Below are 112,312 nucleotides of genomic sequence, written 5' to 3'. Positions count from 1 at the left end.
GAAGGATCCTGCCTTGTGAAGTTCGGCGACACGCATGTGCTGGTCACGGCAAGCCTGGAAGACAAGACGCCACCGTGGCTGCGCAATTCCGGCAAGGGCTGGGTGACGGCGGAATACGGCATGCTGCCGCGCGCCACCGGCGAGCGCATGAAGCGTGAGGCTGCAACAGGCAAGCAGGGTGGACGTACGCAGGAAATTCAGCGTTTGATCGGTCGCTCGCTGCGGGCGGTAATTGATCTCGAAGCGCTTGGCGAAAAGCAGATCACCGTGGACTGCGACGTCATCCAGGCCGATGGCGGCACGCGCACGGCAGCCATTACCGGCGGCTGGATTGCCCTGCATGACTGCCTGAAGTGGATGGAAACCCGCAACATGATCAAGCTTGAGCGGGTTCTCAAGGATCATATTGCGGCGATCTCCTGCGGCATCTTTGCCGGTCAGCCGGTCATCGATCTGGATTATCTCGAAGACTCCGCAGCCGAGACCGACGCCAACTTCGTGATGACCGGTGCGGGTGGTCTGGTGGAAGTTCAGGGCACAGCAGAGGGCAAGCCTTTCAGCCGCGAGGAATTCCTGAACCTTCTGGACCTTGCAACCGAGGGAACCAAGCAGCTTGTGGAACTGCAGAAGCAGGCGATTGCCTGAGCCAGGAACCGACGATGATTGACGGAGTGTTGGAAACCGCCCTGTATGTCGATGAACTGGACAAGGCCGAGGCGTTCTATGGGAACCTGCTCGGGCTTGAGAAGATCAAGCGAACTGGCAACCGGCATATCTTCTACCGATGCGGTAACGGCATTCTCCTCATCTTCAACGCGGTGGAGACGCTCAAACCATTGCCGCCCGGCTCGCTTGACGTTCCGAGACATGGAACGACAGGTCCAGGACATGCCTGCTTCCGCGTTGTCGGCAACGACCTCGACGGCATGGCCGAAAAACTTGAGGCTGCCGGCATAGCCTTGGAATCCAAAGTCAGCTGGCCGAATGGCGCACGCTCGATCTATTTCCGCGATCCGTCCGGAAACAGCCTGGAATGCGCGGAGCCTCGCCTGTGGGATCTCGAATAGGATAGTTTCATGCGCAAGCTCGATACCCGTACCATCGTCGTCGCCAGCCACAATGCTGGCAAGATCCGCGAGATTGCCGACCTGATCGGTCCATTCGGCTTTTCCGCCAAATCTGCCGCGGAATTGGACTTTGTGGAGCCGGACGAGACTGGCACGACCTTCGAGGAAAACGCCGCGATCAAGGCGCTCGCCTCAGCCAAGGCATCCGGCATGCCGGCGCTGTCGGATGATTCCGGACTTGTGATCGACGCTTTGGATGGCGCGCCGGGGGTCTATACCGCGAATTGGGCGGAGCGGCCGGATGGGACGCGCGATTTCCCGATGGCCATGGAAAAAGTGCATAATGCGCTTGTCGAGCGCGGTGCGACTGAAGCTTCGCAGCGCACGGCCCGTTTTGTCAGCGTGCTTTGCCTCGCCTGGCCGGATGGACATACGGAGCTTTTCCGGGGTGAAGTGCAAGGCACGTGCGTATGGCCACCGCGGGGCACGGAAGGATTTGGCTATGACCCAATCTTCCAGCCGGATGGTTACGCCACCACCTTTGGCGAAATGAGCGCCGAAGAAAAGCATGGCTGGAAACCCGGTCAGTCGCAGGCGCTGTCGCACCGGGCCCGCGCCTTCAAGATCTTTGTCGAAACCTGTCTGGAAGGCTGATCGTGCTGTCCGACGCCCCTCTTCTGCCTGATACCGGAGAACCGGGCTTCGGCATGTATATCCACTGGCCGTTCTGCGCGGCCAAATGCCCGTACTGCGACTTCAACAGCCATGTGCGCCACCAGCCGGTGGATCAGGTGCGGTTCGCCGCGGCCTTTTTGAAAGAAATGGACACGATGCGGGCGCTCTCCGGCCCGAAGACCGTGACCAGCATCTTCATGGGCGGCGGCACGCCCTCGCTGATGAACCCGCAGACGGTGGAGACCATTCTGGACGGCATCGCCGCGCGCTGGCATGTGCCGGCCGGGATCGAAGTCACCATGGAGGCCAACCCTTCCAGCGTGGAGGCAGAACGCTTCCGCGGTTATCGCGCTGCCGGCGTCAACCGGGTATCGCTTGGCGTGCAGGCGCTGAACGATGCGGATCTGAAATTCCTCGGCCGCCTGCATGATGTGGCGGATGCGCTGAAGGCGATCCGGCTGGCGCGCGAGATCTTCCCGCGCATGAGTTTCGATCTCATCTATGCCCGCCCCAACCAGACGGTCGAGGCCTGGGAAAGGGAACTGAACGAAGCCGTGTCCTATGCCGTCGATCACCTGTCGCTCTACCAGTTGACGATCGAGGAAGGCACGCCCTTCTACGGCCTGCACAAGGCGGGCAAGCTGATCGTGCCTGACGGAGACCAGTCGGCAGAGCTCTACGAAGCGACGCAATCGATTACCGAAGGTTTTGGCATGCCGGCCTATGAGGTTTCCAACCACGCCAAGCCCGGTGCGGAAAGTCGCCACAACTTGACCTATTGGCGTTATGGGGACTACGCTGGCATCGGCCCCGGCGCGCACGGACGCTTGCGCACCGGTGGCGCCAAGATAGCGACCGCAACCGAACGCAAGCCAGAAGACTGGCTGGCGCTGGTGGAAGCGGATGGCCACGGCATGGTGGATCAGGAAATCCTCGATTACGAGGCACAGGCGGACGAACTGCTGTTGATGGGCTTGCGCCTGCGCGAGGGTGTCGACCTTGCCCGCTGGCAGCAGCTTTCGCACCGCGACCCGGACCCGGCCCGCGAGCAGTTTTTACTGGAACACGGGTTTATCGAACGCATCGGCAACTCGAGACTGCGCTGTACGCCCAAGGGCATGCTGGTGCTGGATGCCGTGGTGGCTGATCTGGCCTGCTAAAGACGAAAGAAATCCATGCCCGTCGATGACGCCTTTTCCCGACACGACATGGCCATTCTCTATGACAGCTTCAACGGACACGGGCTGGACCGTGACTTCTACCTGTCATTGGCAAAAGCCCCCTGCCGTATTCTGGACGTCGGTTGCGGTACCGGTCTGTTGACCCTGCCGCTTGCCGAACAAGGACATCAGGTGACCGGTGTCGAACCGGGTGCCGGCATGCTTTCGGTCGCGCGGGCGAAAGACAGGGCCGGACTAGTAAACTGGGTGGCGGCAACGGCAGAGGATTTCGACGTCGCGCTGCGTTTCGATCTGGCGATCATGACCGCGCATGTCTTTCAGGTGTTTCTGGACGACGCCCAGACACTCTCAGCGCTCTCCAACATTCACAGGCATATGGCAGCTGGCGGGAAGCTGGTGTTTGAGAGCCGCAACCCGCTGGTGCGAGAATGGCAAAGCTGGACACGGTACGACACCCTGGAGACCCGCGAGATCGATGGTATCGGTCCAGTCGAGGTCTATTATCAGGTGACGAAGGTCGACGGAGAACATGTCACCTTCGATGCGGTCTTCAAGCTTCTGGAGACCGGAGAAAAGCGCATCAGCCAAAGCACGCTACGCTTCCCATCTCACGCCCAGATCGTCCAAGTGCTGAAGCAGGCGGGTTTCGGGAAAATCGAAACGCTCGGCTGGTGGGACCGCAGCGCATTCGAGCAGGATAGCCGCGAAATCATCATCACCGCCTATGCCTGAACGGCCGGGCGTCGAAATAGCCTGCGCCACAATCTGCCGTCGATCGCCAGCAGGCCGAGCACGATTAGGCCCATGCCGGCGAAATGGCGAAGTGCCAGTTGCTCGCCTAGCACGAAGGCGCTGAGCAGGATTGCGCTTGGCGGGATCAGGATCGTGACGAGCATGATGTTGGTGGCGCCGGCGCTCGACAAGATGCGGAAAAAGAGAATGTAACCGACCGCCGTCGACAGAAGCGCCAGCCCCAAAAGGGCAGCCCATGTCGACACCTGCGGTGCGGGAAGCGTCCATGGCTGATCTACCAGCAGGGCAACCGGAAGAAGCAACAGAGCCGACACCGTGACCTGGCCCGTGGCGGGCGCCAGCGGCGAAAGACCCATGCGCTTGAACCGCCGACCGAACACCCCGGCAAAGGCATAGGACAGCGCCGCGCAGAGTGCGGCAAGCTCGCCCCAGGCATCGCTGCCGAAATGCCCCAGCACGGATGGGCCGATCATCACCACAACACCGCAGATGCCGATGACCACGCCCGTCAGCCTATTGGCGGTGAGTTTTTCGTCCGGCGTCAGCATATGGGCAACAACAACGCCGAAGAGCGGCGTCGTCGCGTTCAGAATGGCCGCAAGGCCGCTTGCGATATGCGTCTGACCCCAGACAATCAGGCAGAAGGGAATGACGTTATTGAGAAGCCCCATGCCCAGAAAAGCGAGCCACACCGGGCGGGTAAACGGGATCTCGATCCGCATCAGTCGAGCAAACAGCCAGAGCGCCAGGGCCGCCACGAAGACACGCCCAGCGACGATAGTGAGCGGCGGCCAGACTTTCACAAGAATACCGATAAAGAGATAGGAGCCACCCCAAAGTACCGAAAGCGTGATGAGCATGGCCCATTCCGCGGTTCCCATTTCCTTCGCTGCCATGCTCGCTCCCCCTTATCCACCACATCATCTTGCACAAGCGGTTGCGATCCGCCACCCGTTCCTTGCGCGCTTTATACCGAAGGAAAATTCGCTTCTCCAAACCATAGATCGAGAGATTATTGCCGCTTCTCTGCTGCGAATAGCCATGTAATAAAGGGGATAATAAGAACCGACAAACGAGAAGTTTTCACTTCATAAACGAGTTATTCTAAATCATGAGTGTTGTATTTCCTTCCCTTTCATCGCTGCGAGCATTCGAAACGACTGCACGGCATCTCAGCATGAAGCAGGCAGCGGAGGAGTTGAACGTGACCCCCGGCGCCATCAGCCTCCAGGTTCGCGAACTCGAAGCCGCGCTCGGTGTAGCGCTCTTCGAGCGCAAACCGCGACAGCTCGTGCTGACGCCATCGGGCGCAGACTATGCCGCATCCCTGCGATCAGCCTTTCGCCTGATCCGCGAAGCCACGGAGGTCGTTCGCTCCCGTGGCAATCCTGACATCATCACGCTGAGCTGCACCACGGGCTTTGCCATACAATGGCTGATGCCGAGGCTGGACCGCTTTCAGGCGGCTCACCCCAACATCGATCTCAGGATCGGTACTACGGCTCGCCTTGTCGACTTTCGGACCGATGGTGTCGCGCTCGCGGTGCGCCACGGGCTTGGGGTCTATGCGGGCCTTGCGTCGGAAAAGCTGGTGGATGACGTCCTTGTCGTGGTCGCCAGTCCGGAGCAGGTGGCAAAGCTTGGCCCCTCCCCGGCCCCGAGGTCTCTCGCAGGCCATACCTTGATCCACGATGCCGGGCGCAATGACTGGCGCATGTGGCTGGAGGCAGCAGGTGCATTCGATGTCGACTGGAGGAAAGGCCCCCTGATCGCACCGGATAGTAATGGCGCGTTAGAGGCAGCGCGCGGCGGGATCGGCTTTGCGCTCCTAAGAGAGGGGTTCGTCGCCGATGATCTTGCAAAGGGCAGGCTGGTCGCGCCCTTCGGCAATTCGGTGCGCAGCCGCTTTGCCTATTATCTGGTCTATCCGCCTGAAGCGCTGGACCGCGCTGCAGTCAGAACAGTCCGCGAATGGTTGGTCAATGAAGCGAGCCGAGTGCTTTAGATCCTATCAGGGCTAAATGTAATCGTTCTGCCGGAAGCATTTTTTGTCAGGATCAAGGCTTTCGGCGAAGGGCATACCTTAAGGGTACGGTCGAGACGAAAGCCGAAGATGATGGCGGAAAATGCTCCGGTCCTTCGGATTGGCTGAGGCGGGTCTGCTTTGTCCAGCGGCTTGGCCGTATGCTTTGGCTACGACACGGGCCGCTCTCCTCGCATCTGATCCCGCCTGAGCCGACAGAACTGTTTCCATTTAACCCTGATAGGCTCTAGGCTTGAGCAAAGACATGCAGCCAGCGAGTCTGCTGGCGGTCATAACCCAGTCCATCAGCCTCTTCGAGGGTGACATGGCTCCAGCCCGCACTGCGATAGGTTTCTTCCAACCATGCCGCATCGGGATAGTTGAAATAGCGGCCAAAGCCATCATGACCCTCCGCCTTGCCCGCCTTGTAGCTTGCATAGAACAGACCTGACGGCTTCAGCGCCCGCCGCACCTTGCCGAGGATCTCGCCAAGATCCGCCCGTGGAACATGCAGCAGGCAGGCACTGGCATAGACGCCGTCAAAAGCCGCTTCAAACGCGATGTCTTCAAAGCGCAGAACCTGAACCGATACACCAAGCCGCTGCGCAGCCTCCGCGGCGATTTCGGCGATGCCGTCCGTGGGTGTGACGGCGAAACCGGCATCGATCATGCACCGTGTATCATGACCGCCGCCACAGCCGAGTTCCAGAATCGCCGCACCAACGGGCAGCAATGCCAGAAACCGCTCCCGCCAAGGATGCGGCAGTACCCGCGGATCATCGGCGTAAACCGCCGCATGGCTGGAATAGAACTGCTCGGTACCACTCATCGCACTGCCTGAAAGAAGAAGGCCGCCTCACGGCCGCCCATGTATTAGAGATTGTTTTCGTTGATCAATCGCTTCAGAAGCTCCACCTCGTGGCTGAGCTTCGTATCCTCGGAAATCAATTCCTCGATCTTGCGCACGGCATGCAGAACCGTGGTGTGATCGCGTCCGCCAAAACGGCGACCGATTTCCGGGAAGGAGCGCGGCGTGAGCGTCTTGGACAGATACATGGCGATCTGGCGCGGCTTGACGATGACACGGGTCCGGCGGTTGGACACCAGTTCCTGGCGCGACACATTGTAATGGCGCGCCACGATGCGCTGAATGTCCTCTATGCGCACGCGCTTGGCTTCGCCCGCGCCCACCAGATGGGCCAGCAGCTCATCAACGCGTTCGATCGATAGATCCGGCTCGAAGGAGCGGCGGAAGATCAGCTGGTTGAAGGCACCTTCCAGTTCGCGACCGCTATTGGCGACATTGCGTGCCACATGCGCCAGAATGTCTTCCGGAATATCCAGAGACGGATCATCCTGACGGGCAACCTCCAGGCGCCGCTTCAGCATTTCCAGGCGCATGTCTACATCCGGGCTTTCAAGCTCGATGGCAACGCCGCCCTGCAGACGGGAGCGAACGCGGGGATCCAGCGATTCAAGTTCCCACGGAGCCCGGTCTGCGGCCACGACCACCTGCTTGGCGCTGTCGAGCAGCATGTTCAGGAGATGGCAGAACTCGTTCTGGATCATCTTGCCCTGCAGGAACTGCATGTCGTCGATGATCAAAAGATCGATGTTTCGCAGCGACTCCTTCAGCGTCAGCGCGTCGTTGTCGCGGATCGCGGTGGCAAAGCGCCACATGAAGTATTCTGCGGTGAGGTAGACGACACGCGGCTGACGCTCGCTGCCGACGGCCGCATTGGCGATGGCCTGCAGAAGGTGCGTCTTGCCGAGACCGACGCCGGAATGCAGGAAGAGCGGATTGAAACGCACTGCGCTTGCACCAGCTTCCGCAATGGTGCGGGCTGCGGCAAGTGCCACGCGGTTGGAAGGTCCTTCAACAAACGTATCGAAGGTAAAACGAGAGTCGAGCGGCGAACCGAATAGCGGAGAGGCCGATGAGGACGGGCGCTGTGCCACGGGCTGCGGTGCGACTGGGAAGGCGGCGATCTGGCCGATCTCGCGCGGGCCGGACGGGCGGCGCGCCGGCTGCTGCACGGCCACTTCAGCGGCGGGAACCGCGCGCTCCTCCGCAGGACTGCGCGTTGCGCGGCTTGCCGTGCGCACCAGGATTTCGACCTTCAGGATTTCAGAATCTTCGGCCTGGAAAATGGTGGTGATGAGATCGAGGTAACGGTTGTTGATCCAAGATTTCAGAAAAGTCGTGGGCACGCTGAGGCGGACAACGCTCTTCGAAACGGAATGCAACTTCAGGCGACCGAACCAGCTTGCATAAACCTCAGGACCGACTTGAGCCTTCAGACGCGCACTAAACCGCTCAAAAAGAGCATCATGCTTCATTTCAGATTTTTCCCCTGCCGCCTGGGAGCAAAGTGAATCGAATGCCTCGGACGCCTTATCCCCATTATCCAGCGCCCTGGTCGATGCCGTAGTCATCTGCATGCTTTTGCCGCCTTTTCATTTTCTTCCCGCCAGTCGGTCCATGCCGCCCGCCGGGTTTATTGCTGTTTACGTCAGGCTGCCGATCCTCCTCGCTAGAACTGGCAGCCCACTCTCAAAGTTCAATCTCACCGCAAAAATTGCGGTCAGTGAAACAGTCGCCCAAACCCCGGCAACTGCCTGTATCAAGTCCCCTTGTTCCAGCCCGTCCCCTCCTCGCGGGGATGGTCTGGCATTTCTGGCGGCAGAAGCCGACCTCACACTTAAGTACGGCACAAAAGACCCTGCCCGAAACCGTTAGGAGTTTCGGCGCACAATCAAAAGTGACGTGAAGTTACGGGTGGTTAGCCGCACCCGTCACAAGAGCGCAAAGTTCGATGAGCCGGAAACCGGCATCGCATCGGTGACTTTGTGGAGAGTTCCCCGCGCCCCTTGTTGGATCTCATTAAGGCAGGATCGCGGGGCGAGATCAATGATGAATTTTACGCAAAATTAAGGCGCGAGCGTTGACTCTGGAGCTGCGATTTGACTCAAAACGGGCCGCCAAACGAGAATCCCAGTTGAATCAACAGGATTCAAAAATGACACTTCCAAGGCACCTCAGAATCAGCCCAAAAATAAAAATTCGCTTGACTCGTTTTGGGACCGGGTAGGCGGCAGCCCGAGGACGCCAACAAGAACTTCCTCCGCCAAGCCATTGAAAAAAAACAATAAATTCTGTCACGCCCGCGTCACGAAACCTTGATGAAACTGCAACCATGAATTTTCAGGGTTAAGAAACACGAAAAGCCCGGTCGATGACCGGGCTTGATTGTGACGTCAATTATGACGAGTTTTAGGCGGAAAGAGCCTTAACGCGGCTTGCCAGACGCGACACCTTGCGGGAGGCCGTGTTGCTGTGCATGACACCTTTGGTGGCAGCGCGCTGAATTTCCGGCTGAGCCGCTTTCAGGGCTTCAGCGGCAACGGCCACATCACCCGTTGCGATGGCTTCTTCAACCTTGCGGATGAAGTTACGAACGCGCGAACGGCGCGACTTGTTGACTGCAGTGCGGCGTGCGATCTTGCGGGTCGCCTTCTTCGCCGAAGTTGTATTGGCCATCTCTGCCTCTCTTCGAATTCGAACACAAACTCCACCGTCGCCGCGCCGGGTCCTTGCGACCTGTCATCCAGCAATTCGGGAGCAATGGAGGAAGCCACGAGCGGCTTTCCCAACTGTGGGCGGCGATATAACCGGAATAGGCTCCTCAGTCAACGCGCAATTTCACAAGCCTGGTTCAGTTTGTTCCAGCAAGCTGCTGATCCGGGACTCATTTTTGACATTGCGCGCAATAGAAGGAAGAGCGGCCCGCCTGCGTGATACGCTGAACCACGCCGGAGCACCCCTCACGCGCGCAGTCATGGCCTTCGCGATCATAGACAGAAAAGGTGTGCTGGAAATAGCCGAGCGAGCCATCTGCCTGGATATGGTCGCGTAGCGAAGAACCACCAGCAGCAATCGCGTCGGCAATCACCTCCCGGATCGAATGGGCGAGATCGACAAGCTGAGCCTTGGGCTTGCTGGCCTTGGTGACCAGCGTTCCGGCCTTCCTCAGCGGGGACAGGCCCGAACGCCACAGCGCCTCGCAGACATAGATATTGCCGAGCCCCGCAATGACAGTCTGGTCGAGCAGGATGCTTTTCAGCGGCTGGATGCGATCCTGAAACCGCTGTGCCAGATAATCGGCATCCAGCGTGTTGCCGGTCGGCTCCGGCCCAAGTTCTGCAAAGGCGGGATAGTGATCCAGCTCGGACCGCGCCCAAAGATGCATGAAGCCGAAACGACGCGGATCATTATAGATGACACGCGCGCTTTTTCCGTTCCGCGTCAGGTGAAACAGCACATGGTCGTGCTTGCCATCCTTGGAGCGGGCATGGTGAAACTCACCGGGCATTGCGGCCGCCTCGTCATCCTCCACCCGGAAGGAGCCGGACATGCCGAGATGCGAGATGATCGTCTGGCCGTCATCGAGATCGATCAGCAGGTATTTCGCCCGGCGTCCGAGCCCCAAGATCTGGCGACCGGAAACACGCGCCTCAAAATCCTCCGGCAGCGGAAAACGCAGGTCCGGACGGCGTGCTTCAAGCCGCGTGACGACCGCCCCTTCCATCGCGGGCTCGAGGCCTCGCCGCACGGTTTCCACCTCTGGCAATTCGGGCATGAGTTCCTAACTTCCTGTTTCAACGGACGGCTGACTGCTCTATAGACCAGTGCCAAAGTGCCGCAAGCACCAGAAGAGATAGTATCGGCCGCCGCAGTCCGCTATGGTCGGCCCGCTTTTGAGATGTAAACGAGGATGCGTAACCCGATGGCCGACAGCCGAACCTCCGCCGATGGCAGCATGGCAACCTCCTATGGTTTCCGGGAGGTCGCCGAAGGCGAGAAGCAGGGTCTCGTCAACGAGGTCTTCCACAAGGTCGCCAAGCGCTACGACATCATGAACGATGTGATGTCCATGGGCCTGCACCGCGCCTGGAAGGACGCCATGGTGGCGGCTCTCAATCCACGCAAGGACCCGTCATTTAAGGTGCTGGATGTGGCTGGCGGCACCGGCGATATCGCGTTTCGCATCGTGGAAGCCTCCAACCGGCTGGCCCATGCCACGGTCCTCGACATCAACGGCTCCATGCTGGGCGTGGGTTCGGAACGTGCGGCCAAGCGCAAGCTTTCCGACAATCTGACCTTCGTGGAAGCCAATGCGGAAGACCTTCCCTTCGAGGCAAACAGCTTCGATGCCTATACGATCGCATTCGGCATTCGCAACGTGCCGCGCATCGATGTGGCACTGAAGGAGGCCTACCGCGTGCTGAAGCGCGGCGGACGCCTGCTGGTTCTGGAATTTTCCGAGGTAGACACCCCGCTTCTGGATCGCATTTATGACGAATGGTCATTCCGCGCCATTCCGCAGTTCGGCAAGATGATCACCGGCGATGCCGAGCCCTATCAGTATCTGGTGGAATCGATCCGCAAATTCCCGAACCAGGAGAATTTTGCCGCGATGATCCGTACCGCCGGCTTTTCCCGCGTGAGCTACACCAATTATACCGGCGGCATCGCCGCCCTGCATTCGGGATGGAAGCTTTGATCGTGCGGGCTGCGTTGAAAGCAAAGGCTGTCGCATGAGCACGATCGGTGCCTATTTCCGCCTGGCGCGTGTCGGCTGGGTGCTCGTGCGCGAGGGCGTGATTTCGGCGCTTCCGACGCAGGGGCTTCCGCCAGTCGTTGGGCTTGCCAAGATGGTGGCGCAGGTTTTCACGCGCCCGACCTCCATCCAGGAGGCGAGAAGCGTGCGCCTGACGCGCGCCGTGGAGCGGCTTGGACCGTCTTATGTGAAGATTGGCCAGTTCCTGGCCACGCGGCCGGATGTGGTGGGCGTCGACTGGGCGCTGGACCTTTCCATGCTGCAGGACCGCATGGCCTTCTTCCCGACGGAGACGGCCAAGGGGCAGGTCGAGGCTTCGTTGGGGAGACCGATCACCGATCTCTACACTCGCTTCGATGCACCTCTGGCGGCGGCCTCCATCGCACAGGTGCATCCGGCAGCCGTTGCCTATCCCGATGGCGAACGCAAGGTGGCGGTGAAAGTCGTGCGGCCGGGTGTGCGCCAGCGGTTCGCGCATGACATCGAGAGCATGTACCTGATCTCGCGCATGCAGGAACGCTTCCTGCCTTCCACGCGGCGCCTGCGACCCGTGGAGGTGACGCGGACGCTGGAACAGACCACCAAGCTGGAAATGGACTTGCGGCTGGAGGCAGCTGCCCTTTCCGAGATTGGTGAGAACACCAAGAACGATCCGGGCTTCCGCGTTCCGCAAGTGGACTGGGAGCGCACCGGGCGCGACGTCATCACCATGGAATGGATCGATGGCGTCAAGATGTCCGATATCGAGGGTCTGCGGAAGGCGGGACACGATCTGGAAGCCTTGGCGGTGACGCTGATCCAGTCCTTCCTGCGCCACACGCTGCGCGACGGCTTCTTCCACGCGGACATGCATCCCGGCAATCTCTTCGTCGACCCTCAAGGCACCATCGTTGCCGTCGACATGGGGATCGTGGGTCGTCTCGGCAAAAAGGAACGCCGCTTCCTGGCGGAAATTCTCTATGGCTTCATCACCCGCGATTATATGCGCGTGGCGGAAGTGCATTTCGAAGCCGGCTATGTGCCCTCGCATCACGATGTCGCAAGCTTTGCCCAGGCGATCCGTGCGATTGGCGAGCCGATCCATGGCCAGCCGGCGGAAACCATTTCCATGGCCCGGCTGCTCGCACTTCTTTTCGAAGTCACCGATCTGTTCGAAATGGAAACGCGGCCCGAGCTGATTCTGCTGCAGAAGACCATGGTGGTGGTGGAAGGCGTGGCGCGTATGCTGAACCCGCGTTTCAACATGTGGAAGGCGGCAGAGCCGGTCGTCGGCAGCTGGATCCGCGACAATCTCGGGCCGAAACGCATCGTCAGTGACCTGCGCGACGGCTTGAAGGCTGCGGTGAAACTGGCCGAAGCCGCGCCGGAAATTGCCGCCAAGACGGAAAAATTCCACCAGCAGCTGCTGCACATGACCGAGCACGGCATTCGTTTCGATGCCGAGACGGCGGATGCGATCGGCAAATCGGAAGCCCGCCATAACCGCTCCGGTCGCTTCGCCCTCTGGATCATTGCGATCGCGCTTGTGTCGATTGCGATCTCGATCAGCTGAGCTTACACCGCCTCGTCGGTCCAGTCCTCGCGATTGCATGTTTAGCATCAACCGCTTAGGGTCCACACAATGAGACGAAGCGATGTTAAGGACGCCATCATAGCCCCCTCACCCGCCTCCGCTTCGCTCGGCGAACCTCTCCCCAAGGGGAGAGGGGAACCGTGAGCGGCGCGGCAGATCCCTTCTCCCCTCGGGGAGAAGGTGCCCGAAGGGCGGATGAGGGGGAACGTGGCGTACAATTCGCTCGTGCCCCGACCACCACAGTGAGAGGCCCATGGATCTTTCGGGTAAGCGCATTCTTCTGATCATTGCCGGCGGCATTGCCGCCTATAAGAGCCTCGATCTGATCCGTCGCCTGCGCGAGCGGGGCGCGCAGGTGCGGCCTGTCATGACGGCCGCAGCGCAGGAATTCATCACGCCGCTTGCCGTCGGTGCTCTCTCCGCCTCCCATGTCTACACGGATCTTTTTTCGCGCGAGGACGAGCAGGATGTCGGCCATATCCGCCTGGCTCGCGATTGCGATCTGGTGCTGGTGGCACCCGCCACCGCAGACCTGATGGCGAAGATGGCGCATGGGCTGGCGAATGACCTTGCCAGCGCCGTCCTGCTTGCTACCGATCGCCCGGTGCTGGTGGCACCCGCCATGAACCCGAAGATGTGGGAAGCACCTCCGACGAAACGCAATGTCGAGACCTTGAAGCGCGACGGCATACATTTCATCGGGCCTGCCCGCGGCGAAATGGCCGAGAGCGGCGAAGCCGGTACGGGGCGCATGTCGGAGCCGCTGGAGATCGTTGCTGCCGTGGTGGCGCTGCTGCAGCCACAACTCAAGCCGCTTGCGGGCAAGAAGGCGATCGTTACGTCTGGCCCGACGCATGAACCGATCGATCCCGTCCGCTATATCGCCAATCGCTCCTCCGGCAAGCAGGGTCATGCGATTGCGGCGGCACTGGCAAAGCTCGGTGCTAAGGTCACACTCGTTTCCGGCCCTGTGACCATTCCTGATCCTGCCGGTGTGGCGGTGACGCATGTGGAAACAGCTGCGGAGATGCTGTCCGCGGTGGAGGCAGCGCTGCCGGTCGATATCGCCGTTATGGTGGCAGCCGTGGCCGACTGGCGCGTGGCCTCCTCTGCCAACCAGAAGATCAAGAAGCAGCCGGGCGAAGCCCCCCCGCCCCTGCAGCTTGCGGAAAATCCGGACATTCTCAAAACCGTCGGCCATCACGTCAGGCGGCCCGGACTGGTTATCGGCTTTGCCGCCGAAACGCAGAATGTGGAGGCAAACGGGCGCAAGAAGCTGGAAGCCAAGGGCGCCGATCTCATCGTCGCCAATGACGTGTCGCCGGAAACCGGCATCATGGGCGGCGACCGCAACCGAGTGAAGCTCATTCTGCCAGAGGGCATCATCGAGTGGCCGAGCCTTGCAAAGGACGAGGTGGCGGAAGGCCTGGCGCAATGGGTTGCCGATCAGTTCCCGAGCGCTTGACGCGTCAGGCAAAACCCATCAGCAGGCCGGCCAGGGCACCCCCACCCAGCACCGCGACCGGATGCAAGCGGGTGCCGATCCCGACAATCGCGGCGATAGCGGCAATCGCGGCCAGCCAGTAGGAGTGGACGGACGCCACCGTGATGACCGCGGCACTCGCCGCCACCAGTCCCGCCGTGACAGGCACCAGTCCAGCCTGCACGATCTTGCGCCAGGGGCGATCGCGGAAACGTTCCCATAGCGTCACCATGACGCCTGTGATCAGCGAGGCGGGCAGAAACTTGGCGACCGAGGTGACGATCAGACCCCAGAAGCCCGCCACATGCCAGCCGATCAACGGCACGATCATCATGTTGGGGCCGGGAGCCGCCTGGGCGAGGGCAAACAGCGCGCTGAATTCCTGCGGGGTCACCCAGTGCTGGACTTCCACCACGCGGCGCTGCATTTCCGGCAAAACGGCATTGCCGCCGCCAAAGGCCATCAAAGAGAGTTCGCCGAAGATGATGGCAAGAGTGACAAGCGTTCCGATCATTTGCCGAACCTCCAGCTGAGAAGAACGGAGATCGGCGCCATTGTCAGCATGACCGGCAGCAGCGGCAGGCGCAAGACAGCGATCAGCACGAAGAGCACGGCGACGACGCACAAGGCCCATATCTTGCCGCGCAAAGGTTTGATGAATTTCCACCCCATCGAGATCAGCAGACCGGCGGCAGCGGCGGCAAGTCCCGCGAAGAGATGCTGCACATGCGGCTCATCGCGATACTGGTCGTAGATATAGCCCAGACAGACGACGATCATGGTCGGTACGGCGATAATGCCGAGGATGGAGGCGAGCCCGCCGCGCCAGCCGTGAAAGCGGACGCCGACCGCCACCGAAAGGTTCATGATGTTGCCGCCCGGCAGGAACTGGCAGAGGCCAAGCAGATCGATGAATTCCTGCTCGTTCAACCACTTTCGCTCCTCCACAATCGTCCGGCGCGCCAGGGGCAACAGACCGCCGAAGCCGATGATACCGAGGCCGAGAAAGCCGAGGAAGAGTTCAGTGATGGAAGGTGCTGGGGCAGTGTCCGCCTCCGATGCGATGGCCGTCATGATGTATTACCCTTGATGTGTTGGGCGCAAGGTAATCCCGTTCGTTACTCATGTCCAATATATGGCAATAGGCATCTTAATACGTTATACGTATGGCATGTTGGAGCTTCGCCATTTTCGTTATGCGCTTGCCGTGGCCGATGAGGGCCATATGACCCGTGCCGCCGAACGGCTTGGTATTCAACAGCCGCCGCTCAGCCAGCAGATCAAGGCATTGGAAACGCTGGTGGGAACGGCGCTCTTTCGCCGTCACCCCAAGGGCGTGGAACTGACCGATGCCGGCAAGGCCTTTATCGAGCGGGCGCGACAGGTGGTGGCGGATGCGGAAGCGGCCATGGAGGCAGCAAGACGTGCCGGTCGCGGCGAAACGGGAGCGCTTGCGATCGGCTTTACCACGTCGGCTACCTTTCATCCGCTTGTGTCATCGGTGTTCCGCAGCATGCGGCTTGCAACACCCGATCTTGCCATGCGCCTCCAGGAAGGCTCGACAACCGAACTGGCCACGGGCCTCGCATCGGAGCGGCTGGATGCGGCCTTCATTCGCGCAGCCGCCAATCTCGATCCGCGCCTCACCGCCGAGCTGATGAACGAGGAGGAAATGGTGCTCGCCCTTCCAGACGATCATGTTCTCGGCCGCACCGCGCCCGGAACGCGGATCGCCTTTGCCGATGTGGCGGATGACACCTTCATTCTCTATCGCAGGCCGACGAGCCAGGTGCTTTACGACCGCATCATTTCGGCCTGCCAGACGGCGGGGTTCAGCCCGCGGATCGCGCAGGAAACACCAATGATGATCTCGACGCTCAGCCTCGTGGCGGCCGGCCTCGGCGTGACGATCATTCCGGAATCCATGGCGCGGCTGGAAACCTCGGGCGTTACCTATCGCCGCTTCCACAAGGATGCGGGGCTTTTCGCGCAGCTTTTTCTCGCCTTCCGGCGGGCGGAGGTGAACGGCGCTCTCAAGCGCTTTATCGATGAATCGAGACGGCAGGCCAGACGCCTGTCAGGCGGCGACGGCCAGCCCCTCAGGTGAGAAGATGGAAGCGGTCATGCCTTCATCCGAGACCACGACCGCGCTGCCATCCGGAATTTCGACCCAGGCATCGATGTCATCGTTGAGTGGTTCGGAAACGAGGCAATAGCCGCTCTTGCCGCCCATGGGGGCTGCGTAAAGGGTGGGCGGCTTGTGATCGGTGGCATAGCGAATGGCATAGAGCTTGCCGCCATCGGAGAAGGCGGCGGTAAAGCGCACCAGCGGCTCGAAGCCCTGCTCGGCGGACAACTGTTCGACGGTGGCAATCGCCTTCGACATCGCACCGAGCGGATCACGCTCCATGCCGAATTCCAGCGCCAGCAGGAACAGAAGTTCGGAATCGGTGGTGCCGGTGCGGGCGGCGAAAAGCTCGTCGGAGAGCAGCATTTCCATCTTGCGGCGGATGCGGTCGAAACCGGAAATCTGGCCGTTATGCATGAAGGACCAGGCCCCCTGCACGAAGGGGTGACAGTTGTCGCGGCGGGTTGCGCCATGGGTGGCGGCACGCACATGCGCGAGGAACAGCGGCGAGCGGATCTGGTGGGCGAGGCTGCGCAGATTGCAATCCGACCAAGCCGGAAGAATATCGCGGTAGCGGCCCGGTTCCGGATGATCGCCATACCAGGCAATACCGAAGCCGTCACCATTGGTGGCGGTCTTGGCGCGGCTGGCGCAATGGGATTGTTCGATGAGCGAGTGGGCGGGCGAGGAGACCAGCTCCTCCAGGTAAAGCGGATTGCCGCGATAGGCGGCCCAACGACACATGGCTTTCAAAGCTCCGGCTGCCGCTGCTTCCACGCAACGGCGATAACAATCAGCATCCGACGAAAGGATTAAGCGAGGGTTAGCACGCAGATTCGGGCGATCCAAGGGCAATTGAAGGGCATTGTTTATAGAATCAGCTTTCGGGATTCTATTTTGGTTCCCGTCGGTGATTGGGAGATCAGGGTCGCGGATGGATTGCCTGAGATGGTCATGGGCTGGATCTGCGCACAACCGGTTTGAAAGGCGGCCATCCGCGCTACAAATGTCGTCGCTGCGGTCGGCGCTTCACGGATAACCCACCGCGACACCGCCACTCAGCCAGATGTCATTGAGACGAATGAGATCTATACATTCGTTCAAAAAAAGCCCAGCGCACCATCATCTGGACCGTCTATCGTTCGGGTCACACTTGATTATAGTCGCGCTCCCCGCAGGCGGAGGAGAGCGCATCCCGACGCGCAATGACTGCTGCGGCCCTAACTGGGGCTCGGTCGTTCTTCGAGCGTCGTCAGACGCCTTCGACAACCAGCATTTCTGCATCCGCCACTTCTTGGCGGATCTTTGCGGCGATCTGGTATTCCGGCGAGTTGTAGCAATCGACGGCGGCCTGCATGGAGGGGAATTCGATCACAACATTGCGGGCGCGGGATTTGCCTTCGAGCTCGGTGATCGGGCCGCCACGTGCCAGAAACACCGCGCCAAACCGTTCGAAGGCGGGCTTTGCCGCAGCAACGTAGTCCTTGTAGCGCTCGGCATCGCGTACATCCACGCGGGCAATCCAGTATCCCTTGGCCATGTTGTCCTCCCTATTGATTGAATAATTTAGAGCACCGTTTCCATCTCGGCGAGGATCGCCTTGGCAGAGGCCAGCGGATCGGCGGCCTTCACGATGGGCCGTGCCACGACCAGATGGCTGGAGCCGGCGGCAATGGCGTCTGCGGGCGTCATCACGCGCTTTTGGTCGCCGGCGTCCGCACCCTTGGGGCGAATGCCCGGCGTCACCAGCGCCATGTCGGGGCCGATGATCTGGCGCACGGCCTTTGCCTCTTCCGCCGAGCAGACGATGCCGCCCATGCCGGCTGCTTTCGCCTGTTCCGCGCGCGTCAGCACCAGCGTGTGCGGGTCATATTCATAGCCTGCCTCGCGCAGGTCGGCGTCGTCCATGGAGGTCAGCACGGTGACGCCGAGCAGGCAGAGGTTCGAGCCCTTGGCAGCAGCCACAGCGGCGCGCATGGCCTTCGGGTAGGCGTGCAGCGTCAGCATGGTGACGCCCATTTTCACGATGTTCTCCACGCCGCTTGCGACCGTGTTGTCGATGTCGAGCAGCTTCATGTCGAGGAAAACGTTTTTGCCGTCGCGGATCAGGTCACGGGCAAATTCCAGCCCGCCCGCAAAGGCAAGTTGATAACCGATCTTGTAGAAGGAGACGGTGTCGCCCAGCGTCTTCACCACAGTTTCCGCCTCGGAAATGCTTGGAACATCCAGTCCCACGATCAGGCGGTCGCGTGCAGTCATACCCTGTCTCCTTGCCAAAGCTCCATGGCCGTCCAGTCGCATGTGAGGCGGCAATCGGCAAGGGATCGGGCAAGGGTAAAACAGAAAAGATTGCCACCGCCGGGTGGCTGGTCGCGGTCGCGGGCAATCGGACGCGCGCCAAGATGACATTTCAGAAGCGTGCCGACGCCGCCATGGCCGACAAAGGCAATTGGCTGTTTCAGGTCGTGATCGGCAAGCGCTCTGGCAACCGCCTCGACGATGCGTGCCTGTGCATCCACGGCCCGCTCCCAGCCCTTGTAGCTCTCTTCAGGGTGCGCAAAGAACCAGTCGGCGGCGGCCTCGAAGGCAGGCGGTGGCAGGAAGCCGGTCGCCGACCGGTCGTTCTCATGTGTGGCCTCGTCCACCTCGGGCACGACGCCTGCTGCCTCCGCCAGAATGGCGGCGGTCTCTATGGCCTTGCGCTCACCGCTGGAGATGATGCGGCGAAGGTCTTTCACCCAGGGCAACAGCGCCGCCTGGCGGGCGCGGGCCTCGCCTAATTCCGACAGGCCCCAATCCGGCACCGGAACGGCCGGATCGATCTTGACCTGCGGATGGGTGATGTAGATGCCGAACATGCGGCCAGCCTATCAGGGCCTTGCGTAGGTCCACAACTGTGCCGGCGGAATGTTGCGCACAACGAAGTCGTAATGCTTGATCCGGTAGCGATCCGGCTGCGCAATAATCGGCGAGACCGGCCCGTATGTGATCTGCATCACCGGGCGGCCATGCGGCATGCGGTTCAGCAGGTCTTCCAGCAGAGCGATACGGCGCTCCATCGGGAAGCTCAGCAGCGGGATGGCGGAAATGACAGCGTCGAACTGGCTGTCCTTGAAATCGCCCAGGGTATTTTGCAGGTCGAAGGCGTCGCCATTGATGAAGCGCACGCTATGAAAGGTCTTCACCAGGTGCTGGTAGAAGTCCGTCGAAAATTCGATCGACACCAATTTCTCGGGTGCGACGCCACGCTCCAGGATAGCCTTGGTAATGATACCGGTACCAGGGCCGAGCTCAAGAACCGGCAGGCCGGACTGCGGATTGATGACGCTTGCCATGCGCCGCGCCGTGACGCCCGATGTCGGCAGGATGGCGCCCACACGCTTTGGCCCATCCATCCATCCCTTGAAGAAGCGGATCTCTTCATCGAACTTGCGGCCAAGCCGCTCCTTCAGGCGCAATTCCATCATGGTCTCCCCATTTTTATGCAGCACGGTTTTTAGCCGTCATGGCGCAAACACAAGAAAAAATGTCGCATATAAAAATGCGGCAAAAAAAGGGACCGGAAACTCCGATCCCTCTGTTTTTAGACCCGCATGGGCATCAGCACATAGAGTGCGTCATCGCCGGCGGTATCCCTGACCAGTGTGGGTGACCCCGCATCGGCCAGGAGGAAGATGGCGTCTTCGCCGGAAAGCTGGGCGGTGATGTCCAGCAGGTATTTGGCGTTGAAGCCGATCTCCAGAGGATCGTGCTCATAACCGACAGCCACCTCTTCCGTTGCACTGCCGGAGTCGGGATTGTTGACTGTCAGCAGCAGCTGGCCTTCGGAGAGAGCCAGCTTCACCGCGCGGCCACGCTCGGACGAAATGGTCGAGACGCGGTCCACGGCGCGGGTAAAGCTCTGGCAATCGACACGCATTTCCTTGTCATTGCCGGTCGGGATGACACGCTGGTAATCCGGGAAGGTGCCGTCGATCAGCTTTGAGGTCATCACGATGCCGCCGATCGTGAGGCGAATCTTGGCATCCGACACTTCGACGGTCGCGACAACTTCCGGGTTGTCGACAAGCTTCTGCAATTCCCCAACCGTCTTGCGGGGAATGATGATGCCCGGCATGCCTTCCGAGCCCGAGGGGGCTTCGATGTCGGCGCGGGCGAGACGGTGACCGTCGGTCGCGACAGCGCGCAGCTTGAGTTGGCCATTGGCTTCGATCGTGTGGAAGAAGATGCCGTTCAGGTAGTAGCGGGTTTCTTCCGTCGAGATCGCGAACTGGGTGCGATCGATCAGCATTTTCAGATCGGTCGCCTTGATCTTGAAGCTGTGCGTGAAGCTGCCGGCGGTCAGATCCGGGAAGTCCGATTCCGGCAGGCATTGCAGCGAAAACTTCGAACGGCCGGACTGCACGGTCATGCTGCCGCCATCGGGATTGGTGGCAAGGCGCACTTCGGCTCCGTCCGGCAGCTTGCGCACGATTTCGTAAAGCAGATGCGCCGGAACTGTCGTGGCACCGGCCTGCTCCACCATGGCCGGCACTTCCTCTGTGATTTCGAGGTCCAAGTCGGTTGCCTTCAGCGCCAGATCATTGCCGGAGGCGCGCAGCAGTACGTTGGAGAGGATCGGGATGGTGTTGCGGCGCTCCACGACCCTGTGGACGTGATTCAGCGACTTCAAGAGGTTGGACCGCTCAAGAGTAATACGCATGGGACGCTACCGCTTTCGACCGTGCGGCCCGGCGATGGCCGCCTGTTATTCTTCTTGTCCGCCAGTCTGGGACATGTGGGCGGCCAAAATGGCAGAGTTTTGCCAATGAATGCAAGAGGCCCCGCCCATTCGCCGCGGTGTTTGTCCGCGCATGCGGCGGATGCTCACAGCTTTCCACAGCGGATGGGTTGGAAAGGGTGTGGGCTTGCGGTGACGGCTGGTCCTGCCTCGTAACGGTTTCGTGCATCGACATGCCCCGTTCCGGCTGGATTTATAGGGCCATTCTCTCAAGTTCATTTTCACGCAGCCATTGTTGGAGGCTCCCTTGGCCAGCACATCCCTCATTCCCCGCAAACTTCTCTTCGGTAATCCCAATGCCCACGGCGCGGAGCTTTCGCCCGATGGGACATGGTTGACATGGCTCGCGCCGGTGGATGGCGTGTTGAATATCTGGATTGCCCCAACGGATGATCCGCGTACTGCCGAACCGCTGACGCGCACCAAGGGCCGGCCCATCACCTGGCAGGACTGGACGAAGGATGGCCGCTTTGTCCTGTTCACCAATGACGAAAACGGCGACGAAAACCATCATGTCTTTGTCGTTGATCCAAAGACCCGGGAATTGCGAGACCTGACGCCCATCCCCGGGGTTAACGCCCAGATCGAGATGTGGTCCAGGCAGGTTCCCGGAAAGATCGTCGTCGGTCTGAATGATCGCGATCCCCGCTGGCATGACCTTTACATCATCGACCTGGGAACAGGTGCGCGCGAACTGTTGTGGCTGAACACGCAGGAGTTTGCCGGAATCGGTCTCGATTGGCAGATGCGTCCTCGCTATGCCCGATCAACCGCACCGGATGGTGGAACACGCTTCTGGCGGATTGAGGGTCAGGAGGTTCATCACTGGATGGACGTCGGCCATATCGATGGCTGGCTGACCTGGCCACTTCTGTTTCATTCCGACAACAGGCGCCTGCTGATGAAAACCTGCGTCGGTCGAGATACGGCGGCCTTTGCCTGGATCGACTGGGAGAGCGGCGAAGAAACCGTGGTTGCAGAACACCCGCGCTTCGATATTCAGAGCGCGATGGTCGATCCGATCACATATGATGTTGAGGCTACAAGCGTAATGGGCGCGCGTAGCGAATGGATCGGCGCCACACCAGCCGTGGAGGCGGATCTTGCGCTGCTTCAACGCACATTGCCCGGGTTTGAGATCAATGTCAGCAGCCGGTCAGATGATAACCGCAAATGGGTGGTCACCGCATACAAGGCGGAGCAGGCGCTCACCAGCTATCTCTACGATAGGGACACCGGCGCGATCACCGAACTGTTTCGCGCCCGTCCCGATCTCGATGCGTACAGGCTGGCACCCATGCAGATGATCGAAACCAAATCGCGTGACGGGTTGGATCTGTTCTCCTATCTGACACTTCCGGCTTCTGTACAGGGCGAGCGTCCGGAAAAGCCGCTGCCTATGGTGTTGTTGGTGCATGGAGGCCCCTGGGGGCGTGACTTCTACAGCTATCGCGGCGATCACCAATGGCTGGCCAATCGCGGCTATGCGGTGCTTTCAGTGAACTATCGAGGTTCAACCGGCTTCGGCAAATCCTTTGTGGCGGCAAGTGAAAAACAGCATGCCGCCAAGATGCATGATGACCTGATCGATATGGTCAACTGGGCGATCGGCGAAGGCATCGCAGACCCCGCAAAGATCGCCATTCATGGTGGCTCCTATGGCGGCTATGCTTCTTTCGTCGGCGCGACCTTCACGCCTGATGTCTTCTGCTGCAGCGTGCCCGTGGTCGGCATCACCAACCTGCAGACGCTTCTGGAATCCATGCCGCCCTATTGGGCCGGCTTTGCCGAATTCATGTATCGCAGCTATGGCGATCCACGAACGGAAGAGGGCCGGGCGCTTCTGGCGGAAAGGTCGCCCATTCACAAGGTGGATCGCATCACCAAGCCGATGCTGATCTTCCACGGCGCCAATGATGTGCGCTGCAAGGTGGCGGAAAGCGATACCATCGTTGCCGCCATGCAGGCCAAGGGCATTCCGGTGACGTATGTGGTTTATCCCGACGAGGGCCACGGCTTCTACAAGCCGGGCAACCGCATCGCCTATATCGCCATGGCAGAGGCGTTCTTTGCGCAGCATCTCGGCGGCGCGTTCGAGCCCTTCGGCGACGATCTCGCCGATTCCAGCCACGAGATCCGTGCCGGTGCGGAGATTTTCGATCTTGCCGAGCAGGCCTGATGAGGGATAGCTGCAAACGGGTATTCGTCTGACGCTCCTGCAAGGGCGGATCCCGTGGCGGCGGATATGCCGCCCAGGCAGAAGGCAAGGCTGAACGTGACGGATGACAGGAAGGCTGCCGAGCGCAGCTACAGGATCGGCAATGTGGCAATTCCGGCGCGGCCGCTGGAGGCAGCGCTTTATCTGGTGGCCACGCCGATCGGAAATCTCGGCGACATCACGCTTCGCGCGCTGGAAACGCTGGCCGGTGCCGATGTGCTGGCCTGCGAGGATACCCGCGTCACCCGCGTACTGCTGGACCGCTTCGGCATTGCCAATCGGCCTTATGCCTATCACGAGCACAATGCCGGCGAGGCCGGGCCAAGGCTTCTGGCGGCGCTCGACGAGGGGCAATCAGTGGCGCTGGTCTCGGATGCCGGAACACCGCTCGTCTCCGACCCCGGTTACCGGCTGGCACAGCAGGCCATCGAATTGGGGCATCGCGTGGTGCCGATTCCAGGCCCCTCTGCGCCGCTTGCCGCTCTTGTCGGCTCTGGGCAGCCGTCGGATGCCTTCCTGTTCGCCGGCTTCCTGCCGGTCAAGGAAAAGGGACGGCGTGACCGGCTGGCGGAACTTTCCAAAATCCCGTCGACGCTGATCTTCTTCGAATCCCCGCATCGCATTGCCGATACGCTGGTCATTGCCGCCGATGTTCTGGGGCCATCGCGTAGCGCCTGCGTCTGCCGCGAACTGACCAAAACCTTCGAGGAATTCAAGCGCGGCACGCTGGGAGAGTTGGCGGAACTTTATGGCGATGGGCGCACCGTCAAGGGGGAGATCGTGCTGGTCATCGGTCCGCCGGCCTTTGACGATATTCCGGCGGCCATCGACGTCGATGTCATGCTGCGGGAGCTTGCAGCCTCCCTGCCGGCGACCAAGGCGGCTGCGGAAGCCGCGAGGCTGACCGGCCTCTCCCGCAAGGATCTCTACCAGCGCCTGATCGACCTGAAGGCTGAAGATGGCGCGAACGAGTGAGCGCAAGCCGCAACAGAAACGCAAGGCGGCCGAACGCAAGGGCCGCTTCTCTGAATACCTTGCCGCACTGTATCTGATGGCCAAGGGCTACCGGATCGAGGCTCTTCGCTTCAAGACGCCGCTCGGTGAAGTGGACATCATCGCGCGCAAGGGTGATCTCGCCATCTTTGTCGAGGTGAAGGCGCGCAAAACCGAGCGGACGGCGCTCGACGCGGTGAGCTACACGGCCCAAGGCCGCATCCGCGCCGCCAGCGACCTGTGGATCAGCCGTCATCCCAAGGGCCATCTGCTGTCGCAACGATACGATATTGTGGCTGTTTTGCCGTGGCGCTTGCCTCGTCATTTTCCTGATGTATTTTGAATTTTGCAAACCTGTGCAGTTTTGGGAGGAGCTGTAACGGTTATGTCGTGGATCTGTTATGGATCTGTCACATGACGCCGTTAAGCCAACCTCATTCAACTTGAAGAAGATGAGGAGCTACAATGTTCAAGAAAATCGGTTTGGCCGCAGCGGCACTGGCGCTGTCGGCATCGACGTCTTTCGCGGCCACCGAAATCGCCTGGTGGCATGCCATGGGCGGTGAGTTGGGCAAGAAGCTGGAGGAGATTGCCCAGAAGTTCAACGAGAGCCAGAGCGACTACAAGGTCGTTCCCGTTTACAAGGGTTCCTATCCGGAAACGCTGACCGCTGCGATTGCCGCGTTCCGCGCCAACCAGCAGCCGGCGATCGTTCAGGTCTTCGAAGTGGGCACCGGTACCATGATGGCTGCCAAGGGCGCTGTCTATCCGGTCTACAAGCTGATGAAGGACGAGGGCGAAAGCTTCGATCCGAAGGGCTTCCTGGCGCCGGTCGTCGGCTATTATTCGGATACGCAGGGCAATATCCTGTCGCTGCCCTTCAACTCCTCGACGCCGATCCTCTATTACAACAAGGACGTCTTCAAGAAGGCTGGCCTTGATCCGGAAGTGGCGCCGAAGACCTGGAAGGAAGTGGAAGAATTCTCCAAGAAGATCGTGACGTCGGGGGCTGCCAAGTGCGGCTTCACCTCGGCCTGGATCACCTGGATCCAGACGGAAAACCTGTCGGCTCTGCATGACAAGCCCTTCGGCACGCTGCAGAACGGTTTCGGTGGCGTAAAGTCTGAGTTCACCTTCAATGGTCCGCTGCAGGCCAAGCACTGGGCCAACCTGAAGAAGTGGCAGGATGAAGGCCTCTTCAAGTATGGTGGCCCGGTCGGTGGCGACAATGCCGCCAACATGTTCTACGCGCAGGAATGCGCCATGACGATGAACTCCTCGGCTGGCCGCGCCGGTGTCATCAACAACGCCAAGGACTTCAAGCCCGGCTTTGCACCCCTTCCCTATTATGACGATGAGATCAAGGAGCCGAAGAACTCCATCATCGGCGGCGCGACGCTTTGGGTTCTGAATGGCAAGGACAAGGCCACCTACAAGGGTGTCGCCAAGTTCTTCACCTACCTCTCCAAGCCGGAAGTCCAGGCCGACTGGCACCAGTACACAGGCTATCTGCCGATCACCAATGCGGCTTATGAGCTTGGTAAGACCCAGGGCTATTATGACAAGAACCCTGGTTCGGATATCGCCATCAAGCAGATCATGCGCGGCACGCCGAGCGAAAACTCCAAGGGTGTTCGTTTCGGTAACCTGACCCAGGTCCGCAACATCGTGGATGAAGAGTTCCAGGCTCTGCTGGCTGGGAAGAAGGACGCCAAGGCTGCCCTCGACGCTGCCGTCAAGCGCGGTAACGGTTTGCTGCGCGAATTCGAAGCAGCCAACAACTAAGCCCGCATCATCACCCATTGGGAGGACCGGTTTTGCCGGTCCTCCCTCCCGTATTGTGACGGGTGCCGCCGGGAGGCTTTCGTGGAAACAAAAAGAACAACTTTCAACAATCGCCTGCTGCCCTATCTGCTGCTGGCGCCACAGCTGATCATCACGCTGATCTTCTTCATCTGGCCGGCTGCCCAGGCCTTCAAGTCATCCTTCGAGCGCGAAGACCCCTTCGGCATGTCGACCGTCTTCGTTGGCATCCAGCACTACCAGCGCCTGCTCGAGGATCCGAATTATATCGATGCGCTTTTGCGCACCATGGTGTTTGCGGTCTGCGTCACCTCGCTTGCCATGATACTCGGGCTTGCATTCGCCGCCGCCGTCGATCGGCTGACCCGCACTTCGCGCATCTATACCACGCTGCTGGTCTGGCCCTACGCGGTCGCGCCCGTGGTCGCTGGCGTGCTCTGGTGGTTCGTGTTCAACACCTCGACCGGGCTTTTGCCCTTCTTCCTGCAGAAAATCGGTTTTAAATGGGATCACGATCTGAACGGCACACATGCGATGATCCTGATCAGTATCGCGGCTGCCTGGAAGCAGATATCCTACAATTTCCTGTTCTTTCTGGCGGGGCTGCAGTCCGTTCCGCATTCGCTGATGGAAGCCGCCGCGATCGATGGTTCCGGCCCGGTGAAGCGCTTTTTCACGATTTCACTGCCGCTCCTGTCACCCACCACTTTCTTCCTGTTCATCATCAACGTGAACTACGCGATGTTCGATACCTTCCCGATCGTGGATGCGACCACGGCCGGCGGACCCGCACAGGCCACGACGACGCTGGTGTACAAGGTCTATCAGGATGGTTTTGTCGGCCTGAACCTTGGCTCGTCCTCGGCCCAATCCGTGATGCTGATGATGATCGTGATGGTGCTGACCTTTGTGCAGTTCCGTTACGTCGAACGCCGCGTGCAGTATTGAGGATCGATCATGGTTGAAAACCGTCCCATCCTGAACATCCTCACCCACCTCTTCCTCATCCTCGGTTTCGTGGTGGTGGCACTGCCGGTCTATGTCGCTGTCATGGCCTCGACACAGGACCTACCGACCTTGATGTCGGGTCCTGTGCCGCTTTGGCCGGGCTCGCATTTCATCGAGAACTACACGCAGCTGCTGACCAATGTCTCGGCGGCGAACGGCCTGCCGAACTACAGCCACATGGCCATGAACTCGTTGATCATGGCGCTGGTCATCACCATCGGCAAAATCTCGATCTCGATCCTGTCGGCCTATGCGATCGTCTATTTCCGCTTCCCGTTCCGGCAATTGGCCTTCTGGGTCATCTTCGTGACGCTGATGCTGCCGGTCGAAGTGCGCATCATGCCGACCTACAAGATTGTGGCGGATCTCGGCATGCTGAATTCCTGGGCGGGTCTGACGATCCCGCTCATCGCTTCTGCAACCGCGACTTTTCTCTTCCGCCAGTTCTTCATGACTGTGCCGGATGAACTTCTGGAAGCGGCCCGTGTCGATGGCGCGGGACCGATAAAATTCTTTCGTGATATTCTGCTACCGCTGTCGCGCACGAACATCGGTGCACTGTGTGTCATATTGTTCATCTATGGCTGGATCCAGTATCTGTGGCCACTGCTGATGACCACGGACACCGGTTACTACACCCTGATGATGGGTATGAAGCGCATGGTGACGGCACAAGACGGGATCATTCCGTGGAACTTCGTGATGGCGGGTTCCGTGCTGGCCATGCTGCCCCCCATCCTCATCGTCATATTCATGCAGCGGCTGTTCATCCGCGGGCTTACAGAAACGGAGAAGTGACATGGCTGGCATTCATATCGCCGGTGTATCCAAGATCTATACAGGCGGCGTGAAGGCGGTAAATTCCGTCTCGCTCGACATCGCGGATGGCGAATTCATCGTCCTGGTTGGCCCGTCCGGCTGCGGCAAGTCCACGCTTCTGCGCATGGTTGCTGGCCTGGAAACGATCAGCGAAGGCGAGGTGTCGATCGGCGGTCGGGTGGTTAACCGTATGGAGCCGGCCGAACGCGACATCGCCATGGTGTTCCAGAACTATGCGCTCTACCCGCATATGACGGTTTACCAGAACCTGGCCTATGGCCTGAAGAACCGCGGTACCCCGAAGGCGGAAATCGATGCCCGCGTGGCGGAAGCCGCCCGCATGCTGGAAATCACCCAGTATCTGGAACGCAAGCCGCGGGCCCTGTCCGGTGGCCAGCGTCAACGCGTCGCCATGGGCCGCGCCATCGTGCGCAAGCCGGCAGCCTTCCTGTTCGACGAGCCGCTGTCCAACCTCGATGCCAAGCTGCGTGTTTCCATGCGCGGCGAAATCAAGCGCCTGCAGCGACGCCTCGGCACGACCTCGCTTTACGTAACGCACGACCAGCTGGAAGCCATGACGCTGGCCGACCGCCTGGTGGTGCTCAGCGCTGGCCAGATCGAGCAGATCGGCACGCCGCTTGAAGTTTATCACACGCCGGCTTCCACCTTCGTGGCAAGCTTCATTGGTTCGCCGGCCATGAACCTCGTTTCCGGCGAGCTGCATGGCGATCGACTGGCGATCGGTCCTGCCGTCTTCGATCTCAAGGGCTTCGCGCCGACCTCCGGCCCGGTCACGGTCGGTGTGCGTGCGGAAGATCTGCGGCTTGCCCGCGCCGGCGAAAGCAGCATGCCGTTCCGGGTTGATTATATCGAGGAGCTTGGCTCGCAGCGCCTGGTTCATGGCACCGTTGGTGACCAGACTCTGACCGCTGCTGTGCCGGCGGAAACACAGTTGGGGGATGACCTTCATCTGGCGGTCGAAGTCGAAAAGCTGCATTTCTTCTCGAAGGAAAGCGGCCGCCGCATCGCCGATCGCGCCCCGCAGTCGGTTGCCCGCATGGAGCCCGTTGGGGCTGCATAAGGTCGCAGATAAAAGCGGGATTGATTCCAATTTGAATCAATCCCGAAACCTCACTCTCATATTTCCCTTCTAGGTTGCTCCAGCTTGGAGAACTTTGGGGGTTCAATGGTCATCAAACTTGCTTTCGCAGGCGCGCTTGCTCTTGCCTATCGCAGACGCCAGTCGTCTCGGACGCCGAGCGATTTTCCGTTCGTCGGTGCAGCGGGTGATGCGCTGTATGATCAGCTCGCAGCAGCCCCTATCGAGCCTGACTGGATCCTGGCGGGCGATCCACAGGCGCGCGCAGCCGTACAATCCAAAGCCCAGGACAGATGCTCCACAACGGCCATGTGGGATTGCACCGCCGGCACGTTTCGCTGGTATTTCGGCGAGGACGAAACGGTCGTCATCGTCGAGGGCGAGGTTCTGGTTACGGCAGAAGATGGCACGCAGACTCTACTCAAAGCCGGGGATGTCGGCTATTTCCGCGCCAGGACCTGGGCCGTCTGGCATGTGGATCACTATGTGCGCAAAATCGCTTTCATGCGGGTACCTCTCGATCGCCCCTCGGCCCTCTATGCCCGCCTTCGCGTGCGCCTTGTGCCACGCGTTAAGCAGATGCTGCGGTCGCGCTAGAGCCTGTCAGCGCTCAATGGAATCGTTCTGCCGGAAACATTTTTTGTCAGGATCAAGGCTTTCGGCGAAGAGCATACCTCCCGGTACGGTCGAGACGAAAGCCGCAGATAATGGCGGAAAATGATCCGGCCCTTCGGTTACGCCGCTTCGCCGATGCGAAGCGAAAAGCGTAACCGACGAATTTCATGCTTGCCGGATGCCAAAGGCAATCCGGCGGGCGGGTTGGCTGAGGCGGGTCATCTGCTTTGTCGAGCGGCTTGGCCGTATGCGTTGGCTACGACACGCGCCGCTCTCCTCGCATATGACCCCGCCTGAGCCAAAAGAAACTGTTTCCATTTAACCCTGATAGGCTCTCATTCTCTCTTTTCGCGCGTTGCCATTGCCCGCCCGCCGTCCTACATCTGGCGGGCATTTCGAGAAGGGGTTAGGGCATGGCCAACATCCGCAAAGTCGCTTTCCAGATGGACCATGTGTCCAGCATCAACATTTCCGGTGACTCCACATTCGCCATGGCGCTTGAGGCGCAGGCACGCGGCTATGCGCTCTATCATTACACCCCGGATCGCCTGACCATGCGCGATGGCAAGATATTTGCCGCCGTGGAAGCGCTGACCGTTCGCGACGAGAAGGGCAACCACTTCACTTTGGGCGAGCGCGAGCGCGTGGATCTCTCCGAAATGGATGTGATCATGCTGCGCCAGGATCCGCCCTTCGACATGGGTTACATCACCTACACGCATCTTCTGGAGCGGTTGCATCCGAAGACGCTGGTCGTGAACGATCCGGCCTGGGTACGCAATTCGCCGGAAAAGATTTTCGTCACCGAATTCGCCGACCTGATGCCGCCGACGCTGATCACTTGCGACATCGGCGAGATCGCCCGTTTTCGCGAAGAACTGGGCGACATCATCCTGAAGCCGCTTTACGGCAATGGTGGCGCGGGCGTTTTCCATTCGGCGCGGGACGACCGCAATTTCTCGTCGCTGCTGGAAATGTTCCAGCAGATGTACCACCGGGAACCCTTCATTGCACAAGGGTACCTGCCGGCAGTGCGCAAGGGCGACAAGCGCATCCTGCTGGTCAACGGCGAGGCCGTTGGCGCTATCAATCGTGTGCCCGCTGAGCATGATTCGCGCTCCAATATGCATGTGGGCGGTCGCGCTGAGGCAACCGAACTCACCACGCGGGAAAAGGAAATCTGCGCCCGCATCGGCCCGGCCTTGCGCGAACGCGGCTTCCTCTTCGTCGGCATCGACGTGATCGGCGATTACATGACGGAGATCAACGTCACCTCTCCCACCGGCATTCGCGAAGTAAAGAAGTTTGGCGGTGCCGACGTCGCAGCGCTTCTGTGGGATGCCATTGAAGCAAAACGCGGCTGATGAGGCGGCAGCAGCGGCTGACCTTAGCCGCGGTTGCCACTCCGTTCATCTTTGTTCCAGACTGCTAAAATCAACGACATCTAATACATCAGTCGCGACATGCGCGTTCGAGGAATGTTCTTGTTTTATTCCTTGAGCCATGCCATGATCGCCTTAATGGTGTGGAGATGATGCATACGCACCTGAAGCTGTAGGGTTGATGGGGCGGTTGGCATGGTGGCGCGCGTCAGTACGGTGGCATTTCAGGGCATTGAAGGCGTGCCCGTAGATGTGCAGGTCATGGTGGGGCCGGGCAAGCTCGGCATGCATATCGTCGGCCTGCCGGACAAGGCAGTGGCAGAAAGCCGTGAGCGGGTGCAGGCGGCTCTGCATGCTTCGGGCCTCGCCATGCCGCCGAAGAAGATCACGGTCAATCTGGCACCGGCGGACTTGCCGAAGGAAGGCAGTCATTTCGACCTCCCGATCGCGCTTGGCCTGATGGCGGCGCTGGGCGCAATTCCCTCCGACGCCCTGAATGAGTACGTGGTGCTGGGCGAACTCAATCTGGATGGCACGTTGGCACCGGTCGCGGGTGCGCTTCCGGCGGCAATTGGCGCCAACGCTCTCGGCAAAGGGTTGATCTGCCCGGCAGACAGTGGCGCAGAAGCGGCCTGGGCTGGCGCCGATATCGACATTCTCGCACCGCGCAGCCTGATTGCGCTCGCCAATCATTTTCGTGGCACGCAGGTTCTGTCGCGCCCGCATCCGGCGATCCGGGCGCCCGCAGCCAATCTGCCGGATCTGGCCGATATCAAGGGCCAGGAAAGCGCCAAGCGGGCGCTGGAAGTGGCGGCGGCTGGCGGGCATAATCTGCTGATGGTGGGGCCTCCAGGATCCGGCAAATCCATGCTGGCGGCGAGGCTGCCCTCCATCCTGCCGCCATTGTCCGCTGCCGAGCTGCTGGAAGTTTCGATGATCCATTCGATCGCCGGACAACTCTCGGGCGGCAAGCTGTCTGATCGCCGGCCGTTCCGTACCCCGCATCATTCCGCCACCATGGCGGCGCTGGTCGGTGGCGGCTTGCGCGCCAAGCCCGGTGAAGCCTCGCTTGCCCATCACGGCGTGCTTTTCCTTGATGAGTTCCCGGAGTTTGCGCCCCAGGTGCTGGATGCTCTGCGCCAGCCGCTGGAGACCGGGGAATGCGTGATTGCGCGCGCCAATCACCGTGTGTCCTATCCTGCCAATATCCAACTGGTGGCGGCCATGAACCCCTGCCGCTGTGGCATGGCGGGAGAGCCAGGGCATACCTGCGCCAAAGGTCCGCGCTGCATGACCGATTACCAGAGCCGCATTTCCGGGCCGCTGATGGACCGCATCGATATCCGCATTGATGTGCCCGCCGTCTCGGCTGCCGATCTTATTCGACCAAGGCCAGCGGAAAGCAGCGCTGAAGTTGCAGCCCGCGTGGCGCGCGCAAGGGTACGGCAACAGGAGCGGTTCATCGAGGCCGGTTATCCGGGTATCGGGACCAATGCCCGCTGCTCGACCTCGATGATCGAGGTGTTTGCCGAGCCTGACAATGCCGGCCTCCAACTGTTGCGCGACGCGGCGGAGAAGCTGAAATTCTCCGCCCGCGGCTATCACCGGGTTCTGAAGGTCGCCCGTACGCTGGCAGATCTCGAGGGCGAGGAACGGGTGGGCCGCATCCATCTCGCCGAGGCGATTTCCTACCGGATCGCGGGAGAGAGGCTGACGGCTGCGGCGTGAGGTGATGAGCGAGTAGCGAGTAGTTTAAATGCGCTCTGCGTGCAGCAGGCGCTTGTAGAAAGTCGTTGAAATGGGTCGCATCGGCAAACTGTGCCCGCAAACTATTCGCTATTCGCTTATTGCCTCATTCCCCCAGCCCCTCAAACAGTGCCGTCGAAAGATAGCGTTCCGCAAACGAGGGAATGATGATGACGATGTTCTTGCCTTCGTTTTTCGGCCGTTGGCCGATACGGATTGCCGCGGTCAGTGCGGCGCCTGAGGAGATACCGACGGGAACGCCTTCCAGGCGGGCGACGAGGCGCGCCATTTCCATGGCCTCGGCGCTCGCAACAGTGACGACTTCATCATAGACCGACGTGTCGAGGATCTTTGGGGCAAAGCCGGCACCGATACCCTGGATCTTGTGCGGGCCAGGCTCGCCACCGGAAAGGACGGGCGATTCCGCTGGCTCGACGGCAATGACCTTCAGGTCAGGCTTGCGCGCCTTCAGCACCTGCCCGACACCAGTGATCGTGCCGCCCGTACCGATGCCGGCGACAAACAGGTCGACCCGGCCGTCGGTATCGTTCCAGATCTCTTCCGCCGTCGTCTGACGGTGGATTTCAGGGTTGGCCGGGTTCTCGAATTGTTGGGGAATGATGGCGTCCGGCAGGGTCGCGGCCAGTTCCTCCGCCTTGGCAATCGCCCCCTTCATGCCCTTCGGCCCCTCGGTCAGAACCAGTTCGGCACCCAGCAGAGCCAGCATCTTGCGCCGCTCGATCGACATTGTCTCGGGCATGGTGAGGATCAGCTTGTACCCTTTGGCCGCAGCGGCGAAGGCCAGCGCAATGCCTGTGTTGCCGGAGGTTGGCTCGATGAGCGTCGTCTTGCCGGGCGAAATCTTGCCCTGCGCCTCCAGGCTTTCGATCATGGCGACACCGATGCGGTCCTTCACCGAAGCGATCGGGTTGAAGAATTCCAGCTTGGCCAGCAGGTTGGCCTTCACGCCCTTTTCGCGCGCCAGTTTGTCGAGACGCACGATCGGCGTATTGCCAATCGTGTCGATGATGGAGGCATAGATCTTGCCGCGGCCGGGCTTGGGCGTATCGGACATACTGGGCTCCCTGAAATTTTCAAAAGGAAGATTAGAAAGGAATTTCGGGTAAGACGAGAAAAATACGACTGAAAACGCGCCGGTTTTTGAGTATATCTTTTCTCGTTAGCGTGCCGCGATATAGGCGGCGGTTCCGGCCAAAATGCCGGCCGCCGAACGGTTCAGCACCTGCAGCGCCTTGGGCTTTTTCAAGAGTTCCCGCGCTTTCGAGGCCAGCAGAATGTAAGGCAGCAGCACCGCCATCAACACCACGAAAGTCGTGCCAACGAGAATGGCGTAATCGCGAGGACCGATTTCGGAAAGCGGAAGGAGCGTCGGCACCAGAGCCACGTAAAACAGCATGGTCTTCGGGTTACCAAGTGTGACAAGCAGACCGGAGAGAAAAGCCATGCCGCCCTTGACGCCCGTTTGCGCCTGAATGTCCTGTCGCAGCAGACCGGCGGTCCAGAGCTTCCACGCGATATAGCAGAGATAGGCCGCACCCAGATATTTGATGATCAGGAAGGGCGTCGTGAAATTTTGCGCGACGATGGCAAGGCCGAGGATGACAGCGGTCAGATAGACCAGATCACCAAGAATGAGCCCAAGCCCCATGAATAAGGTTGGTCGGAAGCCGGAGCCGAGTGCCCGTGCCACGATGGCCGTCATTCCGGGGCCCGGAATAGCTGCCGCGATGAACAGAGCCAGCGCGTAGGTGATCAGGGTGGTCAGGGTCATCGTCTCTCCTCCGATGCGCTTTGCTAGAGCGGTTTCGTCGCCAGCGCAACGCTCTCTTTCGTCATACGCCCGTCGATCCGAAACCGCCCGCACCGCGCGCCGTATCGCTGAAGGCGTCGGCTTCCTGAACACGCGCCTGCACCACGGGCGCCAGGACCAGTTGGGCCACGCGCATGCCGCGCTCGATCGTAAAATCTTCCTGGCCGAGGTTGATCAGCAGCACTTTCACCTCGCCGCGATAATCGCTGTCGATCGTGCCTGGCGTGTTGAGGCAGGTCACGCCGTTCTTGAAGGCAAGGCCGGAGCGCGGACGCACCTGCACTTCAAAGCCTTGGGGTATTTCGAAGATGAAGCCGGTCGGCACCAGAGCCCGTTCACCGGGCCTCAGCACCATGGGGTCTGAAACGGCGGCGCGAATGTCCATGCCCGCCGCGCCTGCCGTCTCGTAAGATGGCAGGTCGAGGCCGTCACCATGCGGCAGGCGAATGAGCTTGAGGGTCGGGCCGATGATGTCGCGCATGGAGGCTTGTCCTTCTGTTTGCGCCGTCAATTGCATAATTGCCCCGAAATCGCTAGATACGCGGCAACTCAAAGGATTTGCAGAACATGGCTGAAAGCATTGCCGAGGCGGTTTCCCGCCGCCGCACCTTCGCGATTATCGCGCACCCGGACGCCGGTAAGACGACGCTCACCGAAAAGCTGCTGCTGTTCGGCGGCGCCATCCAGCTGGCCGGTGAAGTGAAGGCGAAGAAGGATCGTATCCAGACCCGCTCCGACTGGATGAAGATCGAGCGCGAGCGCGGTATCTCCGTTGTGACCTCGGTCATGACCTTCGAATATGAAGGCAATGTCTTCAACATTCTCGACACGCCGGGTCACGAAGACTTTGCGGACGATACCTACCGCACGCTGACGGCGGTGGATGCGGCCGTCATGGTGATTGACGGCGCCAAGGGTATCGAGCCGCGCACGCTGAAGCTCTTCGAAGTCTGCCGCATGCGCGATATCCCGATCATCACCTTCGTCAACAAGATGGACCGCGAGGCGCGCGATACCTTCGAGATCCTCGACGAGGTGGAAGAAAAGCTGGCGCTCGACACCGCTCCGGTCACCTGGCCGGTCGGTCGCTCGAAGAATTTCTGCGGTTCGTATAACCTCGCCAACAGCACCTTCCGCGGCAGCGATACGCAGGTTGAGCCGACCAAGGTCAATGGCCCGCAGAGCGTCGCCGATCACCTGCCGGAAAACGAGCGCCAGGCTTTCATCGACGAGCTGGAACTCGCGGTCGAAGCTTGCCGTCCCTTCGACAAACAGGCTTTCCTCGAAGGTCACATGACGCCGGTCTTCTTCGGTTCGGCGCTGAGAAATTTCGGCGTGCGCGATCTCATCAATGCGCTCGGCGATTTTGCGCCGCCGCCGCGCGACCAGGTGGCGGATGTCCGCAAGGTGCATGCGAGAGAAGACAAGATGACCGCCTTCGTCTTCAAGATCCAGGCGAACATGGACCCCAACCATCGCGACCGCATCGCCTTTGCCCGCATCTGCTCGGGCAAGCTGGAGCGCGGCATGAAGGCGCGGCTCGCCCGCACCGGCAAGCTAATGGGGCTCACCGCACCGCAATTCTTCTTCGCCTCGCAGCGCCAGCTGGCCGATACGGCCTATGCGGGCGATGTGGTGGGAATTCCCAACCACGGCACGCTGCGCATTGGCGATACGCTGACGGAAGGCGAAGCACTCGTCTTCCAGGGCGTACCGAACTTCTCGCCGGAAATCCTGCGCCGCGTGCGGCTGGAGGATGCCATGAAGGCGAAGAAGCTGAAGGAAGCTTTGCAGCAGATGGCGGAAGAGGGCGTGGTGCAGCTGTTTTCGCCGGAAGACGGTTCGCCCGCCATTGTCGGCGTGGTCGGCGCCCTGCAGCTCGACGTTCTGAAGGAGCGTCTGTCGGCGGAATATACGCTGCCGGTGTCATTCGAAATGTCGCGTTTCTCGGTCTGCCGCTGGATCTCGTCCGATGACAAGGCGGAGCTGGAAAAGTTCCTGACGGTGAAGCGCGGCGATATCGCCCGCGACCTCGATGGCGATCCGGTCTTCCTCGCGCAGGATGCCTTTTCGCTGCGCTACGAAGCGGAGCGTTATCCGGCCATCAAGATGGTCGCCATCAAGGAATATCACGTCGCCAAGGCGGCGTGAGTGGTGTGAAGACTTGCCTTCTCCAAGGCCTGTGTAAGTGGGGTTGTCCGGTAGGCTCACGCCAACCACGTCGTCATCCTCGGGCTTGACCCGAGGATCCAGGCCGGCACCGACTCGGGTCTTGTATTGTGGATCCTCGGGTCAAGCCCGAGGATGACGTGGTAGGCGGGGCACTTTCTGTCGCTTGCTGAACACGCTGAAGACATTGAAGCTCACGGCAGATTTGTCGTGATTAGTGATCATTCCCCCGTGGAAAACGCTTGCTCTCTTCCAGCACGTTCAAATCCATGTGGTTGCGCATGTAGCGCTCGGAGGCTTTCTGCAGCGGCTGGTAATCCCAAGGGTAGTAGGCGCCGTTGCGCAGAGCTGGATAGACCACCCAGCGGCGGGCCTGGCTTTCCCGCACCGCCTCATCGAAACGCTTCAGATCCCAGCGGGCGCGCATCATGGCTGTCAGGCGCTTCAAAACCTCAGCATGGGCAGGGTCATCGGCGAGGTTCTGCGTCTCGTGCGGGTCGGTATCCAGATCGAACAGCAGCGGCGGGTCGGCCTCGCAGAGCGTCAGCTTGTAGCGGCCGTCGCGAAGCCCGACCAGCGGCGCGATCGAGCCTTCCGCCGCATATTCCATGGGCACCGGGCCGCGTCCGCCTGTGCCTGTCGCAAGCGGCGCCAGATCCTCGCCATCCGTCCAGCGTGCAATGCGGGTGAGGTCGAGCCCCGCAAGCCTGGCAATCGTCGGCGTGACATCGAGCGTCGAGACGGGCTGTAAAACCGATGCGGGCTCCCAGTCGGGTGCTGCGATCATCAGGGGCACGCGGGCCGAGCCTTCGAAGAAGCACATCTTGAACCACAAGCCCTTCTCGCCCAGCATGTCGCCATGGTCTGACACGAAGAGGATGATGGTATTGTCCGCCATGCGGCCACGTTCGAGAACATCGAGGATTTCTCCGACCTTCTCGTCCACATAGGAGATGTTGGCGAAATAGCCCCGGCGCGCGCGCCGCACCTGTTCCGGCGTAATGTCGAAGGCGCGGAAATCGCAGGCCTCCAGCAGGCGCTGCGAATGCGGGTCCAGATCCTCAAAGGCCGGAATGTCGCCGGGCGGGTCGAGATCAGGGCAATCCTCGTAGAGATCCCAGAACTTGCGTCGCGCCACGTAAGGGTCGTGGGGATGGGTGAAGCTGACCGTCAGGCACCAGGGGCGCTCGTCCTGCCGACGCGACAGATCGTAAAGCTTGCGGGTGGCGTGATAGGCCACCTCGTCGTCATACTCCATCTGGTTGGTGATCTCGGCCACGCCTGCGCCGGTGACGGAACCGAGGTTATGATACCACCAGTCGATACGCTCGCCGGGCTTCGTATAATCAGGCGTCCAGCCGAAATCGGCGGGGTAGATATCCGTCGTCAGCCGCTCCTCGAAACCGTGCATCTGGTCCGGGCCGACGAAATGCATCTTGCCGGAGAGGGCGGTGTAGTAGCCCGCAGCCCGCAGGTGATGCGCATAGGTCGGGATATCGGAAGCGAACTCCGCGGCATTGTCATAGACGCGGGTGCGGCTCGGCAACTGGCCCGACATGAAGCTGGCCCGCGCCGGCGCGCAGAGCGGGCTTGCCGTATAGGTGTTGGCGAAGCGCACGGAGCGCTTCGCCAGGGCCTTCAGGTGGGGCGCATGCAGGAACTCAGCGGGGCCATCGGGAAACAGCGTCCCATTGAGCTGGTCCACCATCAGGATCAGGATATTCGGCTGCGACATGGTGTAATCAGAGGCCCAGAGCGGTCTTCACGGTGGGGAGACCTGGCTTGCCATCCAATGTGGTCACGCCGGCAAGCCAGGGCTCGATCGTTTTCGGGTTGGCCTTCAGCCAGGCTTTGGCCGCCGCCTTCGGATCATCGCCGCCGAGGATCTTGCCCATCAGCTCGTTTTCCATGCCGATTTCGAAGCGCATGGATTTAAACAGCGCTGCCGCATTCGGGCATTTGGCCGGCCAGCCGCTGCGGGCGAGCGTATAGACTTCCGCGCCACCATAGTTCGGGCCGAAATAGGCGTCGCCGCCGGAGAGATAGGTGATCTTGAACTGGGTATTCATGGGGTGCGGCGCCCAGGCGAGGAAAACGATGTTTTCCTTTTGGGCTTCGGCGCGCTTCACCTGCGCCAACATGGCCTGCTCGCCGGATTCGACAAGCTCCCAGCCCTTCAGGTCAAAGTCATTCTTGTCGATCATCTTCTGGATATTGCCATTGGCCGGTGCGCCGGGCTCGATGCCGTAGATCTTCTTGCCGAAGCCGTCAGCCTGCTTGGCAAGATCGGTAAAATCCTTCACGCCCTTGTCAGCCACGTAAGAGGGAACGGCCAGCGTGAACTTGGCGCCCTCCAGGTTCTTCGTCATCACCTCGATCGCCTTGGCATTGGTGAGGTCATCGATGAAGGCTTTCTGGGCCGGCATCCAGTTGCCGAGGAAGACGTCGATCTCGCCGTTCTTCATGGACTGGTAGCCGATCGGAACCGACAGCGTCTTCACATCAGGCGCATAGCCCAAGGCTTCGAGAACCACGGAGGCCGTGGCATTGGTGGCGGTGATATCGGTCCAGCCGGGATCGGACAGGCGGATGGCCTTGCAGGCCGCATCGTCGGCAGCCAAGGCGGTGCCGGTTGCGGAAAGGGAGAAAATGAGGCCGGCGATCAGCCCGCCCATGCATGCCATGGTTTTCATTGCAGTTCCCCTTTTATTTGTTCAGTTTATAGAACATCGCGTTGCCGCTACCTGTGAAGTCGGGCTTTTTTGATTGCTGCCAAAAGGAAATTTTATGGCTGATCGTCCGCTGGATCTCGGCTGGGCCCGCATTCTTCATGAGGTCGGACGCACCGGGAATTTGACGCTGGCCGCTGAAAGGCTCGGCCTCAGCCAGCCGGCGGTCAGCTATCAGATCCGCAAACTAGAAGAGCAGTTGCAGGTTCCCTTGCTGCGGCGTCAGCATCGCGGCGTGGAGCTGACGGCGGAAGGCCGCCGCCTGTTTGAGGTTGCCGCGCGGTTTGTCGATGAGGCAGACGATCTGGCGCGCGATTTCCGCAAGCGCAGCCAGCGTCGCGCCATCCGGATTGCCACCGATTATGCCTTTTCCGCCTTCTGGCTGATGCCGCGCATGCATGCATTTCGCCAGCGTCATCCGGACATGGATATCCGCATCGTCGCCTCCCATCGAACCGGCCCGGCGGTGCCGGAAGAAGGCGAAGTTTCGATTGTGTTCGGCACGCAGGCAGAGTTCAGCCGCACCGGCATCCTGCTTCTCCCGGAACAGGTGGTACCGGTATGCGCACCGGGATTTATCGCCCGCACCGGTCCCCTTGATGTGCCGGAACGACTGGCGTCGAGCACGCTCTTGCATCTGGAGACGGAACACCTGTCGCCCTGGCATGACTGGTCAAGCTATCTGCAGGCGTTTGGTCTGCGTCGTGAGCGTAGAGCCGATCGCGGAGAAGTGGGGTTCAACACCTATTCGCTCGTGCTGCAGGCGGCCATGGCGGAACAGGGAGTTGCACTCGGTTGGCTCGGCCTCATCGATCCGCTGCTGGAAAGCGGCATGCTGGTGCGCTGCGGCCCTATGATCAGGGAGCCGGAGCGCGGCTACTGGTTCGTGCCGCCTGCGGAGCCGGGGCCGGAAACCGAAGCCCTACGGCTCTGGTTGCTGGAGGAATTCCAGCAGGTTCTGTCGAGCGCATTGTTGGCCATCACGCAGCCGTAAGGTCTTTCAGAAAATCATCACACCAGCGGGTCACGTCATGCTCCAGCAGGTGGTCCATCATGCCGCGCCAACGCTGTATGCGCTCTTCGCGTCCCATGGTCAGCCCCCTGGCAATGGCATGGCCGGTGCCTTCGATATCGTAGGGGTTGACCAGAAGCGCACCCTTCAGCTCCTGGGCAGCGCCGGCAAAGCGGGAGAGCACCAAGACGCCTGGATCTTCAGGGTCCTGTGCCGCAACGAACTCCTTGGCGACAAGGTTCATCCCGTCGCGCAGCGGCGTGACGAGGCCGATCTTCGCGAGGCGATAGAGGCCCGCGAGGATAGGTCTTCCGATAGACTTGTTGATGTAGCGAATGGGTACCCAGTCGACAGCGCCAAGAGCACCATTCACGCGGCCCGCCTGCTCGGCCACGGTGCGCTGCATCTGCTCGTATTCCGGCACTTCCGAGCGCGATTTCGGGGTGATCTGCAGATAGGTCACCTTGCCATGCTGTTCCGGGTTGCGGGTGATGAAGCTCTCATAGGCATCGATGCGCTGGGTAATGCCCTTGGAATAATCCAGCCGGTCGACACCGATGATGAGATCGCGGCCCTCCAGGCTCTGACGCGCCTTCTTCACCAGCACGCCGCTGGCGGATTTGCGCGCAAACTCCGCAAAAGCGGCCGTTTCGATGCCGATGGAGTAGAAGTTGCCGCGAAACTCCGCGCCATTGGCGGAAAACACCGTATCGCTGACGGCAGAGCCAAACCCTTCTCGCTCCAGGCAGCCACGGAAATTCGAGAGATCATGCACCGTCTGGAAGCCCACCAGATCGTAGTGCGTCAGCCCCCGCATGATCTCCTCATGAACAGGCATGGCAAACAGCACGTCCGCCGGCGGCCAGGGAATATGCAGGAAGAAACCGATGCGGTTCTTGATGCCCATCCGGCGCAGTTCCGCAGCCAGCGGGATTAGATGGTAGTCATGCACCCAGATGATGTCGTCCGGCTTGAGCAGCGGTGCGAGACGATGCGCGAAGAAGCGATTGACCCGAAAGTATCCGGCCATTTCCTTGCGGGCATATTCGGCGAGATCCAGCCGGTAGTGGCAGATGGGCCAGAGAACACGGTTGGCAAAGCCGTGATAATATTCCTCCACATCCGTTTTCGTCAGGTCCGTCAACGCGTAGGTAATGTTGCCGCGCTCGATGAGGTGGAGCTCCGCCGGCTCCTTGGCGCCGCTTGATTTGCCGGACCAGCCCATCCAGATGCCGCCGCGCTCCTCCAAAGCCGCCTGCAGCGCCACGGCAAGCCCGCCCGCAGGTGCAGTGGCGCTCTTTTCCGGGATGGTGACGCGGTTGGAAATGATGACCAGACGGCTCAATGGATTTTTCTCCTGTGGGCGATCATTCGGTTGCGATCCGGCGCAGCGCCTGTCTCAAGGCATCCGGCGAGGGGAGGGTGAATTGCGCCGCGGTGTCTGCGGCTTCGCCAATGTGGATGGAGAGGCCGCCCGCCTCGTTGGCGAAGCGAAACATCGCCTCGTCCGTCAGGTCGTCGCCAATGGCGATCGGCTTGCGGCCAGAGAATGGTGCTTCTGACAGAAACGCCTCAACGGCAGATCCCTTGTTGGCGCGGGCAGGGCGAATCTCCAGCACCATCTTCCCGCGCTGAAGGCTGTAGTCGGGCCCGGCTTCGGAAAGGGCTGCCGCCATCACGGCCTCCAGCGATGCCTGCCGTTCCGGGGCCTGGCGAAAATGGGCTGCCACAGCGCCGCCCTTGTCCTCAATGATCACGCCATCCCAGTCGGAGGTGACCCGCTCCAGCGACCGTTTCAGGGTGACGAAGGAAGGTTCCGGCGTGACCGCATCGACAGAACCATCGGCCCGTCTGCGCTCTGCCCCATGTAGACCGGCAATGGGCAGGGCAAGCGGCTGCAGCAACTGGTCCGCATAGGGAAGTGCGCGGCCTGTGACCAATGCCAGGGCGCCGCCAAGCCGGTGAGAGAGCGCTTGCAGTGTGTCTGTCAGCCCCGGCTCGACCACCACGCTGTCAGGCGTCTCGGCGAGATCCACCAGTGTGCCGTCGATGTCGAGAAAGAGCGCCCATTGGTCCGGCTCGGCCAGAAGCGGCGCCAGAGGTTGCTCATCCGATGCGGCCAAAACCTCACCGCGTGATGTGTCCGTCTGTTCCATGAACGGCTATCTAGGCCGCAACCGAGCAATGGCAAGTCTGGAGAAATTCGCGTCAGAAAACGCCACATCCCTCTTCAATTTGGCATTGTTTACAGAACCAGCTTTAAGGACTCTAGTTTGGTTCCGGTCGGTGATTTGGAGATTAAGGTCGCGGATGGCGTGCCCGAGATGGTCATGGACAGGATCTGTTCAAAACCGGCTTTAAAGGCGGCCATCAGCGCTACAAGTGGCCCACCTGCGGTCGGCACTTCACGGAAAAGCCGCCCAGGTTCATGGATGAGATCTTTGGGAGTTCGTAGCCTCGCCCGGCATATCTGGGGAGAAGGAGAGCTGCTGCGGCGCCCGCCCCCACCGCAACATCTCGGGATTGTCGGCATTCTAGTGGCGTTTGAACCCATCCGACATTTGCCATTTGGCAAGCTCACGGCAAATTTCCTGAGCCTACCTGCGGCAGTCGGCAAGCCGAGGCTTCACCTTGCTTTCCGATTCGGCTAGAGACAAAGAAAACCTCTTTCATCCAAGGCTTTCGGAGCGCTTCCATGACCGTGTCCAATCTTCCGCCGCTCGTTACCGTGTTCGGGGGCTCGGGCTTTGTCGGCCGCCATGTCGTGCGGGCCCTGGCAAAGCGCGGCTATCGCATCCGCGTGGCGGTGCGCCGCCCGGATCTGGCCGGTTTCCTGCGTCCGCTCGGCTATGCGGGCCAGATCCAGCTGGTGCAGGCAAACCTGCGCTACCGCCAGTCGATCGACAAGGCCGTTGCTGGTTCCAACCATGTGGTCAACTGCGTCGGCATCCTTTTCGAAAGCGGCCGCAACAAGTTTGACGCCGTGCAGGAATTCGGCGCCAAGGCCGTAGCCGAAGCTGCCCGCGCCAATGGCGCCAAGCTCACCCACATCTCTGCCATCGGTGCCGACGCAAAGTCTGCCTCCTCCTACGCCCGTTCGAAGGGCCGCGCGGAAGATGCGATCCGCACGATCCTGCCCGATGCCATCATCCTGCGCCCGTCGATCGTGTTCGGCCAGGAAGACAACTTCTTCAACAAGTTCGCCGATATGGCCCGCACCCTGCCCTTCCTGCCGCTGATCGGCGGCGGCAAGACCAAGTTCCAGCCGGTCTTCGTGGAAGACGTGGCGGAAGTGGTTGGCCGCGCCGTGGATGGGACGATCGATGCCGGCAAGACCTATGAACTTGGCGGTCCGGAAGTGCTGAGCTTCAAGGACTGTCTGGAGGCGGTTCTGCGCGTCACGCATCGCAAGGGTCGCTTTGTTTCGCTGCCATTCGGTGTTGCCTCCTTCATCGGTGGCGTTGCGTCAGCGGTTCCGCTGATCACGCCGCCGTTGACCGGCGATCAGGTGACGCTGCTGAAGAGCGACAATGTGGTTTCCGATCTGGCGGAAAAGGAAGGCCGTACCCTGAAGGGCCTCGGCATCCGCTCGACGCTGCTCGACACGGTGCTTCCGAGCTATCTGGTTCAGTATCGTCCGCAAGGTCAGTTCAGCGGCACCGGCAAGGCCGCCTGAACCTTTCGGCAATCTTGTCAAGATCATGGTAAAAAGCGGGCAAAATCATGGTTTTGCCCGCTTTCATTTTTGCACATGTTGCACAAAAAACGCATGACTTGAGAAGCGCGCGTTAACCGCTGGTTCAGCAAAATCCGCTATTGAATCATGCTCGCCAGGCCAATAAACCCCTCCTGCCGGATCGAGACCTCGGTATCGCCGTGACCCCAATTCCATACCCCGAAAGGCACTTCTCCATGGGCAAGTCCATCGCACTGTTTTTTGCGTGTGCGGCACTCGTAATTCTTGCTGGCTCCTTCATGGCACCGGGTACGGTTGCCGCCGGCAAGGGCGCATGTGCACCCGCCTATGGTATCGATCCCTGCAGCACGGGTTCGATCAATCCCGCTCGCTGATTGCTTGTCGCGGGCGGCACGCCGCCCGCTCGACCTTTACCTTTGACGTTTCAGCCCGCGGACCTCTGCGCCAGAAGCGCGACGAGTCCAACGATGCCGACCCCAATGCGCCACCAGGCAAAGGGCGCGTATCCCCGGCTTGAGACGAAATCCAGCAAAGACCTGACGACGAACAGCGCCGTGACGAAAGCGGCCACGAAGCCGACGCCGATCAATGCGGCATCGTCGAAGCTCAATGCATTGCGGTTCTTGTAGAGATCCAGCACGAAGGCGCCGAGCATGGTCGGCATGGCAAGGAAGAAGGAAAATTCCGCCGCCGAACGCTTATCCGTTCCCATCAGCAGCGAACCGACAATCGTGGCGCCCGAACGCGAGGTGCCGGGGATCATGGCCAGGCACTGGAAGAGGCCGATCTTGAAGGCAAGCGCCGGCGGATAGTCCATGATGTCCGTATAGCGCGGTGTGAACTTCATCCGGTCGACGGCCAGCAGGATGACACCGCCGACAATCAGCATCACGCAGATCAGCATCGGCGTTTCGAACAGTACCGATTTGATGAACCCATGCGCAAAGGCACCGATGACGGCGGCCGGCAGAAAGGCGATCAACACTGTCAGCACGAAGCGGCGCGCCTTGGCGCTGCTCGGCAGGGCCAGCGCGATCTCAAGCAAGCGTTGGAAATAGACAAGCAGGATGGCGAGGATTGCCCCCAGCTGAATCAGAACGGCAAAGGTATTGCCCGGAGACTGGAAACCCAGAAAATGCCCGGCCAGAAGCACGTGGGCGGTCGAAGAAACGGGGATGAATTCGGTCAACCCCTCGATCAATCCAAGCACGAGGGCGCTGACGATAGACTGGTCCGCCATTCTTGATCCTTTATTAACGGTGATGAGAACTATAGTGAGAAGAGAATTTCCGGCGTCTTGGCCTTACCAAAACCTCAAGCCGCCATATGTCGGCCACAATCCGGCATTGGTGATCCAGGCCGATTCCCGCTTATAACAGCAATTGTGACGTTCGAGTATCGATGCCAACCCTGTATCATCATCCCATGTCCTCGGCTTCGAGGTTCGTCCGGCTCATTCTGGCCGAATATGGTTTTCAAACCGATCTGGTCGAGGAGCAGACCTGGGAAAAGCGGCGCGAGTTTCTCGCGCTCAATCCCGCTGGTACCCTGCCTGTCTATGTGGATGACAGTATGCGGGTGCTGAGTGGCGCCAATGTGTTGCTCGAATTCCTGGATGAGACTCATGGCGTACTGAAGCGCGAGCGACGGCTTCTGGCGGAGGATCCCTTCCAGCGGGCCGAGATCCGCCGGTTGACGGAATGGTTCCTGGTGAAGATGGAACAGGACGTCACCCGGCCGTTGACGCGCGAGCGCGTCTACAAGCTGCAGATGACGCCGGCCCAGGGCGGCGGCGCCCCGGATTCCAAGGTGCTGCGGACCTCGCGCGCCAACATCCGCCAGCACATGAAGTATCTCTCATGGCTTGCCGGTTCCCGCACCTGGCTTGCGGGCGAGCGGCTTTCCTATGCCGATCTGGCAGCCGCCGCCTCCATCTCCGTGATGGATTATCTCGGCGAAATCGATTGGCAGGAGACACCGATTGCCAAGGAATGGTATCAGAGGCTGAAATCGCGGCCTTCGTTCCGCCCGCTGCTGGCGGAGCGCATCCGCGGCATTACGCCGGTGTCTCATTATGCGGATCTCGACTTCTGATCAGACAGCTGACGGTTCCGCTCTCTCACCCAAAGCGGCGGAGCGTCGGCGCAAGCTGACCGCCTTCATCCGCCAGGAGGCGCAGGCCCAGGGCTTCGATCTCTGTCGCATCACGCTTCCAACCGCCATTCCAGAGGCACCCATGCGCCTCGCCCAGTTTGTCGCGGCCGGACGCCACGGCACCATGGAGTGGATGGAGGACACGAAGGAGCGCCGCGGCGACCCGCGTGTGCTGTGGAGCGAAGTGCGCTCCATCGTGATGTTCGGCCTGAACTACGGTCCGGAGGAAGATCCGCGCCTGCTGCTCTCGAAGCGAGACAAGGCCGTCATCTCCGTCTATGCCCGCAATCGCGATTATCACGATGTCATCAAGGGTCGGCTGAAAGAGATTGCCACCCGCTTTGCCGCCCGCGCCGGCGAGGATGTCAAAGTCTTCGTCGATACGGCGCCGGTCATGGAAAAGCCGCTGGCGGCAGCAGCCGGTCTCGGCTGGCAGGGCAAGCATACCAATCTCGTGTCCCGCAGCCATGGCTCCTGGCTCTTTCTCGGCAGCCTGTTCACCACGGCGGAACTAGAGATCGACGAAGCCGAACGAGACCATTGCGGCTCCTGCCGCGCCTGTCTCGATGCCTGCCCGACAGATGCCTTTCCAGCCCCCTACCAGATCGATGCGCGGCGCTGCATTTCTTACCTGACGATCGAGCACAAGGGGCCGATCGACCGGGCGTTCCGGCCCCTGATCGGCAATCGCATCTATGGCTGCGACGATTGCCTCGCCGCCTGCCCCTGGAACAAGTTTGCAGCTGAAGCCTCGGAGATGAAGCTGAAGGCGCGCGAGGATCTGAAGGAGCCTTCCATCGCCTTTCTGCTGACGCTGGATGATGCGGCCTTCCGCAGCTTTTTCAGTGGCTCGCCGGTCAAGCGCATCGGACGGGACCGCTTCGTCCGCAATGTGCTGATGGCGGCCGGCAATTCCGGCGAGGCGACGCTGATCGAGCCCTGCCGCGTACTGCTCGGCGATCAGGCGGCGGTGGTGCGGGCCATGGCGGTGTGGGCGCTTTCCAGGCTGCTGCCGGCGGAAGAGTTCATGATCATGGCAAAAGGACGCGAAGCGGATATAGACCCACTGGTCGAACAGGAATGGCAGGACGCGGAGACGAGCTTATGCAGATGATGATCTTTGGCGCGGGCTATTCCGGGCAGGCAATCGCAGCCGAGGTACGGAAAGCCGGCGGCACGGTTTCCGGCACCACCCGCAGCGCCGAAAAGCTTGCCTCTCTGGAGGCGCAGGGGATCAAGGCGCATGTTTTCGACGGCCTCAGCCTGTCCGAGCCACTCAAGGCTGCGATGGCAGAGACAACGCATCTGGTGCAATCGATCGCGCCCGGGCAGGCAGGTGATCCGCTGCTCAATCTCTGCGGGGAAGATCTCGCCGCCGCATTCCCCTCTTTACGCTGGATCGCATATCTCTCGACCGTTGGCGTCTATGGCGATCATGGCGGCGGTTGGGTGACGGAGGAGACGCCGTGCCGTCCAGTCTCTGCCCGTTCCGTGGAGCGTGTGGCAGCAGAAGAGGCGTGGATGGAGGCGGGCAAAAAGCTCGGTGTGCCGACCGCTATTCTGCGCCTATCCGGTATCTATGGTCCGGGGCGCAACGGCTTCATGAATCTGGCACAGGGCACGGCACGGCGTCTGGTGAAGCCCGGCCAGGTGTTCAATCGTATCCGCGTGGAGGATATCGGCGCGGCAAGCCTGTTTCTGGCTGGGCGTTCGCTGGGCGGCATCTTCAATGTAACGGACAATGAACCCGCCCCGCCGCAGGATGTGGTCGCGGAAGCTGCGCGCCTGATGGGCGTGGAGCCGCCGCCGGAACAGGCCTTTGAGACGGCCGAACTGTCACCCATGGCACGCTCCTTCTATGGCGAGAACAAGCGCGTCTCGAATGAGAAGCTGCGCAACCTGGGGTTTTCATTCCTGTTCCCGGAATACCGAGTTTCACTCAGCCAGATGTGGGAAAGCGGCGGCTGGAAAGGCTGAAATGCGGGCCTTGAATCCCGATCCGGCACACCACCCGATCGGGTGAAAATTCCATCCTTAGCCACCTTGTCGGTCATTCTTTCTTAACGATTGAGACAAGGCATCACATTTTTTCCGCAAAATGGGCAGCAGAATCGTCCCGACGATAAAATTTTTTCTGCGATTTTTGTGATCGATTCACCATTGCGATTCCACCCGGAACGCTTTTCCGTTTTCCTACTGATTCTTTTGAATTTCTTCTAACTACGAGGCCGCTGATCGTTAGCCGGCTTTAATCACGAATGTTAATGGATGTAACATTGCGTGATCACAAACCCCACGTTTTCGCCTTTTTTGGCCGCGCTTTAGCCCCGCCGCACGCAAGTGCATGCCTTTCCACAGGGGACTTTACGATTTGAAGTTTGTTCGACGCTCTACCTTCGCCGCTGTCGCCCTCGCGACTTTTGCATGTCTGACCTCCGCTGAAGCCAATGCTGCGCCCGGTTGTGGTGGCGCCTCCTGGTATTCGGATTACACCAGGACAGCATCCGGCGAACGGATGAACCCGACGAATTTGACTGCGGCTCACCGCTCTCTCGGCTTCGGCACCAAGCTGAAGGTTACCAACAAGCGCAATGGCAAGAGTGTCATTGTTCGCGTCAACGATCGCGGCCCGTTCATCCGCGGTCGCGTTCTCGATCTCTCCAAGGCCGCCGCGCAGAACATCGGCATGGTTGCTTCCGGCACCGCCCAGGTTTGCTACGAGGTTCTCGGCTAAAGTCGGCAAGACTTGCCCTTGAGCCTGATCGCGGTTACACGCGGGCTTGAACCAACGGAGAGATAAAGCCTATGCGACTGGGCGGACGGATGGCGGCAGCCATCGAGGTGCTGACCGATATCGAAGCGCGCAAGCGCCCTGTCGCGGATGCGTTGAAGGATTGGGGCCTTTCCCATCGCTTCGCGGGGTCGGGTGACCGGGCCGCCATCGGCAACCTCGTCTATGACGCGCTTCGCATGCGTCTCTCCCATGCCTGGCTGATGGACAGCGAATCCGAGACTGCTCTGGTCTATGCGGTATTGCTGCGCCAGTGGGGCTATTCGTCGGAGACGCTTGCCGCGGAACTTTCCGACGACAAGTTCGCGCCAGAGGCACCGGATCTTTCGGCGCTTGCCGCCCGCAATCTTTCCGATGCGCCCCTGCATGTGCAGGGTGACCTGCCGGATTGGGTGCAGCCTTCCTTCCAAGCCTTCTTCGGTGACAACTGGCTGGCCGAAGCACAAGGCATGGCAACGCGCCCGACACTGGATCTGCGCGCCAACACGCTGAAGGCCAACCGCGACAAGGTGGTGAAGGCGTTGGATCGCTCCGGTGCCATGCCTTCGCCCATCACGCCGAACGGTATCCGCATTCCCGCAGGGACAGGACCGTCCCGTCTCCCGAACGTCACCGCTGAAGTTTCCTTCGAAAAGGGATGGTTCGAGGTGCAGGACGAGGGATCGCAGATCGTTTCCGATCTCATTCGTCCTGCGGAAGGCACACAGGTTCTCGATTACTGTGCAGGCGGCGGCGGCAAGACGCTGGCGCTTTCGGCGGCCATGCATAACAAGGGCCAGATCCATGCCTATGACGCCGACCGCAAGCGGTTGGCGCCTATCATCGAGCGGCTGCGCCGCGCTGGCACGCGCAATGTGCAGGTGCATGACCATCCGCGCGATCTGGTGAACCTGGAAGGCAGACTGGATACAGTGCTGGTCGATGCACCCTGCACGGGCACCGGCACCTGGCGGCGGCGCCCGGATACCAAATGGCGCCTGACGCCGCGCACAATTGAGGAACGCACCGCCCAGCAGATCGACGCACTGACCAAGGCCTCGGCCTATGTGCGCCCCGGCGGCACGCTGGTCTATGTGACCTGTTCCGTTCTGCCGGAAGAGAACGACCAGCAGGTACGCCGGTTCTGTGACGAGCATCCGGAATTTTCCATCAAGCCTGTCCTGGATGATTGGACCGCCTGCTTTGGCGCGGCGGCGCCGAAGCCGCATTCACCTGACGGTTCCACGCTGACATTGACGCCGGCAACGACCGATACGGACGGCTTCTTCTTCTGCCGCATGCAGCGCGAGGGCTGATCCGCGCACGGGTTTTGACGTTTGCCAAATCCGACAAGAATGATGGAAACGTTCTAAACTATACTGTTTGACACAAGTTTTAAATTGCGCCATGACCTGCCGCATGAGGTCTACTCATGCAGGAGGGACAATGATCCGCAAGACCGTTCTCGGCGCCGCCATGGCGCTTTTCGCCACCTCGGCGGCTTTCACCGTCACGAAGGCCGAGGCCGCCGAAATCACTGCCAAGGCGGTGCTCACGCATTATGCCGAACTGGCACATGCGAAGTATGAGGATTCGCTGATCACGGCGAAGGCGCTCGACAAGGCCATCAACGCGTTGATCGCAAAGCCCTCCGAAAAGACACTGATCGCAGCACGTCAGGCCTGGATTGCCGCGCGCGTTCCCTACCAGCAGTCGGAAGTCTACCGCTTCGGCAACCCGATCGTCGACGAGTGGGAAGGCAAGGTAAATGCCTGGCCGCTGGATGAAGGCCTGATCGACTACGTCGATGCCTCCTATGGCACTGAGAGTGACCAGAACGCCTACTTTACCGCCAACGTCATCGCGCATCCGAAGCTCACCATCAATGGCGAGACGATCGACGCCTCCAAGCTGACGCCGAAGTTTCTCCGCAGCCTGCACGAGGCCGGCAAGGTGGAAGCCAATGTGGCGACTGGCTATCACGCCATCGAATTCCTGCTCTGGGGCCAGGACCTGCACGGCACCGGCCCGGGTGCGGGCGAACGCCCCTATACCGATTACGACAAGGCGCATTGCACCCATGACAATTGCGACCGCCGGGCGCAGTATCTGAAATCAGCCTCCACGCTTCTGGTCTCCGATCTGCAGGAGATGGTAACCGCCTGGAGCAAGAAGGGGGAAGCCACCAAGGCCGTGACCGCTGATCCGAAGGCAGGCCTTGCCGCTATCCTGACCGGCATGGGTTCGCTCTCCTATGGCGAGCTGGCGGGCGAGCGCATGAAGCTTGGCCTTCTGCTGCATGATCCCGAAGAAGAGCATGATTGCTTCTCCGACAATACGCATGCCTCACATCTGAATGACGCCATCGGCATCGCTTCTGCCTATAACGGCACCTACACTCGCGTGAACGGCAAGACGCTCACCGGCCCCTCGCTCTCTGATCTCGTGAAGCAGAAGGACCCGGCGCTGGACAAGGAAATGACCGCCAAGCTCGACGCGACGCTGGCCGCCATGAACGCCATTGCCAACCGCGCCAAGACTGTCGAGGCCTATGATCAGATGATCGGCGAAGGCAATACCGAGGGTAACGCCGTCGTGCAGAAGGGCATTGACGGACTGGTTGACCAGACCAAGAGCATCCAGCGGGTGATTGCGGCGCTCGATGTCGGCCAGGTGAAGATTGAAGGCTCCAAGAGCCTTGACGACCCCAAGGCCGTCTTCAAGTAAGCGAGGTGCGGGCGGCTGGCCGACAGGTGCAGCCGCCTTTTTCCATGACCAAGGCCAGAGCCTTTCTTCTGCCCGCACTTTCAGGGCTGATCACTTTGCTGCCGCTTGTCGCCGCAAGCGGGGATGCCCTTTTGCGCGCAACGCGCAGTGATCTTTCACCTGCCGATATGGCGCGCGTGGAAGCGGTGACCCGACCCGCCACTGACTTTGCCAAGGCGGAAGCCTATGAGGCCATGTCCGGCGGTGGCGCAACCAGTGATGCACGTCCTGATCAGGATGCCTTTTCGCATCCCTCCTCCACCCTTTCTTTCGAAGACCAGGAACGCTTTCATCTGGGCAATGCCCTGTTCGGCAAGCTTTGGGTGGCGGCGCCCTCTTCCACGCAGGCCTCGGATGGTCTTGGTCCGCTCTATAACGCCCGCTCCTGCATGAGCTGTCATGGCCGCGACGGACGCGGCTCTCCGCCGGAGGGCAAGGCGGATGCGGTTTCCATGTTCCTGCGGCTGGCGCGACCGGCCCGCACCGAAGCCGAACGCGAGGCCGTGAGCCGCCACGAAGCGCTGAATTTTCCCGATTCCATCTATGGCGAGCAATTGCAGGATCTCGCCGTTCCCGGCCTGAAGGCCGAAGGCCATATGCAGATCCGCTACGAGGAGCAGGTGGTGACACTTGCCGGTGGAGAGCAGGTGACCTTGAGAAAGCCCAGCTATTCCGTCTCCGATCTCGCCTACGGGCCGCTTGACCCCGACACCACGCTTTCGCCACGCGTCGCGCCACCGATGATCGGCATGGGGTTGATCGAGGCGATCGATGAGGCTGACATTCTCGGCCATGCCGTACGCCAGAAGGCGGAAGGACAAGGCATAAACGGCCATCCGGCACTCGTGCGCGACCACCGCACCGGACAACTGACCCTTGGGCGCTTCGGCTTCAAGGCACAGAATGCGTCTGTGCGAGACCAGTCGGCTGGCGCCTTTTCCGGCGACATGGGCATTTCCACGCCGGACCGCCCGAACCCTTACGGCGACTGCACCGCCGCCGAAGCCGCTTGTCTGGCAATGGCCAACGGCGTGCAGCAGCGTCTCGGTGACACCGAAGCGCCGGACCCGGTGCTTGACCTCGTCACCTTCTACTCCCAGCATCTGGCCGTGCCTGTGCGTCGCAAGGTGGATGACCCTGTTGTGCTGAAGGGCAAGGCCGCCTTCTACGCGGCCGGCTGCGCCTCCTGCCATGTGCCGAAATATGTGACGCGCCGCGATACGCCGGACCCGGCGCTCGCCTTCCAGCTGATCTGGCCCTATTCGGATTTCCTGCTGCACGACATGGGCGAGGGTCTGGCAGACGGGCAGGCGGTGGGCGAAGCAAGCGGTCGCGAATGGCGCACCTCGCCGCTCTGGGGGATCGGTTTGACCCGCACCGTCAGCGGCCATAGTTTCTTCCTGCATGATGGGCGCGCCCGCAACCTGACCGAAGCCATTCTCTGGCATGGTGGTGAGGCGGAGAAAGCCCGCAACGCCTTTGCCGCCCTTGGGCCCCAAGACCGGGCGGCGCTTATCACTTTTCTGGAGTCGCTCTGATGCGCCTGTCCTTCACACTTCTTTCCACCCTGCTCTTTGCCGCACCCGCGCTGGCGCAGGAGGCCGCGCCCGCGATTTCCGAGGAAGCCGCACGCTCCGTGATGACGCATGTGGTTGATGAGGTGATCCGCCCAGGCTATCGCGATTTTGCAGCTCAGGCGGGCCGCGTGCAGGAAGCCATGGCGGCGCTTTGCGCGACACCCTCCGCAGATCATCTCGAAAGTGCCAAGACAGCCTTTGCCGACACGGCACGAAGCTGGGCGCGGATCGAGATCGTCCGCGTCGGGCCCGTCATCGAGGACAACCGCTTCGAGCGCATTCTCTACTACCCCGACCGCAAGGGCACGGGCCTCAAGCAGACCCAAACGCTTCTGACACAGCAGGACCCAGGCGCCACGCAGGCGAGCACGCTTGCCGGCAAAAGCGTCGGCGTGCAGGGCCTGACGGCGCTGGAATATGTGCTCTACGGCACCGATGCAGAGCAGTTGACCAAGAGCGCCAACGGCTTTCGCTGCCTTTACGGTCAGGCTGTGGCGACAAACCTTCAGCGCGTTGCAGGTGACCTTGCCAGCCAGTGGGACGCGCCTGATGGGATCCAGCGGGCCTGGAAAACCCCCGGTCCAGAAAACCCGCTCTATCGCAACGGCCATGAGGCGCTGACGGAGGTGCTGGGCCTTCTGGTGCATGGCACGGAGACGCTGCGCGACCAGAGGCTGGAAACCTTCTACAAAGGCGGCGACAACCCGGTCTATCCCAAGCAGGCGCTGTTCTGGCGCTCAGGCCTGACCTGGGTGGTATTCAAGGAGAACCTGGAGGGAATGCGCCGCCTCGTGCACGCCTCGGGCCTCAAGGATCTGCTGCGGCCCGGTCAGATCTGGATCTTCAATTCGATCGACGTCTATCTCGCCTCGCTCTCCAACAAGGCAGCCGAGATCAATCCAAACCTCGAAGAGGCGGCGAAAGACACGGGCCAGAAGAACAAGCTGGACGCCCTCCTCGCTGATAGTCGCGATCTCGTGCTGCTCTATAATGACGATCTCGGCGGCAATCTGGGCCTCACCGCCGGCTTCTCCTTCTCGGACGGAGACTGATCTCGTGTGGAAGAGCGCCGCCCTTGACCGCCGTGCCTTCATGAGGGCCGCCGGCGCCGGTTTTCTGGCAGCGCTTGGCCCTCGGTCTCTCTACGCGCTTGAGCGGGCGGATGCCGTGTTCGCTTCCGGTTTCCGCGCGCCAGACGGCACCTATGGCATTGCGACCGTCAGCGAGCGTGGGGAGGTGATCGACCGCATTGCGCTACCCGCCCGCGCCCACGGACTGACCTATTGCCCCGCCACCGGCCGCGGCGTCGCCTTTGCCCGGCGCCCGGGCACCTTTGCGATGATCTTCGACCCCGCCGGACGCGCAGCACCTGTTGTCATTCATTCGCCGGAGGGGCGCCACTATTACGGACACGGGCATTTCTCACCGGATGGCCGTCTGCTCTATGCCAGCGAGAATGATTTCGACGGCAATCGCGGCATGATCGGCCTTTACGATGCGACGGATGGTTTTCGCCGCATCGGCGAGTTTGATGCGCAGGGCATCGGCACGCATGACATGACCGTCAGCGATGACGGTCGCTACCTGCTGATTGCCAATGGCGGTATTGAGACCCATCCGGATTTCGGGCGGACAAAGCTGAACCTCGACCACATGGAGCCATCGCTGGTCGTGCTCGATGCGAAGACAGGCCATGTCGTGCAGCGGCATACGCTGCCCGAGACGCTCCGCCAGCTCTCTACCCGCCATCTCGATATCGACGGCGAAGGGCACGTGTGGTTTGCCTGCCAATATGAGGGGTCGCGCAACGACCTGCCGCCGCTGGCCGGGTATTTTTCCGTGGGCGAGGATCTGACCTTCCTCACACTGCCGGAGGAGACGACGGCGCGTCTGGCCAATTATGTTGGCGCGATCGCCATCAACCGCCGCGATGCGATCGTCGGCCTTGCCTCGCCCAAGGGCGGGGCTGCGGTGCTGGTCGACGCGAAGACCGGACGCGTGATCCGTGAGGACAGCGTGCCGGATGCGGCAGGCGCCGCACCATCGACCGATGGCATTGCCGTCTCATCCTATCGCGGCGATCTCGCTGGGACGCGCTCGGCGCTGGCGTGGGACCAGCACATGATCCGGATCGCGTGAGAGGTCGTAAATCTATCCTATACCCCCTCTGGCTGCCGCCATCTCCCCCACAAGGGGGGAGAACGCCAGCAGCACGGCCCCGCCTCTCCGAACCCACTGCGGATGCGGCTGGGTTAAGCCCTCCCCCTTGTGGGGAGGGGTCTTGAACGACCGAGCGCGATGGCGGCAGCCAGAGGGGGAATTGCCCAGGCAGCAAGCCTCCGCTTGGAAAATGAACCCTGAAACCTAGATCGGTGACGATGAAGAAGATCCTGACATACCTCGCATTCATCGTCCTCGTCACCGGCATCGGCGCGCTGATCGGCATCATGAACATTCCGGGCGAATGGTATCAGTCGCTCGCAAAGCCCTCGTTCAATCCGCCCAACTGGATCTTTGGTCCGGTCTGGACGACGCTCTACGTGCTGATCGGCATCGCCGGTGCCCGCACATGGCTCGCCGAGGGTTTCTCAGTTCGCATTAAGATCTGGCTGGCGCAGATGATGCTGAACTTCCTATGGTCGCCGGCCTTCTTCGGCCTGCACAGCACCGGCCTTGGCCTTGTTGTCATCCTGCCCATGCTGGCAGCCATCATCCTCTTCATCGCCACGAGCTGGCGGGCAGACCGCGTCAGCGCCCTGCTCTTCCTGCCCTATCTCGCCTGGGTTGGTTTCGCGACGTTGCTTAACGCATCCCTGTTCATGCTGAATTGATCTGAAGCTTGCCGCACGGCACCAGCCATGCAATTTTGCGCACCGCAAAAGGGGCATGCGCATGGACGAAATCGATCCGGGGGATTTTGAAACACGGGTGAAGCGAAGCTTTTCGCGGCAGGCCTTTATGGGCACGATCGGCGCGGAACTGACCCGCGTGCAACATGCCATGGTCGAGATCGAAATGCCCTTCGACCAGAAACTGACCCAGCAGCACGGTTTCCTGCATGCGGGCGTGATTGCGGCGGGGCTCGATGCAGCCTGCGGCTATGCCGCCTATACCGTCATCGAGCCCGATGCTTCGATCCTCACTATCGAGTTCAAGGTGAACCTGATGTCGCCGGGGCGCGGCGAACGCTTCCTGTTTCGCGGTGAGATCACCAAGCCCGGCTCCACGATAATTGTCGCGGATGGACGCGCCTATGCGCTGAGCGACGGACCGGCCAAGCTGATCGCTTCCGTCAGCGGCAGCATGATGATTATTCGCGGACGGCAGGATGTAACCGGATGAGCTTTGAACTTCTGACCGTGGCGGGCAAGCGCCTGCTGTTTGTGATGGCCGCGGATGCCGAATATGGCCCGCATTTGCAGGCGCGCATCAAGCCGCTGATGACGGGTGTCGGACCTGTCGAGGCCGCCGTCTCGCTGACGCGGGCGCTTTCCGAGCTTTCTGCACGGAATGAACTGCCGGATCTTGTCATCTGCCTCGGCTCGGCCGGGTCGCGCACACTGGAGCAGGCGGAGGTCTACCAGATCACGTCAGTTTCCTATCGCGACATGGATGCCTCGCCGCTTGGCTTCGAGAAGGGCCGTACACCCTTCCTCGACCTGCCCGCCACCATAGCTCTGCCTTACCGCATCCCTGAAGTGCCGACCGCCTCGCTCTCCACCGGCGCCAACATCGTCTCGGGCGCGGCCTATGACGGCATAGACGCCGATCTGGTGGAGATGGAAACCTATGCCATCCTGCGCGCCTGCCAGAGCTTTGGCGTGCCCCTGATCGGGCTTCGCGGCATCTCCGACGGCAAGGCGGAGCTTCGCCATGTCTCGGACTGGACGGAATACCTGCATGTGATCGACGAGAAGCTGGCAAACGTCATCGACCGCCTGGCAGAGGCGCTGAAATCAGGCGCTTTGGCGCTCTGAACCCGGTTGCCAAAACGAGCATTCTTCATTAAAGGCTCGCCATGACCCAGATCGCCCATCACGACCGCCTCCTCATCATCGATTTCGGCTCCCAGGTGACGCAGCTCATCGCGCGTCGTCTGCGCGAATTGAACGTCTATTGCGAAATCCATCCTTATCAGAACGTCACGGATGACTTCCTCGCGACGTTCAAGCCGAAGGCCGTGATCTTCTCCGGCGGACCGGATTCGGTGACACGCGAGGGTTCGCCTCGCCCGCCGCAGTCGGTCTATTCGCTCGGCGTTCCCGTGCTTGGCATCTGCTACGGCCAGCAGGTGATGATGCAGGATCTGGGTGGCCAAGTGGAAGGCGGAAAGATTTCCGGCGGCGGCGGTACGGCCGAATTCGGCCGCGCCTATGTGACGCCTGCTGACCAGACGGACCCCTTCCTCTCCGGCTGGTTCGCTGATGGCCGCGAGCAGGTCTGGATGAGCCATGGCGACCATGTGAGCCGCATCGCCCCGGGCTTCGAGGTCTATGGCACCTCGCCCAACGCGCCGTTCGCGATCACCGCTGATCCGAAGCGTCATTTCTACGCCGTGCAGTTTCATCCGGAAGTGCACCACACGCCGAACGGCAAGACGCTCTACGAAAACTTCGTCAAGCTGGCGGGCTTCAAGGGCGACTGGACCATGGGCGCCTACCGCGCCGAGGCGATCGCCAAGATCCGCGCCCAGGTGGGCGACAAAAAGGTGATCTGCGGGCTCTCGGGCGGCGTCGACAGCTCGGTTGCTGCCGTGCTCATCCATGAGGCGATCGGCGAGCAGCTGACCTGCGTCTTCGTGGACCACGGCTTGCTGCGCCAGGGTGAGGCCGAAGAGGTCGTCACCATGTTCCGCGACCACTACAATATTCCGCTGATCCATGCGGACGAGCAGGAACTGTTCCTCGGCGAACTGGAAGGCGTGACCGACCCGGAAGTGAAGCGCAAGACGATCGGCCGTCTCTTCATCGACGTGTTCCAGAAGCATGCCAACACGATCGACGGCGCCGAATTCCTGGCGCAGGGAACGCTCTATCCTGACGTGATCGAAAGCGTGTCTTTCTCGGGTGGCCCTTCCGTCACCATCAAGAGCCACCACAATGTCGGCGGCCTGCCGGAAAAGATGGGCCTGAAGCTGGTCGAGCCGCTTCGCGAACTCTTCAAGGACGAAGTGCGCGCGCTGGGCCGCGAGCTCGGCCTGCCGGACAAGTTCATTGGCCGCCACCCCTTCCCGGGTCCGGGCCTTGCGATCCGCTGCCCCGGCGAGATCACCCGCGCCAAGCTCGACATCCTGCGCAAGGCCGATGCGGTCTATATCGACCAGATCCGCAAGCACGGTCTCTATGACGAGATCTGGCAGGCTTTTGTGGCCATCCTTCCCGTGCGCACCGTCGGCGTGATGGGCGATGGCCGTACCTATGACTATGCCTGCGCGCTGCGCGCCGTCACCTCGGTCGATGGCATGACCGCGGATTACTACCCCTTCACCCACGAATTCCTCGGCGAAACCGCGACCCGCATCATCAACGAGGTCGAGGGCATCAACCGGGTGACCTACGACATCACGTCCAAGCCGCCCGGCACTATCGAGTGGGAGTGATTTTGGGCGCGAGACACACCTGTTGACTTCCTCGGCGGCAAGCCCGTACCATCGGCGCGCGGTGCAGGCCGCCTCCGGGTCCGCGGAAAGGGTCTAACCCGCCTGTAGAGTTGAGCTGACCATTCTCGGCCTTTGTGTTGCCGGTATTGCGGACCTTCGGCATGACGTACACGGAGGTCTTCCATGCGTGCACTGCCTGCGCGGCCTGATATCGGCCATCTCAAGAAGCAAGCCAAAGCCTTGTTGCGGCTCTATCGCAATGGCGATCCGGCGGCTATCAACCGTTTTGCCACGAGCCTTCCCGCTGCTTCCAAAAAAAGCCCGGACGAGATTTTGGCGCTTCGATTGCGGCTGCACGATGCGCAATCCTGTCTGGCCAGAGAATATGGGTTTCCGTCCTGGGGTGATCTGGCGGTTCATGTGGCCGCAGCGGCCTTCGGTCGCGAGCAAGAGGGCGATCCGATGCGCAGCTGGCTGGCGCTGGTCTATGGCGGGGATGTCACCGGCAGCTACAACACGCCGAAAGCGCACGTGGCCGTTCATCTCTGGAATGCCCACCCGGACCGTTTGAGCGGCGAGCTCGCAGTCGCCTGTGCCACGGGCGATGTTGAACTTATAGCAGAGGCGGTCGCTGTATCATCCGAGTGGATCAACCAGCCGCTCGGGCCGTTCAAACTTCCCCCGCTCGTGGCCGTGACGCATTCACGCTTGGCTGCTCTCCCAAACTTCCAGCCGCGTCTGAGGGCAGCTGTGCAACGGCTCCTCCAGGCGGGCGCCGATCCGAACCAGCGGATTTTCAATCGCTTCCCACCCGCATCCCTGGATGCGCCCGATGAGACTGTTCCTCTGTCGGCGCTCTACGGTGCTGCCGGGGTCAATCGCGACCCTGTCCTCACGCAAATGCTTCTGGATGCCGGAGCCGATCCTAACGATGGCGAATCGCTCTATCATTCGCTGGAGCGACCGGACTGCACGCTTGTGCTGCTACGCCATGGTGCTCGCATCGACGGCACGAATGCCCTGCGACGTGCGCTCGACATGAAGGAGGCAACGGCGTTGGAACTGCTTCTGGCACATGGCGCCGACCCGAACGAAGCGCCGGGCCAGGGACCGACCAAGACCTGGGGCGCACCTTTGTTGCGGGCCATCGCGATACGTTGCTCCACACGCCACATCGAAGCGCTGCTGGCGGCGGGCGCCGATCCCCGCGCCTGCACAGCCGATGGCGTCAGCGCCTACAGGCTTGCCTTGCGGGTGGGGCTGGTCGACGTAGCAGACTTGCTGAAAGCGGCAGGCGCGGCGGAGACGCTTTCACCAAAAGACGAGTTCATCGCGGCCTGCTCTCGGGGTGACCTCACTGCAGCCCTGCAGCTACAGCAGAGACACCCGGAGCTGCCGGCAGCGCTGGCGGAGAGCGAGCTTCGATTGCTGCCGGATGCAGCAGCCTGGGGCGCGACCGAAGCGGTAATGACCATGGTCCAATGCGGCTGGCCCCTTTCCGCCAAGGGGGGAGATTGGAACGCGACCGCGCTCAATCATGCTTTGATCAGAGGGGATGCCAACCTCACCCGCTTCCTTCTTACCCATGGAGCGAATTGGCGCGACGAGCATGGTTTTGGCAGCGACGCCCTCGGCACATTGTCCTGGGCGTCGGTGAACGAACCGGCAGACACGATCGCTGAACCGGACTGGGCTGCCTGCGCAGGTGCGCTCGTTCAAAGTGGACTGCCCACGGCTGTGCCCGATTCTGACAGTCCGGAATGCCTGATCATTGATGGTCGATCCCTGCGGTTTTCCGAAGAGGTGATGGAAGTGCTGCTGGGGAAGGGTTTGGCGTAAGATCGGCCGCTGCCGGTGTTTTGCCGTGGCAGGCGCGTCGCCATCGCCTATCTTTTCGCCGCAGGAACCTCAAAACGTCGGGGGCGTGTTGACCCAGATCAGCACCGTTTCGCCGTCGCTGGTATTGCGCCAGGAATGCGGGCGGCGGCTTTCGAAATAGAAGCTGTCGCCGGCTCTCAATTCAAAGAACTGGTCGCCGTCCAGGATGATCTCCATGCTGCCGGAGAGAAGATGCAGAAATTCCTCGCCCGGATGCTGATAGGCGCCTTCGCTAGAGGCGCCGGGTGCCAGCACGAAGCGGTGGCACTCCATCTGGTTCTTGCCTTCGGACAGGATCTGCACCGTGACCCCGGTGGAAGACGGCGGCCAGACGGACCATTCGCCACTGCGGATCAGTGACTCGCCGGTCTGACGATCCTCCTGCCCTGAGAGGACGGCGAGCGTGGTGCCGAAATGCGCCACCAGTTCATGCAGCGACTTGAAGGACAGGCCTTGTGAGGTGCGCTCGAAGGTGGAGAGCAGCGAGATCGGAATGCCGGTCGCGACCGCCACCGTCTCCAGTGTCTTGCCTGCCTCGCGCCTCAGCCGGCGGATCTTTCTGCCAATCGGGATCTCGCCGATGTCGGCATCCTCTATTGCCTCGTCTTCCACGGATTCCGTTTCCGGTTCCGCCCTCAGCGTTTCGCGGATGGCAGCCGGGTTCAGGCCCTTTTCCGTGCGCAGCCAGCTGATGGTCTTCAGCCGCTCCACATGCCGGGTTTCATAGAGACGCTGGCCGGAGGGCGTGCGCACGGGCTCGATCAGCCCCTGGCTTTCCCAAAGGCGCAGTGTGGAGGTGGAAACCCCCGCCATGCGTGCGGCCTCTGCGATCTTGTATCTGATATCGTCCACGGTCTTTTCCGGCGCCGGCAGATGAGGCCTCTTTCATATGCTCGATAATCGCTCACTGCCCCGTTGTAAATCTACAGAAAAAATGCAAGAAATCTTCTCAACGAAATGCCGGTTCGTTGGATGTTGTCCGGCGGTGCTTTGAAGAGGGGAATGAACATGCTGAATTCGGAACTTGCCACACGCCGCACGGATGCCATTTCACGCGGGGTCGGCGTCACCACCCAGGTCTATGCAGACCGCGCCGAGAATGCGGAAATCTGGGATGTCGAAGGCCGCCGCTATATCGACTTCGCCGCCGGCATTGCCGTGGTCAACACCGGCCACCGCCATCCTAAGGTGATCGCTGCCGTGAAGGACCAGCTCGATCACTTCACCCACACCTGCCATCAGGTCGTGCCTTACGAAAATTATGTCCGCCTCGCGGAGCGTCTCAACAAGGCCGTTCCCGGCGACTTCGAGAAGAAGACGATCTTTGTAACGACCGGCGCGGAAGCCGTTGAAAACGCGGTCAAGATTGCACGTGCCGCCACAAACCGTTCCGCCGTGATCGCCTTTACCGGTGCCTTCCACGGCCGCACCTTCATGGGCATGACGCTGACCGGCAAGGTCGTTCCCTACAAGACCGGCTTCGGCGCCATGATGCCTGACGTCTTCCACGTGCCCTTCCCGGTCGAACTGCATGGCACGACCATCGAGGATACGCTCGGCGTGCTCGACAAGCTGTTCAAGGCGGATGTCGATCCGAACCGTGTCGCGGCCTTCATCGTGGAACCGGTTCAGGGCGAAGGCGGGTTTTACGAAGTGCCGCGCGCCTTCATGGTGAAGCTGCGCGAACTGGCCGACAAGCACGGCATCCTGTTGATTGCCGACGAAGTGCAGACCGGCTTTGCCCGTACGGGCAGACTGTTTGCCATGGAGCATTATGGTGTCGTGGCCGACATCACCACCATGGCCAAGGGGCTGGGCGGCGGTTTTCCGATCGCGGCCGTCACCGGCCGTGCCGACATCATGGATGCGCCCGGCCCCGGCGGTCTCGGTGGCACCTATGGCGGCAACCCGATCGGCATTGCAGCCGGCAATGCGGTTCTCGACATCATCGAGGAAGAAAAGCTCAATGAGCGCGCCGAGCAACTGGGTGCCCGCCTGAAGCAGCGCCTGCAGTCGCTGGTGGATGCCGTGCCGCAGATTGCCGATATCCGCGGCCCGGGCTTCATGAATGCCGTCGAGTTCAACATTCCCGGCACCCATACGCCGGATGCGGACTTCACCAATAAGGTGCGGGTGAAGGCACTGGAAAAGGGCCTGATCCTTCTCACCTGCGGTGTCTATGGCAATGTCATCCGCTTCCTGTCGCCGCTCACGATTGAGGACGAGGTCTTCTCCGAAGCGCTCGACATCCTGGAAGCCACGCTGCGCGAATGCGCCAAGGAAGCCTGAGCCATGGCGATTTCGGCAAAACTGATTGAGAAGCTGAAAGACCCGAGCCTTGTCACCGACAAGGCTCCCATCGGCGCGGATTGGGTGGCAGCCAGCGACAGCAGCGCAAGCTTCGACGTGACCAACCCGGCCACGGGCGAGGTGATTGCCACGCTGCCGAACATGGGCCGGGCGGAAACCGCCCGCGCAATCGATGCCGCGTATACGGCGCAAAAGGCCTGGGCCGCGAAGACGGGCAAGGAACGCGCCGGGATCTTGCGCAAGCTCTACGACCTGATGGTGGCCAATGCCGATGATCTGGCAACCATCCTCACCATGGAAATGGGCAAGCCTTGGGCGGAAGCGCGCGGCGAGATTCTCTACGGTGCGTCCTACGTCGAATGGTTCGGCGAGGAAGCCAAGCGTGTTTACGGCGATACCATTCCCGGCCACCAGCCGGACAAGCGCATCATTGTCATCAAGCAGCCGGTGGGTGTCGTGGCGGCAATCACGCCGTGGAACTTCCCCAACGCCATGCTGGCCCGCAAGCTGGCTCCGGCACTGGCCGCCGGTTGCGCGATGGTGTCGAAACCCGCTGCCGAAACCCCGCTTTCGGCCTTGGCGCTTGCCGTTCTCGCGGAACGCGCTGGCCTGCCCGCCGGGCTCTACAACATCATCCTCTCGACCGATTCCGCCAGCGTCGGCCAGGAGATGTGCGCCAATGACAAGGTGCGCAAGCTGACCTTCACTGGCTCCACAAATGTCGGCAAGATCCTGATGCGCCAGGGCGCAGACCAGATCCTGAAGCTCGGTCTGGAACTCGGCGGCAACGCGCCCTTCATCGTGTTTGATGATGCGGATCTCGATGCCGCCGTCGAGGGGGCGATCGTCTCCAAGTACCGCAACAACGGCCAGACCTGCGTCTGCGCCAACCGCCTCTATGTGCAGGCAGGCGTCTATGAGGCTTTTGCCGAAAAGCTCGCCGCCAAGGTGGCGACCATCAAGGTTGGAGACGGTTTCGAGGCGGGCGTCAATGCCGGCCCGCTGATCTCGGACAAGGCGCTGGCCAAGGTGGAAGACCATATTTCTGACGCTCTCGCCAAGGGTGCGTCCGTGGCGCTGGGCGGCAAGCGTGATGCACGCGGCGGCCTGTTCTTCGAACCGACCGTGCTGACCGGTGTTACGCCTGACATGAAGGTGGCGCGGGAAGAGACCTTCGGGCCCGTTGCCCCGCTCTTCCGCTTCGAGACGGAGGAGGAAGTGATCGCCATGGCCAACAACACGGAGTTCGGCCTTGCCTCCTACTTCTACGCCAAGGACCTCTCGAAGGTCTTCCGCGTCGCGGAGGCCCTGGAGTACGGCATGGTCGGCGTGAATACCGGCCTCATCTCCACGGAAGTCGCACCGTTCGGCGGCATCAAGCAGAGCGGCCAGGGCCGCGAGGGCTCGAAATACGGCATCGAGGATTATCTCGAAGTGAAGTATCTCTGCCTCAGCGTCTGACCGCATGCGGAAGGCTCGCGCAGGCGAGCCTTCCCACGCAACAGGTCTTAGATCATCGCGCCATTGGCACGAATGATTTGCCCGCTCACCCAGCCGCTTTCCGGCTTGGCCAGGAAAGAGACCACAGCCGCGATATCCGACGGCTGGCCCAGGCGACCCTGCGGGTTTGCATTCATGATGTTCTGCACCAGTTCCGGCGGCTTGTCGCGCATGAAGAGGTCCGTCTCGACCGGCCCCGGTGCGACCGCATTGACCGAAATGCGCCGCTTGCCAAGTTCCTTCGCCAGCACATGCGTCAGCGCCTCGACACCGCCCTTGGAGGCGGCATAGGCGCCATAGGTCGGCAGATAGGTTCCGATGATGCTGGTCGAAAAATTGATGATGCGGCCGCCATCCCGCAACCGGTTTGCACCTTCGCGCATGCCGCGGAAGGTACCGGTGAGATTGACGGCGATATGCCGCTCGAAGGCGTCGTCATCCGTTTCGGCAAGCGGCTTCAGAGCCATGATGCCGGCATTGTTGACCAGCACATCCACTTGGCCGAATGCTTCTTCCGCCTTGTCGAACAAAAGCTTGGCGGCACCCGCATCGCCGATATCCGCCTGCACGGCCAGAGCCTGGCCACCGGCTTTGGTAATTTTCTCCACCACGCCCCGCGCCGCCTCTGCATCGCTGGAATAGTTCAGGACGACGGCAAAGCCATCGGCCGCAAGCCGCTCGGAGATCGCCGCCCCGATACCCTTCGACCCGCCCGTGACGATGGCTACTCTGTTCTCTGTCGTGCTCATGATCGTTTCCTTTCAATTGGATGAACAAGAGATAGAGCGTCGCACCGCGCCTAACAATTGGCAGCAGATTGACAAGTCTTTTCGCCCATGCTGAACAATGGGCATGGATCGTTTCGACAGACTTCAGCTTTTTGTGCGGATCGTGGAAAGGCGGAGCTTTTCCGCCGCTGCCGCGGATCTCGGCCTTGCCCGCTCGACTGTCACCGAAGTGATCAAGCAGTTGGAAGCAGATCTCGGCGCCAGTCTTCTGCAGCGAACGACACGGCATGTGGCGCCGACGCTGGACGGCGAAGCCTTCTATCAGCGATGTCTCGGCATCCTAGCCGATGTGGAGGACGCGGAGAGCATTTTTCGTGACGCGGAGCCGCGCGGCCTGCTGCGCATCGACGCCCACCCTTACCTGACCCAGAGATTTCTTCTGCCCAAATTGCCGGAGTTTCTGCAGCGCTATCCGCATCTCGACCTCCAGATCGGGCAAGGCGATCGGGTGGTCGATCTCATCCGTGAGGGGGTGGATTGCGCCATCCGCGCCGGAGAGCTTCAGGACAGTGATCTAATCGTGCGAAAACTCGGGACCATCGCAGAAGTCACCTGCGCGAGCCCCGGCTATCTGGAGCGTTTCGGCAGGCCCACGCATCCGCAGGAGCTGACCGACCATCAATGCGTTGGCTTCATTTCGTCGCGCACGGGCGAAGTGATGCCGCTGGAATTCATGCTGGATAAGAAGCCGGTCATGATCCGCGTTCAGAGCCGGGTCAGCGTCAATGACTCCGGCACCATGGCCGAGCTGGCGCGCTTGGGCTTCGGCATCATCCAGGCACCGCGTTATCGCCTGCAAACCGATCTTGAGTCCGGTCATCTGGTGGAGATCCTGAGCGACTATCCGCCGACGCCGACACCGCTTTCGGCACTTTATCACCGTAGCCGGCAGCTGTCCCCTCGACTGCGAGTGTTTCTGAACTGGGCTTCGGATGTGTTCGCATCCGCTAACCTTGGCTCACCCAGCCCCTTACGTCGATAACCAATCACGAAAATGTTTATAGCGTGAACTTCTGGTGGCGGAGCGTTGCCAACTCTTTGGAAAACAAGGATATCCTTTCATCCAGAGTTGTATCTGAAACGAACGGTTTTTAAAACTTCAGCTTCGCTTCAGGCAGCCAATATCCTCACTTCATACTGTCATAAAAATCCGCTTGACTCACAAAGAGTGCAGCGCAATATCGCGCACGTCGGAAGTTCGTCCGGCATCAATCAGGGAAATTTTGTCCTTTATGGATAGCTCCAGTAGTCGATCTAGCACGAGCCTGCTCGTGGAGACGCTCTGAACCTGACAGCTCTCTTTGAGCGCGCTGGTTCACCCGCTCCGCCGGCAGGCTGAGAAATCAGAGGTGAGCCATGCGGTATTGCATCTTCCGCATCCGTCAGCCCGTGTCCCGCACATCCGACTGCGGTGACCGAATAAGTCGCTGATCCTCGCTGCTTTCGCGGCGAGTGCGTCATCGGCTGTGCCTTTGCGCGCGGCCCGACTTCATTTCGGAATTACGGGTTATCGATCATGACCATGCATCATCCGGCCATGGCTGCCGGTCAACGGCACCGGTTTGCCCCGAATCTTTGGGATGCCTTCGCCTTCGGGCTGATCTTCGGCAGCCTCACGCTTCTGCTTCACGGCGGCCAGGAAACCATGGCGCCGCTGGAGGCACTGAACGCCACACCTCTGTCTCTCGATGTCTCGATGCTGCCGGAATATGCGCTGCGCACGACGCTGCGCATGTTTGCGGCCATCATCGCCTCGCTGATCTTCACGTTCATCTATGGTGCACTGGCCGCCAAGAGCCGCCGCGCCGAGATGGTGCTGATCCCGCTTCTGGACATCCTGCAATCGGTGCCGGTGCTCGGCTTCCTGTCGTTTACCGTCGCCGGTTTCATGGCGCTGTTTCCCGGCAAGGTCATGGGCGTGGAGCTGGCGGCGATCTTCGCCATCTTCACCAGCCAGGCCTGGAACATGACCTTCAGCTTCTACCAGTCGCTGAAGACGGTGCCGCGCGATCTGGACGAGGCGAGCCAAAGTTTCCGGCTGACCGGCTGGCAGCGCTTCTGGCGGCTGGAAGTGCCCTTTTCCATGCCCGGTCTCGTGTGGAACACGATGATGTCCATGTCCGGTGGCTGGTTCTTCGTGGTCGCATCCGAAGCCATTTCGGTCGGCAACAACACCATCACCCTGCCCGGCATCGGCTCCTATGTGTCGCTTGCCATTCAGCAGCAGAACCTGCCGGCGGTCGGCTATGCCGTGCTCGTCATGCTGGGGCTGATCCTACTTTATGACCAGCTGCTTTTTCGCCCACTGGTCGCCTGGGGCGACAAGTTCCGCATGGACCAGACGGCGAGCGGCGATGCCCCCCGTTCCTGGGTGCTGGACATGGCCCGTCGCGCACGGCTGCTGCAGCTGGTGTTTGCGCCTGTCGCAAAGCTGCTTTCGGTACTGCCGAAGCAACGCATGGCCCTGCGCATGCCGGCGCCCCGCACGCTCGTCTCGGCGTGGGACAGCGTATGGGCAGAGCGACTGTGGCTGATTGCAGTGGCGCTCGGCACCGCCTATGCCATCTGGCTTATCGTCAGCTTCATTGCCACCGAACTCGGAATGACGGAGGTGATCACCACTGTGGAGCTTGGCCTGCTGACCATGCTGCGCGTGGTGGTGCTGATGGTGATCGCGACTGTGATCTGGGTGCCTGTTGGTGTGTGGATCGGTCTGCGACCTGCTGTGGCCGAACGGGTCCAGCCGCTGGCCCAGTTCCTCGCCGCCTTCCCGGCCAATATCATCTTCCCCTTCGCCGTGGTTGTCATCGTCAAGCTGGGGCTGAATGCGGATGTGTGGCTGTCGCCGCTGATGGTGCTCGGAACCCAGTGGTACATCCTCTTCAACGTGATCGCTGGCGCGAGCGCCTTCCCCAGCGATCTCAGAGAGGCAGCTTCCACCTTCCGCATCGGCGGCTGGAACTGGTGGTTCAAGGTCATCATTCCCGGGATCTTCCCCTATTATGTGACCGGCGCCATCACCGCCAGCGGCGGCTCCTGGAATGCCTCGATTGTTGCCGAAGTGGCAAGCTGGGGCGAGAACAAGCTGACCGCGCACGGCCTTGGCGCCTACATCGCCCAGGCGACCGAAGCAGGGGATTACCCGCGCATCGTGCTCGGCATCGCCGTCATGTCGCTCTTCGTCATTCTGTTCAACCGGCTGGTCTGGCGTCCGCTCTACGCCTTCTCCAACCGCCGTCTGCGTATCGCTTGAGAAAGGACTGGTCCCATGTCCGTCGTTGAAATGAACACCGTACACTCCGTTTCCGAAGCCGCCCGCCTGGTCGATGTCGCCAATGTCCGTCAGGTCTACCACAAGGGCGACAATGCCGATCTTGTCGTGCTCGACAACGTCTCGCTGAACATCCATGAGGGCGAGATCGTCGGCCTGCTCGGCCGTTCCGGCTCCGGCAAGTCCACCCTCCTGCGCATCATCGCCGGCCTGCTGCATGCCACCAGCGGCACCGTCAACTGGTGCGGCAAGCCGGTCACCGGCCCCTGCGATGGACTTTCCATGGTCTTCCAGAGCTTTGCCCTGTTTCCCTGGCTGACCGTGCTGCAGAATGTCGAGATCGGTCTCGAAGCCCTCGGCATTCCTGCTGCCGAGCGCCGCCGCCGTGCACTTAACGCCATCGACCTCATCGGCCTCGACGGCTTTGAAAGCGCCTACCCGAAGGAGCTTTCCGGCGGCATGCGCCAGCGCGTCGGCTTTGCCCGGGCGCTGGTCGTACATCCGCGCCTGATGCTGATGGATGAGCCCTTCTCGGCGCTCGACGTGCTGACGGCCGAGACACTGCGCACCGATCTCATCGATCTGTGGATCGAGGGCCGTCTGCCGATCAAGTCCATCCTGATGGTGACGCACAACATCGAAGAGGCCGTGCTGATGTGCGACCGCATCCTCATCTTCTCCTCCAATCCGGGTCGCGTGGCCGTGGAATTGAAGGTGGATCTGCCGCATCCGCGCGACCGCATGGACCCGGTTTTCCGCGAACTGGTGGACGATATCTATGCCCGCATGACGCAGCGCAATCCGGCAGAGAAAACCGAGAAGCGCGCCAATGACGGCATTCCCGGTGTGGGTCTCGGGATGGCCTTGCCCAAGGTGTCCACCAACCTGCTGTCCGGCCTGATGGAGGCGGTGGCAGGCGCCCCTTTCGACGGGAAGGCCGACCTGCCGGATCTGGCACGGATACTGCGCATGGAAGTGGATGATCTCTTCCCCATTGTCGAGACGTTGCAGCTGCTGCGCATGGCGGAGCTGGAAGAGGGTGACGTGAGCCTGACGGAATTCGGCCAACGCTTCGTGCATTCGGATGTCGACCAGCGCAAGAAGCTGTTTGCCGATCATCTGATCGCCTATGTCCCCCTCGCAGCCCTCATTCGCCGCGTGTTGGACGAACGGCCGACACACCGTGCCCCCTTTACCCGCTTCTGCGAGGAGTTGGAGGACACGATGTCGGAAGACCGGGCCGAAGAAACCATGCGCGCTGTCATTTCCTGGGGACGCTACGGGGAACTGTTCAGCTATGATGAACACACCCGCACGTTCAGCCTGGAAAACCCGGCTTGACGAAAGTGGTGAGGGGCGGCCAAGCCGCCCCTTCCAGAGCAATTGTTTTGAGCATGTCGTAATCGCAAAACCGCTGCACAGTTTTGTGCGACATGCGCGTCATGCCGGTTCGCGCGCTTTCAGAATGGTCATCTCGACCTTCTTCACATATTGCCGCTTGAGGATCTGGATCGCCTTGCGCCAGGCTTCGCCCCGGTCGCGGAAGGCCGTCAGGTTCTCCAGCCAATAGGCCACCATCTTTCGGCCGATGCGGTAGCGTCCCGTCACCGGCGTTCCGTCTGCCGCAATTGCCGCATAGGCTACCGGCACCACGCGTCCGCGCAGGCCGAAATGTTCTTTCAGTTCGCCCTCTTCGCCCTTGGCGGACAAGCCGGCACCGGTCATGGCAGCCTTCAGATGCTTGCCAACAGGTCTTGTGTGAAAGACAGCCACCTCATCAAGGATGGCGCAGCGAAACGCACCGGATTCCGGCCAGCGGCACCAGATATAGTCCAGCCCAAAACCGCTCATGGTGTTCTTGAACAACGGCAGAGCACGCAGCAAGACCTCACGGCTGAGGCACGGCACCATGATCTCGATGTAATTGGTGTATCGCAGGCGGAAGGCAGCGCATTGAATCAGCAGGAAATGGCTGAAATAGCTCTGCGGCGTCAACGATGGCTGGCAGACCGTCAGCCCGTGCTCGTACGCCATGCCGAAGATGGTTTCGATCGCCTCGCCGTTGGTGTCAATGTCGTCATCCGGCAGCCAGATGTAATCATAGGCTGACAGATCGATCCCCTCCGCGGTCAGCGTTTTGTAAAGACCATCCCACTTGCCGCCCTTGACCAGTACCGCCTGCACACCGGGTTGGGCCACATGCGCCGCATAGGCTTCCTCAGAATAATAGCTGACAATCATATCAAAGGAGCGAGTTTCCCAAGATTGATTTAGCCAAGCTGGATGCAGCGAGGCCTTGCCCGCCCGAACGACCACGAGATTCCTTTTCGCGCCTGGCGCCATCGTCTACTTCCGCGAGGCCGCACCCAGCCAACACTGGTTGACTTTGAAATGATATGCGGCTTTTCGGGCAGAGCGAACTTTCTTACTTGCTCGGTAATCGTTTCGCTTGCCGTAACGGCAAGTCTATAGTGAGTCGTATTACTTGAGGCAATCTTGCAGTGCCGTTGTTTGCGCAACCAACAACACTCTCATAGAATATAATAAAACATGGCAATATTGCTTCAACCCTGTGTAGCAGGTTTCCCTTCATAGATGAAGCCTGTGAAATCCGCGACCCTCGCAGAACCGGTAATGTCGAAAGCAAATATTCCGGTGAAGGCGCCTGTGAAAGAACCGTGCTCGCCGCGACCGCCTTCATCAGAGACCACACCGGCATCGAGAACCGGACCGAGCGGCTGCCAGTTTCCGCCCTCACCCATACGATAAGAAAACTGCAGGTCGTTGCCGTCGACCTGCATGGCGAGATGCACCGGCCCATCCGGGATCGCTTCGCCGGCGCCTACCGGGAAGCTCAGCTTGCCGTGCGGAAAATCGCCGGGGCAGGATAAGATGGTCGCCACGCGGCCCAGCGTTTCATGCAGGCTGACGGCCACCGCATGGAACTTGTGCCTGTTATAGTAATACGTCAGCCCCGCCACCTGCTGATAGGTCTCGGGCTTGAATTCCACCACCGTCTCCGCCCGGAAGCTATGATGCTCCTGCCGCCGCGCCACCAGCGACTGCTCGAACCAGGAGCCGATGCTCTCGCGGCCATACAGGCGCAACACGCCGGGCCTCTCGCTCAACGAAAAGATGCGCTGCGGTTCCGGGGTTCTGAGCCACTGGAAATCGGCGTGGAGCTCAGGCTGATCGAAGCGATATTCGATACGGGCGGGTTTCGCCTCCGGCTCTGCATCGCCGGGTGCCGGCACATGAACCGCCGGCACCATGCCACCATGGGCAAGATAGAGCCAATCATCGCGCCAGACGCATTTCTGCAGGGCCGTTTCTCGGCCCAGCGTACAGCGGCGTTTCGGCGCAAGCGGACGGCCGCAGAGATGCGTATGATAGGCCTGACCGTCAGGCGTTTCCACATACTGTCCGTGCCCTGCCCTTTGCAGCACGGCATCCGGCGCGTCCTTCGAGGTGATCAGATGCATCTCCGGATGCATCTGATAAGGTCCGTCTATGGTGCGGGAGCGCGCCATGGTCACCGCATGGTCATAGCCCGTGCCGCCCTCGGCCGTGGTCAGATAATACCAGCCGTTGCGCTTGAAGAGATGCGGGCCCTCCACAAGCCCGAGCGGACTTCCCGCAAAGATGTTCCTGACCGGTCCGGTCAGACGCTTCGTCTGCGGGTCCCATTCCTGCAGCAGAATGCCATCGAAGGCCGGGCTTTTCGGCGAGCCGCCAAAGCTTTCTGTACGGTGGTTCCACTGCATGTTGACGAACCATTTGCGGCCGTCGTCGTCATGAAACAGCGAGGGATCGAAGCCCGAGGAATTGACATAAATCGGATCGGACCATTCGCCTTCGATGGTCGGTGACGTCACGATGTAGTTGTGCGCGTCCTTGAAGTTGCCGTCGAAGCGCTTCACATCCGTATAGACGAGCCAGAACAGTCCGTCCGCATAGGAGAGGCATGGGGCCCAGATACCGCAGCTGTCCGGATTGCCGCGCATGTCCAGCTGGCTTTTGCGCTCCAGCGGTCGGCGTACGAGCTTCCAGTTCACCAGATCCCGCGAATGATGGATCTGCACGCCTGGATACCATTCGAAGGTGGAGGTGGCGATATAGTAATCCTCGCCTACGCGGCAGATCGACGGGTCCGGGTTGAAGCCGGGCAGGATCGGATTACGGATCATCGCGTTTTCTCCTCAGGTGGTGGATTGCCGAGCGTTCGGCTTAACCCCGAATGTGCCCTCTCTGGGTCCATGCCAGCATGTGAGCCCCCTCTGTCCTGCCGGACATCTCCCCCCTCATGGGGGGAGATGTCCGGCAGGACAGAGGGGGGTAAACACAAAAGCGTCTACCGCAGCAGCGCCAGCGCCTCATCGATGCCGAGCGCCGCCGGCTGGGTGCAGGTGGTGGTCATGTCCACAAAACGCCCATCCTCGCCGGATTTCAGGATGCCGGTCATCACGTCAATGCCATGCAGCGTGCGCTCCAGTGAGCAGCGGGCATCGCGGTTTTCGATCAGCGCCATCGCCATATCTGCCAGACCTGCCGTGCGGTAATTGGCGCGGGGGCCGCGCGGGCTTTCCTGATTGTCCTTGGCGAAGGGGTGGTCCCACATTTCCAGCGGCTTGATCTCGTTGCTGCGGCCGCTGACCTCCACCTTGCCGCCGAAGAAGTTCGGATCCGGCACGAAGATCGAACCTTCCGTGCCATAAAGCTCCATATTGGCGTGGCGGTGCGCCCAGACATCCCAGCTGGCTGACAGTGTGATGGTGGCGCCGTTCTGGAACTCCATAAGCGCATGGATATTGGTCGGCGTCTCCACCGGGATCTGCGTTCCCGCCAGCGGCTGACTGGTGATGGTGCGGAACGGATTTGCCATGGACGTGAGTGCAGCCACGCGCTTCACCGGTCCGATCAGGTTGATCAGGTTGGCGATGTAATACGGGCCGAGATCGAGGATCGGGCCGCCGCCCGCCAGGAAGAAGAAGCCGGGATTCGGATGCCAGCTTTCCATGCCGGGGCTCATGACATGGCACGTGCCCGAGGTGATGCGCCCGACGCCACCCTCATCGATATACTGGCGGGCGAGCTGGTGCGAACCGCCGAGAAAAGTATCCGGTGCGCAGCCGACGGCAAGGTTCTTGGCCTTGGCAAGCGCCCTGAGTTCCTCGCCCTCCTCCAGGGAGAGCACCAGCGGCTTTTCCGAATAGACATGCTTGCCGGCTTCGAGGATGGCTTTCGACACCGAGAAATGCGTGGCCGGAATGGTGAGGTTGACGATGACGTCAAGCTCGTCATTCGCCAGAAGCTCCTCGACGGTCTGCGCCGTCACGCCATATTCCTCGGCGCGAAGCTTGGCCGCTTCGGGGTTGATGTCCGCGCAGGCCAGCATCTTCAAGCCCTTGAAGAGCGGAGCGAGCGACAGGTAGGTGGTGGAAATATTGCCGCATCCGATGATGCCGACGCCCAATTCCTTGGTCATGGGAAACTCCAAAACTCCGTTCTTGTCTCAATAGGTCTGGAAGGCTGCGATCGAGCGCGTGATCAGACGGTCGATGTCCTTGGGATTGTCGTGCTCAACGACGTAGTGCTTCACCGGCGTCTTCTTCAGCGCGACGATCAGGCCCTTCCAGTCCACGGTGCCGTGGCCGACATCTGCCCAGCCATCCTCATCGGTATTCTCACCAGCGGGCGCGATATCCTTCACATGCACGGCCTTGATGCGCTTGGCATAGCTTTCGATCCAGGCAAAGGGATCGGCCCCGCCACGGATGACCCAGGCAATATCCGCTTCCCAGGCGAGATCCGGGCCGCCGGCAAAGATCTGCTCCTGTGGTGTCGAGCCATCGGCCAGAGTCTTGAATTCGAAGTCGTGATTGTGCCAGCCGAACACCAGGCCGGCGTCGCGATAGGGCTTGCCGACCGCCTGAAGCCGCTGGCCGAAGGCGAACCAGCCGGCAGCATCCGTGGGGCGCTGATCCGCGACCAGATGCGGGCAGTAGATTGCTTCGACGCCGAGGGTCTTCGCGATATCCAGCGCGCGCTGCGGCTCCTTTTCCAACAGGTCAAGGCTGAAGTGGCCCGTCGGCATGGTGAGGCCAGAGCTATCCAGATCATGGCGCAGCGCCTTCAGCGAAGCCTCGTCAAGGCTGGCATAGATCGCTCCATAACCTTCCACTTCCGCATAGCCGGCATTGGCGAGTTTCTTGAAGATTTCCGAAAAGGGCTGGAAGTTGCGGGCGCTGTAAAGCTGGAAGCCGAGCTTGGTCATGATGTCCTCCTGAAGGCCGGGGCTCGTTTGAAACTGATCAATCCGCATTCGATGAGGAATGCAGATCGTAAAGGCGGAACACGGGCTGGCCCGTGACGGTGCCCTGGGGGGCTAAGGTCGGGGTGAAGGTGATGCGGCGGCTTTCGCCGCGGGCGAGGTCAAAGGCGTTGTCGGAGTAACGGCCGGGGGTCTTGCTCTCCAGCATGACGAAAAGCGCCAGCCCATCCGACTGTACGAGAATGTCAAATCCTCCGTCCGGCGCAGGCTCCACGCTCATGTGCAAACCCGGCGGCTGTAGGTCGAGCGCCTTGTAGGTGCCGATCACATGATGCCCCTCGCCGCCTGTGCCGTTGGAGGCGGTAAAGCTCCAGGCCAGCAGTTCGCCTTTCGGGAGATCGGCAAGGGGAATGCGAAGCGCTGTCACTGCTGCATCCGGCGACACCACCGCTTCGACGGAGGTCAGCTCATGCCGCTCGCCGCCAAGCGTCAGCCGCGAGACGTTGATGGTGACGGTCACATCGTCAAGCGTGTCATTGACCAGCGACAGACGGATATCGTCTCCATCGGGAATGGCCGCGATGGTGACCGGCTGGAAGAAGCGGCGCGCAAGGTAATGCAGCACTTTCCAATTGCCGCCGTAATCGAGACTCGACCAGGAGGCGACCGGCCAGGTGTCGTTGAGCTGCCAGTAGAGCGTGCCCATGCAGTGGGGCTTGAGCGAACGCCAGTAATCCACGGCCGTCTTGATCGCCACCGCCTGTTGCACCTGGCTGAGATAAACGAAATTCGGGAAGTCCTTGGGGAAGCGAAAATTGCGGAACATGGTCCCTGCGATCCGCTCATTGCCGCCGTCATTCTTCTGGTGATGCTCCATGACCGGCGAGGCGATGTTCATATCGCTCTTCGCGGCATAGGTCTCGATGACAGGCAGCGAGGTGTAAGACTGGAAGCCGAATTCCGAGCAGAAGCGGGGCCGCACATTGCGGTAATCCTCGAAGGGCTTGTTCTCGTGCCAGACGGACCAGTAATGCATGTCGCCGGAACCATCCGCATGCCAGGCGTCGCCGTAATCGAGGTAGCCGGACGCAGGGCTCGACGGCCACCAGATGGCATCGGGCGCCGCCTTCTGCAGCGCCTGCTCAATCGTACGGTTGAGCCGATCATAGGAGACGAGATAGCGATCGCGATTGTTGCGGGATTCCTCGAACCAGGTGAGCGCCCCCACCAGTTCGTTGTCGCCGCACCAGAGCACGATCGAAGGGTGCGTGATGAGCCTACGCGTCTGGTAATCCACCTCACGCGCGACATTGTCGAGAAAGTCCGGCGTAGAGGGATAGAGGTTGCAGGCGAACTGGAAATCCTGCCAGACCATCAAACCCAGGTCGTCGCAGAGATCATAGAACCAGTCCGCCTCGTAGAAACCGCCGCCCCAGACACGGATCATGTTCATGTTGGCGTCGACAGCCGATTGCAGGAGATCGCGGGTCTTCTCCTCACTTGTGCGGGAGAAAAGCGCATCGGCCGGAATCCAGTTGGCACCCCGGCAGAAGATTTCCCGGCCATTGATGCGGAAAGCAAAGCGGCTGCCCGCCTCGTCCTTGTCGGTCAAAAGCTCGACCATGCGCAGGCCGATCCGGCGCTTGACCGTTTCGTCCGGCACCTCGACGGTCAGATCATAAAGCGCCTGCTCGCCATTGCCGGCAGGCCACCAGAGTTTTGGGTTTTCGATGGTGAAGACCTGCGTGACTGTGGTTTCACCGGACCGGACGCCACAATCAAGACGCACGCTTTCGTCGCCCAATGTAACGATGAGCGGCACTACGCCCGGCCCATCGGCAAACAAGGTGACAGAAACGGTGACATCCACCGCGCCCTCGCGGTGATGCTGGCGCGTCATGACATGCTCGATACGGGCTTCGGTAAGTTGCTTCAGCACAACCGTGCCGTAGAGACCAAGCGGGGCAATGGCGATATTCCAGTCCCAGCCGAAATGGCATTGCGGCTTGCGCAGCATATTGCCGTTGGGGATCGGCGAGTTGGCGGTGGAATAGGGAATGTAGAAGGGCTGGCGTGACTGGCGGGCAGCACCCTCCACAATGTTGGAGCGGAAGTGAATGCGGATCTCGTTTTCGCCAGCCTTCAGCGCTTTGGACACATCCGGCCGGTAGCGCAGGAAGCAGTTATCCGCCTCCAGCACGGCGACATCATTGACGAAGATGGTCGCGACCGTATCGAGGTAATCGATATCGAGATACCAGCTGCCTGCCGCCTCACCCAAATGAAAGCGGCGACTGACGAACCAGTCGGTCTCCGCCACCCATTGAACATCGTTTTCGTTGCAGCCCGCATAGGGGTCCGCAATGATGCTGGCGGCCTGAAGCGCCGAATGGACATCGCCGGGCAGCACCATTTCGGCGCGATGTACGCCATCGACGGAAGAGAGATGCCAGGTTCCGGCCAGATCGACAACGGTCATGATGTCATTCCTTTTCTGGCGCTCGCGGGAGAGACCCCTCCCCACAGGTGGGAGGGGCTCAACCCGCAGCACTTTCAGTGCCCCCATTGGACCAAGACGATGCCGCGAGGTTTTCTCCCCCCTTGTGGGGGAGATGGCCGGCAGGCCAGAGGGGGATTTCGGCCGCCTGTGCAACGCCTGCATCAGATGCGATCCTCGGTCTCGGCATCGAAGAGCGAGGCGAGCGACATGTCGAAGCCGAGGGTGAGACGGGTGCCGGGCGCGTAGCGACGGGCGCCGCCGGTCCGGACCGCCAGTGTATGGCCGGCATGCTTCAGCCAGAGCAGGTTGTCGGCGCCCATGGGCTCCTCGATATCGACCACCGCCTCGTGACGCTCTCCGCCCTGAACGTCCCCGTCCACGGCGATATGTTCCGGGCGCACGCCCAGCACCACCTTGCGGCCGGGCACAAGTGTCTCTGATGTCTGATAGCCGGCGAGGCTGAAATCCACGCCTTGCGTGCGGAAGACGAGACGATCATTGGCATTGGCGATTTCGCCGCGCAGGAAGTTCATCGACGGCGAACCAATGAAGCCTGCCACGAACAGGTTTCGCGGCCGGTTGTAGATGACCATGGGATCATCCAGCTGCTGGATGACGCCGCTCTTCATGATGGCGATGCGATCCGCCAGCGTCAGCGCCTCGATCTGGTCATGCGTCACATAGATCATGGTGTTCTTCAGCTGCTGGTGCAGCCGCTTGATCTCCACGCGCAGTTCCGAGCGCAGCTTGGCATCGAGGTTGGACAGCGGTTCATCGAACAGGAACACATCCACATCGCGCACCAGCGCACGGCCAATCGCGACACGCTGGCGCTGGCCGCCGGAGAGAGCGGCGGGGCGGCGCTTCAGAAGCGGGCCGATCTGCAGGATTTCGGCGGCGCGGGCCACGCGCTTGTCGATCTCCAGCTTCGGCATCTTGGCGACCTGCAGCCCGAAGGAGAGGTTCTTCTCGACCGTCATCTGCGGATAGAGCGCATAGGACTGGAACACCATGCCGATGCCGCGATCCTTCGGCTCTTCCCAGGTGACATTCTTGTCCTTGATGAAGATCTGTCCGTCCGTCGGCTCCAAAAGGCCCGCGATGCAGTTGAGAAGCGTGGACTTGCCACAGCCGGAAGAGCCCAGCAGCACCAGGAATTCGCCGTCCCGGATGTCCAGATTCAGGTCCTTCAGCACGGTCACCGCGCCAAAGGAAAGCGAAAGGTCACGAATGGAAACACTGTTGGCCATAGGCGCTCAACCCTTAACTGCGCCGGCGGCAATGCCCCGGACGAAAAGTCTGCCTGAAACGAAATAGACGAAGAGAGGAACGGCACCCGTCAGAAGCGTTGCCGCCATGTTGACGTTGTATTCCTTCACGCCCTGCACCGAGTTGACGATGTTGTTGAGCTGCACCGTCATCGGATAGGTATCCGGCCGCGTGAACACGACGCCGAACAGGAAGTCGTTCCAGATGCCTGTCACCTGCAGGATGATCGCGACCACGAAGATCGGCAGCGACATCGGCAGCATGATGCGGAAATAGATCTGCCAGAAGCCGGCGCCATCAATGCGGGCTGCCTTGAACAGTTCTTCCGGCAGAGAGGTAAAATAGTTGCGGAAGAGCAGCGTCAGGATCGGCATGCCGAAGATGGTGTGCACCACGACGAGACCGGTCAGCGTGCCGTAAATGCCGAGTTCGCGCAGCACGATGACGATTGGATAGATCATCACCTGATAGGGGATGAAGGCACCGACGATCAGGATCGAGAAGAACAGGTCCGCGCCCTTGAAGCGCCAGTTGGCAAGCGCGTAACCACTGACCGACGCGACGATGATCGAAACCACGACGGATGGCAGAAGGATGCGCACCGAATTGCCAAAGCCGCGAGAGAGGCCATCGCAGTTCAGGCCTGTGCAGGCACTGGCCCAGGCCTTGACCCAGGGTTCGAAGGTGATTTCCACCGGCGGCGAGAAGATATTGCCGAGGCGGATTTCCGGCATGCCCTTCAGGGAGGTCACCACCATCACATAAAGCGGCAGCAGGTAGTAGACGGCGGCGACGAACAGCGTGCCGTAGATGACGATATTGCGGCCGGAAAAGGTGCGGCGGGGTTTCTTGCCACGCGGGCCGCTGCCCAGTTGATCGGAGACCGCATCGAATCCGGCAGCCGTCTGGTTGAGAGCGCTGATATTAGCCACGCTTCTTTCCTCCGAATTCGAGGTAAGCCCATGGGATGACAATGATCGCGACCGTGATCAGCATCATGGTGGAAGCCGCGAAGCCTTGGCCGAGGTTCTGCGCCTGAAACATGTAATCGTAAACATACTTTGCGGGCACTTCCGAGGCGATGCCGGGGCCACCGCTGGTTTGCGCAACCACCAGATCGTAAACCTTGACGATACCGCTTGCGATCAGCACCAGCGTGGTGATGAAGACCGGGCGCATCATGGGAATGACGATGAAGAGATAGGTGCGCCACATGGGGATGCCGTCGACACGCGCAGCTTTCCAGATATCCTCGTCAATGCCGCGCAGACCTGCCAGCATCAGGCACATGACGAGCCCCGTGCCCTGCCAGAGGCCGGCAATCAGGACGCCATAGATGACGATCTGCGAATTGTAGAGCGGATCAAAGGTGAAATTGGTGAAGCCGATCGAGCGCACCACAGACTGCACGCCGAATTCCGGGTTGAGGATCCACTGCCAGACGAGGCCGGTGACGATGAAGGACAGGGCGAAAGGATACAGAAAGATCGTGCGGAATGTGTTCTCGAAGCGGATCTTCTGGTCCATCAGGGCGGCCAGAATGAAGCCGATGACCAGGCTGAAGATCAGCGAGAGCACACCATAGATGGCCAGATTCTGGATGGAGATGATCCAGCGCGGAGCCGCCCAGAGCCGCTCATACTGGTCGAGACCGACAAAGGTCAGGCGCGGCAGAAGCCCCGAGCGGGTGAAGGAATAGACGACGGTCCAGACCGTGCCGCCGAGAAAGACGACAAGCGCCGTCAGGATCATCGGGATCAGCGCGATCTTGGAATTCAGGTTTCGAAAAAGACGATTTGGCCGTCCGGCAGGCACAGTTGACCTCATGCGGCGGAATCCTCCTCCACGCAGGCAATCGATAAAGGTAAGACTCTACGAACAATCTTTCCGCGTTCACTGGCCGCTCTGGCGGCGAGTGCCCCGGCACCGAGGGGTGGCGATGCCGGGGGTATGGGAATGATCAGTCGGCAGCGGCCACGATCTTGGCAAAGCGCGCCTGTGCCGCCTCTGGCGTCATGGACGTGCTGGCGAAGAATTCGGAGAACAGGTCCTCCTTCTGCTTCTGCGTATCGGCCGACAGCAACTGGTCGGTGCTCGTCAGGACGCTACCCTTGTCAAGGATGGCCAGACCCTTCTTCATGCAATCGTTGGCAGCGCCCAGATCCACGTCGCCACGGATCGGCAGCGAGCCCTTCTTCAAGTTGAAGGCAACCTGCGTTTTTGGATCGACGATAACGGAAGCGAGCGCTTCCTGCGCCTTGGCCTTGGCTGGATCCTTCAGCAGCGGGAAATAGAAGGCGTCGCCGCCGGTGGTTAGATATTCGTTGAGGCCGAGGCCTGGCAGGCAGCTGTAATCGGTTCCGGCCTTCTGGCCGGCCAGCTGGAATTCGCCCTGCGCCCAGTCACCCATCACCTGGCCGCCGGCCTTGCCTGTTATCACCATGTTGGTGGCCTGGTTCCAATCCTGCACATTGGTGCCCTTGGAAAGCTTGCGGGCATCATCCGCCGCCTTGAAGATCTTGGCGACCTCAGGCCCGGTGATCGTGGCCTTGTCCTTGTCCTGATAGACCTTGGTGTAGAGGTCCTTGCCGCCAAGCGAGATCATCAGCGTGTCGAACAGGCCGTTGGCCTGCCAGGGCTGGCCGCCGAGCGCCAGCGGCTGGATGCCGGCCTTCTGCAGGGCCGGACCTGCCGCCACGAATTCGTTCCAGTTCTTCGGCACGTCCACGCCCGCCTTCTTGAAGGCGGCATTGGAGAGCCACAGCCACTGCCAGGAATGGATGTTGACCGGCGCGCAATAGATCTTGCCGTCGATGGTGCAGGACTTCAGAAGCCCGGCGGGACGGATGATCTTCTCCCAGTTCTCGCGCTTGGCGACATCGGTCAGGTCCCGCATCAGGCCGGCCTGCACGAGTTCCTGCGCCTGACGACCATGGTTGAACTGCGTGGCACCCATGGGGTCGCCGCCTGTGATGCGGCTGATCATGATCGGGCGGGCCGTACCGCCGGAACCGGCAATGGCGCCGTCGATCCATTTGTTGCCGGACGCGTCGAAGGCTTTCGCCAATTCCTTGACCGCGGCGGCTTCACCGCCCGAGGTCCACCAATGGGTTACTTCCAGATCCGTTGCCCCGGCATGAGCCGCCGGAAGCATCACACTGGCTGCCAGAACAGCCGCCAAATACTGCAGACGCATGAGTCTCCTCCCTCACTGAAACGTTTCCGTAAAAAAGCTATGTCAAAGCGCGGAGGAGCGCAACGGGAAAGCGAAAGAAATTTTTAAGATACCGACAAATACTCTCTTTAGTTGTATTATGCTGCGACCGCAGAGAGTTCACCGACAGTCCTATTCTCCAATAGACTTGGCCATTTGACCGGAAAACAGCAATTTTAGAATGCCCGGAGCGTTCGCGGACGCAAAAAGGATTCCGCGCCTGCGTTGTGCTACTTTTGCGTGCTTTTTCGACAATAGGCCAGGAAATTTCACTCGACATTTCTCCTGTAACGTTACAGTTTTATTGCTTGTTTCGTTCCAGTCGGGAGAGAGGCACATCGTTTGCAGACAGCGCTGGAGGACTTTATAAGGGCGCGGTCTTCAACGGGTGGCGGCGATACATGGATGACAGCAACAGACACAAGGGCGTGACGCCGCAAGCGGCGCGCGAGCGCCCGACGCTGAAGACGATCGCCTATATGACGGGCCTCGGCATCACGACCGTATCGCGTGCGCTGAAGGATGCGCCGGACATCGGCGCTGATACCAAGGAGCGCGTGCGCCTGGTGGCGAACCAGCTGGGCTACCAGCCGAACCGGGCGGGCGTGCGCTTGCGCACCGGCAAGACCAACGTAATTGCCTTGGTGCTCAGCATCGAGGAAGAACTGATGGGCTTTACCAGCCAGATCATGTTCGGCATTTCCGAAGTGCTGGCAGGCACCCAGTATCACCTGGTTCTGACACCGCATGTGCACCAGAAGGACCCGATGGTGCCGGTGCGCTATATCCTTGAAACCGGTTCGGCCGATGGCATGATCATCTCCCGCACGGCGCCGGACGATCCGCGCGTGGCGCTGATGACGGAACGCAATTTTCCCTTCGCCACGCATGGCCGCACCGACATGGGGATTGTTCATCCCTTTCATGATTTCGACAACGAGGCCTTTGCTTATCAGGCTGTGCAGCGACTGGTGGCGCGTGGTCGCAAGCGGATTGCGCTTCTGCCGCCCCCGGCCAAGCTTTCCTATTACCTGCACACACGCATTGGCTTCGAGCGTGGACTGATGGAGTTCGGCGCGACGGAGGCTGCCATGGGGCGCATCTCAAGCGAAGCCTCGCTCGATCACTTGCGCAGCCATATGGAAAGCCTGATGCGCTCACCCGAGCCGCCGGACGGGATCATCTCGATCAGCGGCAGTTCCTCCATCGCCATGGTGGCAGGCATGGAGGCAGCCGGTCACCGTTTGGGGCAGTCGGTCGACATGGTTTCCAAGCAGTCGGCGGAGTTCCTCAACTGGATCCGGCCGGAAATCCTCACGATCAACGAGGATGTGCGCCATGCGGGCCGCGAGCTTGCCAAGGCGGTGATTGCCCGTATCGATGGCGTCTCACCCGAGTTGCTACAAAGCATCAGCCAGCCGGTCTGGTCGGCCATGGCCCCAAGAGACTAATCACGCCCGGATGGCAAGCCGCAGGCCGCCCCAATGCCTGCCGTTCACCGTGATGGGCGCGGAAATGTCTTTCATCATCACGAACTGGCCACCGCCCATATCCCGCCGGTACGTCTGCAGCAGGAAAGGCTCCGTGTTGCGACCGGCGGCAAGACCAACGCGATCGTTGAAGATGCGGCGATTGCGGGAATTGGCCGTGTTCCAGTCCACATCACCCGGCCGCTGGGGCTGCGAGAACTTTCTGTTATGGGTCGGCAGATAGCCGTTTTCATCGATGGCGGCGCAAAAGGCGATCCGCTCGTCGCTTTGTGCCACCTCTTCCTGGATCGGCGGCAGAACCTGATCGGTAAAATCCGTGAAGGCGGCCATGTACTGCACGGGATTGGTGCCGGAGATGGCGCGATACTGCCTGTCGAACAGGCGGCCCGTGTCGATGCGCCCGGTGCGCAGAGCATCTTCGAATGCCGCGCCGATCTCCGCTGCGACCGCCATGGCCTTTTTGATATAAGGGGTATCCGGCGTCTCAAGCCCCGTGCCGGCAATCGCCTGGATCATGCGCTCGGAAATGGTCACCACTTCGCCCGCGCGATGCGCCGTCTGCTGAAGCTTGTCGTTGGACTGTCCAATGCGGTCAGCGGCAACAGCAATGGCGGAGGCAAATTCGGTGCATTGCAGATCAACGCTCTCCGTCGATCGGGCCAGCGTGGACGCGCTGTCGAGAATGCGCGTCATCAACTGCTCCACTTCCCGGAAGGAGCCCTGCACCCCACCTGCCGTGGACTTGACTTGCTCGGCAGAGCTGCGCGCGCCGTCACCTGCAGCAATCAGCTTCTCGATGCGCTGCCCGAGTAGCGACAAGGTTTGCTGGATCGAGCTTGTGGTCTGGGACGTCTGCAATGATAGCGCCCGCACTTCCGCCGCGACGACCGCAAACCCTTTCCCGGCATCACCTGCACGCGCGGCCTCGATCGCTGCATTCAATGCCAGAAGATTGGTTTGCCGGGCGATCGTGCCGATATCGTCCGCCAACTTTCCGACATCGGCCAGAGCGCCGGAAAAGGAACGGATTTCCGTTCCGATCTCTCCGGATGCAGACACCATCTGATCGATGGCCATCAAGGAACTGCTGAGCTGACTTGCCTGATCGCCCAGCACGGAACGCGCGCCGGATGCCAGCCGGTCCGTCTCGGCCAGCGATTCCGCAATGCCACGATTGGAGGTGGCGATGGATTGCGCAGATCCCGCAAGCCGCACCAACAGACCCGCATGTTCAGAGGATTGGGCCGCCGTGTCCTGAATGGTCGCCGTAATATCAACAATGTGCAGTCCGAGCGCCGAGGCCTCGCGCGCCAACCGATCTATTGCGGAGCGCAATCGAGATTCGTCACTGGCAGGAGCGACAAAGCTCTGTCGCCCGTCATCCGGCGCATTCTTCAACATTGCATGCACGGCGTATCCTCCACCTTCGCGAGAAAGAGTGCGCCTGCATGGTTAATGAAGAATTAGAATGTGCTGAATTTCAGCTCTTACTTAGCTTACCGCGAACGCAGAAGATCGAAAGCCGTCGGATCGATGCCGAGTCTCGCAAGGTCCTGCTTCTTGGGGTTGCGGCCATTTTCAACGGCAGCGGACGCATGAGCAGCAGCACCAAAAACAGTGATGGCACGACCGATGAAACCACCGCGCATCCTGTTAATATTCGTAGACATCTTCATCTCCTTTTCGATGTCCCCGATATGCGCCTCCCCTGCCCCGATCGCAATGCACAAGAGGGGATAAGAGGCATGCACTGACCGCATGTCGAATACCTAACGCTTTCTTAACGTTTGCGAAAACGGCATAGAGAGGGCATTGTGCATGAAACAAAGGGAGCATGGAACGAACGAATGATCACCCTCTACGGTATCAAGAACTGCGACACGATGAAGAAGGCGCGGAACTGGCTGGACGAACGCCAGATCACCTACCGTTTTCACGACTACAAGGCGGAAGGCATCGATGCGGATAGGCTGAAATCCTGGGTCTCCGCAAAGGGCTGGGAGACGGTGCTGAATCGTGCCGGCACCACGTTTCGTAAGCTGGATGAGGCGGAGCGATCGAACCTTGATGAACAAAAGGCCATTACCCTGATGCTCGCCCAGCCTTCGATGATCAAGCGGCCAGTGTTGGAAACGCCTGACGGCTTGACCATCGGTTTCAAGCCTGAAACCTATGACGGTCTGTTCGCTTCCAGGTGATACCCCATGTCCAAGACCACCCGCGCAACCCAGACACTTGCCAAGGCCGGCGTTGCCTTCACCGTCCACAGCTACGACTACGACCCCAACGCGGAACGCATCGGCCTGCAGGCGGCGGAAGCTTTGGGTGAGGAGCCGCATCGCGTGCTGAAGACGCTGATGGCGGAGGTGGATGGCAAGGCCGTTTGCGCGGTGGTGCCCTCCGATCACGAGGTTTCCATGAAGAAGCTCGCCGCAGCTTTTGGCGGTAAGTCGGCGGCGATGATGAAGCCGCCCGCAGCCGAGAAGGCCACCGGCTATGTGGTCGGCGGCATAAGCCCCTTCGGCCAGAAGAAGCAGGTACCAACCGTCATCGAAGAGGCCGCACTGTCCGAGCCGCTCGTTTACATGAATGGCGGGCAGCGGGGCTTGCAGGTGCGGCTGTCGCCGGCGGATGCCCGTGACGTGTTGAAAGCCATCGTTGCACCCGTTGTTGCCGATTGAGCGCGTTGCCGACCGGGCTGCAAGCGCCTATCTGTCATTTCAACCGCATCCCTAACATAGGCAGATTTCATGACATCGGAAAACACGCAAGTCATCGATTCCACCAAGCTGGAGAAGCTGGCGGAGGTGGCCGTCAAAGTGGGCCTGCAGCTACAGGCGAACCAGGATCTGGTGATGACGGCGCCGATTGCCGCCCTGCCGCTGGTGCGCCTCATCACCAAGCATGCCTACAAGGCAGGTGCTGGCGTGGTGACGACCATCTTTTCCGATGAGGAAAGCACGCTGGCGCGCTATCGCAACGCGCAGGATGCAAGCTTCGACCGCGCCGCCAACTGGCTCTATGACGGCATGGCCAAGGCCTATGAAAAGGGTGCCGCGCGTCTCGCCATTGCTGGCGACAACCCGATGATGCTGGCCAATGAAGACCCGGAAAAGGTGGCGCGCGCCAACAAGGCGAATTCCATGGCCTACAAGCCGGCGCTGGAAAAGATCTCGAACTTCGACATCAACTGGCACATCTGCTCCTATCCGAACCCGGCCTGGGCGCGCCAAGTGTTTCCGGACCTTGCCGAGGATGAAGCGGTCAGGAAGCTTGCAGATGCGATCTTCGCCGCATCCCGCGTCGATGTCGCCGATCCGATTGCGGCCTGGGCGCAGCACAATGCCAATCTGAAGAAGCGTTCCACCTGGCTGAATGGCGAGCGTTTTGCGGCCTTGCATTTCACCGGCCCGGGCACGGACCTGACGGTCGGTCTTGCCGATGGTCACGAATGGCATGGCGGCGCATCGACCGCCAAGAATGGCGTCACCTGCAATCCAAATATCCCGACCGAGGAAGTGTTCACCACGCCGCATGCGCTGAAGGTGGAAGGCCACGTCTCCTCCACCAAGCCGCTCTCGCATCAGGGTACGCTGATCGACAATATCCAGGTGCGTTTCGAGGCGGGCCGCATTGTCGAGGCGAAGGCCAGCAAGGGCGAGGCAGTGCTGAACAAGGTTCTCGATACGGATGAAGGTGCGCGGCGTCTGGGCGAAGTGGCGCTGGTGCCGCATTCCTCGCCGATCTCGCAGTCGGGCATCCTGTTCCTCAACACACTCTTCGACGAGAATGCATCGTGCCACATCGCGCTCGGCCAGTGCTATTCGAAATGCTTCCTGAACGGCGCATCGCTGACGCAGGATCAGATCAAGGCGCAGGGCGGCAACTCGTCGCTCATCCATATCGACTGGATGATCGGCTCCGGTCAGGTGGATATCGACGGTATCCACGCCGATGGCACCCGCGTGCCCGTCATGCGCCAGGGCGAATGGGCTTAAAGCCGTTCTCTATGAACATCGGGGGGCAAACCGCCCGATGTTCGCTCACGCCTTGCGGCTGCGCTTGGCCAGCAGCGCCGCAGTCACGGCTGTGCGTGTTTCGCTTTCCTTGGCAAGGCGTGCTTCCCGGAGGCGGCGCGTCTTTTCATCGCGGGCCAGTGCGACGGCATCCACTTCTTCCAAAGCGCGGTCGCGCGCCAGAAAATCCGAGCGGGCGCGGGTAAAGGCAAGTTCCGCCTGCTGGCGGGGTTTGCTGTAGGTTTCGGTCATATCGGTTCCTATGGGAGGTTTGGTCGATGGGCATGGCACAGGCCGTGCTCGACCGGGCGCATCGCAATTCGCGACAGCGCATCAACGGAAAAAGGCCAGGCGGGCTGCCTGACCTCTCAAGAGATCTCGTTCAACAGTGCCGGTACATCCGCGGTCAAAGCGAACAGATCCCGTATCGGTTCAAGCAGCCTGAAGATTGCAGGCCGACATCTTGCCGGACTTCATGTCGCGCTCGAGGTCGTAGCCGAGCTTCTGGCCTTCGACGATTTCGCGCATGCCCGACCGTTCGACGGCGGAGATGTGAACGAAGGCGTCCGGGCCGCCATTGTCAGGCTGAATGAAGCCGAAGCCCTTGGTGGAATTGAACCATTTTACGGTGCCAGTGGTCATGATGAACCCTTTCATAGCGTCGTTGAAGATATCCGCGCCACGACGTGACGCAGAGCAGTTTCGCGATTTTTGAAAGGAAGATTCGTCCAGGGCGCAAACAATGGGCTGCGCGATAACCAAAGCTAAGCAAGCAAATATCGATAAACTATAAATAGAGACACTCAGGCAATTTGTCAACTTTTAGTTTTGGTGATTGCAACCGCGCGGCACTTCCCGTTTTCCGACACGTCACTGGCGATGCGTGTCAGCGCCGCATGGCGCTGCGCTGGCTGACCCAGACACTGGCCAAAACCACCAGCACGCCCAGCATCTGCAGCAGGCTCAGAGACTGCCCGAGAATGATCCATCCCAGCAGAACCGCGACCAGCGGGCTCAAGAACCCGAGCACCGAAGCGGCAGCTGGTTCCAGAAGACGCAAGCCCCGGAACCAGAGGATATAGGTGAGTGCCGCGCCGATCAGACCAAGATAGAGAAAGCCGATCCAGTTCTGGACCGAAAGCGGCGGCAGCGAGGGTTCCAGGAACAGCGCAAGGGGTGCAAGCAGCACGCCACCTGCCGTCAATTGCCATGCTGTGAAGGTGAGCGGCGAGACAGGAGCTTGCCAATGGCGGCTCAATACGGTTCCAAACGCCATGGAGACAGCGCCCGCCAGGCCCGCCGCTATGCCGATCGGATCAAGCGCCGCCTTTGGCGTCAGCACCAGCAACGCCACGCCTGCCATGCCCGCAAGGCCGGCAAGAACCACGATCGGTCGGATGGGTGTTCCTATCACAAGGCGGGCGATGAGAATGACGATCAGCGGCTGCACGGCACCGACGGTCGCGGCCACACCACCCGGCAAGCGGTAGGCGGAGACAAACAGGCAGGCCCAGAACAGCGTGAAGTTCAAGGCGCCCAGCAAAAGGCTCTTCCACCACCATTCCCCCTGCGGCAGCCTCCGCACGATCCCCAGCAGCAGCAACCCGGCTGGCAGCGCACGCAGCGCCGCCACCGTCAGCGGCATGCCCGGCGGCAGAAGCTGGGTCGTGACGATATAGGTCGAGCCCCAGATGGCGGGGGCAAGCGCGGTGAGGCCGATATCCGACAGCTTGGACATGGCAAAACTCCATTTATCTTGACGTCAAAATAACTCTAGATAGCTTGACGTCAAGATAGTTTGCGGCAAGATGCAGAAATGGATCATGTGAGCCGCATTCTGGAACAATGGCACCGGGAAAGACCCGACCTCGATGTTACCCCTATGGGGCTGCTCGGGCGGCTCGGTCGCCTGCACGCACATCTCATTCGCGAGGTGGAAGCCGTCACCGGCTCCTATGGTCTGAACCGCGCCAGCTTTGACGTTCTGGCCACCCTTCGGCGGTCCGGCGCTCCCTATGAGCTTTCGCCCAGCGATCTTCTGGCGGCAACCATGGTGACCTCAGGCACCATGACCAACCGCATCGACCAGCTGGAAAAACAGGGTCTGGTGGAGCGCATCCCGAACCCTGAAGATGGTCGCAGTGTTAAGGTAGGCCTGACCGACAAGGGACTGGCGCTGATTGACCAGGCCGTAACGGCGCATGTCGAGAACCAGCACCGCCTGACGGCGATGCTCAGCACGGAGGATTTTCAGGCGCTGGATACATTGCTTGGAAAGTACCTGACTGCCTTTGAGGATTAGCTTGGAAATCTGCGCTCTCAATGAGGAGCTTGCCTGATGAAATGCCTGCGCATCTATGCCACGCCGGACGGAGAATCGCATTTTGATGAGGTTGAATTCCCGACGACCGAGATCGCCGTTCATCCCGATGCAGCCTCCTTCGCGGTGACCGCCAGCTATCCCGCTTCACGCCTTCGCATCACCCATATCCCGGCGGGCCTGCGTGAGGTTTCCTGGCACACGCTGCCCGAACCGGTTCTGACGATCAGGCTGGATGGTTCGGTGGAGTACGAAACGAGCGATGGAGAGAAACGCCAGGTTTCAGCGGGCAGCTTCGTGCTGGTGGAGGATACGCATGGCAAGGGCCACCTCTCCCGCCATTCGCCGGAAGCACAAACCGTGATCTGGGTTTCACTGCCGAAAGGATTTGCCGCTCTCTCCACCTGACATCTTCAAAGCTGGTCCGCAGTTCGCGTTGAGCCATTCCGATTGCTGGACCAAAGGTTGCGAAGGGGCGGCAGTACCCGCCCCACTGTGTAGTCATGTTTGCCTTTGCCTGCACCGGCAGCCCTATCGGCGTTACTTGTTCGCCATCTTGGCCATGCTTTCCGGGTAGCGCTCGCCCTTCACCTTGGCAGGGGAGAGCAAGTCGCACAGTTCCTTCACTTCTGCCTCCGAGAGCGTGATGGCGGCTGCGGCGACATTCTTTTCCAGATTGACGATCTTGGTGGTGCCAGGGATTGGCACGATGAAATCCCCCTGCGCCAGCACCCAGGCGAGCGCCAGCTGACCGGCAGTCACGCCCTTCTTCTCGGCCATTTGCTCCAGAAGCTGGACGAGTGCCAGGTTCGCATCGAAATTCTCGCCCTGGAAGCGCGGCAGGCCACGGCGGAAATCATTGGCGGCCAGACCATCCAGGTTCTTCAACGCGCCGGTCAGCGCCCCGCGTCCGAGCGGCGAGAAGGGCACGAAGCCGATGCCGAGTTCGCGGCAGGTGTCGAGCACGCCATTCTGTTCGGGGTCGCGGGTCCAAAGCGAATATTCGCTCTGGATTGCGGCGATCGGGTGGGTGGCGTGAGCCCGGCGCAGTGTTGCAGCACTGGCTTCGGACAGGCCCAGCGCGCGCACCTTGCCTTCCTTCACCAGATCGGCCATGGCGCCGACCGTCTCCTCGATCGGTACGTCAGGATCGACGCGGTGCTGGTAGAGAAGGTCAATCACCTCGACGCCGAGGCGCTTCAGCGAAGCTTCCGCCACGGCCTTTACGTGTTCCGGGCGGCTGTCCACGCCGGAGGGGCGGGCAGCCTTGGCCTCGTCGCCAATCGTAAACCCGAACTTGGTGGCGATCAGCACCTTGTCGCGGAAAGGTTTCAGGCCCTTACCCACCAGTTCTTCATTGGTGAAGGGGCCATAGACTTCTGCCGTATCGAACAGCGTCACGCCCAGTTCCACGGCACGCGCCAGCGTTGCCAGCGAAGACGCCTCGTCGGTCGAGGGGCTGTAGGCATGCGTCATGCCCATGCAGCCAAGCCCAAGCGCCGAGGTTTCGAGGACCCCTAATTTGCGTGTTTGCATGATGAAATCTCTCCTGTTGATTCCGGTCTGCGTGATGAGGATGAGGGCAATCTAGAGCAGCGGAAGCTGAAGGAAAACGGCTGCAATTTCGTGTGGGTTGTTCTATCATTTCGAACAATGAACAGAACCCAGCTTTCCCAACTTGCCGTTCTCGCCGCCGTGGCAGAGCATAAAAGCTTCCGAAAAGCGGCGGCGGAACTCTCCATCGCGCCCTCCGCTGTCAGCCATGCCGTTTCCGCTTTGGAGGAAAGCCTCGGCATTCGCCTGTTGCAGCGAACCACGCGCAGTGTCGCGCCGACCGAGGAAGGACGGCGACTGATCGAGCGGCTGACGCCGGCGCTCTCCGAGATCGCCGCAACGATCGAAAGCATTACGGAGAACCGGGACCGCCCCGCTGGCCCCCTTCGCATCACCATGCCCATGCTGGCGGCAGAAGAACTGATCCTGCCGCGTCTCGCCGAATTCCTGCGGCTATACCCGGATATAGAGCTTGACCTCAGGCATGCGGACCGTTTCGAGGATATCGTCGAGCAAGGTTGCGATGCGGGACTGAGGCTCGGCGAACATCTGGAGGCGGATATGATCGCGGTTCGCGCCAGCGGCCCCTGGCGCGGCGCGATTGTCGGCTCGCCCGCCTATTTCGCGGACAGACCCATGCCGCAGCATCCGCGCGACCTGATCGGCCATCGCTGCGTCCGCCGCCGTTTTTCCAGCGGACTGATCTATCGTTGGGAGTTGGAAAAGGACGGCAAGCCGCTGATCGTGGATGTCTCCGGGCCGCTGATCCTGTCTGACCAGACGATGATGCGCCCTGCGGCGCTGGATGGCGTCGGTCTGGCCTTCATCTTCGACCGGCGCGTGGACGAAGACATCGCCCAAGGCCAACTGATCCGGGTGCTGGAAGACTGGTGCCCACCCTTTGACGGCTTCTACATCTATTACCCCTCCCGGCGTCAGATGCGGCCGCCGCTGAGAGCTTTCGTGGATTTCTTTCGGTATCGTGGATGATGGGCGAGACGGTACGTTGGAGCTTGCCTTGCCAGCACCCCCCTCTGTCCTGCCGGGCATCCCCCCTTGTGGGGGAGATGCCCGGCAGGACAGAGGGGGGCAACCAAGCGGCGAAGAGCTTTAAAAGCTAATCCTGTAGCGCACATGCCCATCGGATTTCACGAAGGAATCGTAGAGCTTGCGCGCCGTCGCATTGTCTTCCGCCGTGTGCCAGTAAAGCCTCGACCAGCCGTTCTCTCTGGAAAGTGCCACGAGATCATCGAGCAAAGCGCGGCCAATACCCTTGCCGCGCTGGCTTTCATCCACGAACAGATCTTCAAGGTAGCAATCCCTGCCCAGGATCCAGGTGCCTTCATGGGTAAGGCAGAGGGCAAAGCCGGCAAGCTTTCCGTCCACCTCGGCCACGCGCATGAAGATGGCGCTGTCCGGATTCATGGTCTTGCCCCAGGTGGAGGCGGTGATCTCGTCAGAGACCGTCACCTTATAAAACGCCAGATAGGCAGCCCAGAGGTCGCGCCAGGCGGCTTCATCCGCCGAGCGGGCATCGCGTATCGTCACCGTCATGATCAGGCACCTGCCTCGTTGAGCGCCTGCATCTGGTCGGCGGACAGTGTCAGTGAGCCTGCGGCAATCAATGCTTCCATCTGGCGAAGCGAAGTGGCAGAGGCAATCGGCGCGGTAATGCCCGGACGGTGGGCCACCCAGGCAATGGCGATCGATGCGGGCGATGCATCCACTTCGACGGAGATATTGTCGAGCGCGGAGAGGATCTTCAGGCCCTTCTCGTTCAGATAATCGCCGACCCGGTAGCCACGAGCCACACCTTCCGTGTCTTCCTTCTTGCGGTATTTGCCGGTGAGGAAGCCGGCGGCCAGTGCATAATAGCTGATCACGCCGATCTCTTCGGCGATGCAGAGATCCGCCAGGGGGCCCTCGAACTTGTTGCGGGTATAGAGATTGTATTCGGGCTGGATCACGTCATAGCGCGGCAGGCCGTTTTTCGCAGCCGCCTCGAAGGAGGCTTTCAGCTGGTCGGCATCCAGGTTGGAGCAGCCGATGGCGCGGATCTTGCCAGCCTTTTTCAGCTTCTCGAAGGCCGAAAGCGTTTCCTCGTAAGGGGTCGCCGGGTCCGGCCAGTGGGAGAGGTAGAGATCGATGTAATCGGTCTGCAGCCGCTTCAGCGAATCCTCGACGGCCTTCTCGATCCACTTGGCCGAAAGATCCACCTTGCCCTGGCCCATGTCGGAGCCGACCTTGGTGACGATAACCGCCTTGTCGCGGGCAACGCCGCCGCGCTTCAGCCACTTGCCGATGATGGTCTCCGATTCGCCGCCGATATGGCCGGGCGCCCAGCGCGAGTAGACATCCGCCGTGTCGATGGTGTTGAAGCCTGCGTCGAAGAAACGGTCGAGCAGGTCGAAGGAGGTCTTTTCATCGGCTGTCCAGCCGAAGACATTGCCGCCGAAAACGACGGGCGCGATGGAAAGGCCGGTGCGGCCAAGCGGGCGCAATTGCATGAAGTAATGTCCTCCTGAAGGGAATGGTTTTGGCATGGATATGGGCCGAGGCTATCCCTTCGGGAAGTGATGTTCCATTCAAATCAATTGATAGCTCAGGCAGATGCCCCGCGGAACTGGCTGGGCGGCGACCCGTAATGCTGGCTCCAGACCCGGCGCAGATGGCGGGCGGAGGCAAAGCCCGTGCGGGCGGCGACGTTTTCCAGATCAAGCCGCGTCTGGCTGATGATATCACGCGCCAGTGTCACTCGCATCAGGTTGACGTAATCGATCAGCGACAGGCCCGCATGTTCACGAAACAGGCGCGACAGATGTCGCTCGCTCAAATGCGCAAGCTCGGACAGACCCGCCACCGACCAGTCGCGGGAAGGATCGGCCATGATCGCATCCTGCACCCGGTGAATGGCGGGGTGAATGTGGTTGCGGCCGGAAAGCCAGGGCGAAATCTGCGGATCGCTGCCGCTGCGGCGCAGATAGATCACCATCTTGCGGGCGCAGGAAAGCGCCACCTGCGCCGAGGTCAGTTGCGCCACGATGTGCAGCATGAGGTCGATGCCGGTGGAGATGCCGGCGCTGGAAAAGCAGTTGCCGTCTTCCACGTAAAGCCGGTTTTCCGCCACATCGGCGGTGGGGGCAAGCCTTCTGAGATCGGCAATGCAATCGGCATGGGTGGTGCAGTGCCGTCCCTCCATCAAGCCGGCCTCCGCCACCAGCAGCGCACCGGAGCAGATACTGGCGATCCGCGTATCGGGCCGGACCGCGCTTTTCATCCAGCGGGCCAGTTCGCGCCGCTCGCGCTCCACCGCCACCTCATCGGGCACGACGGAGGGCGCGCCGGAAACGACCAGCAGGGCATTGTCGGGCAATGTTTCCGGCAGCGGCTCCAGCCCGTCCAAGGTCAGCCCGATCGATGTCATCTGGCGCGGCTTCGCCGAGATATAGCGGCACGCGAAGCGCAGGGCATCCTGCGCCTGGTTGGCATAGCGCAGAACCTCCATCGGTCCTGCGATATCCAGAAGCAGCGCGTGCGGCGGCACGACCATCAGCACGGGAATGGTAACGGTCGCGTCGTCCTCTCGCTTGCTCATGCGGCAAGCTTGCGGGCGCCGAGCGCCTCTTCCACGGTGGCGATGCGGGCGAAGCGATCCTTCAGCACCATGGCGGTGTGAGCCCGGATATCCGCGGGCGAGTGTGTGACGCCATTGGCATCAATCATCGGGAAGGTCAGCGTCGCCTCGGCCACATAGGTCACCTTGAAGCCGAGATCGGATGCATGACGCGTGGTGGTTTCGCAGCACTGCTCCGTGCGGATGCCCGAGATGATGAGGTTGCGGATTCCGTTCGAGGTCAGCCAAACATCCAACCCGGTGCCGACCATGGCCGAGTGACGGCCCTTTTCGAAAATACGGGTTGGATTGATCGTGATGCCATCCAGTGTCCTGATATTGCCACTCTCCTTGGAGAAGGCAACTTCATCTTCGACATGAAAAATCTGTATGACCGGAATGCCTTCGGCCACGGCGCCATCGATCAGCGCCTGCTGGCGCTCCAGGTAACGCGGCACGTCGGCAACATCCCAATAGGGACGATGGGGAAAGGATTGCTGCACATCGATGACGATGAGGGCGGTATCGGATGCGGACATTTTGGGCTCTCCTTGGTTTGAAAGACTAGCATGAGACTAGGCTTTTGACACAAGGACAAAAGGCGGCTGACGGACGAAGAGCGGACATTTCCGGCCATACGCCAAGGTGCGCTTCGGTCCTAGAAGAGGCTACCCTGCTGCGATCCGTCCGGCGGCACCGGCTTCGTCACTTTCTTCTTCGGGGGTGCAGAGGCCGCTTGCGGTGGCGTGACCGGGGGATCGACGCCTTCCCCAGCGGTGGCGGCGACGCGGCCATCGGCGAATTCGATAGAAAGCGTCTGGCCGAGGTTGATCTCGGCCGCCCGCGTGACTGGCTTGTCATCCTCGCCGCGAATGACGGCATAGCCGCGCTTCAGCACATTCTTGTAGGAAAGCGATTGCAGCACCCGGTCCTGCGCCACAATGGCGGCACGGCTGCGGCTCAAGGCATGCGATATCGCCGTATCCGCATGACGGACGAGCGATGCCACATGCTGGCGCTCGCGGCGGATATTGGCCTCCAGCCGCGCGGGAAGCGCCGATAGCGCCGCATCGGCCTTGGCAATGCGCCCGCGCTCGCCCAGCAGCTTGCGTTCCAGGCAGCGTTCCTTGCGCAGGATCTGCTCGCCAATGTGGCGTCGACGCTCGGCCAGCCGGTTCGTCAAAAGCTCCAGGCGCAGGCCAGCGGTCGCGCGCTCAAAACTGCGGCGCTTGGCAATGGCGGTCTTTTCCAGCCCGCGCCCGAGACCGGCTGCGGCCTCATCAAACCGGCGGCGCGGCAGCGCCAGCAGCTGGTCGAGGGACGGCAGCGCCCGCACGAGCGCCCTCAGCGACTGACGGCGATTGTCCATCTGCCGGGACGTGCTGCCGGAAAGGCGCGCCGTCAGGCTGGCCAGTTGCGCATCGAGTTCGGCTTTGACAGGCACGGCCATTTCCGCCGCACCTGTGGGCGTCGGTGCCCGCACATCGGCTGCGTAATCGATCAGCGTCCAGTCCGTCTCGTGGCCGACTGCCGAAATCAGCGGGATGTCGCTTTCGGCCGCGGCACGCACCACGATCTCATCATTGAAGCTCCAGAGATCCTCCAGGCTGCCGCCGCCGCGCGCGACGATCAGCACATCGGGTCGCCGCACCGGCCCCAGCGGATCGAGCCCGTTGAAGCCGCGAATGGCATTTGCCACCTCTTCGCCCGAACCCTCCCCCTGCACCTTCACCGGCCAGACCACCACATGCACGGGAAAGCGGTCGGCGATGCGGTGCAGGATGTCACGGATGACGGCGCCGGTCGGCGAAGTCACCACGCCGATCACCTTCGGCATGAAGGGCAGTTTGCGCTTGCGCTCCTGGTCGAACAAGCCTTCCGCCGAAAGCTTGCGCTTGCGCTCTTCCAGCAGCGCCATCAGCGCGCCGGCACCCGCTGGTTCCAGCGCCTCGATGACGATCTGGTATTTGGATGAGCCGGGGAAGGTGGTGATCTTGCCGGTCGCGATCACCTCCATGCCCTCTTCCGGGCGAAAGCGCAGACGGCTGAAGGTGCCCTTCCAGATGACGGCATCGATGCGCGCCTTGTCGTCCTTCAGCGCGAAATAGGCATGGCCGGAGGAATGCGGTCCGCGATAGCCGGAGATTTCGCCGCGCACCCGCACATGGTCAAAGGCTGTTTCCACCGTCCGCTTGATGGAGCCGGACAGCTCCGAAACGGTGAGTTCGGCAACATTGGAAGGCGTGTCGCTGGGAAATGAAAAGGTCATGGCTCTTCCTTATCCCATCCGGCCGGGATTTTCACGCGCAGCGACGCTGATTTTCCGGGGACAATGGCCATTCCATAAAATGCGAAATGGGCGCTTCAGCAACCGTTAAAGATGCAGGCAAACAAAGGATCTCGCAACCATACGGCGTCAGAATCCGTTAGAGTGTCATGTCCTAAAGGCTGGACAGGTTTTTCGAACAGCCAGAAGGAGACTTGAAGATGCTGTTCTCAATCGCGGCCGCGCTTGGTCTTGCCAGTGCCGCCACCCGCTCTACCGGTACGCTTGTGATAACCGGGCTCATGATTCCGCTGGTCTTTGCCGCTGCCTGCATTGTTTCGCCCGCCGCACTGCCTCTGATGGGGCTGTGGATCGCGATCCTTGGCTTCAACCTCGGGGTTGCCATGCTGCTGGGCGGGCACATCATTCGCGAAGTGCGCCGACGCGCAGCCTGATCTACTTCCTGGGCGGCAGGACCGCGAAGAAGCGGGTTCCCGTTTCCGAGGCGTTCGGCAGGGGATATAGGTAATCCGGTATCTTGCCCTTCGCCAGCGAGGCGTAGAGGCCGTCGGGCTTCATGCGGGCAAGATAGAGCGTTTCGCCGTCGTCGTGGCAATAGGCGAGGATCGTCACACCCGCGCCCCGCAAAAATGCTTCTGCTTCCGAAGGCTTGGCAAGACCGATATGCAGCTCGGTCAGCATGCCGCCCTGGTTTCGGTGATAGGGCGCAGCCAGAATGTGATGGGGTGTGTAACGCAAGATAAATGCGCCGTTGTTTGACGGAGCAGCCACCACACCTGTCGGGAAGGAGGCCAGCTTTTGCATATCGTCCGGTCCACCGCATTGGCTTTTCTCCGAAATCGCCGTGCCGGTTCGCGTGACGACTTCCGATGACGACAGCGCGCTTGTTCCCTTGACTGCCAGGACGCCACCCACTGCCCAGACCGCCGGAACGGAGGCGAGGACACCAAGGATATAGGCAAGACCCGCATTGGCATTTTCCGGGTCCGCATGCGAACGGCGGCGCAGATCATCGATCAGGAGCGTCAGGGGCAGGATGGAGAGCGCATTGGAAAACATCGCGCCGCGTACCTGCACCAGCGAAATACCCCAGGCGGTGCCGACCAATGCCAGCATGATCAGGTGGAATTCGCGCCGCCTGCCATCAATGGCGCGGAAGATGCAGATCGCGATTGCCAGCAGGCCCGCCGCATAGAAGCCGCCAACGGAGGCCGGATCTTCACGCATGATGGCCAGAACCGATTTCGCCTCCATAACATTGTTCAGCCACAACTCCGCCAGCATGGGATCGAGATTGCCGAGCGGGTTGCCAAGGCATTGCGGTGCAATCAATACGGCGGAACCCGCAACACCAAGTCCCAGCAGCCCAAGGGATGCCAACCGTTCACGCATCGTCCAGCGCTTGCCGGCACTGGCCGCGAAGAAGAGACCTGCGCCGCCAATCGCCGTCAGGGAATAAAAGCCGAGCGAGAGATTGTCGCAGGTGACAGCGGCATACGAACGGGGTGGTACGGTGGCAAAGAAGGCGAGCGAAATAAAGAGCGACAACGACAGGCCGAAGGCGCGGGCCGAGCGCCCGAAGCTTTCGCCATGCCAGGCCCATTGCAGCGCCACCACCACGCAGGCCACCGCCACGATCGGCACCGTTTCCGCACCGATTGCCATGGCGTAGGAAAGTGCCAAGCCCGCAATGATATGGCTGACGCCCGAACGTCGGCGGTCGATCAGCATGGCAGCGACCGTCATCATCAGCACCATCTGTACATTGTGATGATCAGCGGCACCGGGATAATAGCGGATGCAGGTGAAGGTAAACAGGCAGGCGAGGCCTAAGCCGATATGCATGGCCGAAATGCCGCCGGCGCGCCGCGCGCCAAGCCCGGTGGCGCCTAAAAACAGGACACACAGAAAGAGCGGCCAGACGGTGAGCGCCATGGCTTCCGCTCCTTCCTGATTGGCCGTGAAGAATGAGAAGAAGCGCACCAGGCTCGCAATGGGCAGGTCAATCAGACGGGACCAGTGCATCAACGTGCCGCCGTTCAGCCCCATGCGGTGCTGGACCATATCGAACCAGCCCTGACCGTTCAGGAAGTCACGCACCTCGACGAGGCGCATTGAGTCATCATTGTCCGGCCCGACATAGTCGGTGAAGGAGAACTTGTTGTTGATGAAGATGGCAACAACGATAACAAGGCCATAGAGTGCCACCGAGGGCCATAAGCGGCCAAACAGGCCGGTCGGCTTTCCGCGGGTTCCACTCATTGCGGCCTCGTCGGTCATCGGCAGGCTCATTGCCCGTTCCCCTTCCACTTCCTGCATCGGCGGGACGATCCGAGCGATCAGGCCGAACTCCGCTCCGGCCGGAAACCTAAGCTTAACCTTCTCAAGAAATAGTAAAGCCTGGAGCCGGCGCGAGCATGCTCCGGTTTGCCGTGTATCGAGTGGAAATCATGGATCGTGCCCTGCCCGGCTCCTCTCTGGAGATTGCGGTTCTTCTGCCTTGTTATAACGAGGCACTGACCATTGCCTCGGTGGTGCGCGGCTTTCGCGCCGCGCTGCCGGAAGCGCGCATCTATGTCTATGACAACAATTCCACCGATGGCACGGCACTGGCTGCCATGTTGGCCGGTGCTGAAGTGCGCCGCGAGCGGCGGCAGGGCAAAGGCCATGTGGTGCGCCGGATGTTTGCCGATATCGAAGCCGACATCTATGTGATGGCCGATGGCGACGGCACCTACGCACCCTCAGACGCCGAAGAACTGATCCGCACCCTGCTGACGGAAAATGCCGACATGGTGGTGGGCACCAGGCGCGGCGTGCATGCGGATGCCGGCCGGCAGGGTCACGCCACCGGCAACCGGCTGTTCAACATTCTCTACCGAAACCTGTTCGGGACTGACTTCACCGACATCTTCTCCGGCTACCGTGCCTTTTCGCGTCGCTTCGTGAAAAGCTTCCCGGCTGTTTCGCCCGGTTTCGAGATCGAGACGGAAATGTCCGTGCATGCCTCGCGGCTGAAACTGCCGGTCTGCGAACTCGAACTCGATTATGGCCGCCGCCCCGAAGGCTCGCACTCGAAACTGTCCACCTTCCGTGACGGCTTTCGAATCCTGCGCATGTTTGCCATGTTGGTGAAGGAAACGCGCCCGTTCGCATTTTTTGCGACCATTGCCGGGTTCTTTTGCCTCACGGGCCTGCTGTTTTCCGCGCCGGTGCTGCTGGAATATTTCAGAACCGGTCTCGTGCCACGGATGCCCACCTGGATGCTGTCGCTGGCGCTGATGGGACTGTCCTTTGTATCTCTGACGGCTGGCGTCATTCTGGATTCCGTCGCACGCGGGCGCAATGAAGTTCTCCGCCTGAACTACATCCAGTTGCCATCCATCTTTACCGATCGTCCGCGTGCAACCGAAGCGAAAACCCCCAGTCAGCGGGACGCGGCATGAAACGCGAAACGACCAATCGCATTCGCTTCGTTATCGAAGATATCCTGCCGCCCATCATCCGGGACTCAAAGCTGTTTCTGTGGCTAGCACAGAGCGCCTGGGGCTCGCACATCTCGCACTTGGCCAGGTTCCGCGAACGCGCGCCCTTTCTGACAGCTGAGGAATATGCCGAGCTTTATCGCAACCACCCCCGCGTTCACGCCGGGACGGACAATTCTGATGCCTGCATCCGCCGGATCGTCCGCGAGATCACGGGCAGCAGTGTTTGCGATGTGGGCTGCGGCACCGGTGCGCTGCTGACCCATATCAAAGCAGGCAGGCCGGAGCTCACACGTCTTACCGGCGTTGATTTCGTGATTGATGATGCAGCCTCCCTGCCGGAGGTGGAATATGTGGCCGCGAAGATCGAGGCGCTGCCATTTGCCGACGGCGAATTCGATACCGTCGTCTGTACGCATGTGATCGAACATGTGCTGGAATACCGGGAGGCGATCGCCGAGCTCCGCCGCATTGCCCGCAGGCGGCTGATCATCGTTGTGCCGAGGGAGCGGGAATATCGCTATACCTTCAACCCGCACTTCAACTTCTTCCCGTACACCCATTCCTTCTTGCGGGCCGTCCATCCCGTGCCGCCGCGTTATGTGTGCGAAGATATCGGGCGGGACATCTTCTACATGGAAGATCGGGAAGGCTGAGCGCGATGGATTTTTCCAGTCTCACCCCGGCGCTTTGGCTTGGCCTTCTCGGCACCCCGCTGATGATTGCAATGGGGCAGGTACTTTTCAAGCTGACGAGCCGGTCCATTGGTTCGTTTTCAGTGGGCGGGCTTCTGGCGCTGGCTGTGAACCCGGTGCTGTTGGCCGCACTGGTGCTTTATGGACTTGGTACCATCATCTGGATCTACGTCCTCAGATCTGTTCCGCTCACGATCGCCTATTCCTTCATGGGGCTGACCTTCTGCTTTGTGCCGGTGCTGGCGCAAGTCTTCTTCGGTGAACCGTTGAGCCTGCGTTACGCCTTCGGTGCCATGCTGATCATTGCCGGACTGCTGACCATCAATGTCTGACAAACGCGAAGCGGCAGACTGGCTGGCGACGCTCTCCGTCATGATCATTGCCGATCTGACGTTATTCACCGTCTTTGAAGCCTATGTAGAAAGGCTGGTGATCTGCCGGCTGCTTTCGCTTCTGGCTTCCTTTGCCATTGCCCAAGGGGTGCGGCTGGCAAGCGGCCTCGGCAAGCCGCCGAGCGCAGTGTTGGAAAAGCCCGGTCTCTGGCCGTTGATCGTCATCACGACCATCCTCAACACCGGGCTCTTTGTGCTTTTGAGTGAGCGCGCGCCGCTGGTGCAGCCCCTCGTGCTTCTTGGCCTCGCCTGGCTGGGTTCGCTTGCCTTTCTCGGGTTCGGCCTGCACCGAATCCGAAGGTTTGGCTCAGCCGACAAGCCCTGATCAGACCGTTTCCCAACCGTCCTTGTCGCTGGCGCGATAGACCGCATCGATGAAGCGCTGGTTTAGGCGGGAGCTTTCCAGCGATACCACCTCTACATCCTGGCCGCTCGCCTTCGCAGCAAAGGCTTCCGCCTGACGGCGGTACTGGCGGCTATCGGGAAAGCGGAAGATTTCCGAGCGGCCATGCTTCTGGTCCGTCAGCTCCACTTCTTCCGCACCCCAGCGATCGGCATTGAAGGGTGATTTCACCTCGATGAAGCCGTCCGTGCCGTGGAACACCATGATCTGACGCCCGGCCAACTGGGTGGAGATGTAGAAGGAAAGGTCGAAATCACCAAAGTCCGCCTTGACGCTGGAATAGATGTCGGTGCCGAAATCCTTGTCGCGCTCGGTGGTCGCCTGCACGCGCAGCGGCTCCTTGCCGGTGGAGAAGCGGGTCGCCATCGTCGGGTAGACGCCGATATCCGGCAAGCCGCCACCGCCAAGCTCCGGAATGTTGCGCATGTTGGAAGGGTCGCGGTTGAAGTAGGTGAAGGCACCCTGCACATGGCGCAGGCGGCCCACCGCCCCTTGTGAAAGGAGTTCGCGCACCTTCAGCCAGACCGGCGCATAGGTGATCATGAAGGCTTCGGCGATCACGACCTTGTTCCGGTCACGCGCGGCGATCAGCTGGTCGATCTCCTCTGCCTTCAGAGAGATCGGCTTTTCGCAGAGCACATGCTTGCCCGCATTTGCGGCCTTGATGGTCCATTCCACATGCTGGCTGGTCGGCAGAGGAATATAGACCGCATCGATCGTGTCCGAGGCCAGCATCTCCTCATAGGAGCCGAAAGCATGCGGTACCGAGAAGCGATCTGCCATGGCGCGGGCGCGGGCAAGATCGCGACTGGCAATCGCCGTCACCACACAATTTTCCGCATCCTGAATGGCGGGCACAACCGCCTGTTGGCCGATCTTGGCGGTCGAGAGAATACCGAAACGCAACATGAGCTCCTCCATCTGTCATTGCCGCCGCACCCTACAGCATGCGCGGCAAAATGGGAGGGGGTATGGCGGGCGTTCGCGCCTTGCCGGCAACCGCATCTTCCACCGGTCTTTCTCCGGGGATGTTCGGGGGCCACGCAAACCTATGCGGCAAAGATTTTTGCTTCGAGCCTGCGGCTGTAACTCATTCAAAATTTGAGGTTTTCAAACCCTCTCCGCCACAAGCAGGGATTTTCCGGCAGAAAAATTTGCATCTCCGTTTTCCCCGCCCCTAAAACCCATGCCTACAATCCTCCCGTTCCGCAGCGGATACACCGGCAGGCGTGCCGGCGATGCGGAGCCGGTTCGGGTCATGAGGATAGGACGCAAAGCCTCAGGATCCGGGTCCGCGAAACTTGAGTCCCCCTCCGGCGACACGGGCGGAGAGGATGCGCGTCGGACGTCAGCGCGGCCTCTCCGGAATACCCAGCGGCGCGTCGGACGTGCCTGTGTGGCACACAAGGGGAAGACGGGTTCGGGCTCGCATCGCCCGTTGTCCGCCTGCTCGGCTTCTCTGGGGCCAGCGGGAACGGCGATGGCAAACGGCTCGATCCGATCTTCCAGTCAGAGGGACCCCACACGCGGGCATAAACGACCGAACGGGGCGCTGAGAGGTGCTACCTATACTACCCAATACGAGGCAGCTTTCAGCGCCCCGGCCGATACACGCATGCTCAGGAAAAGTGTGAAGCGATTTTCCGCCCGGAGCATGCGGCAAGAACAGAAACCAAACCACGGGCCGTTTCGGTCGCGTGGTTATCGGTGCGGGTGAGGTCCGCGCAGGTACAAAATGCCCGGGTTACTTTCAACGTCCTCCCGCCTCAAACAGCGGGAACCACCATTCGCCCTTCCAGAACCCAAGAGGAAACAATGCTTTATCGACAAAAGCGCGCAGAAGACAAGGAAGGTCTTCATTAGCCGATTTTAAATAAATATTTACTGAGCGAATATTACTTTTCCTGCCATAACCGGGGGCAATATAATGGCAGCGATTTTGAGTTCCATCTCAGGCAAGCTGGTTCTTGTGGCAGGCTCGGCCATTGCTTTGGTGGTCACGGCCTATACCGCCTATACCGGCTGGGATGCGAAGATACGGACCGAAGCGCAGGTCATGACGCTTGCCACCGAGAAGGCGGCCATGGTGTCGCAAAAAGTATCGGCACAGATCACGGAGGCGGTGTCCGCCGGAACCACGCTCGCGGCCAGTATCTCGGGCTATATCGAGAAAGGCAGCCGCAATCGCAGCGATATTATTGCACTGACGGAAACCATCGGGCCGCGATACAAAAACCTGTTTGGGGCCTGGATGTGCGAAATTCCGGGTGTTCAATCAAGCAAACCGCTGATGGGAACCGAGGGGCTCAATGACGCTGGCGTGTTCACGGCCTATTGGACGAAGGCCGCCAACGGTGCGATGGAATTCTCGACCTGGAACATCAAGCCGGAAGACGAATATTTTGCCGGACCGCTGAAAAGTGGTGCTAGCGTGGTGACGGAACCCTATCTCGCATCGATCGGTGCGCTGATTACGTCTGTGTCCGTACCCGTGAAGGTAGACGGAAAACTGGTCGGTCTTGCAGGCGTCGACATCAAACTCGATGATCTCGTCAGTTCGCTGGCGGCGCTGAAACCTTTCGAGGGCGGTAATACCATGCTGCTTGCCAGCAACGGCAAATGGCTGGCGCATCCGGACAAGAACCAGTTGATGAAGGTGTATTCCGACACGGGCGCTGCCGAGGTGAAGGCGGCCCTGGCCGATGGCAAAATGCGGGTGCTTCGCGGATTTGAAGACGGTCGCGTGCGGCTGATTTACCCGCTCACCACCACCGGCATGAATGTGACCTGGGCTGCTGTCCTCGATGTACCAGCCAACATCTTCTCCACGCCTGTTATTGAGGCAATTGAAAACGCCATCGCCAGTGGCCTGGTGATCCTGATTGTTGCACTCGGCATCATCTATGCGGCCTCGACGGCTTTGGTGCGTCGCCCGCTGGCCGGCGTGCTGTCGGTGGTCAACCGCCTGACGAATGGCGATTACAATACCGGCGTCGAACATGCGGGCCGCAAGGATGAAGTGGGTACGCTGGCGCGAGCGCTGGAGCAGTTCCGCCATGAACTGAACAATGGCGTTGCGGCCCGACAGGAACAGGAAAAGCTGCAGCGGACGATGGCAAGCGAACGCGAGCAGCAGATGGCCATCGACAGCGCCAAGGCCGACGATCTACGCCACTTCGTACATCAGGTTCAGGCTGGCTTCGATGCGCTGGCCAAGGGCGACCTGACGGTTCGCATGCAGGTTGGCGTGGCGCCGGAATTCGAAGCCATCCGCCAGAACTTCAACACATCTGTGGCCAGCCTGGAAGAGGCTGTCGGCGGCGTGATCACGACCGTCGCGACGATCCGCTCCGGTCTCGGCGAAATCTCGTCAGCTTCGAATGATCTTGCCCGCCGCACCGAGCAGCAGGCAGCCTCTCTCGAAGAAACGATCGCGGCACTGGCCGAGGTGTCCCGCGGCGTCAACCGCACGGCGGAAGGAGCCTCCAATGCGCAAGGCATTGTCGGCGTTGCCCGCAACAATGCCGAAAAGGGTGGCAACATCGTTGGCCGTGCCATTGAAGCCATGAGTGCCATCCAGGGCTCTTCCGAAAAGATCGGCAACATCATCGGCGTTATCGATGAGATTGCCTTCCAGACCAATCTGCTGGCCCTCAACGCCGGTGTCGAGGCTGCGCGTGCCGGTGAAGCCGGCAAGGGCTTCGCAGTGGTGGCCCAGGAAGTGCGTGAACTTGCCCAGCGCTCCGCCCAGGCCGCCAAGGAGATCAAGGAGCTGATTTCCACCTCCAGTGCCCAGGTTCAGTCGGGTGTCGATCTGGTCAAGGCTTCCGGTGCCTCACTGGCGGAAATCGTCGGTCAGGTCGTCTCCATGAGCGACACCATGGATGCCATCGCCAATGCGGCCCGCGAACAGGCGACCAGCCTTCGCGAGGTCACCGAGGCGGGTGACAACATGGACAAGGTGACCCAGCAGAATGCGGCCATGGTGGAAGAAACCACTGCCGCGGCACAGAACCTCTCGCACGAGACCGATACGCTTGCCACCATGGTGCAGCGTTTCAAGACCAAGGCCAATAGTGGCGCGCAGGGCTATGGCTCCCGCTACGCCATGGCATCCTGATCCAGGTTCAACGCCATCTGCAAAAGCCGCCAGGCGCAAGCCTCGGCGGCTTTTCTGCTTCGGCACTTCGGCAAGCCTCCGCAAAACTTTTGGCGCCAAACGTCCCCCTGCCTCAAACCTGTCTTACAATGGCGCTTCGCCCCCAGAGGGTGCGAGCGTTCTTTGACAAGAGAAAATCCGGGTCAGCCCTTGGAAACCATCCGGGCCTTGATGGTGTTCATCACAAAACTGGTCTCGATCGTATCGACGCATTTCAGCTTGGCGATCTTCTCCTTGATGAAGCGCTCATAATCTTCGAGCCCGCTGCTCATGACCTTCAGCACATAATCGCGGGAGCCCGTGACGAGATGGCATTCGAGAACCTCATCCCATTCCCTCACCGCGTTCTCGAACATCTGGATTTCATCGTCATGCTGGCGACTGAGCCGGATCGAGGCAATCGCCGTCATCGTCCACCCTTCCACCGCCGGGTCAATGACGGTCGTATAGGCGCGGACGACGCCGCTTTCCTCCAGCCGTCTGAGGCGTCTCAAACAGGCGGATGCCGACAGCCCCACCCGGTCTGCCAGATCATTGTTGGTGATACGGGCATCGCGTGCCAGTTCGCGCAAGATTTTCCGGTCCATTTCATCTGCAATTTTCTGCGTCATATTCTTGCTCACCCAGCAATAAGTTGCGCCATTGAAATCAACTGCACTGCAAATAGCAAGAACAGGCCAAGGAACTTCCTATAATCTGCGATCACAGCAAGGATCACATCACGGAGGAGAGACGATGACCGCACCGCATCCACCCCGCACCCATATCGGCAATCACGCTTTGCATCCCGAAACACAGATGCTGAACTATGGCTACGACCCGGAACTTTCCGAAGGCGCGGTCAAGCCGCCGGTCTTTCTGACCTCCACCTTCGTGTTCAAGTCTGCGGAAGACGGGCGGGATTTCTTCGATTACGTCTCTGGCCGCAAGGAGCCGCCGGCCGGCAAGGCGGCGGGTCTCGTCTACTCCCGCTTCAACCACCCCAACAGCGAGATCGTCGAGGATCGCCTCGCGGTCTATGAGCGCACCGAAAGCTGCGCCCTGTTTTCCTCCGGCATGTCGGCCATTGCCACCACGCTGCTCGCCTTCGTGCGCCCCGGCGATGTGGTGCTGCATTCGCAGCCGCTCTATGGCGGCACGGAAACGCTACTTGCGAAGACGCTGCTCAACATGGGCATTTCCGCCGTCGGCTTTTCCGACGGCGTGAGCGAGGAGGCGATGCGGACCGCCGCCGAACAGGCCCTGGGCAAGGGTCGCGTGTCCGTCATTCTGACCGAGACGCCGGCCAACCCGACCAATAGCCTGGTGGATCTGGCGGCGATCGGCCGCGTCGCGGATATGATCGCCACCAAGCAGGATCATCGTCCCATCATTGCCTGCGACAACACGCTGCTTGGCCCGGTCTTCCAGCGACCGATCGAGCATGGCGCTGACATCTCGCTCTATTCACTGACGAAATATGTCGGCGGCCATTCCGACCTGATTGCCGGTGCTGCCCTTGGGTCCAAGGCCGTGATGAAGCAGGTGAAGGCGCTGCGTGGCGCGATCGGCACCCAGCTCGATCCGCATTCCTGCTGGATGCTGGGCCGTTCGCTGGAAACGCTGCAGATCCGCATGGAGCGCGCGAACAGCAACGCGAAGTCCGTGGCGGATTTCCTGCGCGATCATCCAAAGGTCGAGACCATCCACTACCTGCCCTATCACGAGGCGGGTTCGGCCACGGCGCGGGTTTTCGCCACCCAGTGCAGCGGCGCGGGCTCAACCTTCTCCTTCGATATTGCGGGCGGGCAGCCGGCAAGCTTCCGCTTTCTCAATGCCCTGAAGATCTTCAAGCTGGCAGTCAGCCTGGGTGGTACGGAATCGCTTGCCTCGCATCCGGCCACCATGACCCATTCCGGCGTGCCGGTGGAGGTGCGCCAACGCATCGGCTTGCTGGACTCCACCATTCGCCTGTCGATCGGCATCGAGCACCCGGACGACCTGATTGCCGACCTAGCGCTTGCGCTGGACGAGGCGTGACAAAGTTCTTGCGCGTCTTCGCCGCCTGGGACATTGCGCTCAACATAAAAAAGGTTCGCGGTTGATGCCGCGAACCTTTGTTTATCGAAGCCCTCGGAGGGCGCTTTCAACCTTGATCAGGCGCGAAGCACGCCGCCGGTGGTCTTCTCGACACTGCCGACGATCTTCTTCGTCAGCGCATCGAAATCCTCATCCGTGAGGGTCTTGTCGGTCGGCTGGATCAGCACTTCGATCGCAACCGACTTCTTGCCCTCGCCCACAGACGCGCCTTCGAACACGTCGAACACGTTGACGCCCGAGATCAGCTTGCGGTCGGCGCTTGTGGCGGCCTTGATGATGGAACCCGCATCGACCGCCTTTTCCACCACGAAGGCGAAGTCACGCTTCACCATCTGGAAGGGTGAAAGCTCAAGTGCTGCCTTGGTGCGCGTCGCCTTCTTCTTCGGCTCCGGCATGGCATCGAGATAGACCTCAAAGCCTGCCATTGCGCCGGAGACATCCAAGGCCGAGAGCGTGTTCGGGTGGAACTCGCCGAAATGGCCAAGCACGACCTTCGGGCCCATCTTGATCGTGCCGGAACGGCCCGGGTGATACCAGGCGGGACCGCCCTGCTCCACCTGCACATTGGCCATTGGCAGGCCGCAGGCTTCGATGACAGCCAGCGCATCGGCCTTGGCATCGAAGACATCGACCGGCTTGCCGCCGCCCTTGGCGGCATTCGACCAGGACCGGCCGGCACCAGCCAGCGACGCGGTACCGCGGCGGATGCCACCGGCGACACGACGCTGCTTGTCCGGCGTATCGCCTTCATAGGTGCCGGACACTTCGAAGATCGCCACATCGCCGTAGCCCTTGTCGGCATTGCGCTGGGCAGCCGTCAGGAGACCCGGCAGCAGCGAGGGGCGCATGTCCGACATGTCGGCGGCGATGGGGTTTGCCAGCTTCAGCGCCGGGCTGCCGCCGCCGAACAGCTTTGCCTGATCTTCCGGAATGAAGGACCAGGTGACGGCTTCCAGCATGCCGCGCGAGGCAAGCGCCCGCTTGGCGGTGCGGGTGCGGATCTGCAGCGTCGTCAGGATGCGGGCGTTCACCGTTTCCTTCGCCGGAAGCGGTTCGGGCTTGATGTTGTCAACGCCGTGGATGCGCATGATCTCTTCCACGAGATCAGCCTTGCCATCCACATCCGGGCGCCAGGAGGGAACCGCCACTTCGGCACGGGCATCATCGCCGGACAGGATCTCGAAACCGAGGCCGGTCAGGATCTCACGGCTTTCCTCGACGGAGACAGTCAGCCCGGTCAAGCGCTTCACTTCAGAGAAGGGGAAGTCGACGGTCTTGCGATCATGACCCTTGTAGCCGGCGACCTTTGCCTTGGCTGGCGTGCCGCCGCAGAGCTGCACGACCAGTTCGGTGGTGCGCTCGAGACCCGGCATCATGTATTCAGGATCGACGCCACGCTCGAAACGGTAGCGCGCATCGGTGATGATGCCGAGCGAACGGCCGGACTTGGCGATGTTGATTGGGTCCCACAGCGCGGATTCGATCAGCACGTCAGTGGTGTTTTCATCGCAGCCGGAATGCTCGCCGCCCATGATGCCGCCGATCGATTCGACGCCATTGTCATCGGCGATGACGACCGTGCTGGGGGTGAGCTTGTAGGTGCGGGTATCGAGCGCGAGGATTTCCTCGCCGTCCTTCGCACGGCGCACCACGAGATTGCCCTTCACCTTGGCCGCGTCGAAGACGTGCATCGGGCGGCCCTGGTCGAAGGTCATGTAATTGGTGATGTCGACCAGCGCGTTGATCGGGCGAAGGCCGATCGCCTTCAGGCGCTGTTGCATCCAGGCGGGGCTCGGACCGTTCTCGACGCCGCGCACAAGGCGAAGCGCAAAGCCAGGGCACAGGCGCTCGTCATCCAGATCGATCGTGACGGTGACCGGCGTTTCGCCATCGATGGTCAGCGACGGCGTTGCCGGCTGCTTCAGCTTGCCGAGTCCGGAGGCGGCGAGATCACGGGCGATGCCGAAGATGCTGGTGCAATCCGGGCGGTTCGGCGTGAGGTTGATCTCGATAACCGGATCATCAAGACCGGCATAGGAGGCAAAGCTGGTGCCGACGGGCGCGTCTTCCGGAAGATCGATGATGCCGTCGTGGTTGTCGGAGATGTTGAGCTCCTTTTCAGAGCACATCATGCCATGGCTTTCAACACCACGGATATTGCCGACGGACAGCGTCACATCAATGCCGGGCACATAGGTGCCAGGACGCGCCAGCGCACCAACGAGACCGGCGCGGGCGTTCGGTGCACCGCAGACGACCTGCACCGGTTTGCCGTCACCCGTATCGACCATCAGAACCTTCAGCCGGTCGGCAGACGGGTGCTTTTCGGCGGAGATGACCTTGGCGATGACGAAGGGCTTGTAAGCGGCGCGATCATCGACATCCTCGACTTCGAGGCCGATTGCGGTGAGCCGCTCGCAGACCTGCTCCAGGTTTGCGTCCGTATCCAGATGTTCCTTCAGCCAGGAGAGCGTGAATTTCATTAGTTTTACCTCTGGCTTTGTTCGTCCAATTGGTCGCGGGAACTCGACGATTCCCACTTGTAGCCTTTTTCACCGGCGCCATCACCGACCCAGGAAATGGCGACTAATGTAGGTTCGACAAGGAATTCAATTCCGTAGTTTTCCTTATCAATCATGTCCCGCGGGCTGCGCCGGTAGCCAACAATATTGCCCTGTCGATAGGAGACATCAGCTTTGGATTCGTGAAGGGCTAAATACGCACCACGTGCTAAGCTCGATTCCACATGATGCTCCGCAACCACCCATGATCCCGTCCAGAACCGGCCCGACTCGTCGGCAATTACACCACGGTCTTTTGAACAGACAAAATGATAGCCAACAACAACATCGCCACTACGAGAGCGCAAATTTGTGAGACCAGGTTTGGTTTTAATTGGATTTCGCGACGCAAGCTCAGCGGAACACATTTGCTCGACGTCACGGTTACCAAGACGCCTAGCATTGTCTCTCAGCGTTTCAAGCTTCTTCTTGTCCCAAGCTCTGAGTTGAGCGTGTGTATATGTAGGTGTCTTCGTTGGCATGACTAGTTGTCTCTAAACGCTCAAACCGCCGAACAGGGTCGGCATGTCGAGCGGGCGGAAACCGTAATGGCTCATCCAGCGCACATCGGCGTTGAAGAAGTCGCGCAGGTCAGGCATGCCGTATTTCAGCATGGCGATGCGGTCGAGGCCCATGCCCCAGGCAAAGCCTTGATACTCATCCGGATCAAGCCCACCGGCGCGCAGCACGTTCGGGTGCACCATGCCGCAGCCGAGGATTTCCATCCAGTCCGTACCCTCGCCGAACTTGACGATCGGTCCGGAAGAGCGGTCGCACTGGATATCCACCTCGAAGCTCGGCTCGGTGAAGGGGAAGAAGGACGGGCGGAAGCGCATGGTGACGCTGTCCACCTCGAAGAAGGCCTTGCAGAACTCTTCCAGAATCCAGCGCATATTGCCAACATGGCTCTTCTTGTCGACGACCAGCCCTTCCACCTGATGGAACATCGGCGAATGGGTGGCGTCCGAATCCTGGCGGTAGGTCTT

At 60.8% G+C, this 112,312-nt stretch carries 106 protein-coding genes and 1 pseudogene (2 of these 107 cut by a window edge); 58 read left to right on the top strand and 49 right to left on the bottom strand.

Annotated elements, in window-relative coordinates; all coding sequences use genetic code 11:
* The 5 genes in view from rph to Q2T52_RS01620 are tightly spaced (at most 53 nt apart) and all read left to right on the top strand, a layout consistent with a single transcriptional unit that may run on beyond the window.
* Nucleotides 1–645, top strand: partial view of a ribonuclease PH gene (gene rph, locus Q2T52_RS01640; protein ID WP_302074941.1) — the 3' portion only. 72 nt of this gene lie to the left of the window's left edge; only the last 645 of its 717 coding nucleotides appear in the window; the start codon falls outside the window, past its left edge; its stop codon occupies nt 643–645.
* Between the two features lie 14 nt (nt 646–659).
* Nucleotides 660–1,067, top strand: a complete 408-nt coding sequence (locus Q2T52_RS01635) for a VOC family protein (protein WP_302074940.1) — start codon at nt 660–662, stop codon at nt 1,065–1,067.
* Between the two features lie 9 nt (nt 1,068–1,076).
* Nucleotides 1,077–1,721, top strand: coding sequence for an RdgB/HAM1 family non-canonical purine NTP pyrophosphatase (rdgB, locus tag Q2T52_RS01630; protein ID WP_302074939.1), 645 nt, complete (start codon nt 1,077–1,079; stop codon nt 1,719–1,721).
* 53 nt (nt 1,722–1,774) lie between these two features.
* Entirely contained in the window at nt 1,775–2,902 is a 1,128-nt protein-coding gene (gene hemW, locus Q2T52_RS01625; RefSeq protein WP_302075994.1) for a radical SAM family heme chaperone HemW, read from the top strand.
* A gap of 15 nt (nt 2,903–2,917) precedes the next feature.
* Complete coding sequence (locus Q2T52_RS01620; protein ID WP_302074938.1) at nt 2,918–3,655, top strand: methyltransferase domain-containing protein; 738 nt, start codon at nt 2,918–2,920, stop codon at nt 3,653–3,655.
* Here the strand turns inward: Q2T52_RS01620 and Q2T52_RS01615 are convergent.
* A complete protein-coding gene (locus Q2T52_RS01615) occupies nt 3,646–4,572 on the bottom strand; it encodes a DMT family transporter (RefSeq protein WP_302074937.1) in 927 nt (308 codons plus the stop codon). The two genes, Q2T52_RS01620 and Q2T52_RS01615, sit on opposite strands and share 10 nt — an antisense overlap.
* Before the next feature lie 215 nt (nt 4,573–4,787).
* Between Q2T52_RS01615 and gcvA the strand changes: the two genes are divergently transcribed.
* Entirely contained in the window at nt 4,788–5,681 is an 894-nt protein-coding gene (gene gcvA, locus Q2T52_RS01610; RefSeq protein WP_302074936.1) for a transcriptional regulator GcvA, read from the top strand.
* 265 nt (nt 5,682–5,946) lie between these two features.
* Here the strand turns inward: gcvA and Q2T52_RS01605 are convergent, their stop codons facing one another.
* The 4 genes from Q2T52_RS01605 to mutM form a co-directional block, all read right to left on the bottom strand.
* Nucleotides 5,947–6,528, bottom strand: a complete 582-nt coding sequence (locus Q2T52_RS01605) for a class I SAM-dependent methyltransferase (protein WP_302074935.1) — start codon at nt 6,526–6,528, stop codon at nt 5,947–5,949.
* Between the two features lie 44 nt (nt 6,529–6,572).
* A complete protein-coding gene (gene dnaA / locus Q2T52_RS01600; RefSeq protein ID WP_302074934.1) occupies nt 6,573–8,141 on the bottom strand; it encodes a chromosomal replication initiator protein DnaA in 1,569 nt (522 codons plus the stop codon).
* 832 nt (nt 8,142–8,973) lie between these two features.
* Nucleotides 8,974–9,240: a 30S ribosomal protein S20 gene (gene rpsT, locus Q2T52_RS01595; protein WP_302074933.1), complete on the bottom strand. Its 267-nt coding sequence runs from the start codon at nt 9,238–9,240 to the stop codon at nt 8,974–8,976.
* Between the two features lie 208 nt (nt 9,241–9,448).
* The gene (gene mutM, locus Q2T52_RS01590) at nt 9,449–10,339 is read right to left on the bottom strand and encodes a bifunctional DNA-formamidopyrimidine glycosylase/DNA-(apurinic or apyrimidinic site) lyase (RefSeq protein WP_302074932.1); all 891 of its coding nucleotides are present in this window, start codon (nt 10,337–10,339) and stop codon (nt 9,449–9,451) included.
* A gap of 147 nt (nt 10,340–10,486) precedes the next feature.
* Here mutM and ubiE point away from each other — a divergent pair, with 147 nt between their 5' ends.
* The 4 genes and pseudogenes from ubiE to coaBC all read left to right on the top strand — a co-directional run bounded on the left by ubiE (nt 10,487) and on the right by coaBC (nt 14,358).
* Nucleotides 10,487–11,263: a bifunctional demethylmenaquinone methyltransferase/2-methoxy-6-polyprenyl-1,4-benzoquinol methylase UbiE gene (ubiE, locus tag Q2T52_RS01585; protein ID WP_302074931.1), complete on the top strand. Its 777-nt coding sequence runs from the start codon at nt 10,487–10,489 to the stop codon at nt 11,261–11,263.
* Between the two features lie 34 nt (nt 11,264–11,297).
* Complete coding sequence (gene ubiB, locus Q2T52_RS01580; RefSeq protein WP_302074930.1) at nt 11,298–12,872, top strand: 2-polyprenylphenol 6-hydroxylase; 1,575 nt, start codon at nt 11,298–11,300, stop codon at nt 12,870–12,872.
* Between the two features lie 140 nt (nt 12,873–13,012).
* A pseudogene (locus tag Q2T52_RS26870) lies at nt 13,013–13,105 on the top strand (endonuclease domain-containing protein); the annotation flags it as partial.
* 41 nt (nt 13,106–13,146) lie between these two features.
* A complete protein-coding gene (coaBC, locus tag Q2T52_RS01575) occupies nt 13,147–14,358 on the top strand; it encodes a bifunctional phosphopantothenoylcysteine decarboxylase/phosphopantothenate--cysteine ligase CoaBC (protein WP_302074929.1) in 1,212 nt (403 codons plus the stop codon).
* 4 nt (nt 14,359–14,362) lie between these two features.
* Here the strand turns inward: coaBC and Q2T52_RS01570 are convergent, their stop codons facing one another.
* Entirely contained in the window at nt 14,363–14,890 is a 528-nt protein-coding gene (locus Q2T52_RS01570; protein ID WP_302074928.1) for a chromate transporter, read from the bottom strand.
* Nucleotides 14,887–15,450 (bottom strand): chromate transporter, encoded by a 564-nt coding sequence (locus Q2T52_RS01565; RefSeq protein ID WP_302074927.1) that lies wholly within the window; start codon nt 15,448–15,450, stop codon nt 14,887–14,889. The genes Q2T52_RS01570 and Q2T52_RS01565 overlap by 4 nt, the downstream gene beginning before the upstream one ends.
* 97 nt (nt 15,451–15,547) lie before the next feature.
* Between Q2T52_RS01565 and Q2T52_RS01560 the strand changes: the two genes are divergently transcribed.
* A complete protein-coding gene (locus Q2T52_RS01560) occupies nt 15,548–16,483 on the top strand; it encodes a LysR family transcriptional regulator (RefSeq protein ID WP_302074926.1) in 936 nt (311 codons plus the stop codon).
* On the opposite strand, the gene Q2T52_RS01555 is transcribed toward Q2T52_RS01560, so the two are convergent.
* From Q2T52_RS01555 to dnaN, 6 genes are all read right to left on the bottom strand, one after another.
* A complete protein-coding gene (locus Q2T52_RS01555; protein ID WP_302074925.1) occupies nt 16,454–17,248 on the bottom strand; it encodes a class II glutamine amidotransferase in 795 nt (264 codons plus the stop codon). The genes Q2T52_RS01560 and Q2T52_RS01555 overlap by 30 nt on opposite strands.
* Nucleotides 17,249–17,756: 508 nt before the next feature.
* Nucleotides 17,757–18,044, bottom strand: a complete 288-nt coding sequence (locus Q2T52_RS01550) for a DUF1330 domain-containing protein (protein WP_302074924.1) — start codon at nt 18,042–18,044, stop codon at nt 17,757–17,759.
* A gap of 26 nt (nt 18,045–18,070) precedes the next feature.
* The gene (pyrF, locus tag Q2T52_RS01545; RefSeq protein ID WP_302074923.1) at nt 18,071–18,763 is read right to left on the bottom strand and encodes an orotidine-5'-phosphate decarboxylase; all 693 of its coding nucleotides are present in this window, start codon (nt 18,761–18,763) and stop codon (nt 18,071–18,073) included.
* Nucleotides 18,760–19,362 (bottom strand): histidine phosphatase family protein, encoded by a 603-nt coding sequence (locus tag Q2T52_RS01540; protein ID WP_302074922.1) that lies wholly within the window; start codon nt 19,360–19,362, stop codon nt 18,760–18,762. The genes pyrF and Q2T52_RS01540 overlap by 4 nt, the downstream gene beginning before the upstream one ends.
* Before the next feature lie 12 nt (nt 19,363–19,374).
* Nucleotides 19,375–19,968, bottom strand: coding sequence for a phospholipid N-methyltransferase PmtA (pmtA, locus tag Q2T52_RS01535; protein ID WP_302074921.1), 594 nt, complete (start codon nt 19,966–19,968; stop codon nt 19,375–19,377).
* Between the two features lie 119 nt (nt 19,969–20,087).
* Nucleotides 20,088–21,206, bottom strand: coding sequence for a DNA polymerase III subunit beta (gene dnaN / locus Q2T52_RS01530; protein WP_302074920.1), 1,119 nt, complete (start codon nt 21,204–21,206; stop codon nt 20,088–20,090).
* A 325-nt stretch (nt 21,207–21,531) separates the two neighbouring features.
* Here dnaN and Q2T52_RS01525 point away from each other — a divergent pair, with 325 nt between their 5' ends.
* From Q2T52_RS01525 to Q2T52_RS01480, 10 genes are all read left to right on the top strand, one after another.
* Nucleotides 21,532–23,463, top strand: coding sequence for a S9 family peptidase (locus Q2T52_RS01525; protein WP_302074919.1), 1,932 nt, complete (start codon nt 21,532–21,534; stop codon nt 23,461–23,463).
* A gap of 66 nt (nt 23,464–23,529) precedes the next feature.
* Nucleotides 23,530–24,477, top strand: coding sequence for a 16S rRNA (cytidine(1402)-2'-O)-methyltransferase (gene rsmI / locus Q2T52_RS01520; RefSeq protein WP_302074918.1), 948 nt, complete (start codon nt 23,530–23,532; stop codon nt 24,475–24,477).
* Nucleotides 24,461–24,838: a YraN family protein gene (locus Q2T52_RS01515; RefSeq protein WP_302074917.1), complete on the top strand. Its 378-nt coding sequence runs from the start codon at nt 24,461–24,463 to the stop codon at nt 24,836–24,838. The genes rsmI and Q2T52_RS01515 overlap by 17 nt, the downstream gene beginning before the upstream one ends.
* A 122-nt stretch (nt 24,839–24,960) precedes the next feature.
* A complete protein-coding gene (gene ugpB, locus Q2T52_RS01510) occupies nt 24,961–26,280 on the top strand; it encodes a sn-glycerol-3-phosphate ABC transporter substrate-binding protein UgpB (protein ID WP_302074916.1) in 1,320 nt (439 codons plus the stop codon).
* 81 nt (nt 26,281–26,361) lie between these two features.
* Entirely contained in the window at nt 26,362–27,246 is an 885-nt protein-coding gene (gene ugpA / locus Q2T52_RS01505; RefSeq protein WP_302074915.1) for a sn-glycerol-3-phosphate ABC transporter permease UgpA, read from the top strand.
* Nucleotides 27,247–27,255: 9 nt separating this feature from the next.
* Nucleotides 27,256–28,104 (top strand): sn-glycerol-3-phosphate ABC transporter permease UgpE, encoded by an 849-nt coding sequence (gene ugpE, locus Q2T52_RS01500; RefSeq protein WP_302074914.1) that lies wholly within the window; start codon nt 27,256–27,258, stop codon nt 28,102–28,104.
* A gap of 1 nt (nt 28,105) precedes the next feature.
* Nucleotides 28,106–29,206: a sn-glycerol-3-phosphate import ATP-binding protein UgpC gene (locus Q2T52_RS01495; RefSeq protein WP_302074913.1), complete on the top strand. Its 1,101-nt coding sequence runs from the start codon at nt 28,106–28,108 to the stop codon at nt 29,204–29,206.
* 105 nt (nt 29,207–29,311) lie between these two features.
* The gene (locus Q2T52_RS01490) at nt 29,312–29,821 is read left to right on the top strand and encodes a cupin domain-containing protein (RefSeq protein ID WP_302074912.1); all 510 of its coding nucleotides are present in this window, start codon (nt 29,312–29,314) and stop codon (nt 29,819–29,821) included.
* A gap of 431 nt (nt 29,822–30,252) precedes the next feature.
* Nucleotides 30,253–31,203 carry a glutathione synthase gene (gene gshB, locus Q2T52_RS01485; RefSeq protein WP_302074911.1) on the top strand — a complete coding sequence of 317 codons (951 nt, stop codon included), beginning with the start codon at nt 30,253–30,255 and terminating at the stop codon, nt 31,201–31,203.
* A gap of 213 nt (nt 31,204–31,416) precedes the next feature.
* Nucleotides 31,417–32,949 carry a YifB family Mg chelatase-like AAA ATPase gene (locus Q2T52_RS01480; protein ID WP_302074910.1) on the top strand — a complete coding sequence of 511 codons (1,533 nt, stop codon included), beginning with the start codon at nt 31,417–31,419 and terminating at the stop codon, nt 32,947–32,949.
* 124 nt (nt 32,950–33,073) lie between these two features.
* Here Q2T52_RS01480 and cysK read toward each other — a convergent pair whose 3' ends face one another.
* The 3 genes from cysK to dut all read right to left on the bottom strand — a co-directional run bounded on the left by cysK (nt 33,074) and on the right by dut (nt 35,279).
* Nucleotides 33,074–34,042: a cysteine synthase A gene (gene cysK / locus Q2T52_RS01475; RefSeq protein WP_302074909.1), complete on the bottom strand. Its 969-nt coding sequence runs from the start codon at nt 34,040–34,042 to the stop codon at nt 33,074–33,076.
* A gap of 105 nt (nt 34,043–34,147) precedes the next feature.
* Nucleotides 34,148–34,759, bottom strand: a complete 612-nt coding sequence (locus Q2T52_RS01470; protein WP_302074908.1) for a LysE family translocator — start codon at nt 34,757–34,759, stop codon at nt 34,148–34,150.
* Between the two features lie 61 nt (nt 34,760–34,820).
* Nucleotides 34,821–35,279 (bottom strand): dUTP diphosphatase, encoded by a 459-nt coding sequence (dut, locus tag Q2T52_RS01465; protein WP_302074907.1) that lies wholly within the window; start codon nt 35,277–35,279, stop codon nt 34,821–34,823.
* Nucleotides 35,280–35,365: 86 nt separating this feature from the next.
* On the opposite strand from dut, the gene Q2T52_RS01460 reads away from it, so the two are divergent.
* Complete coding sequence (locus Q2T52_RS01460; protein WP_302074906.1) at nt 35,366–36,949, top strand: peptide chain release factor 3; 1,584 nt, start codon at nt 35,366–35,368, stop codon at nt 36,947–36,949.
* 232 nt (nt 36,950–37,181) lie between these two features.
* On the opposite strand, the gene betC is transcribed toward Q2T52_RS01460, so the two are convergent.
* Both betC and choX read right to left on the bottom strand, forming a co-directional pair.
* Nucleotides 37,182–38,702: a choline-sulfatase gene (betC, locus tag Q2T52_RS01455; RefSeq protein ID WP_302074905.1), complete on the bottom strand. Its 1,521-nt coding sequence runs from the start codon at nt 38,700–38,702 to the stop codon at nt 37,182–37,184.
* A 7-nt stretch (nt 38,703–38,709) separates the two neighbouring features.
* Nucleotides 38,710–39,660, bottom strand: coding sequence for a choline ABC transporter substrate-binding protein (gene choX, locus Q2T52_RS01450; protein WP_302074904.1), 951 nt, complete (start codon nt 39,658–39,660; stop codon nt 38,710–38,712).
* Nucleotides 39,661–39,754: 94 nt separating this feature from the next.
* Here choX and Q2T52_RS01445 point away from each other — a divergent pair, with 94 nt between their 5' ends.
* Nucleotides 39,755–40,690 (top strand): choline sulfate utilization transcriptional regulator, encoded by a 936-nt coding sequence (locus tag Q2T52_RS01445; protein WP_302074903.1) that lies wholly within the window; start codon nt 39,755–39,757, stop codon nt 40,688–40,690.
* On the opposite strand, the gene otsA is transcribed toward Q2T52_RS01445, so the two are convergent.
* Complete coding sequence (gene otsA, locus Q2T52_RS01440; protein ID WP_302074902.1) at nt 40,677–42,053, bottom strand: alpha,alpha-trehalose-phosphate synthase (UDP-forming); 1,377 nt, start codon at nt 42,051–42,053, stop codon at nt 40,677–40,679. The two genes, Q2T52_RS01445 and otsA, sit on opposite strands and share 14 nt — an antisense overlap.
* Nucleotides 42,054–42,075: 22 nt before the next feature.
* The gene (gene otsB / locus Q2T52_RS01435; RefSeq protein WP_302074901.1) at nt 42,076–42,864 is read right to left on the bottom strand and encodes a trehalose-phosphatase; all 789 of its coding nucleotides are present in this window, start codon (nt 42,862–42,864) and stop codon (nt 42,076–42,078) included.
* Between the two features lie 539 nt (nt 42,865–43,403).
* Between otsB and Q2T52_RS01430 the strand changes: the two genes are divergently transcribed.
* Together Q2T52_RS01430 and Q2T52_RS01425 are read left to right on the top strand one after the other, a co-directional pair.
* A complete protein-coding gene (locus tag Q2T52_RS01430) occupies nt 43,404–44,384 on the top strand; it encodes a complex I NDUFA9 subunit family protein (protein WP_302074900.1) in 981 nt (326 codons plus the stop codon).
* A 236-nt stretch (nt 44,385–44,620) separates the two neighbouring features.
* Nucleotides 44,621–44,779: a hypothetical protein gene (locus Q2T52_RS01425; RefSeq protein ID WP_302074899.1), complete on the top strand. Its 159-nt coding sequence runs from the start codon at nt 44,621–44,623 to the stop codon at nt 44,777–44,779.
* Between the two features lie 50 nt (nt 44,780–44,829).
* Here the strand turns inward: Q2T52_RS01425 and Q2T52_RS01420 are convergent, their stop codons facing one another.
* Nucleotides 44,830–45,645, bottom strand: a complete 816-nt coding sequence (locus tag Q2T52_RS01420) for an undecaprenyl-diphosphate phosphatase (RefSeq protein ID WP_302074898.1) — start codon at nt 45,643–45,645, stop codon at nt 44,830–44,832.
* Nucleotides 45,646–45,806: 161 nt separating this feature from the next.
* Here Q2T52_RS01420 and Q2T52_RS01415 point away from each other — a divergent pair, with 161 nt between their 5' ends.
* From Q2T52_RS01415 to Q2T52_RS01350, 14 genes are all read left to right on the top strand, one after another.
* Entirely contained in the window at nt 45,807–46,499 is a 693-nt protein-coding gene (locus Q2T52_RS01415) for a glutathione S-transferase family protein (protein ID WP_302074897.1), read from the top strand.
* On the top strand, nt 46,480–47,673 hold the full coding sequence (gene queG, locus Q2T52_RS01410; protein WP_302074896.1) for a tRNA epoxyqueuosine(34) reductase QueG: 1,194 nt from the start codon (nt 46,480–46,482) through the stop codon (nt 47,671–47,673). Before Q2T52_RS01415 ends, queG begins: the two co-directional genes overlap by 20 nt.
* Nucleotides 47,664–48,536, top strand: coding sequence for an SDR family oxidoreductase (locus Q2T52_RS01405; protein WP_302074895.1), 873 nt, complete (start codon nt 47,664–47,666; stop codon nt 48,534–48,536). Before queG ends, Q2T52_RS01405 begins: the two co-directional genes overlap by 10 nt.
* Before the next feature lie 394 nt (nt 48,537–48,930).
* The gene (locus Q2T52_RS01400; RefSeq protein WP_302074894.1) at nt 48,931–49,293 is read left to right on the top strand and encodes a septal ring lytic transglycosylase RlpA family protein; all 363 of its coding nucleotides are present in this window, start codon (nt 48,931–48,933) and stop codon (nt 49,291–49,293) included.
* A gap of 71 nt (nt 49,294–49,364) precedes the next feature.
* Nucleotides 49,365–50,645, top strand: a complete 1,281-nt coding sequence (locus Q2T52_RS01395; RefSeq protein ID WP_302074893.1) for an RsmB/NOP family class I SAM-dependent RNA methyltransferase — start codon at nt 49,365–49,367, stop codon at nt 50,643–50,645.
* Nucleotides 50,646–50,775: 130 nt separating this feature from the next.
* A complete protein-coding gene (locus Q2T52_RS01390; RefSeq protein ID WP_436799471.1) occupies nt 50,776–52,056 on the top strand; it encodes an imelysin family protein in 1,281 nt (426 codons plus the stop codon).
* A gap of 44 nt (nt 52,057–52,100) precedes the next feature.
* Complete coding sequence (locus tag Q2T52_RS01385; RefSeq protein WP_302074892.1) at nt 52,101–53,633, top strand: di-heme oxidoreductase family protein; 1,533 nt, start codon at nt 52,101–52,103, stop codon at nt 53,631–53,633.
* A complete protein-coding gene (locus Q2T52_RS01380) occupies nt 53,633–54,724 on the top strand; it encodes an imelysin family protein (RefSeq protein ID WP_302074891.1) in 1,092 nt (363 codons plus the stop codon). Before Q2T52_RS01385 ends, Q2T52_RS01380 begins: the two co-directional genes overlap by 1 nt.
* 4 nt (nt 54,725–54,728) lie before the next feature.
* Nucleotides 54,729–55,811: a DUF1513 domain-containing protein gene (locus tag Q2T52_RS01375; RefSeq protein WP_302074890.1), complete on the top strand. Its 1,083-nt coding sequence runs from the start codon at nt 54,729–54,731 to the stop codon at nt 55,809–55,811.
* Between the two features lie 239 nt (nt 55,812–56,050).
* Entirely contained in the window at nt 56,051–56,503 is a 453-nt protein-coding gene (locus tag Q2T52_RS01370; protein ID WP_302074889.1) for a TspO/MBR family protein, read from the top strand.
* A gap of 61 nt (nt 56,504–56,564) precedes the next feature.
* A complete protein-coding gene (locus tag Q2T52_RS01365) occupies nt 56,565–57,014 on the top strand; it encodes a PaaI family thioesterase (protein ID WP_302074888.1) in 450 nt (149 codons plus the stop codon).
* Nucleotides 57,011–57,649: a 5'-methylthioadenosine/S-adenosylhomocysteine nucleosidase gene (locus Q2T52_RS01360; protein WP_302074887.1), complete on the top strand. Its 639-nt coding sequence runs from the start codon at nt 57,011–57,013 to the stop codon at nt 57,647–57,649. The genes Q2T52_RS01365 and Q2T52_RS01360 overlap by 4 nt, the downstream gene beginning before the upstream one ends.
* A 41-nt stretch (nt 57,650–57,690) precedes the next feature.
* Nucleotides 57,691–59,271, top strand: a complete 1,581-nt coding sequence (guaA, locus tag Q2T52_RS01355) for a glutamine-hydrolyzing GMP synthase (protein ID WP_302074886.1) — start codon at nt 57,691–57,693, stop codon at nt 59,269–59,271.
* A gap of 183 nt (nt 59,272–59,454) precedes the next feature.
* Nucleotides 59,455–61,110, top strand: a complete 1,656-nt coding sequence (locus Q2T52_RS01350) for an ankyrin repeat domain-containing protein (protein ID WP_302074885.1) — start codon at nt 59,455–59,457, stop codon at nt 61,108–61,110.
* Between the two features lie 69 nt (nt 61,111–61,179).
* Here the strand turns inward: Q2T52_RS01350 and Q2T52_RS01345 are convergent, their stop codons facing one another.
* A complete protein-coding gene (locus tag Q2T52_RS01345; protein ID WP_436799497.1) occupies nt 61,180–61,962 on the bottom strand; it encodes a cupin domain-containing protein in 783 nt (260 codons plus the stop codon).
* Nucleotides 61,963–62,157: 195 nt separating this feature from the next.
* On the opposite strand from Q2T52_RS01345, the gene Q2T52_RS01340 reads away from it, so the two are divergent.
* Together Q2T52_RS01340 and Q2T52_RS01335 are read left to right on the top strand one after the other, a co-directional pair.
* Nucleotides 62,158–63,438 (top strand): 4-aminobutyrate--2-oxoglutarate transaminase, encoded by a 1,281-nt coding sequence (locus Q2T52_RS01340; RefSeq protein WP_302074883.1) that lies wholly within the window; start codon nt 62,158–62,160, stop codon nt 63,436–63,438.
* Between the two features lie 3 nt (nt 63,439–63,441).
* Complete coding sequence (locus tag Q2T52_RS01335) at nt 63,442–64,920, top strand: NAD-dependent succinate-semialdehyde dehydrogenase (RefSeq protein ID WP_302074882.1); 1,479 nt, start codon at nt 63,442–63,444, stop codon at nt 64,918–64,920.
* 47 nt (nt 64,921–64,967) lie between these two features.
* Here Q2T52_RS01335 and Q2T52_RS01330 read toward each other — a convergent pair whose 3' ends face one another.
* On the bottom strand, nt 64,968–65,708 hold the full coding sequence (locus tag Q2T52_RS01330; RefSeq protein ID WP_302074881.1) for an SDR family oxidoreductase: 741 nt from the start codon (nt 65,706–65,708) through the stop codon (nt 64,968–64,970).
* A gap of 103 nt (nt 65,709–65,811) precedes the next feature.
* Here Q2T52_RS01330 and Q2T52_RS01325 point away from each other — a divergent pair, with 103 nt between their 5' ends.
* The 3 genes from Q2T52_RS01325 (at nt 65,812) to Q2T52_RS01315 (ending at nt 70,359) form a co-directional block, all read left to right on the top strand.
* A complete protein-coding gene (locus Q2T52_RS01325) occupies nt 65,812–66,729 on the top strand; it encodes a LysR family transcriptional regulator (RefSeq protein WP_302074880.1) in 918 nt (305 codons plus the stop codon).
* 534 nt (nt 66,730–67,263) lie between these two features.
* Nucleotides 67,264–69,000 (top strand): ABC transporter permease, encoded by a 1,737-nt coding sequence (locus tag Q2T52_RS01320; RefSeq protein WP_302074879.1) that lies wholly within the window; start codon nt 67,264–67,266, stop codon nt 68,998–69,000.
* 15 nt (nt 69,001–69,015) lie between these two features.
* Entirely contained in the window at nt 69,016–70,359 is a 1,344-nt protein-coding gene (locus tag Q2T52_RS01315) for an ABC transporter ATP-binding protein (RefSeq protein WP_302074878.1), read from the top strand.
* 99 nt (nt 70,360–70,458) lie between these two features.
* Here Q2T52_RS01315 and Q2T52_RS01310 read toward each other — a convergent pair whose 3' ends face one another.
* The 9 genes from Q2T52_RS01310 to Q2T52_RS01270 all read right to left on the bottom strand — a co-directional run bounded on the left by Q2T52_RS01310 (nt 70,459) and on the right by Q2T52_RS01270 (nt 82,254).
* Nucleotides 70,459–71,259, bottom strand: coding sequence for a hypothetical protein (locus tag Q2T52_RS01310; RefSeq protein WP_302074877.1), 801 nt, complete (start codon nt 71,257–71,259; stop codon nt 70,459–70,461).
* Between the two features lie 323 nt (nt 71,260–71,582).
* Nucleotides 71,583–73,205 (bottom strand): glycoside hydrolase family 43 protein, encoded by a 1,623-nt coding sequence (locus tag Q2T52_RS01305; protein ID WP_302074876.1) that lies wholly within the window; start codon nt 73,203–73,205, stop codon nt 71,583–71,585.
* A gap of 164 nt (nt 73,206–73,369) precedes the next feature.
* The gene (locus tag Q2T52_RS01300) at nt 73,370–74,503 is read right to left on the bottom strand and encodes a Gfo/Idh/MocA family protein (RefSeq protein ID WP_302074875.1); all 1,134 of its coding nucleotides are present in this window, start codon (nt 74,501–74,503) and stop codon (nt 73,370–73,372) included.
* A 27-nt stretch (nt 74,504–74,530) separates the two neighbouring features.
* Nucleotides 74,531–75,292, bottom strand: a complete 762-nt coding sequence (locus Q2T52_RS01295) for a sugar phosphate isomerase/epimerase family protein (RefSeq protein WP_302074874.1) — start codon at nt 75,290–75,292, stop codon at nt 74,531–74,533.
* 37 nt (nt 75,293–75,329) lie between these two features.
* Nucleotides 75,330–77,768 carry a beta-mannosidase gene (locus Q2T52_RS01290; protein WP_302074873.1) on the bottom strand — a complete coding sequence of 813 codons (2,439 nt, stop codon included), beginning with the start codon at nt 77,766–77,768 and terminating at the stop codon, nt 75,330–75,332.
* Between the two features lie 182 nt (nt 77,769–77,950).
* The gene (locus Q2T52_RS01285) at nt 77,951–79,039 is read right to left on the bottom strand and encodes an ABC transporter ATP-binding protein (RefSeq protein WP_302074872.1); all 1,089 of its coding nucleotides are present in this window, start codon (nt 79,037–79,039) and stop codon (nt 77,951–77,953) included.
* A gap of 6 nt (nt 79,040–79,045) precedes the next feature.
* Complete coding sequence (locus Q2T52_RS01280) at nt 79,046–79,990, bottom strand: carbohydrate ABC transporter permease (protein WP_302074871.1); 945 nt, start codon at nt 79,988–79,990, stop codon at nt 79,046–79,048.
* Nucleotides 79,983–80,885: a carbohydrate ABC transporter permease gene (locus tag Q2T52_RS01275; RefSeq protein WP_302074870.1), complete on the bottom strand. Its 903-nt coding sequence runs from the start codon at nt 80,883–80,885 to the stop codon at nt 79,983–79,985. The genes Q2T52_RS01280 and Q2T52_RS01275 overlap by 8 nt, the downstream gene beginning before the upstream one ends.
* 133 nt (nt 80,886–81,018) lie before the next feature.
* The gene (locus Q2T52_RS01270) at nt 81,019–82,254 is read right to left on the bottom strand and encodes an ABC transporter substrate-binding protein (RefSeq protein ID WP_302074869.1); all 1,236 of its coding nucleotides are present in this window, start codon (nt 82,252–82,254) and stop codon (nt 81,019–81,021) included.
* Nucleotides 82,255–82,673: 419 nt separating this feature from the next.
* Between Q2T52_RS01270 and Q2T52_RS01265 the strand changes: the two genes are divergently transcribed.
* A complete protein-coding gene (locus Q2T52_RS01265) occupies nt 82,674–83,723 on the top strand; it encodes a LacI family transcriptional regulator (RefSeq protein ID WP_302074868.1) in 1,050 nt (349 codons plus the stop codon).
* Here the strand turns inward: Q2T52_RS01265 and Q2T52_RS01260 are convergent, their stop codons facing one another.
* Together Q2T52_RS01260 and Q2T52_RS01255 are read right to left on the bottom strand one after the other, a co-directional pair.
* Nucleotides 83,724–85,172, bottom strand: coding sequence for a methyl-accepting chemotaxis protein (locus Q2T52_RS01260; RefSeq protein WP_436799470.1), 1,449 nt, complete (start codon nt 85,170–85,172; stop codon nt 83,724–83,726). It abuts the gene before it with no gap.
* A gap of 86 nt (nt 85,173–85,258) precedes the next feature.
* A complete protein-coding gene (locus Q2T52_RS01255) occupies nt 85,259–85,432 on the bottom strand; it encodes a hypothetical protein (protein WP_302074867.1) in 174 nt (57 codons plus the stop codon).
* A gap of 177 nt (nt 85,433–85,609) precedes the next feature.
* Here Q2T52_RS01255 and Q2T52_RS01250 point away from each other — a divergent pair, with 177 nt between their 5' ends.
* From Q2T52_RS01250 to Q2T52_RS01240, 3 genes are all read left to right on the top strand, one after another.
* The gene (locus tag Q2T52_RS01250; RefSeq protein WP_302074866.1) at nt 85,610–85,960 is read left to right on the top strand and encodes an ArsC family reductase; all 351 of its coding nucleotides are present in this window, start codon (nt 85,610–85,612) and stop codon (nt 85,958–85,960) included.
* A 6-nt stretch (nt 85,961–85,966) separates the two neighbouring features.
* Nucleotides 85,967–86,443 (top strand): Cys-tRNA(Pro) deacylase, encoded by a 477-nt coding sequence (gene ybaK / locus Q2T52_RS01245; RefSeq protein ID WP_302074865.1) that lies wholly within the window; start codon nt 85,967–85,969, stop codon nt 86,441–86,443.
* Nucleotides 86,444–86,512: 69 nt separating this feature from the next.
* Nucleotides 86,513–87,760 carry an aminopeptidase gene (locus Q2T52_RS01240; RefSeq protein WP_302074864.1) on the top strand — a complete coding sequence of 416 codons (1,248 nt, stop codon included), beginning with the start codon at nt 86,513–86,515 and terminating at the stop codon, nt 87,758–87,760.
* Nucleotides 87,761–87,805: 45 nt separating this feature from the next.
* On the opposite strand, the gene Q2T52_RS01235 is transcribed toward Q2T52_RS01240, so the two are convergent.
* From Q2T52_RS01235 to Q2T52_RS01225, 3 genes are all read right to left on the bottom strand, one after another.
* Complete coding sequence (locus Q2T52_RS01235) at nt 87,806–88,030, bottom strand: hypothetical protein (RefSeq protein ID WP_302074863.1); 225 nt, start codon at nt 88,028–88,030, stop codon at nt 87,806–87,808.
* A gap of 180 nt (nt 88,031–88,210) precedes the next feature.
* Entirely contained in the window at nt 88,211–88,420 is a 210-nt protein-coding gene (locus tag Q2T52_RS01230) for a cold-shock protein (RefSeq protein ID WP_302074862.1), read from the bottom strand.
* Nucleotides 88,421–88,664: 244 nt separating this feature from the next.
* Nucleotides 88,665–89,516: an EamA family transporter gene (locus Q2T52_RS01225; protein ID WP_302074861.1), complete on the bottom strand. Its 852-nt coding sequence runs from the start codon at nt 89,514–89,516 to the stop codon at nt 88,665–88,667.
* Nucleotides 89,517–89,594: 78 nt separating this feature from the next.
* On the opposite strand from Q2T52_RS01225, the gene Q2T52_RS01220 reads away from it, so the two are divergent.
* Complete coding sequence (locus Q2T52_RS01220; RefSeq protein WP_302074860.1) at nt 89,595–90,080, top strand: MarR family winged helix-turn-helix transcriptional regulator; 486 nt, start codon at nt 89,595–89,597, stop codon at nt 90,078–90,080.
* Between the two features lie 36 nt (nt 90,081–90,116).
* A complete protein-coding gene (locus tag Q2T52_RS01215; protein WP_302074859.1) occupies nt 90,117–90,506 on the top strand; it encodes a cupin domain-containing protein in 390 nt (129 codons plus the stop codon).
* A 132-nt stretch (nt 90,507–90,638) separates the two neighbouring features.
* Here the strand turns inward: Q2T52_RS01215 and Q2T52_RS01210 are convergent, their stop codons facing one another.
* Nucleotides 90,639–91,634: an aldo/keto reductase gene (locus Q2T52_RS01210; protein WP_302074858.1), complete on the bottom strand. Its 996-nt coding sequence runs from the start codon at nt 91,632–91,634 to the stop codon at nt 90,639–90,641.
* A gap of 117 nt (nt 91,635–91,751) precedes the next feature.
* Between Q2T52_RS01210 and Q2T52_RS01205 the strand changes: the two genes are divergently transcribed.
* The gene (locus tag Q2T52_RS01205; RefSeq protein WP_302074857.1) at nt 91,752–92,642 is read left to right on the top strand and encodes a LysR family transcriptional regulator; all 891 of its coding nucleotides are present in this window, start codon (nt 91,752–91,754) and stop codon (nt 92,640–92,642) included.
* 120 nt (nt 92,643–92,762) lie between these two features.
* Here the strand turns inward: Q2T52_RS01205 and Q2T52_RS01200 are convergent, their stop codons facing one another.
* The 5 genes from Q2T52_RS01200 to xseA all read right to left on the bottom strand — a co-directional run bounded on the left by Q2T52_RS01200 (nt 92,763) and on the right by xseA (nt 97,534).
* Nucleotides 92,763–93,206 carry a GNAT family N-acetyltransferase gene (locus Q2T52_RS01200; protein WP_302074856.1) on the bottom strand — a complete coding sequence of 148 codons (444 nt, stop codon included), beginning with the start codon at nt 93,204–93,206 and terminating at the stop codon, nt 92,763–92,765.
* Between the two features lie 2 nt (nt 93,207–93,208).
* A complete protein-coding gene (locus Q2T52_RS01195; RefSeq protein ID WP_302074855.1) occupies nt 93,209–94,159 on the bottom strand; it encodes an aldo/keto reductase in 951 nt (316 codons plus the stop codon).
* A gap of 95 nt (nt 94,160–94,254) precedes the next feature.
* A complete protein-coding gene (locus Q2T52_RS01190; RefSeq protein WP_302074854.1) occupies nt 94,255–95,247 on the bottom strand; it encodes a GlxA family transcriptional regulator in 993 nt (330 codons plus the stop codon).
* Complete coding sequence (locus tag Q2T52_RS01185; RefSeq protein ID WP_302074853.1) at nt 95,244–95,804, bottom strand: isochorismatase family protein; 561 nt, start codon at nt 95,802–95,804, stop codon at nt 95,244–95,246. The genes Q2T52_RS01190 and Q2T52_RS01185 overlap by 4 nt, the downstream gene beginning before the upstream one ends.
* Nucleotides 95,805–95,923: 119 nt before the next feature.
* Nucleotides 95,924–97,534, bottom strand: coding sequence for an exodeoxyribonuclease VII large subunit (xseA, locus tag Q2T52_RS01180; RefSeq protein ID WP_302074852.1), 1,611 nt, complete (start codon nt 97,532–97,534; stop codon nt 95,924–95,926).
* 218 nt (nt 97,535–97,752) lie between these two features.
* Here xseA and Q2T52_RS01175 point away from each other — a divergent pair, with 218 nt between their 5' ends.
* Entirely contained in the window at nt 97,753–97,986 is a 234-nt protein-coding gene (locus tag Q2T52_RS01175) for a hypothetical protein (RefSeq protein ID WP_302074851.1), read from the top strand.
* Nucleotide 97,987: 1 nt separating this feature from the next.
* Here Q2T52_RS01175 and Q2T52_RS01170 read toward each other — a convergent pair whose 3' ends face one another.
* The gene (locus Q2T52_RS01170; RefSeq protein ID WP_302074850.1) at nt 97,988–99,844 is read right to left on the bottom strand and encodes a hypothetical protein; all 1,857 of its coding nucleotides are present in this window, start codon (nt 99,842–99,844) and stop codon (nt 97,988–97,990) included.
* 158 nt (nt 99,845–100,002) lie between these two features.
* Here Q2T52_RS01170 and Q2T52_RS01165 point away from each other — a divergent pair, with 158 nt between their 5' ends.
* From Q2T52_RS01165 to Q2T52_RS01150, 4 genes are read left to right on the top strand one after another with little or no spacing between them, the layout of a single operon-like run.
* Complete coding sequence (locus tag Q2T52_RS01165; protein ID WP_367187262.1) at nt 100,003–100,998, top strand: glycosyltransferase; 996 nt, start codon at nt 100,003–100,005, stop codon at nt 100,996–100,998.
* Nucleotides 100,995–101,693: a class I SAM-dependent methyltransferase gene (locus Q2T52_RS01160; protein ID WP_302074849.1), complete on the top strand. Its 699-nt coding sequence runs from the start codon at nt 100,995–100,997 to the stop codon at nt 101,691–101,693. The genes Q2T52_RS01165 and Q2T52_RS01160 overlap by 4 nt, the downstream gene beginning before the upstream one ends.
* Nucleotides 101,694–101,698: 5 nt before the next feature.
* Nucleotides 101,699–102,064 carry a DMT family transporter gene (locus Q2T52_RS01155; protein WP_302074848.1) on the top strand — a complete coding sequence of 122 codons (366 nt, stop codon included), beginning with the start codon at nt 101,699–101,701 and terminating at the stop codon, nt 102,062–102,064.
* The gene (locus tag Q2T52_RS01150) at nt 102,057–102,449 is read left to right on the top strand and encodes a hypothetical protein (protein ID WP_302074847.1); all 393 of its coding nucleotides are present in this window, start codon (nt 102,057–102,059) and stop codon (nt 102,447–102,449) included. Before Q2T52_RS01155 ends, Q2T52_RS01150 begins: the two co-directional genes overlap by 8 nt.
* Here Q2T52_RS01150 and Q2T52_RS01145 read toward each other — a convergent pair whose 3' ends face one another.
* Complete coding sequence (locus tag Q2T52_RS01145) at nt 102,450–103,436, bottom strand: Gfo/Idh/MocA family protein (protein WP_302074846.1); 987 nt, start codon at nt 103,434–103,436, stop codon at nt 102,450–102,452.
* Nucleotides 103,437–104,454: 1,018 nt separating this feature from the next.
* On the opposite strand from Q2T52_RS01145, the gene Q2T52_RS01140 reads away from it, so the two are divergent.
* Nucleotides 104,455–106,647 (top strand): methyl-accepting chemotaxis protein, encoded by a 2,193-nt coding sequence (locus tag Q2T52_RS01140; protein ID WP_302074845.1) that lies wholly within the window; start codon nt 104,455–104,457, stop codon nt 106,645–106,647.
* A gap of 182 nt (nt 106,648–106,829) precedes the next feature.
* Here the strand turns inward: Q2T52_RS01140 and Q2T52_RS01135 are convergent, their stop codons facing one another.
* Nucleotides 106,830–107,297 carry an Lrp/AsnC family transcriptional regulator gene (locus Q2T52_RS01135; RefSeq protein WP_302074844.1) on the bottom strand — a complete coding sequence of 156 codons (468 nt, stop codon included), beginning with the start codon at nt 107,295–107,297 and terminating at the stop codon, nt 106,830–106,832.
* A 124-nt stretch (nt 107,298–107,421) separates the two neighbouring features.
* On the opposite strand from Q2T52_RS01135, the gene Q2T52_RS01130 reads away from it, so the two are divergent.
* A complete protein-coding gene (locus Q2T52_RS01130) occupies nt 107,422–108,705 on the top strand; it encodes a cystathionine gamma-synthase family protein (RefSeq protein WP_302074843.1) in 1,284 nt (427 codons plus the stop codon).
* A 116-nt stretch (nt 108,706–108,821) separates the two neighbouring features.
* On the opposite strand, the gene pheT is transcribed toward Q2T52_RS01130, so the two are convergent.
* The 3 genes in view from pheT to pheS are tightly spaced (at most 12 nt apart) and all read right to left on the bottom strand, a layout consistent with a single transcriptional unit that may run on beyond the window.
* Nucleotides 108,822–111,248 (bottom strand): phenylalanine--tRNA ligase subunit beta, encoded by a 2,427-nt coding sequence (gene pheT / locus Q2T52_RS01125; RefSeq protein WP_302074842.1) that lies wholly within the window; start codon nt 111,246–111,248, stop codon nt 108,822–108,824.
* 5 nt (nt 111,249–111,253) lie between these two features.
* Nucleotides 111,254–111,808: a hypothetical protein gene (locus Q2T52_RS01120; RefSeq protein ID WP_302074841.1), complete on the bottom strand. Its 555-nt coding sequence runs from the start codon at nt 111,806–111,808 to the stop codon at nt 111,254–111,256.
* A 12-nt stretch (nt 111,809–111,820) separates the two neighbouring features.
* On the bottom strand, nt 111,821–112,312 hold the final stretch of the coding sequence (gene pheS / locus Q2T52_RS01115; RefSeq protein WP_302074840.1) for a phenylalanine--tRNA ligase subunit alpha. The gene runs 594 nt beyond the window's last position; only the last 492 of its 1,086 coding nucleotides appear in the window; the start codon falls outside the window, past its right edge; the stop codon is at nt 111,821–111,823.

The sequence above is a fragment of the Rhizobium oryzicola genome, from assembly GCF_030504645.1.
GTDB lineage: Bacteria > Pseudomonadota > Alphaproteobacteria > Rhizobiales > Rhizobiaceae > Neorhizobium > Neorhizobium oryzicola.
This window is presented reverse-complemented; position numbering and strand designations above follow the sequence as displayed.

What these genes read in the sequence shown, in the direction of transcription:
- Q2T52_RS01195 (WP_302074855.1), bottom strand. Translation starts at nt 94,159, where the DNA reads ATGCAATTGCGCCCGCTTGGCCGCACCGGCCTTTCCATCGCGCCCGTC.
- Q2T52_RS01395 (WP_302074893.1), top strand. Translation starts at nt 49,365, where the DNA reads ATGCGACTGGGCGGACGGATGGCGGCAGCCATCGAGGTGCTGACCGAT.
- Q2T52_RS01150 (WP_302074847.1), top strand. Translation starts at nt 102,057, where the DNA reads ATGTCTGACAAACGCGAAGCGGCAGACTGGCTGGCGACGCTCTCCGTC.
- pmtA (WP_302074921.1), bottom strand. Translation starts at nt 19,968, where the DNA reads ATGGAATTGCGCCTGAAGGAGCGGCTTGGCCGCAAGTTCGATGAAGAG.
- ugpB (WP_302074916.1), top strand. Translation starts at nt 24,961, where the DNA reads ATGTTCAAGAAAATCGGTTTGGCCGCAGCGGCACTGGCGCTGTCGGCA.
- Q2T52_RS01220 (WP_302074860.1), top strand. Translation starts at nt 89,595, where the DNA reads ATGGATCATGTGAGCCGCATTCTGGAACAATGGCACCGGGAAAGACCC.
- Q2T52_RS01140 (WP_302074845.1), top strand. Translation starts at nt 104,455, where the DNA reads ATGGCAGCGATTTTGAGTTCCATCTCAGGCAAGCTGGTTCTTGTGGCA.
- Q2T52_RS01230 (WP_302074862.1), bottom strand. Translation starts at nt 88,420, where the DNA reads ATGACCACTGGCACCGTAAAATGGTTCAATTCCACCAAGGGCTTCGGC.
- Q2T52_RS01270 (WP_302074869.1), bottom strand. Translation starts at nt 82,254, where the DNA reads ATGCGTCTGCAGTATTTGGCGGCTGTTCTGGCAGCCAGTGTGATGCTT.
- Q2T52_RS01560 (WP_302074926.1), top strand. Translation starts at nt 15,548, where the DNA reads ATGTTGGAGCTTCGCCATTTTCGTTATGCGCTTGCCGTGGCCGATGAG.
- Q2T52_RS01300 (WP_302074875.1), bottom strand. Translation starts at nt 74,503, where the DNA reads ATGACCAAGGAATTGGGCGTCGGCATCATCGGATGCGGCAATATTTCC.
- Q2T52_RS01420 (WP_302074898.1), bottom strand. Translation starts at nt 45,645, where the DNA reads ATGGCGGACCAGTCTATCGTCAGCGCCCTCGTGCTTGGATTGATCGAG.
- Q2T52_RS01335 (WP_302074882.1), top strand. Translation starts at nt 63,442, where the DNA reads ATGGCGATTTCGGCAAAACTGATTGAGAAGCTGAAAGACCCGAGCCTT.
- ubiB (WP_302074930.1), top strand. Translation starts at nt 11,298, where the DNA reads ATGAGCACGATCGGTGCCTATTTCCGCCTGGCGCGTGTCGGCTGGGTG.
- dnaN (WP_302074920.1), bottom strand. Translation starts at nt 21,206, where the DNA reads ATGCGTATTACTCTTGAGCGGTCCAACCTCTTGAAGTCGCTGAATCAC.
- ugpE (WP_302074914.1), top strand. Translation starts at nt 27,256, where the DNA reads ATGGTTGAAAACCGTCCCATCCTGAACATCCTCACCCACCTCTTCCTC.
- Q2T52_RS01370 (WP_302074889.1), top strand. Translation starts at nt 56,051, where the DNA reads ATGAAGAAGATCCTGACATACCTCGCATTCATCGTCCTCGTCACCGGC.
- choX (WP_302074904.1), bottom strand. Translation starts at nt 39,660, where the DNA reads ATGAAAACCATGGCATGCATGGGCGGGCTGATCGCCGGCCTCATTTTC.
- gcvA (WP_302074936.1), top strand. Translation starts at nt 4,788, where the DNA reads ATGAGTGTTGTATTTCCTTCCCTTTCATCGCTGCGAGCATTCGAAACG.
- Q2T52_RS01185 (WP_302074853.1), bottom strand. Translation starts at nt 95,804, where the DNA reads ATGTCCGCATCCGATACCGCCCTCATCGTCATCGATGTGCAGCAATCC.
- Q2T52_RS01550 (WP_302074924.1), bottom strand. Translation starts at nt 18,044, where the DNA reads ATGGCCAAGGGATACTGGATTGCCCGCGTGGATGTACGCGATGCCGAG.
- ubiE (WP_302074931.1), top strand. Translation starts at nt 10,487, where the DNA reads ATGGCCGACAGCCGAACCTCCGCCGATGGCAGCATGGCAACCTCCTAT.
- Q2T52_RS01540 (WP_302074922.1), bottom strand. Translation starts at nt 19,362, where the DNA reads ATGTTCGGCATCTACATCACCCATCCGCAGGTCAAGATCGATCCGGCC.
- Q2T52_RS01445 (WP_302074903.1), top strand. Translation starts at nt 39,755, where the DNA reads ATGGCTGATCGTCCGCTGGATCTCGGCTGGGCCCGCATTCTTCATGAG.
- Q2T52_RS01615 (WP_302074937.1), bottom strand. Translation starts at nt 4,572, where the DNA reads ATGGCAGCGAAGGAAATGGGAACCGCGGAATGGGCCATGCTCATCACG.
- Q2T52_RS01495 (WP_302074913.1), top strand. Translation starts at nt 28,106, where the DNA reads ATGGCTGGCATTCATATCGCCGGTGTATCCAAGATCTATACAGGCGGC.
- Q2T52_RS01235 (WP_302074863.1), bottom strand. Translation starts at nt 88,030, where the DNA reads ATGACCGAAACCTACAGCAAACCCCGCCAGCAGGCGGAACTTGCCTTT.
- Q2T52_RS01430 (WP_302074900.1), top strand. Translation starts at nt 43,404, where the DNA reads ATGACCGTGTCCAATCTTCCGCCGCTCGTTACCGTGTTCGGGGGCTCG.
- Q2T52_RS01175 (WP_302074851.1), top strand. Translation starts at nt 97,753, where the DNA reads ATGCTGTTCTCAATCGCGGCCGCGCTTGGTCTTGCCAGTGCCGCCACC.
- Q2T52_RS01255 (WP_302074867.1), bottom strand. Translation starts at nt 85,432, where the DNA reads ATGTCTACGAATATTAACAGGATGCGCGGTGGTTTCATCGGTCGTGCC.
- Q2T52_RS01165 (WP_367187262.1), top strand. Translation starts at nt 100,003, where the DNA reads ATGGATCGTGCCCTGCCCGGCTCCTCTCTGGAGATTGCGGTTCTTCTG.
- dnaA (WP_302074934.1), bottom strand. Translation starts at nt 8,141, where the DNA reads ATGCAGATGACTACGGCATCGACCAGGGCGCTGGATAATGGGGATAAG.
- Q2T52_RS01285 (WP_302074872.1), bottom strand. Translation starts at nt 79,039, where the DNA reads ATGGCCAACAGTGTTTCCATTCGTGACCTTTCGCTTTCCTTTGGCGCG.
- pyrF (WP_302074923.1), bottom strand. Translation starts at nt 18,763, where the DNA reads ATGACTGCACGCGACCGCCTGATCGTGGGACTGGATGTTCCAAGCATT.
- Q2T52_RS01130 (WP_302074843.1), top strand. Translation starts at nt 107,422, where the DNA reads ATGACCGCACCGCATCCACCCCGCACCCATATCGGCAATCACGCTTTG.
- betC (WP_302074905.1), bottom strand. Translation starts at nt 38,702, where the DNA reads ATGTCGCAGCCGAATATCCTGATCCTGATGGTGGACCAGCTCAATGGG.
- rpsT (WP_302074933.1), bottom strand. Translation starts at nt 9,240, where the DNA reads ATGGCCAATACAACTTCGGCGAAGAAGGCGACCCGCAAGATCGCACGC.
- Q2T52_RS01240 (WP_302074864.1), top strand. Translation starts at nt 86,513, where the DNA reads ATGACATCGGAAAACACGCAAGTCATCGATTCCACCAAGCTGGAGAAG.
- dut (WP_302074907.1), bottom strand. Translation starts at nt 35,279, where the DNA reads ATGCGCGACATCATCGGCCCGACCCTCAAGCTCATTCGCCTGCCGCAT.
- Q2T52_RS01215 (WP_302074859.1), top strand. Translation starts at nt 90,117, where the DNA reads ATGAAATGCCTGCGCATCTATGCCACGCCGGACGGAGAATCGCATTTT.
- xseA (WP_302074852.1), bottom strand. Translation starts at nt 97,534, where the DNA reads ATGACCTTTTCATTTCCCAGCGACACGCCTTCCAATGTTGCCGAACTC.
- Q2T52_RS01360 (WP_302074887.1), top strand. Translation starts at nt 57,011, where the DNA reads ATGAGCTTTGAACTTCTGACCGTGGCGGGCAAGCGCCTGCTGTTTGTG.
- Q2T52_RS01570 (WP_302074928.1), bottom strand. Translation starts at nt 14,890, where the DNA reads ATGATCGGAACGCTTGTCACTCTTGCCATCATCTTCGGCGAACTCTCT.
- Q2T52_RS01330 (WP_302074881.1), bottom strand. Translation starts at nt 65,708, where the DNA reads ATGAGCACGACAGAGAACAGAGTAGCCATCGTCACGGGCGGGTCGAAG.
- Q2T52_RS01620 (WP_302074938.1), top strand. Translation starts at nt 2,918, where the DNA reads ATGCCCGTCGATGACGCCTTTTCCCGACACGACATGGCCATTCTCTAT.
- Q2T52_RS01490 (WP_302074912.1), top strand. Translation starts at nt 29,312, where the DNA reads ATGGTCATCAAACTTGCTTTCGCAGGCGCGCTTGCTCTTGCCTATCGC.
- Q2T52_RS01425 (WP_302074899.1), top strand. Translation starts at nt 44,621, where the DNA reads ATGGGCAAGTCCATCGCACTGTTTTTTGCGTGTGCGGCACTCGTAATT.
- Q2T52_RS01295 (WP_302074874.1), bottom strand. Translation starts at nt 75,292, where the DNA reads ATGACCAAGCTCGGCTTCCAGCTTTACAGCGCCCGCAACTTCCAGCCC.
- Q2T52_RS01265 (WP_302074868.1), top strand. Translation starts at nt 82,674, where the DNA reads ATGGATGACAGCAACAGACACAAGGGCGTGACGCCGCAAGCGGCGCGC.
- Q2T52_RS01205 (WP_302074857.1), top strand. Translation starts at nt 91,752, where the DNA reads ATGAACAGAACCCAGCTTTCCCAACTTGCCGTTCTCGCCGCCGTGGCA.
- Q2T52_RS01225 (WP_302074861.1), bottom strand. Translation starts at nt 89,516, where the DNA reads ATGTCCAAGCTGTCGGATATCGGCCTCACCGCGCTTGCCCCCGCCATC.
- Q2T52_RS01200 (WP_302074856.1), bottom strand. Translation starts at nt 93,206, where the DNA reads ATGACGGTGACGATACGCGATGCCCGCTCGGCGGATGAAGCCGCCTGG.
- Q2T52_RS01160 (WP_302074849.1), top strand. Translation starts at nt 100,995, where the DNA reads ATGAAACGCGAAACGACCAATCGCATTCGCTTCGTTATCGAAGATATC.
- Q2T52_RS01210 (WP_302074858.1), bottom strand. Translation starts at nt 91,634, where the DNA reads ATGCAAACACGCAAATTAGGGGTCCTCGAAACCTCGGCGCTTGGGCTT.
- Q2T52_RS01635 (WP_302074940.1), top strand. Translation starts at nt 660, where the DNA reads ATGATTGACGGAGTGTTGGAAACCGCCCTGTATGTCGATGAACTGGAC.
- Q2T52_RS01305 (WP_302074876.1), bottom strand. Translation starts at nt 73,205, where the DNA reads ATGATCCGTAATCCGATCCTGCCCGGCTTCAACCCGGACCCGTCGATC.
- Q2T52_RS01290 (WP_302074873.1), bottom strand. Translation starts at nt 77,768, where the DNA reads ATGACCGTTGTCGATCTGGCCGGAACCTGGCATCTCTCTTCCGTCGAT.
- Q2T52_RS01415 (WP_302074897.1), top strand. Translation starts at nt 45,807, where the DNA reads ATGCCAACCCTGTATCATCATCCCATGTCCTCGGCTTCGAGGTTCGTC.
- Q2T52_RS01120 (WP_302074841.1), bottom strand. Translation starts at nt 111,808, where the DNA reads ATGCCAACGAAGACACCTACATATACACACGCTCAACTCAGAGCTTGG.
- Q2T52_RS01380 (WP_302074891.1), top strand. Translation starts at nt 53,633, where the DNA reads ATGCGCCTGTCCTTCACACTTCTTTCCACCCTGCTCTTTGCCGCACCC.
- queG (WP_302074896.1), top strand. Translation starts at nt 46,480, where the DNA reads ATGCGGATCTCGACTTCTGATCAGACAGCTGACGGTTCCGCTCTCTCA.
- Q2T52_RS01170 (WP_302074850.1), bottom strand. Translation starts at nt 99,844, where the DNA reads ATGAGCCTGCCGATGACCGACGAGGCCGCAATGAGTGGAACCCGCGGA.
- mutM (WP_302074932.1), bottom strand. Translation starts at nt 10,339, where the DNA reads ATGCCCGAATTGCCAGAGGTGGAAACCGTGCGGCGAGGCCTCGAGCCC.
- Q2T52_RS01275 (WP_302074870.1), bottom strand. Translation starts at nt 80,885, where the DNA reads ATGAGGTCAACTGTGCCTGCCGGACGGCCAAATCGTCTTTTTCGAAAC.
- Q2T52_RS01350 (WP_302074885.1), top strand. Translation starts at nt 59,455, where the DNA reads ATGCGTGCACTGCCTGCGCGGCCTGATATCGGCCATCTCAAGAAGCAA.
- cysK (WP_302074909.1), bottom strand. Translation starts at nt 34,042, where the DNA reads ATGTCCGATACGCCCAAGCCCGGCCGCGGCAAGATCTATGCCTCCATC.
- rdgB (WP_302074939.1), top strand. Translation starts at nt 1,077, where the DNA reads ATGCGCAAGCTCGATACCCGTACCATCGTCGTCGCCAGCCACAATGCT.
- Q2T52_RS01145 (WP_302074846.1), bottom strand. Translation starts at nt 103,436, where the DNA reads ATGTTGCGTTTCGGTATTCTCTCGACCGCCAAGATCGGCCAACAGGCG.
- coaBC (WP_302074929.1), top strand. Translation starts at nt 13,147, where the DNA reads ATGGATCTTTCGGGTAAGCGCATTCTTCTGATCATTGCCGGCGGCATT.
- hemW (WP_302075994.1), top strand. Translation starts at nt 1,775, where the DNA reads ATGTATATCCACTGGCCGTTCTGCGCGGCCAAATGCCCGTACTGCGAC.
- Q2T52_RS01135 (WP_302074844.1), bottom strand. Translation starts at nt 107,297, where the DNA reads ATGACGCAGAAAATTGCAGATGAAATGGACCGGAAAATCTTGCGCGAA.
- Q2T52_RS01390 (WP_436799471.1), top strand. Translation starts at nt 50,776, where the DNA reads ATGATCCGCAAGACCGTTCTCGGCGCCGCCATGGCGCTTTTCGCCACC.
- Q2T52_RS01190 (WP_302074854.1), bottom strand. Translation starts at nt 95,247, where the DNA reads ATGAGCAAGCGAGAGGACGACGCGACCGTTACCATTCCCGTGCTGATG.
- Q2T52_RS01565 (WP_302074927.1), bottom strand. Translation starts at nt 15,450, where the DNA reads ATGACGGCCATCGCATCGGAGGCGGACACTGCCCCAGCACCTTCCATC.
- Q2T52_RS01365 (WP_302074888.1), top strand. Translation starts at nt 56,565, where the DNA reads ATGGACGAAATCGATCCGGGGGATTTTGAAACACGGGTGAAGCGAAGC.
- Q2T52_RS01320 (WP_302074879.1), top strand. Translation starts at nt 67,264, where the DNA reads ATGACCATGCATCATCCGGCCATGGCTGCCGGTCAACGGCACCGGTTT.
- ybaK (WP_302074865.1), top strand. Translation starts at nt 85,967, where the DNA reads ATGTCCAAGACCACCCGCGCAACCCAGACACTTGCCAAGGCCGGCGTT.
- Q2T52_RS01325 (WP_302074880.1), top strand. Translation starts at nt 65,812, where the DNA reads ATGGATCGTTTCGACAGACTTCAGCTTTTTGTGCGGATCGTGGAAAGG.
- Q2T52_RS01605 (WP_302074935.1), bottom strand. Translation starts at nt 6,528, where the DNA reads ATGAGTGGTACCGAGCAGTTCTATTCCAGCCATGCGGCGGTTTACGCC.
- Q2T52_RS01470 (WP_302074908.1), bottom strand. Translation starts at nt 34,759, where the DNA reads ATGACCCTGACCACCCTGATCACCTACGCGCTGGCTCTGTTCATCGCG.
- Q2T52_RS01405 (WP_302074895.1), top strand. Translation starts at nt 47,664, where the DNA reads ATGCAGATGATGATCTTTGGCGCGGGCTATTCCGGGCAGGCAATCGCA.
- gshB (WP_302074911.1), top strand. Translation starts at nt 30,253, where the DNA reads ATGGCCAACATCCGCAAAGTCGCTTTCCAGATGGACCATGTGTCCAGC.
- Q2T52_RS01385 (WP_302074892.1), top strand. Translation starts at nt 52,101, where the DNA reads ATGACCAAGGCCAGAGCCTTTCTTCTGCCCGCACTTTCAGGGCTGATC.
- Q2T52_RS01250 (WP_302074866.1), top strand. Translation starts at nt 85,610, where the DNA reads ATGATCACCCTCTACGGTATCAAGAACTGCGACACGATGAAGAAGGCG.
- Q2T52_RS01515 (WP_302074917.1), top strand. Translation starts at nt 24,461, where the DNA reads ATGGCGCGAACGAGTGAGCGCAAGCCGCAACAGAAACGCAAGGCGGCC.
- Q2T52_RS01155 (WP_302074848.1), top strand. Translation starts at nt 101,699, where the DNA reads ATGGATTTTTCCAGTCTCACCCCGGCGCTTTGGCTTGGCCTTCTCGGC.
- pheT (WP_302074842.1), bottom strand. Translation starts at nt 111,248, where the DNA reads ATGAAATTCACGCTCTCCTGGCTGAAGGAACATCTGGATACGGACGCA.
- Q2T52_RS01480 (WP_302074910.1), top strand. Translation starts at nt 31,417, where the DNA reads ATGGTGGCGCGCGTCAGTACGGTGGCATTTCAGGGCATTGAAGGCGTG.
- guaA (WP_302074886.1), top strand. Translation starts at nt 57,691, where the DNA reads ATGACCCAGATCGCCCATCACGACCGCCTCCTCATCATCGATTTCGGC.
- Q2T52_RS01310 (WP_302074877.1), bottom strand. Translation starts at nt 71,259, where the DNA reads ATGATTGTCAGCTATTATTCTGAGGAAGCCTATGCGGCGCATGTGGCC.
- Q2T52_RS01315 (WP_302074878.1), top strand. Translation starts at nt 69,016, where the DNA reads ATGTCCGTCGTTGAAATGAACACCGTACACTCCGTTTCCGAAGCCGCC.
- rsmI (WP_302074918.1), top strand. Translation starts at nt 23,530, where the DNA reads ATGCCGCCCAGGCAGAAGGCAAGGCTGAACGTGACGGATGACAGGAAG.
- Q2T52_RS01460 (WP_302074906.1), top strand. Translation starts at nt 35,366, where the DNA reads ATGGCTGAAAGCATTGCCGAGGCGGTTTCCCGCCGCCGCACCTTCGCG.
- otsB (WP_302074901.1), bottom strand. Translation starts at nt 42,864, where the DNA reads ATGGAACAGACGGACACATCACGCGGTGAGGTTTTGGCCGCATCGGAT.
- Q2T52_RS01340 (WP_302074883.1), top strand. Translation starts at nt 62,158, where the DNA reads ATGCTGAATTCGGAACTTGCCACACGCCGCACGGATGCCATTTCACGC.
- Q2T52_RS01345 (WP_436799497.1), bottom strand. Translation starts at nt 61,962, where the DNA reads ATGGCGGGGGTTTCCACCTCCACACTGCGCCTTTGGGAAAGCCAGGGG.
- Q2T52_RS01555 (WP_302074925.1), bottom strand. Translation starts at nt 17,248, where the DNA reads ATGTGTCGTTGGGCCGCCTATCGCGGCAATCCGCTTTACCTGGAGGAG.